Source organism: Haloferula rosea (genome assembly GCF_016595525.1).
In the GTDB taxonomy this organism is placed as follows: Bacteria; Verrucomicrobiota; Verrucomicrobiia; order Verrucomicrobiales; family Akkermansiaceae; genus Haloferula; species Haloferula rosea.
The window spans coordinates 1-112985 of the sequence record NZ_JAENII010000012.1 but is presented as its reverse complement, the minus strand read 5'-3'; the positions used below and the strand labels follow the sequence as shown (position 1 = coordinate 112985).

The following is a 112985-nucleotide window of genomic DNA, read 5'->3' as shown; positions in this document are numbered from 1 at the left end:
GCGACCCGGGACGGCGAACAGATCGGCGAATTGACGTAGAATTGCTCGAATACGATTCCTTCCGAAGCGAGTCGATCAATCTCCGGGGTCGAGGCATCCTTGTTGCCGAAGCAGGAAAAGTCGCTCCATCCCATGTCATCAATGAAGACCAGGATGATGTTGGGTTTCGAGGGTTCTCGAAGTTCAGCGGAGTGGGCCGTGGCAGCGCTGATGAGACCCAGGCAAAGGGTCCAGATGAAGAGTCGGTGCCATGCTTCGTGGGTCATCGTGATCCGGAGGTTGATAGCGGGGGAGGACGGCTTCGTCACCTTCGCTTTTTCGGACCGATGATCAGGATGAGTGGGTCGATCGATGGGTCAATGTCCGGATCGCAGGCAGCTTACCCGGAGTAGCTGCCCAGGACCTTCATGTAGTTCGCGCGCTCATAGGCGGAGGGATCACCGACGTGGTCGCTGCGCATCGCCCCGCACATTTCTTCCACGCTGGAGTAGTCGTTCTCGGCCATCCAGTGACGCAGGCGTTCGAGGACGGTGGGGATGCAGTCGAATCCATGGGCCAGCACGGCGCTGGTCATCATGCCGACCTTGGCGCCGCAGAGCATGCTCTTGATCAGGTCGTCCCCGGTGTGGACGCCGCCGGTCACGGCGATGTCGGCGGGGATGCGGCCGGAAAGCAGGGCGGTCCAGCGGAGTGGCAGGCGCAGTTCGTCCGAGTGGCTGAGCTTGAGGTTGGGGACGACCTCGAGGGTTTCGAGATCGATATCGGGCTGATAGAAGCGGTTGAAGAGCACCAGCCCCTTGGCGCCCGCACTGACGACCTGGCGGGCGAAATGGGCGGGAGCGGTGAGGAAGGGCGAGATCTTCACGGCGACGGGGAGCGAGGTGCTCGAGCAAACGGCACGGACGACGTCGATGTAGCCGGCTTCGATCTCGGAAGCGGGCACATCGGGATCCGACGGGACGTTGTAGAGGTTCAGCTCGAGAGCTGCGACACCGGTGGCTTCGATGCGCGCGGCGTAGTCGACCCAGCCACCCAGCGAGCTCCCGTTGAGCGATGCGATGATCGGAATGCCGATCTCCGAGGCCGCGCGGGAAAGATGTGCGAGGTGGTCGTCCGCCCCGACCGGGACGACGTTGTAGTCGGGGATGAAGCTGCTGGCCTCGCCGAATGAATCGGCTCCCTCCGAGAGGATGCGGTCGAGCATCATGCCTTCTTCCTCGATCTGCTCCTCGAAGAGCGAGTGCATGACGATGGCGGAGACGCCTGCCTTCTCGAGCCGATGAAGGTTCGAGAGCTTCTTGGTCAGCGGGGAGGCCGAGTGGACGAGGGGGTTCTTGAGTTCCAGTCCGAGGTAGTTGGTGCCGAGATTCATGGGTCGGTGGGATTAAAGTTCGGCGAGTTGCTTGAAGTGGGCGTAGCGTTGGTTGACCACTTCCTGCGCCTGCTTGAGATATGCCTGCGCGGTCTCCGGCGAGCTCTTCATGAGCATGCGGTAGCGGTTCTCCTTGTCGTGATAGTCCTTGAGCGGGACTTTCGGCGGACGGCAGTCGAGTTGCAGCGGATTGAGCCCCTCGGAAGTACGACGTGGGTCGTAGCGATAGAGCAGCCAGTGGCCGGATTTGACGGCCAGATCCTGCTGGGTCAGCCCCTTGGTGATGTCGATGCCGTGGGCGATGCAGTGGCTGTAGGCGAGGATGATGGACGGTCCGTTGTAGGACTCCGCTTCCTGGAAGGCCTTGACGGTCTGCATGTCGCTCGAGCCCATGGCGACCTGGGCGACGTAAACGTGGCCGTAGTCCATGGCGAGGAGCCCCATGTTCTTCTTCACCGTTTTCTTGCCGTCGGCGGTGAACTTGGCGACTGCTCCGAGCGGGGTGGCCTTGGAACTCTGTCCGCCGGTGTTGGAATACACCTCGGTGTCCATGACCAGGATGTTGACGTTGGCGCCCGAGGCCATGACGTGGTCGAGCCCGCCGTAGCCGATGTCGTAGGCCCAGCCGTCACCGCCGCAGATCCAGACCGACTTGCGGGCGAGGAAATCGACCACGGTGAGCATCTCGGAGCGGCGTGGGTGGCTGGAACCCGCGAGTTTGGTGCGGACCTGGGCGATCCGTGCTCGTTGTTCCTCGATGGCGGTGGAGGTTTCCTGGCTGGCTTCGAGCAGTTCGCTGACCAATGAGTCGCCGAGATCGGCGGCGAATTCCCGGATCAGGTTGCGTGCGTAGGTGGTCTTCTGCTCGATGGTCAGGCGCATGCCGAGACCGAACTCGGCATTGTCCTCGAACAATGAGTTCGACCACGCGGGGCCGCGGCCGTTCTTGTCGGTGCACCATGGGGTGGTCGGCAGGTTGCCGCCGTAGATGGAGGAGCAACCGGTGGCATTCGCGATGTAGGTGCGGTCGCCACACAGCTGGGACATCAGCTTGAGGTAGGGCGTTTCGCCGCAGCCGGTGCAGGCGCCGGAGAACTCGATGTACGGCGTCAGTAGTTGGATGTCCTTCGGGGCCTTGAGCTTGAGCTCGGCCGCCTCGGCATCGGCCGGCGAGAAATCGGGGAGTTTGGTGAAGAAGTCCCAGTTGTCGCGTTCTTTCTCCCGGATCGGCAGTTGCTCGGCCATGTTGATGGCCTTGCGTCCGACGTTGCTGCGGTCCTTGGCGGGGCAGGCTTCCACGCACAGGGTGCAGCCGGTGCAGTCCTCCACGGCGACCTGCAGCGAGAATCGTTTGCCGGGCATCTCGCGCCACTTGGCATCCGCGCTCTTGAAGGTTTCAGGTGCGCCCTCGAGCTGGTCGGGTTCGTAGACCTTGCCGCGGATGACTCCGTGGGGGCAGACGACCACGCATTTGCCGCACTGGATGCACAGGTCTTCCTCCCAGACGGGCACTTCCTGAGCGATGTTGCGTTTCTCGTAGCGGGTGGTGCCGCACGGGAACACCCCGTCGGGCGGGAAGGCCGAGACCGGAAGGAGCTCGCCTTCGTTGGCGAGCAGGCGTGCGGTGACGTCCTTGACGAAATCCGGGGCGTCCCCGGGGACGAGCGGAAGCAGGGTGTCCTTGCGGGTGACCACATCCGGGAAGCGGACTTCATGGAGGGCGGCGAGCGAGGCGTCTACGGCATCGTAGTTCATTTGCACGACGGCTTCACCGCGTTTGCCGTAGGTTTTCTTGATGGCTTCCTTGATCATCCTGATCGCTTCTTCCGCAGGCAGCACGCCGGCGAGTTGGAAGAAGCAGGTCTGCATGATGGTGTTGATCCGACCACCCATGCGGGTCTCGCGGGCGATCTTGTAGGCATCGATCACGAACAGGCGCAGGCCCTTGGTGACGAGTTGTTCCTGCACGCGACCGGGGAGTTGCTCCCAGATGCTGTCGGGGCTGTAGTTGCTGTTGAGAAGCACGGTGGCGCCATCGGCGGCGATGCCGAGGCAGTCGTACTTGTCGAGGAAGCTGAACTGGTGGACGGCGACGAACTCGGCCTGGTCGACCAGGTAGGGCGACTGGATGGGAGACTTGCCGAAACGCAGGTGGGACACCGTCTGCGACCCGGATTTGCGCGAATCGTAGACGAAGTAGCCCTGCGCATGGAGATCGGTCCCGAGGGCGATGATCTTGATGCTGTTCTTGTTCGCGCCGACCGTGCCGTCCGCACCGAGACCCCAGAAGACGGCGCGTGTGGTGTCCGGGCTTTCGATGCGGAACTCACGGTCGTAGGTGAGGCTGGTGTGGGTGATGTCGTCGTTGATGCCGACGGTGAAGTGGTTCTTCGGTTCGTCCTTCGAGAGCTCGTCGAAGACGGCCTTCACCATGGCGGGCGTGAACTCCTTCGAGGAAAGCCCGTAGCGTCCGCCGATGATGAGGGGCTGGGGGCCGCCGCGTTCGCTCAGGCTGGTCACGACGTCCTGATAGAGAGGTTCACCGACGGATCCCGGTTCCTTGGTCCGGTCCAGCACGGCGATGGATTTTACGGTGTCGGGCAGGGCATCGAGGAAGTGCCCGACGGAAAACGGGCGGAACAGGCGGACGGTCAGCACGCCGACCTTCTCTCCTTTTTCCTGTAGGAACTTCGCCGTTTCGGTGGACGTTTCGGCCCCTGATCCCATCACGATGATCACGCGCTCGGCATCGGGCGCACCCTCGTAGTCGAAGAGGTGATACTGGCGTCCGACCCGCTCGGCGAAGCGATCCATTTCCCCCTGCACGATGTCCGGCACGGCATCGTGGTAGCGGTTGCAGGCTTCGCGTGCCTGGAAGAAGGTATCCGGGTTCTGCGCGGTGCCACGGACGCTGGGAGCATCGGGCGTCATTGCCCGGGCGCGGTGCGCTTCCACCGCGTCGTCGTCGATCATCCAGGCGATGTCCTCGTCATCGAGCTGCTCGTATTTCTGGATCTCGTGGGAGGTGCGGAAGCCATCGAAGGCGTGGAGGAAGGGCACGCGGGCCTTGAGGGTGGCGGCGTGCGAGATCATGGCGAGGTCCTGGCATTCCTGCACCTTGCTTGAGAAGAGCTGGGCCCAGCCGGTCTGGCGGCAGGCCATGACATCACTGTGATCGCCGAAGATCGAGAGGGCGTGGGTGGCCACCGAGCGCGCCGCGATGTGCCAGACGCAGGGGGTGAGCTCGCCTGCGATCTTGTACATGTTCGGGATCATCAGGAGCAGGCCCTGGCTGGCGGTGAAGGTGGTCGACATCGCTCCGGTCTGGAGGGCGCCGTGCACGGCACCGGCGACTCCGCCTTCGCTCTGCATCTGGGTGACCTGCGGGACTTCTCCCCAGATGTTTTTCAGCCCGAAGGCCGAATACTGGTCACAGCTTTCCGCCATCGGCGTGGATGGGGTGATGGGATAGATGGCGATGACTTCGGAGGCGCGGTAGGCCACGTGGGCAGCGGCTTCGTTTCCGTCGGCGGCGACTAGTTTTCGACTCATGGTAGGAAAAGGTTTGGGAAATCGCAGGCGGGACCTGATCCCGAGCTTCTTTGACCGTATCCGGGATCATCATCGCGAACTCCGCACAAATCGCCGAAGCCTGCGCGGGAATCCTCCCGAAGCGGGGGGGTGAAGGCTGTAATACAAATGGCTGGCCGAGTTGGGTTGGTTCGCTAGGGTTTCGCCGATGAAGAAACCTTTCACATCTTCCAGTCGTCGCGACTTCCTCAAGGGCTCAGCCGCGTTCGGGGCGTTCACGATTCTTCCAGCCTCTCTGGTCATGGGGACGCGAAGCCGGGCAGCCACGGTATCGGCGAATGAGAAGGTGAATCTCGCCGCCATCGGCATTGGCAACCGGGGAGGTGCGGTGCTGAAGAACATGGTGAACTCGGGGCATTGTGAGGTGGTCGCGCTGTGTGATGTGGACCTTGAGGGCAAGCACACGCAGGCGAACCAGAAGGCGCATCCGAAGGCGAAGCGCTTCACGGATTTCCGCAAGATGTTCGACGAGATGGCGGACGATATCGATGCGGTGCTCATCGGCACACCGGACCATGCGCACTTCTGCATGACGATGCTGGCGATGTCGCTCGGCAAGCATGTCTATGTGGAGAAACCGCTGGCCCACACCTTCGGTCAGTGCGAGCGCCTCATTGCGCTGGCGGACAAGAGTGGTGTGGTGACCCAGATGGGTAACCAAGGGCATTCGGGAGGGAATTACTTCCAGTTCGACGCCTGGACGAAGGCGGGGATCGTCAAGGATGTCACGAAGATCGATGCTTACATGAACAGTCCCCGCCGCTGGCACGGCTGGGGAGCTTCGGTGAAGGAGTATCCAAGCGAGCCTTTGCCAAAGGGCATGAACTGGCCGGTGTGGACTGGTCCGGCCCCGGAGCACCCTTTCAGCAAGAAGCTGCACCCGTGTGAGTGGCGCAGCTGGTTCGACTACGGCTGTGGAGCCTTTGGCGACTGGGGTCCGCACATTCTGGACACGGCCCACCGTTTCCTGAAGCTGGGTCTGCCGACGGCGATCGAGGCGGTCAAGCGGGATGGGGCGAATCCGCTGGTGTATCCCCAAGCTTCGACGATCCGCTTCAAGTTCCCTGAGCGCGAGCGGATGCCCGCCTGTGATGTGACTTGGTATGACGGTGTCGGCAATTTCCCGGAAGTGGATCCTGAGCTCGGCGAGGTGTCGTTCAAGAGTCCGGGCAAGATCATCTACGGCAAGGACCTGACTTTCCAGGGCGGCAGTCACGCGGCGATGCTGCAGGTGCTGCCACGGGAGAAGTTCATGGAGATGCGAGGATCCCTGCCGCGAGTGACCGGGAAGCCTTCGAGTCACTACGAGAACTTCCTGCTCGCCTGCAAGGGTGAGGAAGAGGCGCGCTCACCCTTCCGTGTGTCGGGGCCTCTGACCCAGGTCTTCAATCTCGGCATCATTGCCCAGCGTCTGGGTGGTGACCTGAAGTTTGATCCCAAGACCAAGAGCCTTGTGGGCAATGCCGATGCCCAGGCTCTGCTCGATCCCGCTCCGCGGAAGGGCTGGGAGGAGTTCTACAAGCTCTGAGGAGTCCGCCATCGTCGAAGGTCCGCGCCCGTGGATGGGGCGGGCCGACGGTGGGGGTGTGTCGGCTTACTCGGCATGCCATCGGAAGTCCGGTGCCCCTGGCGGGGCATGGCCGGGGCCGAGGATGAAGAGGGCGGTGGCCCAGGCGTCGGCGGTGGCGCAGTCCGGGGCGAAGACGGTGACGGAACTGGGCGGGCGGACGACCGGCTTGTGGGTTCGTGGGTCGATGAGGTGGCTTTCGAGGCCGGCGGATGTCTTGAGGCTCTGGTGGTAGTTGCCACTCGTGGCCATGGCCTGATTGCGGAGGATGATGGGGGTCGGCGGGCCGCCTTCGGTGGGGCTCTCGATCTGGCACGGCCAATCGCCGTCGCCTGCGAGGACTTCGCCGCCGAGCTCGAAAACGAAGTCATTCATGCCGCGTGCACGGAGGAGTTCGCCGATGCGGTCGACGGTGAAGCCCTTGCCGATGGCGGAGAGGTCGAGGCCTTTTCCGGCCGGGCCGAAGCCTGCCTGATGGACGGACTCGAGCAGACGGATGTCGAAGGCCGGGCCGGTCTCGGCCTGGAGGGTCTCGGCGAGGGTGATGACCCGCTGGAGGTCGGGGCTCGGGGGCGCACCCTCGTTGTATCGGCTGAGGTCGGAGTCGGGTCGCCATTGGCTGAGAATCTGTTCCCAGCGTTCGAGTTCGGCGGCGACTTCGTGACGAAGGGAGTCCGGCGCGGTCCCCCTCCAGGCGAGGGTCCATGAGCAGCCCATGGCGCGACCGGTGAGGACGCTCTTGTCGGACGGTGAACCTTTCAAGGCGATCACTCCGAGGACGACCAGCATGAGTGCGAGGATGCCGAGGGCTTTCATGGGAGGATGAGGAGGAAACCCCAGGCGGCGGTGACAAGGAGGAGGGCGATGGTATCTCGCCGGCTCCAGCGGCTCGGGGAGTGGGTGAGGAATTTCAGCAACGCCCCGGTCGGGCAGCCGTAGTGGCAGTAGGCCTGGGGGAGGAAGGCGGCGCCGATCAGGCCGACGGCAAAGATGGCGACGGGGAGCAGGGCGTGGAAACCCACGCTCCAGATCTCGAAAGGTTCGGCGTGGCTGGCGGAGAAGCCGCTTCCTAACAGGGCGAGCAGCCACAGCAGGATAAGGGCGAGCCATGGCACGGTCTTCATGATGTGGTGCACGCGTTTCGGCAGGGAGAACCGGCGCTTGCCGAGCTTCCCCAACAGGGTTTGTGCGGCTCCGTGGGGGCAGAGATGGGAGCAGTAGATGTTCTTTCCGAACAGGGGCGGGACGAGCAGGGCAACGCCGGTCAGGGTGAGCATGGCCAGCGAGGCGCCGGACACGCTGCCGCGCTTCGCCCAGGTGAGCCACTGGTCCTGAGCGACCATCCAGCCAAGCCAGAGACCGCCGAGGCACATGCTGACGATGGCGAAGGACAGCCTGAGTTTGCGGTTCGAGCGGAGCTTGGTGAGGCCGATGATGAGGCCGACGAGCAACCAGAGGATGCCGACGGCGCCCCGCCAGTCGGTGGATGGGGTGTCGCTGCGCTGGTGGTAGCGGCGGAGCATTTCGGAGACCGTTTGGTCGATGGAGCGGGCGGTGTAGCTGGCACCGCTGACGACGAGCGGCGGGGCGTCGGCGGGCTGGGGATGGCTGCGTCCGGGATAGGGGCTGTTGAACTCGATCTCATCGGAGACATCGAGGGTGTAGGGTTCGTTGTCGCGGCTGCCGAGCAGGCGGACTCCGGTGATGGTGCCGTCCCTGAGCCCGACGATCAGATCGCTGGGACCTTGGAAACCGCGGGCTGCGACGCCCATCGCGCTCGAGCGGAGGAGGACGGGCTTCGGGATCTCGCCCTCGACCTCGAAGACTCCCGGCGCGATGGGGCGGAACCCGGAAGCGGCGGGAAAGATCAGGCGGACCTGCTCGAGGGTGAGGGGGGCGGGAAACCAATCGGCGGCATCGGTGGCGCCGAAGCGTGCGGCGATGCCGCGTGCCATGGCTTCGCTGGTGAGGGTGGCACCGCTGACGATGGTGGTCTCATCGAAGCGATCGAGGCTGGAGGCGTGGCGGCCATTCCACTGGGTGAAGAAGTCGGGAGAGCGGCGGATTTTCTCGAGGTGGCCGGCGGTGTCTTCACTGGAGATCAGGGCGGTGCCGAGGACTTTCCGATGTCGGTCGAGGATGAGCAGCAGATTGCTGGCACCGGCATAGCCACTGACGGCGCGGGCTTCGGGAAAGGTCTGGGTGGCCCAGCCAATGACGGATTCATCGGCAGCGAGGACGGGGGTCAGTGGGTCCCGGTCGGTCGCTTCGCCAAACCGGGAGGCATTCGGCAGCCAGGCTCGGGTGGTTTCGATCCAAGCGGCCTCGAGCTTGCCGGTGGAGCGGTTGGTGCGGGACTGGTGGGCGTGATGGAGACAGAGGCAGGCTGCGGCGAGGATGCCGAGCCGCCAGAGCGGGATCGCGAGGCGCGCGAGGCGTCGCTTATTCGGCCGCTGAGGGTTGGAGGGAGTCTCGGAGCTCATCAAGCGATTCGAAGCGATGCTTCCCGGGGAGAAGCCAAAGCTGCTTCACTTCGTCGAGGTGTTTCTGGTAGATGTCGCGCGGTGTGCAGTCGTGCACGGTGGCGAGCGCGGCGGCGCGTCCGACGACGACGCCCATCATGCCGATGGTATTCATGACGCGGGTGGTGCCGAGTGCGCGGCGGTCGACACTGATGTTTCGGCCGACCATGAACAGGTTCGGGATGTTCCGTGAGTAGAAGCAGCGGTAGGGGATCGGGTAGCCGACGTTGCGGTCCACGCCCTTGCCATGGATGGCGCGGGAGATGAACGGGCGGTCGGGGGTGGCCTTCAAGTACTGCTCCTGGGGGACATGGAGGTCGATGGACCAGGTGACCCGGACGCAGGCATCCGGAAATTCGTCTTTGGCGACGATTTCGTCTCCGGTGAGGATCACGTCACCGAGGAGCTGCTGGGTTTCCCGGGTGCCGCCGATGTAGGCGAGCCAGGTCATCTTGGCCTGCTGGTGGCCATGCGGGTCGCGCTTGGCATGGGCGCCGTGGTTCTTGATGGCATTCCACGCGCTGTAGGAAACGGCGAGGTTCCAGTCGCGGGTTTGCTCGAGTTCGAGGATGGGGTGGCGATCGTAGCCGCTTTCCCAGAACCACTCGGCGTGGTTCCGGCGCGGGTAGGGGAAGTCGGATTCCTTGAAGGGGACCATCCAGTCTTCTTCGGGGAAGGCAACGGTCTGGCCGGTGTTCTCCCACATCCACATGTTGCTCATCCCCATGCGTCCTCCTTCCGCCATGGTCTTGTCCGCACCTGCCCAGTCGCCGATGAAGCCATGGCCGGTGCAATCGACGAAGAGCTTGCCGGAAATGCGGCTGACGCGTCCTCCTTCGATGTCGAGCACCTTGATGGACTTGATCTGGTCGCCTTCCTTTTCCACGCCATAGGCATGGTGGCCGAGGAGCAGGGTGATGTTCTTTTCCGCGCGGACGATTTCCGTCTTCTTGTCGTCTTCGAATTGTTCGGCGGGCGCGGGTGAGGCTTTGGCGGAGTCGGTGAATTCCTTCACGATGTCGGCGAGCGGATACTGGTTCGGGGGGAAGTTCCCTTTGGCCCAGACCCGGACTTCCGATGATCCGTTGCCCCCGAGGACCTTGCGGTTCTGGATGAGGGCCACTCTGGCTCCCATGCGGGCTGCGGAGATGGCGGAGCCGAGGCCGCCGTAGCCGCCGCCGACCACGACCAGGTCGAAGTCTCCCAGCTCGTCGGCCATGGTGGGAACGCCGTCGATGGACCACTTCGTGCGCTCGGCGAGGCTGCCGACACCGGGTGGGGTGAAGTCGGGGTCGTTGCTCAGCAGGATGGCGTCGACCCGACCATTGAAGCCGCTTTGATCGTGGAGCTTCAAGGTGCGTGATCCGGCCTTCAGCGGGGTGGTTCCCACGGATTCCCATGTCCACTGCGGGGCGCCCTTGCCCAGGGTTTCCCCGAGGGGCTGACCGTCGACCGACAGCGTGAAGCGTCCGGCGCCTCCCGCGCGATCCAGTCTTTCGGACCAGTCGATCGTGCGCACCCAGATGCGGTAATCGCCGTCTTCGGGGACCTGCACGGTCGTGCTCGCATCCGCCACGGGTGAGCCCATGCCATGAGCGATCAGGTAGGGTGAGCCCATCGACTCGATGAATTGGGTGTCGACCTTCCAGCCTCCCTTGTTGGCGAACTGTTCGGCTTCGATCAGCAGGCTGGCGGCCTGGGTTGCGCCGATGAGCAGAGGAGTCACGAGGATGCGGGGAAAAGTCATGGGATCAGGGCGTCGAGGAACATGATTTACACCCGATCCCGGGCGACCTTGTCAAAAACTTCCATGCCTGAGATCGGGTGATACGCTGCGGCTCGGGACGGCGTATGCATGTCTCTGAAACGCTAGATACGAACCCCATCCCTTTACCCACTTCATGCTCATGAATCCCGGAAATCGTCGACAATTCCTGAAAACCTCCGCCGTCATGGCCGGGGCCACCTTCGCGCCGAACATCCTGCTCGGTCAGGACAAGGCGCTGAAGAAACTCAACGTGGCTGCGGTCGGCTGTGGCGGAAAGGGCGGCAGTGACATTTCCCAGATCGCCCCGAGCAATCAGATCGTGGCGCTGTGCGATGTGGATCACAAGCGGGCTGCCGGTGCGTTCGGGAAGTTCCCGGAAGCCAAAACGTTCTTCGACTACCGGGAGATGTTCTCGGAGATGGCGGATGAGATCGATGTGGTCACCGTCTCGACGCCGGATCACATGCACTTCCCGATCGCGGTGGCGGCGATCCAGGCCGGCAAGCCGGTCTTCGTGCAGAAACCGCTGGCCAATACCCTGTGGGAAACCCGCGCTCTGGCGGATCTCGCGAAGAAGCACGATGTGCTCACGGTGATGGGCAACCAGGGCGCCACGAATGCGGGCACCCGGGTGCTGCGCGAGTGGATCGAAGCCGGCGTGATCGGTGAGGTGACCGAGGTCCACTACTGGACGAACCGTCCGATCTGGCCGCAGGGTCCGGGTCTGGAATTTCCCAAGCAGCCCGTTCCTGAGACGCTCAACTGGGAGGTCTGGCAAGGCAGCGTGGCGACCGACCGTCCCTACAGCCCGAAGATCCACCCCTTCGCGTGGCGTGGTTTCTGGGACTATGGCTGCGGGGCGCTGGGCGACATCGGCTGTCACAGTTTCAACTCGGCCTTCTGGGCGCTCGACCTGCACGGCGACTTCGAGGTGGAAGCCACGCAGGTTTCCGAGTTCGACGAGGACATCGCGCCGAAGCGCACGACGATCGTATTCGATTTCCCGGAGAAAAAGGGTCGCGCCCCGGTGAAGATCATCTGGCAGGACGGTGTGGCCGATCCGAACAAGGACGAGAAGTTCATCCGTCCGCCGGGGATCCCGGACGATCTCGAACTCGGACGCGAGTTCGGTCAGGTCTTCGTCGGCACCAAGGGCGTGATCTACTGCCCGGATGCCTACTGTGGCGCCACGCCCAAGCTCTATCCGGAGTCGCTGCGTGAAGAGGCGCGCAAGGTGCCGAAGGTGTATGCCCGTGTGAGTGGTGGACCGACCCAGGAACTCTGCCGTGCGATCCGCGGCGACGGAGAGAAGCCGCTCTCCAACTTCACGGACCACGCCGGTCCGTTGACGGAAATGGTTCTGGTGGGGAATCTCGCCGTGCGTCTGGGCAAGAAGATCAACTGGGACTCGGCGAAGCTGGAAGCGCGCGGGTTGCCTGAAGCGCAGAAATTCATCAAGCGCACCTACCGTCAGGGTTGGGAGCCCGACCTTGGCTGAGCACTGAACCCATTCAACAACCGACTCATGAACCAACTACATCAACTGCTCCCCGCGCTTTGTTTGTCCACCGTCCTCACCGTCTCGGCGGAAGAGGGATTCACGGATCTGATGGACGGCAAGTCCTTCGAGGGATGGAAGAAGGCCACCGAGAATACCGACACCTGGAAGATCGAGGACGGAGCCTTCGTGGCGCGCGGCAAACGCTGTCACCTGTTCTATGTGGGGGATGACAAGCCCTTCAAAAATTTCCATCTCAAGGTGGAGGTGATGACCGAGCCGAATTCCAATGGTGGCATCTATTTTCACACCGCCTATCAGGACAAGGGATGGCCGCAGAAGGGCTTCGAGTCCCAGGTGAATGTGACCCAGAAGGATTGGATCAAGACCGGAAGCCTCTACGGACTCGTCAACGTCAGCCGCTCCTTCAGCGAAGACAACAAGTGGTGGACTCAGGAGATCATCGTGGAAGACAAGGTGGTGACCGTGAAGGTCGATGGCGAGATCGTGCTTCAATACACCGAACCTGCAGGTGCGGAACCCGGTGAGCCCTATACGCGGAAACTCGATCAGGGGACCTTCGGCCTTCAGGCGCACGATCCTGATAGTGTGGTGCGCTACCGGAACATCCGGGTGAAGCGTCTCTGACGGGATGGAGCCGGGACCGCCTCCAGTCGATTCCCCGGTGACTCCCGGGGAGGCTCGGCTGGCAGGGTGGTTCATCCTTCCACGAGGCGGATCATTCTTCGGCTTGCCAAAGGGGAGGGGCGTGCGAGGAATGCGCACATGTCCGCACTCGATTCGCTCCCCCATGGCCCGGAGTTCCGGTTCGTTGATGAATTGACCGACCTCGATCCGGGCAAGTCAGCCCGGGGAACCTACGCCATTCGCGGTGACGAGGGATTTCTTGCGGGTCATTTCCCGGGTCGCCCGCTGATGCCCGGGGTGATTCTGGTTGAAGCCATTGCCCAGCTTGGTGGCGTGGCGGCGCAGTCCGATCCGGAGGTGCCTGCGGTGGACGGTCTCCTCCTGACCGGCATTCGTGGTGCGAAGATCCTCGGTGCTGCGGTGCCGGGCGAGGTGCTGGAGATCTCAGCCACGGTGGAAGGCCGATTGGGTCCGATGATCCAGGTCGCGGGTGAAGTCACGGTGGGTGACCGGAAGCTGGCGACGGCGAAGGTGATGCTCAGTGGTCAGTAATGGCGTCCGGGGTGTCAGGTCCAGGTGGGTTGAAGTCGCGGGCATTCCCGTGGACGCTGGCCGGGGTCTGGGTGGTGTGGATCATCGCGATGACGCTGTGGGGCGCTTGGGCGCTCTATCAGACGCGGTGGCCGATGGCGCTGACGATGGCCTTCGGTTCCTTCGTTGCCGGTTCCACGCCTGCCGGGGGCGGAGCGGTGGCCTATCCGGTGTTCACCAAGGCGCTGGCCATCCCTTCCGAGGATGCGGCGCTCTTCGGGCTGATGATCCAAGCGGTGGGCATGAACATGGCGGCCTTGTTCATTCTGACCCGTGGCATTCGGATCGACATGCGGGTGTTCCGGGCTGCGATTCTCGGGTCGATGCCCGGCGTGGTCATCGGTCTGCAGTGGCTGAGTCTGCCGGCGAACGTGCCGAAGCTGGTCTTTTCCTCGATGCTGCTGGTGTTTGCGATCACGCTCTATCGCTCGCACTGGAAACGTCGGCATGAGCCGGAGCGTGGGATCTCCGGGTGGACGAAGTCGGATGGGCTGAGATTTGCGGGAGCCGGTTTGGTCGGTGGCTTGGCGGCCTCCCAGCTGGGTTCGGGAGCTGACATGCTGTGTTTCATGGTGATGACGCTGGGCTTCGGGCTCGATGAACGCGTCGCGGTGCCGACTTCGGTGGTGATCATGGGGGCGACCTCGGCGGTGGGATTCGGCTTCCGCATGATCCAGCCGGAGCCGGTCGGCGTGGTGTGGGAATACTGGGCGGTGGCGGCGCCGGTGGTGGCGGTGGGCGCGCCGGTCGGGGCGTGGGTGGCCTCGAAGGTGAAGAGCGATGCCATCCTGATCGGGGTCTTCCTGCTGATCGTGGCGGAGGTGGCAACCACGGCAATCCTCGTACCCATTGACCTGCCGCGCGGGGTGATGCTGGTGGTGGTCTTCGCGATGGCGACCTGGTGGTTCCGGCGTCTCAGGCGGCTGCGCGAGACGCGCTGGACATCGGCCCACCCGGAGGAGGCGATTCAGGAATCCGTGAACTGATCGCGCAGGTCGGCACGTGACTTCGACCACAGCGAGGAATCATCGGCGATGAACCAGTGACGAGGCAGTTGCCAGCCCGCCAGGGATTTTCCGAGCATGGCGCGAAGGGTGTCGATGTCGGTGCGGGCGGGGAGGAGCACGGCGATCTCATCGACGCGTTCCGGATCACTGCTGGGGACTCCGAAAATCCGCGCCCGATCGGCCAGCCCGGTTTTCTGGATGGCCAGCTCGATGCGGCCGGGTCCGAGCTTGCGACCGGCGACGTTGATTTGCTCGCCGCCCCGGGCGTCGAGGATGAGTTGGCCGGATTGCAGGTGGCCGCCATCGGCGGTGTGGAAGCGGCCGTCGATGATCGGGTCGGTCTCATGGGCCGGGAGGTATCCCTGGGCCACGGAACTGCTGCCGATCACGAAATGACCGGCCTGATCAAGCTGGGCATCGACGCCGGGCAGCGGCACGCCGAGTGAGTCGGCGAGTTCGCGGGGCTCATCGGTCGGGTCCCAGGAAATGCCGCCACATTCCGAAGCGCCGTAGAAGTTGTGCAGCTTGAGTCCGTCGTTTTCCCAGACGCTCAGCTCGAGCTGCGATGTGAGCGGGGCGCCGGCGGTGAGGGCGAGGTGGATGGGGGCGTCCTTGAGGATCCCGGCGCGATGCCAGGCCCGCCACATGGATGGCACGGCGGGAAGGTTGACGCGGGTGTGGGGCTTCATGGCCGCCACGATGGAGGCGGGGAAGGGGACGTCGACGCACTGGATCGGGATGCCGTGGAGCAGCAAGGGCAGGATGACGTTCGAGTAGCCGTAGGAGTGGGCCAGCGAGATGGCGGCGAGATTCGGGATGTCCGGGGTGAGTCCCATGGCGGGGACCAATCGGTCCGCATCGGCGGCGATCTGGGCGGCGGTGAAAAGGGCGAAGCGGGGGTGCTGGTTGTTGCTTGGGACGCGCTTGAGGTGGGCGATCTGGGGGCCGGGGTGCGCGGGGAGCTGCGGGATGTGGTCGCGCTGTTCGATCGGCAGCACGGGCTGGCCGTCCCTCCATCCGTGGAGCGAAGCCACGGCGATCTCGAAGGCGGATCCCTGGGCGATGACCGGGCCGGTGGCTTCAGGGCGGGCATCGAGTGCTGCGGCGATGTCGGCGAAAGTCCTCGCCTCGCCCATTTCGTGGATCGCCGGGCGGTCACGGTGGGTGGCGAGAGTTTCGATCCAACGGTTAAGCAGCATTTGACAGATCAGGGTGCGGGGGCTTGCCTAGCGGCGAAGGCGGTCACCCGACCAGCCCGAATTGCGAATTATGGCATACCGAGCCGATCACCCCCCCACACCGGAGCCGCGTCCAGTCGTCATCAGCGGGTCGGGCATCGTGACGTCGATGGGCTGTGGCATGGTGGAGAATGCCGCGGGTTTCCGGGCAGGGCGCACGGCTTTTCGCGAGGTGGATCTTTTCGATGTGTCGAAGCAGCGGGTGGGGTCCGCCGGTCAGGCCGAACTGCCGGATCGGCCGACGCTCGCTGGGCTCGGCAGGAAGGCATGGGAACGGATGGATCGTGGCACGCGCTTTGCGCTGGTGGCTGCGGAGGAGGCTTTGGAGGCGGCCGGGGTGCGCGGTTCGATGCCGGTGATCATCGGCACGTCGGCCGGGGCGATGCCGATCGGTGAGGACTACTACCGGGTGGCGAAAAGCGGGGATCGGGCAGGTCAGTTCAGGCGGATCGAGTGTTACCAGCCGCAGCGCCAGATGAGTCAGCTGATGAAGTCGGTCGGCGTTTATGGCCCGCTGCGGATCATTTCGAATGCCTGTGCGTCGGGAGCCAATGCCATCGGGCATGCCTTCCAGATGGTGCGGGAAGGCAAGGCGGACCGGGTGTTGGCCGGAGGATACGATGGTCTGGCCCAGCTGGTTTTCGCCGGGTTCGACTCCCTTCAGGCGCTCTCGCCGAGCGGAGTTCCACGGCCTTTCGATGCCGCCCGGGACGGTCTCGCCATCGGCGAGGGTGCCGGGTTCGTCGTGGTCGAAAGCCTGGAGTCCGCCCAGGCGCGGGGTGCCAAGGTGATGGCGGAAGTTCTGGGCTACGGAGCGGCGACCGACATCCACCACCTGACCCAGCCGAATCCGGAAGGAGACGCGGCCTTGATCACGATGACGGCGGCCACCCGGATGGCGGGGCTGGAGCCGGGACAGATCGATTACATCAATTCGCATGGCACCGGCACCCCTCTGAACGACGTGGCGGAAGCTGCCGCCATCCGCCGCTGGGCGCAGGGGGACAGCCGTTCGATCCGAGTCAGCTCCACCAAGTCCGCGATCGGCCATTTGCTTGGCGGAGCGGGGGCGGTCGAAGCGGTGATTTGCCTGATGGCTCTCGACGGCCAATGGCTGCCGGCGAGCCTGAACGTGCGCGAGATCGACCCCTCGGTGAGCTTCGATCTGGTGCAGGAACCACGGGAGGCGAAGGTGGAGGTCACCTTGACGAACTCCTTCGGCTTCGGCGGTGCGAATGCCACACTCATCATGGGGAAGGAGGGGCGCTCGTGAGCAGGATCGTCGTGCTGGGAACCGGAGCCGTGACGCCGGCCGGGTGGGGGATCTCCGCGATGATGGAAACCATCGACGCGCAGCGTGCGGTGGAGCAAACGGTGCTGGAGCGCCCGACCGATCAGGGGGCCTCCATCACGACTCCGGTCGCCAAGGTGCCGAAGCTGACCGACCGATCGCTGCTGCCGAAGTCACCGCGACTGCGCCGGGCCAGCGCGCTTGGTAAGTACGCGGCGGCGGCGGTGTTCGAAGCCATGGGTGCGGAACGCCATCAGGCGGCCAGGGATGGTGATCTGCGCGTTGCCGTGATCTGCACGCTGATGAATGGCTGCGTGAATTATTCCAACCGCTTCTTCGGCGAGGTGCTGACGGATCCATCGGTCGCCAGTCCCATCCTCTTCCCTGAAACCGTGTACAATGCTCCTTCGAGCCACCTGTCGGCGGTGATGGGTTCGAGCGCTCCGAATGATACCATCGTCGGGGATGGCGCCGAATGGTTCGCGGGGCTTGAGTTGGCCACGGAATGGCTGGATCGAGGCGATTGTGATCTCTGCGTGGTGGTCGCCACCGAAGAAATGGACTGGCTCAGCGCGGAGGCGATGGGCTACTACAGTTCTAGTCTTTTGCCTTCCGAAGGCGCTGCTGCCGTGGTGCTGGGTCGTGAAGGCGATGGACCGCGGTTGATGTCGATCCCTGATCCGGTCAGCTATGCGGAGGTCGAAAGTCCTGTCGATGCCATGGCCCGGCTGTGGCGGAATCTTGGAGCTGACGACAACGGCAGGACCCTTTGGGCCGATGGTCGCAATGGGGTGGCCCGGACCGATCAAGCCGAGGATCTGCCTTGGCACGGTCCGCGAATTTCAACCCGGGAATTCCTGGGTGAAGCGATGGGTGCCTCGGCGGCCATCCAGACCGTCGCGGCTCTCGAATGGCTCAGGACCGGGCGGGCGGAGCGCGCGGTGGTCACGGCTGTGGGCGGGAATGAAGCCGTCGGTGGCGCGGTCTTCGATGCTCCCTGATCGCGCTGCGATCTTGCCGAGGCGGCCGTGAAGTGGTGTGTAGGTGGCTTGGGTCCGTCCGTGAATCCGGCGAACCCGGCCGAACTCCCTTCGCTCCAAACCGTCATGAAGTTGCTCCCAAGACTGCTGGTTTCCATCCTGTTGATCCGAACCCTTGCCGCCAGCGAGGACGCGCTGGCGATGATTCCGCTGCCTCTCGACACAAGGCAGGCGGAGATCCTGGTGGTGGAGGTCCCCTTCGTGATCGGGATGGCGATGCCTGAGTCCGCCTTTCAGGCCATCGGGATCCCCTACATTCCTCCCGCGGTATCCTTCCACAAGCAGGAGGACATCAACATGGCGAGTGTGGCGGGAATCAAGGTGTTGTCGGATCTCAAGGAGGATGACAGCTATCGGATCGCATTGGACTACGGGGCCGTGGACGAGAAGCACCAGACCGAAGAACTGCTGCGGGCGGTGGTCGACTGTGTGTATCGAGTGGCAGAGCGGGGCGAGGGCTATCAACTGGAAGTGGTTCTCAAGAATCTGAAGGAGGATTCCCCGCTTCATGCGGTCCTGAAGCAAGCGGTGGCTGAGCGAAAACCGGCTCCGAAGCCCGCTGCTGGGGGCGATTCGACCGGGGAGTAGCCTGGTTCGGTAGGTCGATCGAGCACCCTCCTCGGCTGGGGAGAACGGTGGATCTCGGCATTTTTGAAAAATTCCTTTGACGGATGAGGGGTCACGGAGGCACAAACCGCGCCATCAAGTTGCGACTGCGTCTCAATAAGATTAACTGACTTTCGACACATGAACACACGGAATCGACGAATGGATCTGGCAGCCTGTGCTGCGATGTTGGCAATGGCGGGTGCGGCAGGCGCCCAGGATGTCTTGGAAGGGCTGGACAGTCTCGAGGGTCTGACGGTGGTGGGCAGCACGGAAGCGGCATGGGAGCTGGCGGGTGCGGCGGCCTACATTGACTCCGAGGAGTTCACGAAGCGCGGATACACCGATATCGCCAAGGTGCTGGCCCCGGTTCCCGGGGTGTATGTGCGTCAGGAGGATGGCTACGGGAACTTCCCGAACATTTCGATGCGTGGGGCGGATGGCACCCGGACGTCGAAGGTGACGGTGATGGAAGACGGGATTCTGACGGCCCCGGCGCCCTATTCGGCCCCTGCGGCCTACTATTTCCCGAAGTCCGGCCGCATGTCGGCGGTCGAGGTGCTCAAGGGGTCGAGTCAGGTGCGCTACGGTCCGCAGACCACCGGCGGAGCGCTGAATTTCCTTTCGACGCCGGTTCCCGGTGACGGTGGGCCGAACTTCTATTCGCGGACGACCGGGGGCAGCGACAACACCTTCTTCAACCATACGTGGTATGGGGACACCTTCGAAACCGAGAATGGTCGTTGGGGTTACCTGCTGGAGTTCCACGGTCAGCGAAGCGACGGCTTCCGGGACTTCCTGGGTCCGATCACCGACAGCAGTGGCTTCAGTCTCTACGAGCCGATGCTGAAGGCATTCTGGGAGATCGACGGCGATGTGAAGCAGCGCTTTGAGTTCAAGTATGGCATGACCGACTTCGAATCCGACGAGGGATACCTGGGTCTGACCGAGTTGGATGCGCGTGCGAATCCGGACACGCGCTATGCCGCGACCGTCTTCGACAACATGGACACGAAGCAGCATCGCTCCTACTTCCGCTACATCGTGGAGCCGAGCGACACCTTCAAGCTCCAGTCGACCCTGTATTGGAACAATTTCGAGCGGAACTGGTACAAGCTCGATCACGTCTCGGCGGTGCAGAACCCCGGGATCGATGGCCGCGGTCGGGTTGTTGGTCGCAGTAGCCTGAACTCGGCGCTGCTCAATCCGGGGCTGACCAATGTCCTGCAAGGCAACGCCACCGGATCGATCGGAGTGAAGGCCAACGCCCGTTACTACAACGCCTACGGCTGGCAGAACCAGGCGACCTGGAACTTCGAAACCGGTGGAGCATCGCACGAGTTGGTGGGTGGTTTCCGCCTCCACTACGACCGGGTGTTCCGCGAGCAGTGGGTCGACGTCTACAACGCGAACGGTGGATCGAACTTCAGCCTCTACCGTTCCGGCACACCCGGTGAGGAAGCCAACCGTCTTGAAGAAGCAACCGCCGCGTCCTTCTACCTCGAGGACACCATCGAGATCGGCCAGTTGACGCTGCGTCCCGGCATCCGTTACGAGCGCGTGGAATACGACACAACCGATTACAACGGCACGGGTCTGCGTTCATCGGACGACCTCGGTGTCTGGGGTGGAGGACTCGGCTTCAACTACCAGTGGAACGAGTGCCATAGTACTTACGGTGGTGCCTATCGCGGCTACTCGCTTCCGGGACCGAACTCCTACATCAACGGAGGAGTCCAGGAGGAAGAGAGCATGGGATACGAACTCGGATGGCGCTATCGCAACGAAGGTCTGGTCGTGGATACCGCGGGTTTCCTCACCGACTTCGACAACCTGATCGGTGTGGATGCCGGATTGGGCAATGGCATCAATGCCAATGCGGGCGAAGCCGAGGTCTGGGGTGTCGAAGGTCTGGTGTCCTACGACCCGTCGGTCAGCCGGGGTTGGGGTTTCCAGTTGCCGATGTATTTCAGCGCGACCTGGACGAGTGCCGAGCTCAAGCAGGCTCTCACCGCCGGTGGCGCCGACAACATCTACGCAGGTGGCCAACCCGGAGCCGACATCCCATATGTGCCCGAGTGGAAGCTCGCCAGCGGGATCGGCTATGCAGCCGAGTGTTGGGGCGTGAATCTCGATGCTTACTTCACCAGCCACACCTACGGCACCGCGGCGAATCTGGCGGCACCTTCGACGACGGCCCGCCAAGGCAAGATCGATGCCCTGCTGACCGTGGACCTGTCCGGTTACTATGACATCAACGACAACTGGCGTCTCGTCGGTGGTCTCAACAACATCTTCGACGAGCGTGGCATCGTGACCCGGATCCCTGAAGGTCCGCGGACGAACATCGGACGGACCTGGTTCGTCGGTGCGGAGGCCCGTTTCTGATCAAGCCGATTCACCAGCGCATTGTTCGGGGTCGGGGTGGCGAAAGCCGCCCCGGCTCTTGCGTTGTCCGGGTCGAGACTCCAGCTTAGTTCATTCTCCGCATGCGAATCCCTGCCATCCTTTGTTTCTCCTGCCTTTCCGCGCTGTGTGCGCAGGAAGAGGCACCTGATGCCGCCGTCGTCGAACTGCGAGCGACGATCGGCAAGATCGTGGATACCCAGGCACTCCGCTCGAAGGAAGTGGCCGACTGGGAAGCGCGCAAGGAGGAGATGTCCGCTTTGCTGGAGATCCAGAAACGTGAGCTCTCCCTGCTCACCGAGGAGTTGGAAAAGGCAGGCACATCGGCCGGTGACTTCGACGAGCGCAAGGGCGAGGCCGAGGCGGATCTGGAGGCGTTGAAGGAAACGCGCCGGGTGGTGAAGGAAGCGGTGGCCGCAGCCCGGCCGAGGATGCTGGCGCTCGCCGGACGTCTGCCGGATCCCTTGCTCGACGACACGGAGAACGAGCGCGCGGTGCTGGATGCGTGGGAGGCCGACAGCGAGGCGCGCGACGGGCTCCAGGCCATTCTCGGCATCATCGCGAAGGCTGAGACCTTCAACCGGCGCTTCACCCGCAGTGAGGAGGTCCGAGATGGTCGGGAGGTCGAGGTGATCTATCTGGGTCTCGCCGCTGCCTACTATGCGGATCGTAGTGGAAATGCCGGCGTGGGGATCCCCGGGCCGGATGGTTGGGAGTGGAAGGCGCAGCCCGAGCTGTCCGAGGAACTGCGCAACGTTTTCGACCAACTGGACCGGAAGCGGCCGCCTGAAGTGGTCGAGCTTCCCGTGCAGATCCTTCCGGAAGGAGGTGCCAAGTGATCCGCTCCATCCTGATTTCCCTGATGGGTCTGGGGTTCTCCCTCGGTGCCGGGGCGGCGGAGGTGTCGGTGTCCGATGCCCTTGAGCAGGCGAAGAAGGATCTCGAGTCATCGCTGACCGGGCTGAAGGAAGCCCGTGAAGCGATTGCTGCGGAGAAGCCGGAGCTTTCCTCAAAGTTTGAGGAGGTCGCTTTGGAGCTTCGTGAAAAACGCCGACTCGTCCGGATCGCCCGGATGGGGAAGGAAGACCGTGAGGCCGCCTTGCGGGCGATCGAACGGGAGAGGCTGGTGCGGAAGCAGGATGCGGGATATCTCGCGAGTCTGCTGAAGGATCACGCGCTCAAGGTTCAAACGCTGGCCGGGCCGGGCACGCCGGAGCTGCAGGTGGATCCGCAGGTGATCGCCACCGAGGCGGATGATGAGGCACAGGCCCTGAAGGCCCGTCTGGTGGTGCTCGATGCGTCGATGGACCGGCTGGAATCACTGCTTGGTGGCTCGATGGCGCCGGGAGAAGCGGTGGCCCCTGATGGGAGTGTGGTGAAAGGTGAATTTGCTGCGGCGGGTCCCGCAATGTGGTTCAAGGCCGACAGCGGAGGGTTGGCGGGCGGAGCCGTGGGGCAGGGAGCGGGGCGCTTGCCACGGGTGGTGGGAGCAGACTCCGAAGTCCATGATCTGAAGTCGGGTGCGACCGTATTCCTTCCTCTGGATGTGACCGGCGGCAAAGCGCGGGCGTTGGAGGAGATCGACGGTGGTGCGATCGACCTGGTCCGCAAGGGTGGGCTGTGGGTTTGGCCGATCTTGGGGCTGGCGCTGCTCAGTCTCGTGTTCGGCTTGTGGAAGTTGATCGGCTTTGCGCGTTACCGGGAACCCGGTGAGGCATGGGTCACGGCAATCACGGCGGCCCTGAGGTCCGGTGATCGTGACAAGGCGGCCCAACTGGCCGAAGGTTTCAGCCATCCGGCGGGTCAGGTGATGGCCAAGCTGGTGTCGATCTCATCGAGTACGGCGGACGTCGTGGAAGAGACGCTCTACGAGCAGTTGATGGGGGTGCAGCAGAAGGCCAGCTCGCTGTTGCCGGTGATCGCGGTCACGGCGGCGACTGCACCGTTGCTGGGTCTGCTCGGCACGGTGTCGGGCATGATTCGCACCTTCAACCTGATCACCCTGTTCGGTTCGGGCGATCCGAAACCATTGGCAGGCGGCATTTCGGAGGCTCTGGTGACCACGCTGTTCGGATTGGTGGTGGCGATTCCCGCGCTCGTGCTGCACGCCTTCCTTTCGCGCCGTAGCCAGGGCATCGTCCAGACGACGGAGCGCCTCGGTTTGTCATTCGTCAATACGCTGCGCCAGAAATGAAGAATGCGATTCTACTGACCTTGGAGGAAGGCGGGGTGACCTTGCTGGCGCTGCTGGTGCTTGCGGTCATGATCTACGCCCTCGTCTTCGGCGTCTGGTGGCGTGGGCTGAAAACGTGGCGCCGTGTCAGGTCCGGTGAGTGGTCGAAGGCACGCGAAGTCCGGAGCGAGTTGCCGTGGCATGCCGGGCATGCCGGGCGCCGCGAGTTGGAGCGCAAGTTCGCCTCGTTCGAACTCGATGAGATGGCGTGGGTGGAACGACGCCTGCCTTTCCTGACGGTTCTGATCGCTGCGGCTCCGCTGCTCGGGTTGCTCGGGACGGTGGCCGGGATGTTGGTGAGCTTCGATGGCCTGGCGGGCAGCGCGGGTGGCGAACCGATCGATACGATTTCCGCCGGCATTTCGAAGGCGCTGGTGACGACGCAGGCCGGGTTGGTGATCGCGGTGCCGGCGGCATTCCTGCTTGCGCTGCTGAAGCGGCAATCCGAGTCGAGTCATCTGGAACTTCAACGCCAGCTGCATGATCAACTGGCAACCCGTGGAGGAGAGGCATGAGACGCTTTCGACACAGCACGACCTCGGACAATGTCAGCACGGTGGACATTTCGCCGCTGATCGACGTGGTCTTCCTGCTGCTCATCTTTTTCATCGTGACGACGGTGTTCGTGAAGGAAACGGGGGTCCAGGTATCGAAGCCGCGTGCCGCGAGTTCGGAGGACCTGCAGAAGCAGGCGATCCTGATCGCCGTGACCGATGAAGGTCGCGTGTGGCATGGCGGCCGCGAGATCGGGATGGATGGAGTGCGTGCCGTGGTCTCGGCGATGCTGGAGGAAGATGCGGAGATCCCGGTGGTGATCCGTGCGGATGCCAGTGCGGATACCGAGGACACGGTGGCGGTGATCGATGCCTCAAAACTAGCCGGGGCGACCTCGGTGTCACTGGCGACGGAAAAATGAGGTTTTCCGGAACCATCGTCGGGATTCTGATGGCGGGCGCGCTGCTCGCCCTGCTGGGCCTGACGCGTCTGCTGGTCCCGGCACAAAAGACGGTGGATCTCGACATTCGTGAGATCGACATCACGACGCTGCCGGAGCCTCCACCGCCGCCGCCCGAGGAACCCCCACCGGAGGCTCCACCACCGCCACCGTCGCTGACCCAGATTTCGCAGGTTCCGGATCCCACCCGGGTGGCGGTGCCGAAGGCGGATGTGCCGCTCGACTTGAAGATGCCGGTGGATTCGTTCTTCACTGATGTCGAACCCGCCCCGCTGCCGCAACCGGTGGTCCGCAAGGCTCCTCCCGCACCGCGTCCGAAGCCGACGGCCCAATCGAGACCGAAGGCGCCTCCGGCTCCGGTCGCGAAGTCACACTACTCCATCGGTGAGCTCGACGGCAAGCCACGGCTGATCCGCCATGGCTCCGCACAGTTCCCCTCATCGCTCGCCCGTCGTGGGGTGGGCCAGGGGACCGTGGTGTTCGAGGTGGAACTCAGCGAAAGGGGACGCGTCTCGGTGCGGCGTGTGATTTCGGCAAGTCATTCGGAGTTGGTGGCCCCGGCGCGGAGGATCGCGTCTTCGTCCAGTTTCACCGCCCCCACCCGCCGTGGTCAGCGGGTGAAGGCGATCATGAAGTGGCCGATCACCTTGCGAAAGTAGAGTGCCCAACCATCATCAGACCGCCTGTTACCCCTTTTGAAAGAGACCGATGAATTGATCGCGATTCTCATTTCCAGAATCAAAACCGCGAAGCCGAACCTGAAACATGAGGACTAACCCTATCACCGTCATTCCATCTCGTGCCGCTGCGAGAACCTTGGGGATTGGCTGCTCCTTGTGGGCTGTCGGGTGCTTCTGCCTGTTCGGTTCGGAAGCCTTGCCGCTCTCCACCACCTTCTGGAAGGACCCTTCGTTCGTGAAGTCCTTCAACGGAAGCTACCGGATCGAGGCGAGGATCGAGCCGGTGGTGTCGAGTGAAGTCCGGGGGCTTCTTGTGGAGGTGCAGGAGTTGATGGAGGATGGCAAACGGGAGTCGGCCTTGAAGAAGGTCAAGGACAGCTCCCTGACGGCCAAGTCACCCGCGCTGAAGTTCAATCTCGGGAACCTCCAGTTCGAGGAGGGGCTTTTGGATGACGCCGAGAAGTCATTCGAGGAGGCGATCGAGGGCTACCCGTCGTTCCGGCGGGCGCATCGGAACCTCGGCCTGGTGCTGGTCCGCAAGGGCGAGCTCGAGGAGGCCTTGGAGCATCTGCTCGAGGCGATGCGGCTCGGTGATTCGGATGGGACGACGTACGGCTTGGTGGGGTATTGCCGATTGCAGCGGGGTGAGTGGGCCAGTGCCCTGCAGGCCTACCGGATGGCGCAGTTGAGCCAGCCGGAATCGGTGCAGTGGAAGGCCGGTGTGGCCCAGTGTCTTCAGAATCTGGATGCGCAGGTCGAAGCGGTGGCCTTGCTCGATGAGGTCATCCGTCAGCGCCCTGATGAAGCATCCTACGCGTTGCTGCAGGCTTCGATGTTGATGGAGTTGGAGCGCAACGAGGATGCGGTAAAAAGCCTCGAATTGCCGCGGCGTCTCGGACGTCTCGATTCCGACGGTCTGCTGCTTCTTGCGGACCTTCATCTCCGTGGCGGACGTGCCGAGGTGGCGTCTCAGTTGGTGAATGAGGCCTTCGAAGGAGAGGCGAAGCCGGGTGAGGGACGGGTGCTGTCGACGCTGGCATCGGCGATGAGGGGGGAAGTCTGGGACTTGGCGGATCTGCTCATCGGGCATGCCACTCCGGAGGAGGGGAAACCATCGGCCGGCCTGCGCCGGGCGCAGGCTCGCCTCGACATCGAGTCCGGCCGCGATCCGGACCGTGGAGCTGCGGCCCTGAAGGTGCTGATCGATGAAGATCCGGTCGACGGGCAGTCACTGCTGGCGCTGGGTCGCCATCAGATGACCTCGGGCGACCTGGCAGGAGCCAGCCTGTTGTTCGAACGGGCGACGGCGGTTTCGGAGACCGCGGCGGATGCGTGGATCGAGCTGGCGCGTGTGCGGGTTGATCAACGGCGCTACGAGCCGGCCTTGAAGGCGGTCGATGAAGCGCTGGTGCTCCGCCCGGGAGGAGAGTTGCAGGCCTACCGGGAGGGCCTTGCCCGATTGGTCGAGGCCTCCGAGTAGGTTGGCACGTCGCTCAGACTTCGAGCTCGTCGGGACGGGCGGTGAGGTCGAGGTAGTCGAGGATGGCCTCGCTCGGGTTGTCCGCGCGCATGAGTGACTCGCCGATCAGGACGGCATTGGCACCGGCATCAAGCACCTGCTGGGCATCGTCGAGCGTCTTCAGGCCCGACTCGGATACCAGTAGTACTTCATCCGGGACCTCCTCCGCCAGTCGTGCGGTCGTGGTGAGGTCGGTGGTGAAGGTTTTCAGGTTACGGTTGTTGATGCCGATCAGGTCGGCCTCGAGGTCGAGGGCGCGTTCCATTTCCGGCAGGTCGTGGACTTCGACGAGCACGTCGAGCTGGAAGTCCTTGGCTTCCTGATAGAGACGCCGGAGGGTGTCGTCGTCGAGGGCCGCGACGATCAGCAGGATGGCATCGGCTCCGGCCACCACGGCTTCGTGGATCTGGAGCGGGTGGACCATGAAATCCTTCCTCAGCAGCGGGGCTTCCGCGAACTCGGAGATCTTGGTCAGGTAGCTGAGGGATCCTTGGAAGTAGGGCTCGTCGGTGAGGATGGACAGGCAGGAGGCACCGCCCTCGAAGTAGCGCTTGGCCTGGCGGAGTGGGTCGAAATTCGGGTCGATGATGCCGGCGGACGGTGAGGCCTTCTTGATCTCGGCGATCACTCCGAGCTTGTCCGGTCCGCGGTCCAGGGCGGCGCGGAATCCGCGAAACTCGTTCCGTTGCAAGGCGGCGGAGCGGAGGTGCCCGGCGCGGGGGAGGAGGGCCTCCACTTCCTTGTGTTTGGTGGCGATGATTTCAGCGAGCTTGTCAGACATGGCGGGGGGAATGTCGATGGATGAAAATCGATTGTCGAATGCGGAATCCACCCAGAGGCGGGCCGGATGGGTGATGACTACAAAAATCCCAACAACTTCAAAAAATCTCTTGATCGCCCCCGTCGGACGTGTAGAAACCGCGCACGCGTTCGCGCAACGCGGGTGTAGCTCAGGGGTAGAGCGCAACCTTGCCAAGGTTGATGTCGTCAGTTCGAATCTGATCACCCGCTCCATCAAGGGCCGTTGGGAAACCAACGGCCCTTGTCTTTTTTCCGGGCATGGGATCCGGTGGGGGGGAAGGGGACCGGACCGCGCAACGCAAGAAGCCTCCATCCCGGGGTGGGACGGAGGCTTCGGAAAGGTGGAATCCGGGAGGCTGGCTCCGTGGTGGAGCTCAGCGGTAGTCGGCGGGCTTCTTGCCCTTGATGAATTTGTTGAAGCCGAACGGGGTTGGCTTGAACTCGCCGACGAAGTCGACGTTCAGCTCCTCGGGGATCTCAAGGCCGGTGGCCCAGTAGGCGGAGTTGATGACGAAGCGGCGCAGGCCGGGGGCGACGAAGTCGGTGGCGGAGCCCATCGTGGTGCAGATGACCTTCTTGTCCTCACGCACCCACGCGACGGGCATCATGGGATCGTTCTTGGCGCCTTCGACCGGTTTGGCGTCGGGCGTCATGCCGGCAAGCACTTGGCCATGGATGAGCACCTTGGCATCGTCCGGAAGCTTCTTGATGCCATACACGTCGGTGTCGCCCCAGACATCTTCCACCCCACGAAGGAGCGGGTGGGACTTGTGGGTTTCGTCGATGACGCCCCGGGTGCTTTCACCACCGTGCTTGCCGTGGTGGTTGATCCAGGTTTCACCGAGAATCTGGCGTCCGAAGCCACCGCTGTATTCCTTCGAGTTGAAGGACCACTTGGCGTAGGGGCTGTCCTTGAGGCGTCCGTACTTGAAGGCGTGGGTGGAGGTGCGCAGACCGAGGAGCGGCTTGCCGGCCTCGACGTAGTCGTAAAGGAACTTGGTATCGGCATCCGGAAGTTCGCGGAAACGCAGTCCGAGGATGACGAAGTCGGCGTCGGCGACCGACGACATGCCGGGGATGTTCGTTTGCTCGTTGGGGTCGATTTCGCCGGTCTTCTTGTTGATGGCGAAGAGCACGGTGCAGGTGAAGCCGTGGCGCTCGGAAAGGATCTTGCCGAGCATGGGCATGGTTTCTTCCGAGCGGTATTCTTCATCACCGCTGATGAGGACTACATTTTTGCCTTTTCCGGGGCCTTCCTTCCCTTCGAAGACGAGCCATGGGTCTTCGGCCTGAAGTGGGGTGAGAAAAGGGACGAGGGCGAGGAGGTATCTGAGTTTCATAGCAGGTCGGAGGTCTACGCAGCGTGTTTGCGCATTCTTTTCATCGGTCGCGGGAAACCCGCATGACAGGCGAGCCATGTCGTGGCATGGTCCGCGTGTTCCGCAAGATTCCTCTACCAATGATTCACCAATTGGGCCTGTGGGCCATGATTATTTTTGTTTCGTCGGCCTTTGCCGAGGCACCTCGTGCCTTGCCGGTCGATCCATCCGACATCACGCCGGAGAACGATGCCGTGCTGATCGATCCGTCGCCGCGGGCGGCGGAAGCGAAGCCGCTGCCACCGGGTGAGGTCACGCTTCCGGAGGTGAAGCCGAATCCTGCCTCGGACACTCCGGAAATCGGCGCGCTGCCGAAGGGCGAGGATGCCGTGAGGTTGCAGATTTTTCTCGATCAGGCGCATTTCGGCCCGGGGGTGATCGATGGCAAGCCGGGTCGCTTCACGATCCTGGCGGTGAATGCGTGGAATGAAGTGCACGGTCACCCGTCGAACGATCTGAGCGCGGTGATGGCGGCGGCCCGCAAGGCGGTGCCGAATCCCTTCGCGCTGGCGATCGTGCCCGAGGTGGCGACGAAGTGGGTGAATACCAAGCTTTCCTACAAGAAGGCCGCGCAGGCGAAGGAGAAGCGGATGAGCTACCGGAGCTATGGGGAGTTCATGTCGGAGCGCTACCACACGGATGTCGATTTCCTGATCGAGCTCAACAGCCAAAAGCAGGTCTATGGCTTGCAGCCGAGCGGCTCGCTGATCGTGCCCAATGTGAAGCCGTTTCTGATCGAGAACCTGAATGGCAGCCGCTACGACCCGGTCGAGCTGCTGGCGAGCCGTCACATGGTGATCGACACCAAGGTCAATCAGGCGCGCATCTACGAATCGACGCCGACGGCCCTGATCGTGGCGGACCCCGAGGGACCGGTGCAGGTGCAGGCGAACCGCGCGCTGGTCGCGAGCTTCCCGATCACGCCGGGCAAGCCACAGTTCATCAAATACGGGCTGTGGGAGATGAAGAATGCGGTGCAGCTGCCGGTGTGGCGCTACGATCAATCGCTGCTGGATACCGGCAAGCGCAGCAACAACGCGCTCAACATCCCACCGGGCCCGAACAGCCCGGTGGGTGTGATCTGGATGGGTCTGAGCGTGTCGGGCATCGGGGTTCACGGGACCTCGGACCCGGAGACGATCGGACGTTCCCGCAGCGCGGGGTGCATCCGGATGGCCAACTGGGATGCGACCCGTTTGCCTGACTTCATCCGGCCGGGAGCTTCGGTCGAAATTCGCTAGCGGGTGACGGCGTAGTTGTTTCACGGTCCGTTCCGTCGCTTGCATGACTCCTTCGAAAAAATTCACCGTTCGCCTGGCGATCTACTCGGTCGTGCTGCTGTACGTGGCGGGTGATCTTTTCCTGTTCAATGGTCCGCTGAACCGGCGGATCCAGACGGATCGCCCGGATAGTCCGGAGGCGATCGCCTACGCCAAGAGCCAGGGCGTGGTGGCGCGGGTGTTCGGCCACCCCATCCTGCGCTCGCAGGTCGAGCGGGCGGCGAAGGAGCGCCTGTGGCTGGAAGGGAGGACGATGGAGGAACTGGAGCCGGAGGAACGCCGCGAACTGCGGATGGCGGTGCTCAATGAGTTGATCGACCACCATCTCCTGCGGGTGAAGGTGCAGCACAATACCGAGCATGCCCCGGTGAGTGAGGAGGAGGTGAATGAGGCCATCCGCAATCTGGCTTCAAGGTTCTCCAGCAGGGAGGAAATGAAGCAGGAGCTGGCGGCGGAGGGCATCGACAGCGAGAGGGAGCTGCGCCTGCGTCTGGGCGCGCGCATCCAGCAGGTGAAGTTCATTGAGTCCCAGATCGGGGATGAGATCGAGGTGAAGGAAGAGGATGCCCGCGAGTGGTTCGAGGAGCGGGCCGACAAATTCGAGATCCCGGAGCGCGTCCGCGTCCGCCATGTGTTTCTCTCGACCCTGAACCGTGAGTCGGACAAGGCGAAGGCGACTCTAACGGCGGCGCTGGGTGAGCTGCGCGCGGGGACGAAGAAGTTCGCCGGGTTGGCGGCATCGATCAGCGAGGATCCGAAGACGAAGTCGAAGGGCGGCGAATTGGGTTGGATGACGCTGGACCGCCTGCCCGCGGATTTCGGTGAGCCGGTGTTTCAGATGAAGGTGGGGAAGGCCGAACTGTTGCGCACCAAGATCGGCTGGCATCTGGTCGAGGTGCTCGAGAAACGGCCTGCGGAGAAGCGCTCGTTCGAGGATGCGAAGGATGAGGTCATGCTGGCTTTGGAAACGGCGAAGCGCATCGACATGGTGGAGGCTTATCGCAAGTCGCTCAGGGCGCAGCAGAAGATCAGCATTCAGGTCTTTCCGGAAATGATCACGGACGAATGAGGGCTTGGATCCTGATCATGCTGCTGGTGGCCGGTGGCTGCCGGAAGGAAGAGCCACCGCGAGCGGTGCCGGTCAGTCTGGACGGTGCGCTGGAGCTTCAGCTGTGCAGTTTCAACATCCGCTACGAGGGCGATCAGGACCGCGGGTGGAAGTCGTGGCCGAACCGCCTCGACCGGGTGCTTGCGACCGTCCGTGAGATCGATCCGGACGTCCTCGGCGTGCAGGAGGCGCTGCATGGTCAGGTCGCGGACCTATGGGCCTCGCTGCCCGACTATCGCTTCTACGGAGTCGGTCGGGACGATGGGAAACGTGCCGGTGAGTATGCGGGGATCTTCTGGAAGCGGGACCGCTTCGAGGAAAGCGAGTCGGGGACCTTCTGGTTGTCGGACTACCCGGAGCAGCCGGGCTCGCGGACGTGGGGGAATTCGGTGGTGCGCTGCACGAGTTGGGTGCGCCTGGTCGACCGCTCCAGTGGCCGGGGTTTCTACGTCTACAACACGCACTTCGATCACCGTCATCAGGGTTCGCGGGAACGGGCGGCCGTGCTGATCGCCGAGAGGATCGATGCGCGGACCCACGGCGAGGATCCGGTGGTGCTGCTGGGTGACTTCAATGCGGTGGAGAACAACCCGGCGGTGGCGTATTTCCGCGGCACGCAGGTGAAGCTGTCCGGGCGGACGGTGGACGGCTGGAGTGGGAATTTCAGCGACCCCTTCGACGATCGGAATCCGGACCGCAGGGATCGGCGGACGCTGCATTTCTGGTCGGCGGATCGGACCGGTTGGGCGAAGGTCGACCACATTCTGGTCTCGCAGGGGGCGGTGGCTCTGGATGCCGGCATTTTCCGGGCGCCGACGCAGCGGACCCAGCCGTCCGACCACTTTCCGGTGTGGGCGAGGGTGTCCTGGCCTGCATCGACAGACGGGGAGAATACCGCTACACTCCTGACTGAATGACCGCTGCCGACCTTGGATGGAATGAAGATTTGGAAAGGGAGTTCGCTCCGCATGCCAAACAGGGACGGCTGGCGGCCCGGCTGGTCCGCGAAACAACCATCAATTATGGTGCCCTGGTCGTGGAGGAGGACGGCGGCATCGATGAAGTGGATGTGATCCTTTCCGGCAAGGTCTGGCACGATGCGGCATGCGATGCCGATCTGCCGGCGGTCGGCGACTGGGTGGCCATCGAGATGGGCGAAGAGGGCGACAGCCCGGTGATCCGTGCGCGGTTGGGCCGGATGTCGTGCTTCTCCCGCAAGCTGCCGGGCAACAGCAGTGAAGAGCAGGTGATCGGGGCGAATGTGGATGTGGTGACGGTCGTGACCGATCCGGGATCCGACCACAATCCCCGGCGCATGGAGCGCTATTTCACGCTGATCCGCCGCAGCGGGGCCGACCCGCTGGTTCTGATCAACAAGGCCGACGCATTTCCGGAGGACCATTGCGAGGCGGCGAAAGCCGAGTTGCAGGTGCTGTGGCCCGAAGCGGAGATCCACGTGGTCAGCGCGCTCGAAGGCAGCGGCCTGGAAATCCTGAAGAGCCACCTGAAGCCGGGAATTACGATGTGTGTCGTAGGTTCGAGCGGCGTCGGGAAATCCACCCTGGTCAATCAGTTGATGGGCGAGGAATGGCAGTGGACCAGCGAGGTGAACGAAGTGACCGGCAAGGGCAGGCACACGACGACGGCGCGTGAGCTGGTGATCCTGCCGGGCGGGGGGATGCTGATCGACAACCCGGGGATGCGGGAGATCCAGATGTGGACCGACGAGCAGACGCTGCGCGAGAGTTTTGCCGATGTGGAGGCATTGACGACCCAGTGCAAGTTCCACGACTGCAAGCACGGCTCCGACAAGGGCTGTGCGATCCGCGCCGCGGTGGAGTCGGGCGAGCTCGAGATCGAGCGGCTCGAGAGTTTCCTGCGGCTCGATGAGGAGGTGGAAAAACTCACCCAGCGGGCGAAGAAACGCCAGATGGCGACCGAGCGCTGGGCCAAGCGCAACCGCAAGGTGAAGGCCCGCAACCTCGAGGATCGGATCGAGCTCGAGCGCGAGCGGCGAGGCGAATGGCGGTAAACAAAAAGAGCGTGCGACCGGGCTCGCACGCTCCTTGAGATTCCTTCGTCGGGTCGGTGTCAACCGACCTCACCCTCACAGGGCCGAGTGACCCTTGATGCGGGTGGCAAACAGTCCGTAAAGGGCGATGGCCACGAAGCAGATGAATGGCAGGAAGAACGAGGCGCGGGCTCCGGAAAGTCCCATCACCGTCTCCTGGTCGATGATCATCGCTTGGAGTGGGGGCATCAGGCAGCCACCACCGATGGCAACGATCAGGCCAGCGGAGCCGAGCTTGGCGTCGTCACCGAGGCCATCCAAGGCGATGCCGTAAATGGTCGGGAACATCAGCGACATGCAGGCTGAGACGCCGACCAGCGACCAGAGTCCGGTCATGCCGGGCAGGAAGATCGCACCGAGGACGAGCGTGCCACCGCCGATTGCCAAACCGAGAAGCAGGTGACCGGGGCTGACGTACTTGAGCATGAAGGTGCAGATGAAACGGCTCGAGACGAAGATGATCATCGCGATGATGTTGTATCCCTGCGCGTCCGCCTTGCTCATGCCCATGGTGGCTCCGGCATACTGGATGATGAAGGTCCAGCACATGATCTGAGCACCGACATAGAAGGCCTGCGCGATCACTCCGGTGACCCAGAGGGGATTCTTGAACAGGCGTCCGAAGGTTCCGCTGATGTCGAGTGGCTGGCGTCCCTTGGTTCCGGTCTGAGGCAGCTTGGCGATGGCGAAGATGACGAGCACGACGGACACCACGACACCCAGGATGAGGTAGGGGGTGATGATGACGTCGAGGTCGCTTTGGGCGATCTCGTTGAAGGATTCGGGATTCGTCTCCAGCAGCTCACGACGCTCGTCTTCGGGCGTCTCGTTGAGTCTCTTGAGGATGAATTCCTTGGCAACGAACATCCCGGTGATCGACCCCATGGGGTTGAAGGCCTGGGCGAGGTTCAGCCGCCGGGTGGCGGTTTCCGGAGGGCCCATCGAGAGGATGTACGGGTTGGCGCTCGTTTCGAGGAACGAGAGGCCACTCGTCATGATCAGATAGGCGAACAGGAAGGGCACGAACTGCTGGGTGGCCCCGGCGGGAATGAACATGAAGCACCCGGTGACGTAGAGGGCGAGCCCGACAAGGATGGAGATCTTGTAGTCGAAGCGCTTGATGAAGATGGCTGCGGGAATGGCCATCAGGCAGTAGCCTCCGTAGAAGGCCGACTGGACGAGTGAGCTCTGGGTATTGGTGAGCAACAGCACGTTCTTGAAGGCCGCAACCATCGGGTTGGTGATGTCATTGGCGAAGCCCCAAAGGGCAAACAGCGTGGTGACAAGGATGAAGCCGAAGAGGAAGCTTCTCGGGACGGTTGGAACGGGTTTGGTATCGGCGGTCATGGGCTCTGGGTTGTGATTGGCTAGCAGGGTTTACCGTGGCTGACGAGCATTCAGGGCTTGCCGTAGATGGGGCCGTAGTTCGTGCAGGCGCGGAAGTCGGCGCCTTCGAGGTCGGCGGTGCCGAAGGCATTCCAGGCCGAAGGACGGAAGATGCGTTCTTCACTCACGTTGTGCATGTAGACCGGGATGCGAAGCATGGAGGCCAGGGTGAGGTAGAGGTGGCCGATGTGGCCGTGGCTCATCACGCAGTGGTTGGCACCCCACTTGTTCATGACTTCGTAGGCACTCTTGAAGACTCCTTCGCCGGTGAGGATGGGCGCGAACCAGGTGGTCGGCCAGGTCGGGTTGGTGCGCTGGTCGAGCGCATCGTGCACGTCCTCGGGCAGGTCGATGGTGTGTCCTTCGGCGATCTGCAGGGCGGGGCCGAGTCCGTCGACGAGGTTCAGGCGGATCATGGTGGCGGGCATGCCGCCGCGGGTCTTATAGCGGGTGCTCCAGCCACCGCCGGGGAAGTATTCGGTGATCGATGGGTGCCAGCTGGTGGCCTTGAGGCACTTTTCGACTTCCTCGTCGGTGATGTCCCAGAAGGGTTTCATGGCGGGCTTGCCGTCGATCTCCTGCTCGCCGGTGCCGTCGAGGGCGGCAGGGCCGGAATTGATCAGGTGAAGGATGCCGTCGCCGACGAGTGGGTGGTCGATCTTCTTGCCGCTGGCGCTTTCGATCGCCTCGGTCGACCAGTAGGTGCGGAGGTCGGCGAAGATCTGGGCGGTGTGCGAAAGCAGGTGGCCGAAGAGCATGCCGGCACCGTTGAGCGCGTCGTTCTCGGTGGCGACGATGTAGGGGGCGCGCTTGCCATTCCAGTCGAAGGAGGTGCTGAGGATGGCTTCCATGAAGTCACCATTCGGGAAGTGGTCGGTCCACTGGCGTTGGCCCTGGAAGCCGGCGGCGATGGCGTTGTGGCCCTGTGCCTGTTCGCCAAGTCCCATCTCGGCGAGCTTGGGATTGCCGACCATGAGGTCGCGGGCGATGAGCGCCATCTTGACGCTGGTTTCCCATTCGGCGTCGAGTGTCTCGCGGGAACGGGTGGTTTCAGGGGAGTTGTAGTCCTTTCCTTCCGGGCAGTTGGCCTTCACCCAGGCGAGGGCCTTTTCGTATTCCTCGCTGTCGAACCAGCCCTTCTGCAGGCGGCCGACGAATTCGGTCATGTCGATGGCTTCGACGCGCATGCCCAGCCACTTTTCCCAGAACCGCTGATCGACGACGGAGCCGGCGATGCCCATGGAAGTGCCACCCATGGAGAGGTAGGACTGGCCGCGCATGAGGGCGACGGCGAGGCCGCAGCGGGCGAAGTTGAGGAGCTTCTCGCGCACATCGGCGGGGATCTCGGTGTCGTCGGCAGCCTGCACGTCACGACCGTAGATGCCGAAGGCGGGGATGCCCTTCTGGGTGTGGCCGGCAAGGACGGCGGCGAGGTAAACCGCGCCGGGGCGTTCGGTGCCATTGAATCCCCACACGGCTTTCGGCGTGAGTGGGTCCATGTCCATGGTCTCGGAGCCGTAGCACCAGCAGGGGGTGACGGTGAGCGAGACGCCCACGCGATGCGTGGCGAACTTGTCCGCGCAGGCGGCGGCTTCCGCCACGCCGCCGATGCAGGTATCGGCGATCACGCACTGGACGGGGCTGCCGTCCGGGTAGCGGAGTTCGGATGAGAGGAGGTCGGCGACGAGTTCCGCCTGACGCATGGTCCGTTCTTCAAGGGACTCACGAACGCCGCCGAGACGGCCGTCGATGGTGGGGCGGATACCGATAGTGGGAAATGCGCTGGTCTTCATGGGTTCAAAATCGTTTGTTTGTCCGCGCTTTGGCCGTCTTTGTCAGTAATCAAATCATTGGGTATGGATTATTTTGACTTTTTGGTGCTTGTAGATGCCTAATTTTTGCGTATTCATTGAAAAAAGTATGGTGATTTCTGCCTCGTCGACCTGATGTCGATCCGGGCATCCCCGATTTCCGATGAAGAGTACCGATGCCCAGGTGGTGGACCCCGCTGCCCCCCAATTTGTGTCCCGTCAGGTCGCGTCTTCGCGATTGTTCTGGTTCGACCTGTCGCCGGATCGCTCTCTGCCCGAGGTGGTGGTGGGCGGCGGCTATGAAGTGTGTCGACCGGACTTCCGGATCGATCACCGTGAGTTCCCCTGGCTTACGGTGGAGTTCGTGGCGAGCGGGAGAGGGACGGTGGAGATGGTCGGCCAGCGGGTGGAACTGAGACCGGGGTCGGTCTTCGTCTATGGTCCGGGGGTCGAGCACACCATCACGACGAATGCCGCGGACCCACTGAAGAAGTATTTCGTGGTGCTTGGAGGGGATCGGATGAGTGAGCTGGCCAAGCGCCTGGAGCTCGGCCCGGGCAGCATCACCGAGAGCACGAATCCGGCGGCGATGGCCCGGGCATTCGATGATCTGATCCTGCGGGGATCGAAGCGCAGTGAACTCGGGCAGGAACTCTGCCTGGCGCTGGCGCGGCAGATCCTGCTGATGGCCCGGGAGGACTCATTGGATGTCGGGCTGGCTGACACGCGCGCCTTCCAGACCTATCGTCGGGTGCGCGAGGTGATCGAGTCGGGTCATCTGGAAATCACCACATTGGACGGGATTGCCACCCGTTGTGATCTGGACGCGGCCTACCTGTGCCGCCTGTTCTCGCGCTTCCAGGAAGAGACGCCCTATCAGCACCTGACGCGCCTGCGCATGGAGCATGCGGCCCGCCGGTTGATCGAAGGGGATCTTTCGGTGAAGGCGGTTTCCGAAGAGCTGGGTTTCCGCGATCCATTCCACTTTTCCAGGGTGTTCAAGTCCGTCCACCGGGTTCCGCCCTCCCAGTTCCGTGGCGGGCGGAAGGATGGCTCCCTGGGTTCGGTCTGAGGGTAAGCTCCGGACAGCGGAAAGGGCAGGACCTTGCGGTTCCTGCCCTTTGAGGGTCCGGGGGGACGAAATGGATCAGGCGAGAGGGGGAGGGGTGGTCGGGCCGGAACCCCTGGTTTCCTCCCCGGCGGTGCCTTTCAGGATCTTGGCGAGGGAGGCGACCGTGCCTCCGATGTCGGAAAGGTTCTGCGGCACGATCAGCGTGTTGCCGGCCTTGGCGAGGTTGCCGAATTCCTTCACGTACTGCTCGGCGACGCGCAGGTTCACGGCATTCTGGCCGCCCGGTGCTTCGATCGCCTCGGCGATGCGGTGGATTCCCTCCGCGGTGGCGTTGGCAAGGAGTTCGATCTCCCTGGCCTTACCTTCCGCCTCGTTGATCTGGGAGATCTTCTGGGCCTCGGACTGCTTGATGACCTCCTGCTTCTGACCTTCGGCGACGTTGATCTGCGCTTCACGCTGACCTTCCGAGAGGGCGATCTGGGCACGGCGTTCCCGCTCGGCGCGCATCTGCTTCTCGAGTGCGTCCTGCACCGACTTCGGCGGAGTGATGTTGGCGATCTCGTAGCGGGTGATCTTCAGGCCCCATGGCTCGGATGCCTTGTCGAGGGCTTCGATCACCGAGGCATTGATGGTGTCCCGTTCCTCGAAGGTGCGGTCGAGCTCGATCTTGCCGATCTCCGAACGGAGCGTCGTCTGGGCGAGCTGGGTGGCGGCAAAGTAGTAGTTCTCGATGCCGTAGGAGGCACGCTTTGCATCAAGCACCTGCATGTAGAGGACGCCGTCGACTTCGATGGCGATGTTGTCCTTGGTGATGCAGGCCTGCGATGGCACGTCGATGGCATTCTCCTTCAGCGTGTGCTTGTAGGCGACGCGGTCGACGATGGGAACGAGGACGTGGAATCCGGCTTCCAGGGTCTTCTGGTATTTCCCGAGACGCTCGACCACGAAGGCCTGGCGTTGGGGGACGATGCGGATCGTCTTGAAGAAGATGACGACCGCCACGGCGGCGAGACAGACTCCGATGATGGGACCGACGATTTCGCCGAGGATCAATGGAGGCATCTCGAGTGCGAGTAGGTGGATGGGGTTCATGTGCATGTGTTGGGGATGGAAAATCAACTACGAGGTTCGACGTAGAGGGTGAGGTCCTCACGTCGGTTAACGATCACGGTGTCTCCGCTTTTGATGTCGGCCTCCGAGCGGGCATTCCAGCGCGCACCCTTCAGCTCGACCAGTCCGGCACCCTTGGCGAAATCCGACATCGCCCTGGCTTCGCGACCGGTGAATTCATCCTCCACGTCATCGCTGGCGCTGTTCGAGTCACCGACGAACCAGGATTTCACCCAGCGTCGCAGACCGATCAGCAGGCCGACCGAGGACAGGGTGAACACGAGGGACTGGCTGGCGATCGTGTCCGTCAGACCGAGGCCGGTCGTGATCGAGGTGACGATGGCACCGGCTCCGAAGAAGCAGAGCACCACGCCCGGTGCACCGAATTCCAACAGGATCAGAATGATTCCTGCAACAAACCAGAGGATAGCGGGGTCGAGCATGGTGTAATTGGGGTTCGTCGCTATTCCAACGGAGAGCCCCGATTTGCGCGATTACAAAGTCGGCCCGGACTTGGATGGCTGGACGATTGTTAGTCCATGGAGTTCACGGTCTTGGCGATGTCTTCGTCCGCCTTCTTGCGCCATTCGGCCGCGAGCTTGGCGGCCGGGGCGTGGTAGGCCGAGAAGCTGTGCTCGGCGAATTCCTTGGTCTGGCGGGCCGAGAGGCGCTGGATTTCGCTGTAAACGCTTTTGACCCGTCGGTTCAGGTCCTGTGGGGCGGCTCGGTCGCCCTTGTCCTTCAGCCACTGGTCCAGATCCATCATGGAGCGCACGGCAGACTCGTCCTTGTGGGCGGCGAAGACCTCCTTCACCGACATGCCACCTCCGGCGGTGGTCTCGAAGTTGATGCCGCCGGAAGTCGGTCGAACGATGGCAAAGGTGGCGAGCAGCCGGGTCAGCTGGTTGGTTTCGTCAAGCACCTTGGCTTCCTCCAGGAAACCGCCGATCGCGAGGGAACTCCACGTGGTCTTCGGGTCAAGGCGGAGGCATTGGTGGGTTTGCCGGCGGGTGCTGCCATAGGTGGATGGCCAGAGCGTCGCCTGGGCGGCTGCTTCGGCACTCAGAATGCCGATCAGGTCGCCACTGTCGGCAAGGAATACCGGCGTGCCGACAGGGAGGGCACCGATGCGGGAATCGACCCGCATGGATGCGTCTTCCACATTGTAGGCACGGCCTTCGAGGAGGGTGCCGGCGTCGTCGAAGGCGAGCAGCCGGGTCGAGGACGAGAGTTCCGAGGGGGTGGCAAGCGGGACGGCGTGGTCAGGTTCTTCGGTGATCTCGAGTCGGGCGACGGCTCCGCCTTCCATGATCTCGAAGGCGCCGAACTTCTTCAGCGGAGTGCCGCTGGCCTGGGTGATCTCGAGCCTTGAGTTGCCGCTCAGGGTGGCGGGGGAGAGGTAGATCCAGTGCTTGTCATCCGTGGCCACGACGATGCCGGAGCCTGAGTTGGCGTCGCCTTCGATGGTGACCTTCGCCTTGGCGTGCTGCTGCGCTTCCTCCTTGGCGGCGGCGAGGAGTTCCCTGGCGTCCGGCTTGGCTTCTTCGGCGGCTCGTGCGGCTTCCTCACGTTCCTGATAGATCGCCAACTGGCGCTCGAAGTCTTTGGCGTCCCTTTGGGCCTGGCTGAGTTCCGACTTCATGTCGGCTAACTCGTCGTGGAGTTTATCGGCCTCTTTCTCTTCGTGGGATCGCCGGGCGCGCTCGTCCTCGAGTTCGGCCTGGAGGTCGGTCAGTTCGGCGTTCAGCCGATCGATCTCCGGCTGGAGGTCTTCCTGACAGGAAGTCAGGGAGAAGGCCGCGGCGACGGCAGGGACATAAAAAAAGTTCGCGGGTTTCATGAGGGGCAGTGTCCCCCAGTCACCCGCGAACTCAAGATGGATCTGGCGGATCCGGGTCGTTCGGACTAATCCCGACCGCTCAGCGAGATGAGGATGCGCAGCACATACCACAGGAGCAGGGCGATGCTGGCGAAGAGCGAGAGCGATGCGGCCACGTGCTGTCCCGGCTGGTAGTGGTACATGATCTTGCTGGTATCATAGAGTACGGCGCCACCGGCGAAGATGACCATGGCCACGGAGAACCAGAGTCCCAGGTTGAAGCCGCCGAAGATCGAAACCACGATCATCCCGAGGGCGACGAATCCGATGATCTTGAGGGCTCCGCCGAGGAAGGTGAAATCCTTCTTGGTGGTGAAGGCAATCGTGGTGATGCCAAGGACGAGGGCTCCGGTCAGAACGGCGGCCTGTCCGAGGATCATGGCATCTCCGGTCACGGCGATGCCGAGGGCCATGATGGGCAGGAAGATCACCGCTTCCGCCACCGTGTAGATGGCCAGTCCGAGATACTGCGTGGCCACGGAGGTGGCGCTGTAGGCGAGCTTGGTGGCCAGCCAGCCGACTATCATGAATCCGCCGAGGACCATCAGCCAGGTGTACTTGCCACCGCTGATCAACTGGAGGGCGGCATTGCCAAGTCCGGCCTGCAGCATGATGGTTTCGAGCAGAGCGAACACAACCAGCGCTCCGGCGAGGTGCGTGTAGGTCTTGCGGATGAATTCTGAGCGGGTGTCCTCCGGATATTCCGAAACGGAGCCGGTAGCGTAGGGATTGGTATAGTCCATGATCGGGAAGTGCTTGGTTCGAGGAAAATGCAGATGGGGAGCGGTTTGGCAAGATGAACCCAACAGGCCAGAGGATCTGAAGGCTGCTGATTCACGCGCCCATGCAGGCCGGGGACGCAGGCCCGAAGCACTCTGCTAGATGGCGTACATGTCGCGGTAGCGGAGGATGGGGTCGCCGGGGGCGTTCGGGTGGCAGAAGCGGTCGATCATTTCATCCCAGTCCTCCTGACCCTTCAGGATCTCGACTTCGATCCGCAGGAACCAGATGGGAACGATGGCTTCCTTCGGCTTCGGGAAACGCACGGCGTCCTTCTCGGTGGTGATGATCAACTCCATGTCGCGCTCGATGCAGCGGGTCATGAAGGTATCGATCTCACGCTGGGTGAAGCGGTAGTGGTCGGGGAAGTGGCGGCGGATCTCGACGTGGGCCCCGAGGTTCTCGAGGCTTTTCTCGAAGCCTTCCGGCACGGCGATTCCCGAGATGGCGGCCACCCACTTGTCCTGCAGGTAGTCGAGCGGTTGGCGCTTTCCGGTGAAAAGCTCCTCGAGGTAGCGCGGGCCGTGGGCGCACTCGATGATGGGGGCGAACCGGTTGTGCTGACGGATGCGCTCGATCAGGGGTTCGTTGGAGGACCCGTCACATTTCGTGATCAGGATGTAGCTGGCCCGTTTCAGGTTCGATGGTGGCTCGCGGAGGGTCCCTCGCGGCAGGAGGTGCCCGGTGCCGAATGGGGCGGTCCGGTCGACGAGGACGATGTCCGTGCCGTGAGCGAGTCGGAGGTATTGCAGGCCGTCGTCGAGGACGAGGGTGTCGGCTCCGAGATGCCGGACGGCGAAGCGTCCCCCCTTGATCCGGTCGCGGTCGACGACGACGGAGACCTGATCGAGATTGCGGGCGAGCATGTAGGGTTCGTCACCGGCATACTTGGAGTCCAGCAGCAGGGACGAGCCATCCGAGACGACCTTGGGCATCAGGTCGGACTCGATGGGTTTTCCCGCGGCGTCCTCCCATTTCTGGGCCTTCTTGAGTCGTCGGCTCTTGTAGCCCCGGGAAAGGATGGCGACACGGCGACCCCGGTCTCGGAGGGCCTTGGACAGCATCTCGGTGACGGGCGTCTTGCCGGTACCGCCCACGGTGATGTTGCCGATGCAGATCACCTGGGTTCCGAGGTGGGCCTGCTGTTTCCAGCGTTTGCGGAAGACGGCCATGCGGGCGTGGACGACGCCGCGGAAGAGGACCGAGAGGAAGCTCATCGCGATCCGCGTCATCCCGGCACGGAAACCCTTGGCGCGGCCGAAGATCACATCGGCGCCCCATTGCTCGAACTCGGCGAGGGTCTCTTTCATCAGGCGGTGGCGCCATGATTGGAGACCAGATGGGAAGCGCCAAGGCGCAATGTCGGGAGAAGTCGCCCGGAGGATTGCCGGGAGCGATCAGAGTCCTGGAGGAGGGCCGGCGCTTTTGCCGGTCTCACGGATGAGCGGGAAGCTGGGTTTCCAGGTGGGGTGCTCCTGGTTGAGCCAGTTGAGCATCTTGACCGATAGGGTTTTGGCTTTCTCCGCCTCTTCCTTGATCAGGTTCTTCGCTTCCTCCTGGTCGTCGCTGAGGCAGTAAAGCTCCCAACGATTCCCTTCGTAGTAGTAGTAGAGCTTGTAGCGCTTTCCGGCGATGTCATCGATGGCCACGACCGAGGGGGTGGCGCGGGTGTCGAGGTATCCGGGGAAGAGGAAGAAGATGGCATCGCGGTCATCCTCGAGGGTGGGCTTCTTGAGGAGGTCGGCGAATGAAGTGCCATCGAGCGGGTGGGTGTCGGCGGGTGGGGTCCATTTGTTGCCGGCGAGTTCGAGGTAGGTCGGGTAGTAGTCGACCGAGTGCACCTTGTTGTCCGTCACGGTGCCGGCCGGGATGGTGCCGGGCCAGCAGGCGATGAGGGGGACACGGATGCCGCCTTCGGTGAGCATGCCCTTGTTGCCCTTGAGCGGAAGGTTGTCGGCGTGGGTGCCGCCATTGTCCGAGGTGAAGAGGATGAGGGTGTTCTTGGTGATGCTGTCGGAGGTGTCGCCGTCACCATTCGGGTCTTCGAGCATTTTGCGCATGCGGGCGAGGTTGAGATCCAGGCTGTCGATGAATCCGAGGTAGTGGGCCATCCTGCCGGCTGCCTTGTGGCCGGTCGGAACCCTCGCCTCCGCCTTCTTGAACAGGTCGGGGCGGGCCTTCACGGGGCCGTGCACGGCGTAGGTGTGAAACTGGATGTAGAAGGGTTTGTCTCCCTTCGCCAGGGTGGCGACGGTTTCTTCGAGGGCGTCACCGACGGCATCCGACACGTGCTTCGGGGTGCCTTTCAGTTCGGCGGGGAAGCCGTGTTTCTTGAGATACTCATCGGTGTAGGGAGCGGCATACTTGTCGAAGGCACCGTAGCCGACGTTCTTGAAGCCCCACTTGTTGCCATTCTTCGGCTTGGACGCGAAACAGGACCCTTGATGGCCTTGCTTGCCGCCGCCGATGTTGATGTCGAAGCCGGCCTTCTCGGGCAGGGTGGCCTCGCCGCCTTCATGACCGCCGACGTGGTATTTCCCGATGTGGGCGGTAGCGTAGCCATTCTCCTTCAGCGCTTCCGCGACGGTGATGGCTTCGGCATCGACGTCCTCACCCTGCTCCGGGCCCTTGAACTTTCCGTTCTTTCCACCGCGATTGAGGCTGCCGACGACGTAGACCTTGTTGTGGATGCGTGCCGGATACTGTCCGGACAGCATGGCGGCCCGGGTCGGCGCGCAGTTCGGCTGCGAGTAGGCGTGGGTGAAGCTCAACCCATCGGCCGCCAGTCGCGCGATTTCGGGGGTCTGATAGCGCTTGGGCGTGGTTCCCATGGTTCCCTTGCCGGCCTGCACGTGGTTCCAGCCGAGGTCGTCGACCATGTAGATGATGATGTTTGGTGCATCGGTCGCCGCGTGGCTGACAGGAATCAGAAGGGCGGCGAGAGCGGGGAAAAGTGGGGTCAGGCGCATGAGGTTCTTGGGCTGAGGGGATTCAAACGACGGGAATCCGGTGGACATTGCACTAAAGCCGCACGAATTGGCGGGATTGGCGGCTTTTCGGGCTCACTCGGGGGGTTCGGTCAGGAAACCTTCCAGTTTTCCCGAAATCGCGGCGGGAACCACGGCGTGAACGAGGATGTCGTTCCCTTCGTAGTCGGTGGAGAGGATCTTGGCGTCGCGATGCAGCAGGCCGACGAGATCGGCTCGTGACTGGGGGATCCGGTAGCGGAGTCGCTGGACGCGGGAAGCGAGGGCGGTCGAGCAGGCATCGAGCAATTCGGCGATGCCGATGTCCTTCAGGGCCGAGGCGTGGATGGCGTCCGGGAAGGTGCGGCGAAGGAAGGCCATCTGATCGGGGTCGGACACGTTGTCGATCTTGTTGAGCACCGTGATGATCTGCTTCTCACCCGCGCCGAGCTCGGCAAGTACGGAGAGTGTCGTATCATGGAAGGCCTCGACTTCGGGAGAAGAGGCATCGAGGACGTGGATCAGGAAGTCGGCGAGGACGGACTCCTCGAGGGTTGCCTTGAAGGCCTCGACGAGTCGGTGGGGGAGGTTTCGCACGAAGCCGACGGTGTCGGTGAGCAGCAGCGGCTGTCCGTCGGGAAGGTCGATGCGCCGGGTGGTCGTGTCGAGGGTGGCGAAGAGCATGTCCTTGGACAGGACCTCGGAGCCTGACAGGCGGTTGAGCAGTGTGGACTTGCCGGCGTTGGTGTAGCCGACGATGGAAGCGTGCGGGGTTTCGAGCCGTTCGCGGGCGTGGCGCTGGGTCGCGCGTTGTTTGCGGACGTCCTCGAGTTCGCGTTTGGCGCGGTCGATGCGCACGCGGGCCATGCGGCGGTCGACCTCGATCTGCTTCTCACCCATGCCGCGTGCTGCGGCTGACCCACCGGATCCACCGCCGCCTTCGCGGTCGAGGTGACCCCACATGCGGGCCATGCGGGGCAGGGCGTACTGCATGCGGGCGAGCTCGACCTGGAGCCGGGCCTCGCGCGTCTGTGCGCGCTTGGCAAAGATGTCGAGGATGACTTCCTCGCGGTCGATCACGCAGAGGTCGGCGGCGGCCTCCCACTCGCGCTGCTGGGATGGGGCGAGCTGGTTGTCGAAGACGATGCAGTCGCACTCATGTGCCTTTGCGAGGTCCACGATCTCGGCGGCCTTGCCGGTGCCACAGAGGAATTTTTTGTGCATCGAGCGGGACTTCGCGAGGACCTTCTCGACCACGCCGATGCCCAGCGTTCGGACGAGTTCCTCGAGCTCTTCGAGGAGGGCTTCGGACTCGTCGGCTTCCCGTGGGTCGAAATACAGCCGCACGAGCAGGGCTCGTTCGACCATTTCGGGTTTCTCGCGGACTTCGAACATCGGGAAGGGGGGATAGCAGGGTGTGGCCCCTGCTCAACTCCCAAAGTACGGGCGCCGCGACTTGTGGGGTGGGCGCTGCCTCATTGCGGGGCTGTCTCCAGCTTCACCGCAGCCACGTGGATCGGGCCATTCGGGAACAGCTTGATGAGGCCTCGGCTCAGGCGCTTGGCTTCCTCCGCGTGACCTTCACGGGAGAGATGTTCGGCCGCGACGATGGCGGCGTGGCCGGCAGCGGTTTGGGAAGGCTCCGGTCCCTGGGTCAGGATGACTTCGAGGGCGGCGGCAGCGTCAGGGGTGCCGATCATGCCCAGCGAGGCGATGGCTTCCGGCTGTCCGTCCTTTGCTTCACCCGAGGCGAGCTTTTGAAGGGCGGGGATGGCTTCCTTTTCCCGTCGGACTCCGAGGGAGTCGACCACCCCGGCGAGCGGGCGGCCTTGCAGTTCCGGCAGGGCGTCGAGCAGTGCTTTCGAAGCGGCAGGATCGTCGATGGCCTCGAGCACGCTGCGGGCGTATGCAGCGAGTTTCTCGCTTTCGAGGAGCGGGACGAGTGCTGGAATGGACTTCGGTCCGGCGACGTAGACCAGCATCTGGCAGGCGACCGCCTTGTCGTGATCCGAGGCGCTTGAGTTCAGGATGGCGAGTTGGGATGCCTCGTCTTTGATCGGTGTGGAGCTCATGTTGGCAGAAGGTCAGGGGTTTCAGGCGGTCCATCCGGCACGGCGGGAGCGGCTGATCATGTGGTTGGCTTCGGCGTCATCGATGAAGGTCTCGGTCGCGGGATCGAAGCGGACTTTCCGGCCCAGTCGCCATGCGATCGAAGCGGCATGGGACACAATGTGTCCGTAGCGGGTGACATCGGCATTCGCGGCCGGTTTCTTGCGGGATTTGACGCAGTCAAGGAACTCGCGGACGTGCTTGCTCGGGTCGGTGCCTGAGAGGCCACCTTCCGGGAAATCCTTCACCAGAGAAGCCGGGTTGGATTTGATTTCGCCGCTGTCGGCGGCCTCCACCCAGCCTTCGTCGCCCTCGAAGCGCACCGGGCAGGTGCCGGGAACCACCCAGTCGCCCTCGCCCTTGAAGCCGGCGAGTCGCATGACAAGTTTCACGCCATTCTGATAGGTGGCATGGATGGTGTCGCCATCGGCCTCATACTCGACCGGCACGGTGCCATCGGCCCCCGCGGCCCATTGGCAGAGGTCGATGGTGTGGGCTCCCCACTCAGGCAGCGTGGCGCCGCCATTGAAGTCGTAGTATCCGCGCCACCGCCCCTGGGTGTATTTCTTGTTGTAGGGGCGCCAAGGTGACGGGCCGAGCCAGGCATCCCAGTCGATCTCATCGGTGCTTGGCAGTGGTTCCTCCGGCAGCCACGAGAAATCCTCGCGCAGGGAAAGAATGCCGGCGTGGACTTTCTCGACCGTGCCGAGCTTGCCACCAGCGGCGAGTTGGCAGGCGAAGCGGAAGTTGTCGACGTTGCGTCGCTGGGTGCCGGCCTGGAACACCCGGTCGTAGCGATTGATGGTGTCCGCGAGTTCCTGTGACTCACGGATCGTCATGCTGCAGGGTTTTTCGCAATAGATGTCCTTCCCAGCCTTCGCGGCCCTCATGGAGGCGAGGGCGTGCCAGCGGTCCCCGGTGCAGATGAGGGTGGCGTCGATGTCGTCCCGCTCGAGCATCTCGTTCATGTCGCTGTACTTCTTGCAGTCCTCCGTATCGTAGGCGCGCATGGCCATCCGGCGGACGGTCTCGCGGCGGTTCTCCTGCGCATCCGCGATGGCGACGAATTGCACGTCCTTCTCCTTGAGGAAGCACGAGAGGACCTTGCGGCCGCGCGGGCCGATCCCGATGGCGCCCAGCACGATGCGGTTGCTTGGAGCCACATGTCCGTCCCGCCCGAGTGCGGATGCTGGAATGAAGGTGGGTGCGCCGAAGGTGAGCGCGGTGGTCTTGAGGAATTGGCGTCGGGTGGGCGTGATGGACATCGGTCTGATGAGGTTGAGAAGTGGTTCGCTGGGAACCGCTCGAATTGACTACGGTCGTTTCAGAAGAAACCCATCATCGAAGGGCGTCAATTCTCACGATTTCTGTTTCACGTGCCGGGGCTGGTCACCGTGGGTCGCCGCCAGAGTGCATCGCTTTGATCCGTTTGATGGAAAAGGAGGGCGAAGACGCAACTTCGTCGCTCAATGCCTGCACTTCGATGTCATCCGGATAGACTGTCCGGAACATGCCGGCGAGTGCTGCCTCCGCTTCCCGGGTCATCCCGAATCCGCCCACCGTTTGCCCCTCGCGGTCGAAGAACAGGATGTCACTGCATGAGTAACATACCAAGGCGTAGAACTCCGACTCTCCCCGGACGAACTCGATGCCGAATCCAGGCGAGAAGAGGCAGGCGCTCACATCCGTGACGGATGTCGGCGAGCACATCACCCTCGAATACGCCGCCGCCTCCTTGGTCGTGGCTTCGTATGGTTTTCCCAACGCGTATTGTCCGATCTCGATGTCTCCTGCACCCTCGACGACTCGGAACACGGTGACCTTTTCCGCTTCGGACAAGGTCTTGGCCAGACCGGGAGCCTTGTGGATCAACTCCGCAAAGCCATCGACGCGGGCGAACCATTCCACACCCTTCAGTTGGGGGCCTGCGACCTGTGGGTGGTCCGCGTCATCCGCTAGGCTCTGCTTGGCGGACCAGAGCCATGAGCCAACCAGCGCCACGGCGATGCCTGACAAGAATGCCGTAAGGAGTCGGATCATCGTCTGGCGTCTGTGCTGTGTGGATGGGGTGATGCGCAGGCGATCCGGACAGGCGATCCGGACAGGCTGGAATTAACCAACCAGTTTCCGAAACTGGCGACAAGGATGCAATAAGGCCGATGATGGGGAGCTCATCGACTGCCTCGTTCAGAAGTGGTCGCCCCCCTGAGAGGCATTTCCGCTGAGTCTCTTGCGCCTGCATGACCACCACCGCCAGAAATTCACCAAGGAACATAATGTCCAGAGACCCGCAGCAGCAAGGTTCCAGCCGGTGTCCCCGAAAGCGCCGAAGTCTGCCGTTTCGCTTGCGGTCTCAGTTTCCCCCATTCCGCGGAACACAATAAAGACCCGTAGTTGGACTAGTGCCAGCGGCACCGCTATCAGAGCTATCAGCAGTGAACTAACCTCATGACTTCGCAACGACTCCTTCGATGGGTAGTCCCTTAGATGATGAACCCACTTGGAGATGCTGTAGTTCGTTGCGAGATCGTCACTCATGTTGTTGGCCAACGCTTGAAGTGAGACATTCCCGACAACCAAATCGAAATGCTCCCAAACAGCGAAGCAATTCCCGAAGGTGGCGGCAAGAATTCAATAGCAACGCTGGCAGCAGTGGTCCTTCGACCGACCTGGCTGTGAGCAAGATCGTCAAGGCCTGCCATTTCTCCAGCGGTCTTATTCTTCCGAGCCACGAACGGAAGGCTCTGAACCGGCTCGGGGAGCAGAAGGATGGTTGGGGGCGTTTGGTTGGTGAGTCTTGACGATCACTGCATTGCTCACCAAGTGGAACCGGTCTTGTCCCTTCTCATCCCGTGAGAAAAACATGGTGAGGTCGATTTCTGCCGCATGATCTACCAGTGTATCCGCTACCGGAATACTCATCTCTTTATGATCGCCAGGGCCGATCTTGATCCAGCGCTCGTTCGTGGTTCTTCGGAAACCAAGGGGGTGGATGCGCTTCCAGCTGCCACCTTTTCGAACGTGATAATGATCGCCGTGATCCGTCGTGAAAGAATGGTGCATCAAGTAGATCAATGCGTCCGGATTCGTCCTGGAAAACCTCTCAACCGGGTCCTTTTCGCCAGTCATGATCCAATAGTTGGACTTCGATTCGTTCGTGATCCGCACTGTCAGCAGGTCGAATCCTGTATCGTCCTTCTTGTTTCGATCCGCCTTGATGACCTTGAAATCAAGCCCCGTATCCGTTGGTGGGTCAGCAAGGGTTGTGCCACCAAGCATCGATGGAAGTACGAGAAAGATCAGAATGGAAGCGAGTTGATTCATGGTTTCCCTGCAAAAGCCCAAGTGTTCCCGATTATTGGACCACGAACGCCACATGTATCCAATCAGCTTCCGAAGGAGACGGCAAGAGCTCGGGAGAGGTGTTGAGTGGGGGGGGGGCTTGCTCGTCTTAATCTGCATGGAAGCCGTTAGATCGGAGGGATATCAAGAGCCCTCGATCGATACTCGGCCGTCCTCGTCGATGGTCCAGATATCACCGTCATCGCTCGCCACGACCGCGCCAAAGTGTCTGGCGATCTGGCCCAGCTTCTTCAGCATGGGTAGGCGAGGTGGAAGGTCTGAAGGTCTGAAGGTCTGGAGGTCTGGAGGTCTGGAGGTCTGGAGGTCTGGAGGTCTGGAGGTCTGAAGGTCTGAAGGTCCGAAGGTGGGGTTGCTTTGTTGGGGGTGTTAGGCTTCTTCGAGTTCGTGCCAGCTTTCGGCGGCGAAGGCGGTGCCGGCTTCGTGGTAGAGATCGAAGACGGAGTGGACGCCGAGTTTTTTGAGTTCTTCGGCCTCGTCGGGGTGCTTGACGAGGGCGGTGATGGGGACGCCTGCCTGGTAGGAGCAGAGACGGGAGGCGATGCGGACGGTGGCGCGGAAGTTGCGGGTGGCGATGATCACCATCTTGGGTTTCACGGAGAGGTCGAGGCGTTCCCAGAAGCCGGGATCGGTGCCGTCGGCGAAGATGATGTTGCGTCCGGCTTTGACGTGCTCCTGGTGGGCGGTGGGATCGGAGTCGACGCCGACGACGTGAAGCTTGCGGTGCTCGATCAACCAGTCGTAGGCACCGGTGCCGATGCGGCCCATGCCGAAGATGACGACGTCGGGGTGGGTGCTGACGATGGGGCGGTCCTCGGGGAGCGGGGTGGCTCGTTCGAGGGCTTTGAGTTTTTTCGCGAAGCGGTCGAAGAGGACGGAGGGGGCGGAGTTGAGGGGGGCGGCGACGACGAAGCTGAGGGCGACGAGGATGGCGATGGCGACGAGCCAATCGCTGGACAGCCATCCGGAGAGCACGGCGACGTTTCCGACGATGAGGCCGAACTCGCTGAAGTTGGCGAGGCCGACGCTTGCGAAGAAGGCGGGGCGGGCGCGGTGGCGGAAGCCGCAGAGGATGGCGTAGAAGCCGAGTGCCTTGGGGACGAGGAAGGGGAGGAAGATGAGGGCGGCGAGGAAGGCGGCGGGGGAGAGGTCTTCGGAGAGGCCGATGCTGAGGAAGAAGGCGACGAGGAAGAGGTCTTTGAAGCCAAAGAGGTTCCTGGCGAGTTCTTCGGCGCGGGGTGAGGAGGCGAGGAGCATGCCGATGGCGATGGCACCGAGGTCGCCCTTGAGCCCGACCTGCTCGAAGAGGACGTAGCCGGCGAAGGTCATGCAGAATCCGAAGAGGAGGAGGAGTTCGCCGCGGCCGACGCGGTCGAGCAGGCCGATGGCGAGAGGGCGGAGCAGGGGGATGAGGAGGAGGGCGAGTGCCCAGGGGGAGGGGGTCTGGCCTTTGGACAGGGTGAGGAAGACGACGGCGATGACGTCCTGCATGATGAGGATGCCGATGGCGGTGGCGGCGTGGCGGGTGGCGAGCTCGGCCCGGTCTTCGAAGGCCTTGGCGGCGAAGACGGTGCTGGAGAAGCTGAGGGCAAAGCCGATGATGAGGGCGGTTCGGAACTCGAGTTCGTCGAAGAGGGGGAGCCCGCAGGCGCCGAGGGCGAGGGCGAGGGCGGCGAAGCACACGGAGGTAACGGCCATGTGCAGGGTGGTGCCGGCCCAGACTTCGGGGCGGAGCAGCGAGCGGACCTTGAGTTTCAGGCCGATGGTGAAGAGGAGGAGAGTGACTCCGAAGTCGGCGACGGTGGGGAGGGCTTCGGGAGCCTCGAAATCGGCGGCCCGGAGGGCGAAGCCGGCGACGAGGAAGCCGACCATGGGGGGCAGGCCGATCTTCTTGGCGATCAGTCCGGCGATGAAGGCGACGGTGATGAAGATGGCGACCATGTGTTGGCAGGATTGGAGGGTTCCGGTCGGGGCTCAAGGGAATTGGTCGGGGTGGTGAAGAAGCGGGTTTCAGGTGTTGTCGCGGCGCGGGGAACTGCTAGGTTGAGGACATGGACGCGACGAATGACGATCACGACAAGGCTTGGGAGGAGACCACGGCCCTGGCTTCACCGGCTTTGCTTGGTGCGGCTGCGGGGCTGATCCTGGGTGAGGTGATGCATGCCAATGCACGGCGTGGCATTGCCATCGGCCTGGCGGCTCTCGGGGTAGCGGCGCTGATGCCGCTGGCGGTCTCGGGCATCGTGAACAAGGTGAATGGACCGAAGACGCGGCGCGGTGTGCAGCGGCGTCTGCGTGGGATCCGTGATGCCGGTGACGGTGTGGTGGAGGATGCGCTGGAGGAAACTGGGGTGATCTGAATCGGGGAGTTCCGGGGGATGCGCATTGCGGTGACTGGCACGGGTGGCCGCGTCGGTCGGGCGTTGGCGGATCGGTTTGGTCCGCGCCACGAGGTGATCGAGTTGCCCCGTGAGGTGCTGGATTTGTCGGACCCGGATGCGGTCGGGCAGGTATCGGCGGGGGGCTTCGATGTGCTGCTGCATCCGGCGGCGATGACGTCGCTGGAGGGGTGTCTGGATGCGCCATTGCTGGCGCGGCAGGTGAATTTCGAGGCGACGGCGCGTTTGGCCCGGTGCTGCCGGAAGGCGGGGCGGAGGATGATCTTCTTCAGCACGGACTATGTGCTGGGCGGGGACGAGGCGGGTCTGCATGCGGAGGATGAGGCGGTGGATCCCCGCTCGGTGTATGCGATGACGAAGGCGGATGCGGAGGAGGCGGTGCGGGAAGAGGGTGGATGTGTGATGCGGGTGTCGTGGGTCTTCGGCCCGGAGCGGGCGGCATTTCCGGATCAGGTGGTGCAGCGTGCGCTGGCGGGCGAGTCGCTTGCGGCGGTGGGGGACAAGACGTCGTTGCCGTGTGCGACGCGGGATTTGGCGGACTGGGTGGAGCGGGTGGTGGCTGAGGGGTGTCCGGCGGGTATCCTGCATGCTTGTCAGGGTGGCGGTCCGACGAGTTGGCACGGAATGGCGGAGTTCATCGTGGCGCGGCTGGTCGAGCGGGGGGAGCTGAAGGAGCCGGTGCGGGTGGAGGAGCAGCGGCTGGATGAGATGGAGGTTTTCCGTGCGGTGAGGCCGCGGCATACGGCGATGTCGACGGCGCGGCTGACGGATCTTCTGGGGGAGGCGCCGCGGGATTGGCGGGAGGCGCTTGGGGATTACGTGGATGGTGTTTCCATAAGCCGTTGACCGGTATGGGGGCGCGTGCCAGTGTTAGGCACTTCTCATGAATCGCTGTATTTCTTTCCTCCCCGTAGCCTGTCTGGCGCTTGCCAGCTGTGAGCTTGGCGGTCCGTATGACTCCGGTGGCTTCGATCCTCTGGACCCTGCGGGTGGCGGTGGTGCCGGTGTGGCCGTGGCCAATACCGGGTATCGTCCCGGTGAGTTCGTGCGCTCGGTCTCACCGAACACGGCCTTTTTCAAGAACAAGCCATCCGGGGACGCGACGGCGGATCGCCTGCTGCCTGCGGACACGATGATGAAGGTGATTTCCGACGACGGGAGCTTCGTCAAGGCCGAGCTGGATAGCGGTGAAGTCGGCTTCGTGCCTTCGGTCATGGTGATGGGCAAGGAGGATCAGGCCGCGCAGTATTCCGGCAGCGAGTATCAGGTGTATCCTCCGGTTGATGGGGTGATCCCGCTTCAGGGCGACCCGACGACGACTGACCCGGACGTGCCGGTGGTGCCTCCGACCATCGATCCGGATGCGCCGGCGGACTTGCCACCGCTGCCTGATGACGCCCCGACGCCTGGTCTGGGCGCCGAGCCACCGCTGCCAGATCCAACGACTGAGGAGGCCAGCCCGGACGATGTGGCGAGTGAACCGGAAGGCGCCGCTGACCCCGAGTAAGGCTCGGGAGTTCGAACCCAATCATGAAAAAGCCGCGGGTCGTGAGACCCGCGGCTTTTTTGATGGATGGGTGTGAGGGGTGGACCGTGCGCCTCCCGTTCAGCTCAAGCCCTGCAGGGCGGCCTTGACGGCGGCGAAGTCAGGGAGGTCCTTCGGGTGGTCCTGGACTTCGGCGTATTGGATCACGCCGGCCTTGTCGACGACGAAGGCAGAGCGCTTGGCCACGCCACCCATGATCAGATTGGCCTCGGGTAGGAACTGGTCGTAGGCGACGCCGTAGTCGGCGGCGACGGTGTGTTCGTAGTCGCTGAGGAGCTGGATGCCGATACCTTCCTTCTGGGCCCAGGCTTCCTGAGCGAAGGGGTTGTCACCGGAGATGCCGATGACGGTCGCATCGAGGTCTTCGTAGTCCTTGATGCCGGAAGTGATGTCGCAGAACTCTTGGGTACAAACACCAGTGAAGGCCATGGGTACGAACAAGAGGACGAGATTGGTCTTGCCGACCAAGTCGCTGAGTTTCACGAGTTCCGGGCCATCAGGGCCTTTGCTAACGAGAGTGAAGTCGGGGGCTTTGTCGCCAATTTTGAGTGCCATGATCTTTTCGGGGTTGTTGCTATGAAGAATTCGTCGGCAGCATAGGCTGAAGTGGCGTCAGGTCAACGGATCCAAAGGACATGAAATTCGATTTTTCCAAATTGGGACAAGAACTTGCCGGAGGCAGCGGCATCGAAGAGCTGATGGCGGACCTCGGTGAGGCCCTGAATTCCGGGGGTGACGACATCCGGATGCTCGGGGGCGGGCAGCCGGCACACATCCCGGAAGTGAACGCGATCTGGCGTCGGCGGATGGAGGAAATCCTCGCCGAGCCCGGAGCGCTGGAGCGGATGCTGGCGAACTACGACCCGCCGAAGGGGAACCCGAGATTCATCGAGGCGCTGACGACTCTTTTCCAACGCGAGTTCGGCTGGCCGGTCACGGATGCGAATTTCTCGGTCACGGCGGGTGGTCAGACGGCCTTCTTTTTCCTCTTCAACCTGCTGGCGGGGGAGATGCCGGATGGGAGCCGGAAGCGGATCCTGCTGCCGCTGGTGCCGGAGTACATCGGCTATGCGAACCAGGGGACCTGTGGTAACTTGTTCCGCGCCGTGCCGCCGAAGATCGAGAAGACCGGCGAGCATGAATTCAAGTATCGGGTCGACTTCGATGCGTTGGAGATCACCGACGACATCGCGGCAATCTGTGTGTCGCGCCCGACGAACCCGACCGGCAATGTGCTGACGGACGGCGAGATCGAGCGCCTGTCGAAACTCGCCAAAGCGCACGGGATCCCGCTGATCATCGACAATGCGTATGGTGCTCCGTTTCCCAACATCATCTTCGGGGATGCGACGCCGGTGTGGGATGAGCACATCATCCTGACGCTCAGTCTTTCGAAGATTGGCCTCCCGGGCACCCGCACGGGGATCGTGGTGGCGCATCCACGCATTGCGGCGGCGATGGCGTCGATGAGCTCGGTCGTGGGTCTGGCGAATCCGAACATCGGTCAGACCATCGCGCGCCCGCTCATCGAGAGTGGGGAGATCCTGCGTCTGGCGAATGAAACGGTGAAGCCGTTCTACATCGAAAAGTCACGTCAGGCCCGCGAGTGGGTGGCGGAGAGCTTCGGTGAAGGATTCGACTACTATGTGCACCGTAGTGAAGGTGCGCTTTTCCTGTGGCTGTGGTTCCCCGGTCTGCCGATCAGCTCGGCGGAGCTCTACGAGCGCCTGAAGGCGCGGGGTGTGCTGATCGTGTCCGGGCACTATTTCTTCTTCGGCCTCGAGGATGAGGACTGGCGTCACCGCCGTGAGTGCCTGCGCATGACCTTCACGATGGAGGAACGGATCGTACAGGACGGCATCCGCACCATCGGCGAGGAAGTCGCGCGCGCCTGGGCGGAGGCCCAGGCGTAGAGGCATAAGGGCCCTTACTCGAAGAAGCGCTTCAGGGTGCGCTGTTCGTCGGGGTCGAGCGACTCCCGCCAGACGCGGTCGCCACCGGATCCCGTCGACTGCACGCCGCCGCCGGTCTGTGTGCCGGTGGCTGATTTGTCGACCTCGTGCTCACCGTCCTGGAGCTGGAGCAGATCACCGGGAAGGGAGCGGGAGAGGTCTTCGGCTTCGAGGGATTCGAGGTCGCCGGTCTTCAGGGAGTCACCTTCCTTGCCGAGCACGCCGGGAGCGTGGCCGGGTCCGCGTTGGACGCCGCCGTTGCCGTTGCCGGGTCCGGGTTGGTTGCCCTGTTGTCCGTCGCCCTCACACTGACCGTCGAGCAGTTCGTCGAGCCATTCATCGCCCTCGCCTCCACCGCCGCCTCCTTGGCAGTCCTTGCAGGCCTGTCCGGCCTTCTGCATGTTTTCGCGGAGTTGCTCGAGCTGTTCCTGATTGAGGTTGCCCAGTTGGTTCGGATCGAGCTGCTGGAGTTGGTCGAGGAGGTCGGGATTCGGTTTGAGTGCGCCGTTCTGCAGCCCCTGCAGGGCCTGATCGAATTGGTTCAGGAGTTGGTCCTTCTGGGCCTGCGGGATGTTGCCGGCATTCTGTTGGAGGTTGCCGAGGGCGCGTTCGGCGCGGTCGAGGTCGCGTTGCAGTCGTTCGAGTTCGGACTTGTGCTGCTGCTTGAGTGAGTCGGTGGCTTCGAGCGACGAGTGGCTGAACCATTCCTCTTCTTCCTTCGATCGCAGTTCGTCGAGTTTCTTCTGCATCTCTTCGAGGTAGGTCTCGTCGATGATGTCATCCTGTCCGAGGCGTTCGAGGTCGGCTTCGATCTGTTCCCAAGCGAGCGGGGCTTCGGGTGGATCTTCATCTTCTCCGGGCAGGGCGGAGACGGGGATGAGAAGGCCGGCGAGGAGGAAGGCGAGGACGGCGATGGGTGGGATGACGAGGCGCTGCCAGTTCCAGGACACCCCGGCATTGACCTTCTCGGGAAGCTCGGGCCATGGGGCGACGCCTGCCTGAGCGGCCGAGAGGGCATTGCGCATGCGCATGGAGTCCTCGATGCGGACCATGGAGCGCTCGGGAGTTTCAAAGTGACGTCGGGCGATGAACAGGGCGACGGCACCGACGGCGGCGAGCATGCCTGCCACGCCGAGGGCCAGCTGCCATGCGGCGGTTTCCGGGGCTTCGCGGCGCACGAACATCAGCACGCAGGTGCCGATCAGTCCGATGACGACGACGGGTGCCATCAGCGACTCAAGCCACCAGCCGAGATTGATGCGGCGGGCGATTTTCGAGGCTTCGCGCGACCACGCGGACTGAAGTTTGGAGGCAGGGGCGTCCTTCGACATGCCTCCATCCTAGCGCAGATGGGGCGGGGAGCGATGCGAAAGTTCGGTGAAGAATGGAAGGAGCGGAGGCTACAGCTCGGCTGAGGCTTCCTGGTCGAGGTAGAAATTCGCGTCCGGGTGTTCCTGCAGGAATGAGGCGCTGACCTGGTCCGTGATGGGGCCCTGGAGGGCATCCTTGACGATGGCCGCCTTGTGGGAGCCGAAGGCGAGGAGGGCGATGCGTCTGGCCGCGAGGATGGTGCCGCAGCCCATGGTGATGGCGCTGGTCGGGACCTGATCGAGTCCGCCGAATGCCGGCGCGGCATCCTGGCGGGTGATGGGATCGAGGTGGATCTCGCGGGTGCGGGAATCGCGTGGCGATCCGGGTTCGTTGAAGCCGATGTGGCCGGTGCGGCCGATGCCAAGGAGCTGGAAGTCGATGCCGCCGGCGTCGGCGATGGCCTGCTCGTATTCGCGGCAGTGGGCTGGGACGTCGTCGACGATGCCGCGTGGCAGGTGGATGTGGTCGGCGGGGATGTCGATGTGATCGAAAAGCTGGCGGTGCATGAAGCTCCAGTAGCTTTCCGGGTGTTCCCGTGGGAGACCGAGGTATTCGTCGAGATTGAAGGTGATGACCTGCTGAAAGGAGACCTTGCCGGCTTGGTGCAATTCGATGAGCGCCTTGTAGAAGGGAATTGGGGTGCTGCCGGTGGCGAGGCCGAGAACGGCGGGGCGTCCCGAGGCGTTGATGCTTTCGATCAGTCCGGCGACATCGAGGGCGAGTTGGCGGCATGCGTCTTCTTTTCTGCGAAAAACCGAGACATTTGGCGCTGTTGTCATCGCCGTGGACATGCGGGGCAGCCCGAAAATTGTCAAAACTAATTCCTCGGGAGGAGCGTGTCGGGGGGACAGGGAGTGGGCGCTGCAGGTGCCCGGGCGTCCTCGGGTTCCGCGGGATTTGTGGGAACTCCCCATCCCGCGGGGGGATCGGTGGCGGGCGTGGTGGCGGGGGCGCCTAGTCCAGCTTGCCGAGGCTTTTCTCGAGGTCGAGGTTCGGTGCGGCGCCGAGCTCGAGGGCTTTGGCGTAGTGTTCCAGCGCGTTTTTGCGTTTCCCCTGACGGTTGTAGAGGACGGCGAGGTTGTAGTGGGCCTCGGCGCTGGTGGGGTCGCAGGAAAGGGAGGTGCGGAAGGATTCTTCGGCGGCTTCGAGGTTGCCGTAGCGGAAGAGGGCATTGGCGAGGAGCAGGTGCCCTTCGGCATTGGTCGGGGCGTATTCGACCGCGCGCTCGAGCGATTTGATGGCGGGCTCGAATTCTCCGATCTTGGTCAGGGTGTGGCCGAGCATCCGGTGGGCGTAGGGATTGCGCGGGTCGAGCTCGGTGACTTGCTGGAACATGTCGGCGGCGGCCACCGGGTTCTCCAGCTTGTATTCGACGAGCCCCAGCATGCACATGGTCATGGTGTCGCCGGGGTTCCGCTCGATGACCATTTCAAAAATCTCGCGCGATGCCTGCGGGCGGCCTTCACGGAACGAGCGAACGCCGGCCTTGATGTAGGGTTTCAACTCGCTGCGCAGGCCGGCTTCGCTGCGTTCGACTTCCGACCGCGGCCGCGCGAAGGGCGAGACGATGACGCCGTCGACCTCCTGGCCGTCGATGACGCTGAGTTCCTCGGGCGAGAGGTTGAGCTCGGCGCCTTGGAAGATGTTCATCGCGGTGCGGATGTCCTCGTCTTGGCTGGCCTTCTCGCCGAGGGCTTCCATCAGTAGCTCGCGCGCCTGACTGCGCTTCTTCTGGATCTGCAGTTGTTTGTTGATGATGCCGCGCAGCACGGCGGCTTCCGCGGGGTCGACGTCGGAGGAGTCGAGCATCATGGCCTCCCGTTCGAGGCGGGCTTGCAGCTGGTCGAGCCGTTCCTGTTGCTCGGTGTTCTCGCGTCGGTATTCCTGAATGCGCAGTTTGCTGATGGCGAGGTCACGGAGGGCTTCGAGCAGGTCGTCCTTGGAGGCATCGCTGTCCTCCTGGAGGGCTTCGTAGCGGTCCTTGGTTTCGCGGAGTTCGCGGTCGAGCGCCATGTTCTGGTCGATGACCTCCTGGAGCTGGCCGGCTTCATTGAGCTTGAGCAGGGCTGCCATCTGGTCGCGCTCGCGCAGGAGTTCGTCGCGCTCTTCCTCCACTTCGTCGAGCGAGTCGCGGACTTCCTGGAGGGCGCTTTCGAGCGAGCGGATGTGCTTGTTGGCACGCGCTAGTTCCTTGTCCTTCTTGGTCAGCGAACTCTGCAGTTCCTTGATTTGATTGAGCTGGCCGGCGACCACTTCATTGGCGGCCTTGCGTTCGATCTCGAGGTTGCCCTTGGCGTCGGCGACCTGTTGTTCGAGTTGTTTCACCTGCTGAAGCAGGCGGCCACGCTCGACCTGAAGGGCATCGATCTGGGCTTTGGCCTGCTTGGTTTCGCCGCGGCTGGCATCGAGCGCGCGGGCCATGGCGGCCTTTTCGCCTTCGATGGAATTGATGCGTCGCGACAGGGCGTCGAGTTCGCGCTGCATCGGCACCTGGGCGGAGGAGCGGCGCAGGCGGTCGAGCTCGGCGCGGGTTTTCTGCAGTTCGGAAATGGCGAGGTCGCGTTGGCGTTCGGTCGTCGTCGGGTCGGCGTTGCCTCCGGTTCCGCGTTTGATCTGGTCCTGCAGTGCGGTGACCTGCTTTTCCAAGTCGGCGATGCGTCGTGACTCCAGCGTCTCGATCGGGCGCGTGGAGGGGATGGGGGCGGCGGGGATTCCGGTGTCGAGGCGGTTGGGCTGGTTGCCATCCGGACCGGCACCGGTGCGGGCGCCGCCTTCGAGCTCGGCGACGACCCGGGCGTCGGCTTCCTTCTCTTTCAGTGCCTCGGGGGCGACGGAGGCGATGGCGTTGACGGTCTTCGTGCGCCGGCCCTCGACCATCTCCTTTTTCCACTCGGGGAAGGATCGAGCGATGGTATCGAAGAGCTGCTGGGCGCGACGGTATTTTTCAAGCGCCTCGGTGGCCTTGCCTTTCTCGGCGAGCTTGTCGGCATCCTTCGAAAGCAACCAGCCCTGGAAGTAGACGTCGGATGGATCGAAATTCGGGGCTGGCTGGGCGGCCGGGCGCGGGGCGAGCTGGGCGGGCGCGGAAACGACGCCACCCACGGCCCACAGGCAGGCAGCGAAGAGGGGGAGACGCATGGTTAATCCGTTGAGGCCCTGAGGCATAGCGGGCGGAGGCTAGGCGAGCGTTGGCGCGAGGTCAAACATGGAACCGGGGGGCGCTGAAGCCCTTGGTGGCCCTTATCTGGCCGGGTAAATCACGCTCGTGTTCGCCGTTTCAAAGAGAACGATGCGGGAGACGGCGAGTGTCTTGGACAGTTCATCGAAGATCCACTTGGCGAGGTTCTCGGCGGAGGTGTGGAAGTCGAACAGGTCGTTCAGGTTCTTGTGGTCGAGGTAATCGACGATGGGGTTCACCTCGGCGGAGATCTCGGCGTAGTCGATGACGAAGCCGCGTTCGTCCAGTTCGCCATCCACTTCGACGCGGAACTTGTAGGAATGCCCGTGGAGGCGCCGGCACTTGTGCCCTTCCGGAAGGTGGGGAAGGGCGTGGGCGGCCTCGAAGCGGAACTCCTTGGTGACGGTGAACATGCGGGGAGTCTTGCGCTGCGGCCGCGGAGATTCAAGGCAGCGGGAGGGAAATCCGTATCAACCCGTATCGGGTGGTCAGAGCAAGCCGTGTTCGCGAAACGAGTGGTAGGGCTCCCTTCCGGGGGCGGGGCGACCGATCACGATGTGGTCGACGAAGCGCAGGCCGAGGAGTTCGGCACCTTCCTGCAGTCGCCGGGTGAAGGTGCGATCGGCCTGACTCGGGGTGGGATCGCCGGAGGGGTGATTGTGGATGAGGACGAAGCCGTAGGCCTTCCGCAGGATCACGGGTTGGAGGATTTCCCGCGGGTGGGCGGTGGTCTCGGTGAGCACGCCGGAGCTCACGGTGGTGGTGTGGACGTGTTCGAGGCGGGTATTGACCATGGCGACGATCAATTTCTCGTGGGCGAGGTGGGCCAACTGCGGGCCGAAGGCCTGGTGGATGCGTTCCGGGCTGTCGAGTGGGGTGGCCGAAATTTGTTCGCGTGCGAGACGTGCACCCATCTCGAAGGCGGCGGCGAGCTGGCAGGATTTCGCCGGTCCCAGACCGGGGCAGCTCATCAGTTCCTCGAGGTCGGCAGAGCCCAGTGCATGAAGCGACCCGAAGTGTCGGAGGATGTCGCGGCCCAGTTGGATCGCGCTCTTGCCTTTCATGCCGGTGCCCAGGAATAGGGCGAGGAGTTCGGCATGGTCGAGATGGCCGGGGCCGTGACGAGCCAGTTTCTCGCGCGGCTTTTCGTCATCCGGTAGATCTCGCATGAGTTCACTCACAGCGTGGATCTTCGGCAGTGGCCGGGGGGGTGTCGATGATGGATGTGGCCGGGTGAATGGAATCCGTAGCTCGTCCGGCCGAGGGACTCGGATGGAACGCCCGTCTCAGGGCTGCCAGTCCTTGATGAACTTCTGGTCGTCTTCGCTCAGGGAAGAGATGGCGATCTCGAAGCGTTTTCCCTGCACGCGGATGATCAGGGTGTCGTCCAGCTTGCTGACGAGTTCGGCCTTGATCTCGCGTCCTTCGGCGTTGGTCAGGGTGCGGAAGGTTTTCGGTTTCAATCGGGAGGTGGTGATCCCGCCTGATTCACGCGCGCTTTCGTCCGGGTTGTCGCGCTGGACCTCGCGCAGGTTCTTGTCCTCGTGGACGAACAGGATGCGGTCGATGTTGAAGTTCTTCGACCTGCCGGAAATGGTCAGCTCGTAGGTCTCGCCCGACTTGAGCTGATAGAGTGCGGGGTATTTCTTGTGGTTGACGTCGAGCTGGGTGGTCCAGCCCCATCCGTCGGCCGATCCTCCGAACATCTTGGTGTCGGTGCGCAGGATCTTGAGCGGAGCACCACCTGCTTCGTCGAAGTCTCCGTCGAGGGCGACGAAACAGTCATTGGAGATGTCCTGACGTTTGGTTTCGAGGCGTTTGTGACCGCGGATCGTCAGCTGATAGACGCCGCCCTTGTTGATCTTGAATGCATACTTGAGCGGGGAATCGGGCGGTCCGCTTTCGGCCTTGTTTCCGGTGAACTCGATGTGGCATTCCCCGCTGAAGTCCTTGACGTCGGTCTTCTTGATCCAGCGTCGAAGATTGGACGTGGTGGATTCGGCCTCCATCGCGACGATGCCTTTCTTCTCGACAAAGACCGGGTCGTCGGCGTGGAGCGGGGCTGCTCCGATGATGAGCGTGAGCAAGACATTCCAAGGTTTCATGTGCATGGGGAGGTAGCGTAGACCCAGCCGGAAACCGAGCGGATTCCGTGTCTGCGGCCGTGGGCATTGTTGGATGGTGTTACGCGAGGATCGGTGATTTGCTGTCAGTGTGTTTGATTTCAAGTGCGAGTGCGAAGCGCTGCCGACCCGTCGATTTGCGGCCGGTGAGGTGGTCATTGAAGAAGGGGCGAAATCGGGAGCGCTGTATTTCCTGATCGATGGCAGTGTGGAGATTTCGCGGGATGGGACGCTGGTTGCCAAGCTGGATACTCCCGGCCTGGTGTTGGGTGAAATCTCGATCCTGTTGGACCGGACCCACATCGCGGAGGTGCGGGCGGTGGAGGATTGTTCCTTTCATGTGGCGGAGGACCCGGAGAAGTTCCTTCATGACCACCCGAAGGTCAGCCTCTACATCGCTCGTTCGCTGGCGAAAAAGGTCGATGTGACCACCTGCTATCTCGTGGATCTCAAGCAACAGTATGGAGCTGAGGAAGGACAATTGGGGATGGTGCACGAAGTGATCGATTCATTGCTTCAAGTGAAGCACTGATCAGGAGGGCGCTCAGGGAACGAGGGGGTGGCGCTGCAGCGGTTCCTCAAGGCAAGCCTTCTCGGCATTCTCCATGGAGACCCAGCTGGCTTCCTGCTTTTCGGTGTCGATCAGGGTGAAGGTCGGCACGCCGCCGATTTGCCGGCCGCCATTGAAAATCCAGGTGGAGCCGAGGAGATCGATCCAAGAACCTCGGGAAACGAAGGGGGCGTTGTGAATGTGGCCTCCAAGGACGAGCCAGGGATGGTAGGTCTGAATCCATTCGCGGAGTATCTCATCGCCACGGTCCCGGTGGCCATCCCACGCGACAGCGGTATCCATCGGAGGTGGGTGGTGTACCCAGATCCATCGCTTGCCTCGAGCGAGCTCAGCCTGTTCGGCGAGTTGGTTTTCGATTTGTTGGCGCACTTCGGGGCCGTCCCACCAAGGGAGCACGCTGAAAAAGAGATCGTCGCGAGCCACGCCGTCGCCGTCGCTGAAGGCGCTGGCCGGAAGGTCATCGAGGAGCCATGCGGCGGTTTTTTCGGAGAGTCGGGGATCTTCGAGGACATCGTGGTTGCCGGATGCCACGAGGAGCGGGGCCTTCGCTGCGATGCGTTCGAGGTACTTTCGGATCACCACGATCTGGGCTTCCAGCGGCACGATGGAGGCGATGTCCAACAGGTCTCCTGCGATGATCACCATGTCGAAGCGTTCACCCATCGACAGCACCCAATCCCACTGGCGCAGGGTGTAGTGGAGATCGGCGACGAGGAGGAGCTTCATCAAATGAGGATTTCAGGCCAGTTGCTCACGTGCCGACAGGGTTGGGAAGCGTTCGGCTGCATTGAAGGGCAGTCCGGTTTGGCTTCCTCAAGCCGTCAACCACGGTGTGCATCGTGGCAATGAAGGTGATGGTCGCTCCCGCCACGAGCATAAAGAGGCCGGCTTGCAAGGGAACCGGCGACGCTGAAGGGGGTGAAACCCTTGTGCTTGTTATTAGTCTTTCTTCTTCAACAGCGGGAAGAGGACGACGTCGCGGATGGTGGGGGCGCCGGTGAGCATCATGATGAGGCGGTCGATGCCGATGCCGATGCCGCCGGCGGGTGGCATGCCGTGCTCAAGGGTCTCGATGAAGTCGTAGTCGACGAGCTGTTCCTCTTCGCCGCCGGCCTGGTGCTCGAGGCGTTCGCGCTGGACGTCGGGGTCGTTGAGTTCCGAGTAGCCGGGGCTGATCTCCTGGCCGTTGATGATGAGTTCGTAAACCTCCACCGTTTTGCCGCCAGGGGTGACCTTGGCGAGCGGGATGAGCTCGCTGGGGACGCGCGTGACGAAGCAGGGGTCGAAGGTGTGCTCCTCGACCTTCTTCTCGAAGACCTGTTGGATGACTTCGTAGTCTTCCATTTCAGGCGAGATCTGGACGCCGAGTTCGTCGCACTTGGCGCGGCGCTGCTCGGGGGTGATGTCGAAGAAGTCATCGCCGGCGACGCCCTTGACGAGGTCATGGTAAGCGGCACGCTTCCACGGGCGCTCGAGGTTGATGGTGCGGATTACCTCGCCGTTCTCGTCCTTGTGTTCAATTTGCAGACCGCCGCAGAATTTCTCGGCGAGGAAGCAGGTGAGTTCCTCGACGAGTTCGGCCATGATCTCGAAGTCGGCGAAGGCCTGATAGGCCTCGAGCATGGTGAACTCCGGGTTGTGACGGCGTGAGATGCCTTCGTTGCGGAAGTTGCGGTTGAGTTCGAAGAGTTTGGTGAAGCCACCGACAAGCAGGCGCTTGAGAAAGAGCTCGGGCGCGATGCGCATGGTGAGCGGCATGCCGAGCGCGTTGTGGTGGGTCTCGAAGGGACGCGCGGCGGCACCGCCGGCAACGCTCTGGAGCATCGGAGTCTCGACTTCGAGGTAGCCGCGCTCGTGGAAGAAATCGCGGATGGCTCCGACCATCTGCGAGCGGGCGACGAAGGTGGCGGCGCTTTCCTCGTTCGACATCAGGTCGAGGTGGCGCTTGCGGTACTTCAGCTCGCGGTCGGCGACGCCGTGCCACTTGTCGGGCATGGGGCGCAGTGACTTGGAAAGGATGGTGAAATTTTCGACCTTGATGGTCGGTTCTCCGGTGCGGGTGATGAAGGTTTCGCCCTCGATGCCGAGCCAGTCGCCGCGGTCGAGGCATTCGAAGACGGCGAGTTGTTCTTCCGAGAGTTTCTTCACGGCGATGAAGCCCTGGATGTTGCCGAGGACGTCGGCGATGTGGAAGAAGCACGAGCGGCCCATGTTGCGGAGGCCGGTGATGCGGCCGGCGACCTTGACCTGCTGGCCTTCTTCGAATTGGGCGCGCAGATCGGCGGGGGTGTGGGTGGTCTCGAAGGCCTGGCCGAACGGGTCCACGCCGAGTTCACGAAGCTTGGCGAGTTTCTCGCGGCGAACGGCGATGAGTTCGGCTTCGGTCGATTGCGGGGCTTGCGGCGTCGTGTCGGCGTCGGACATGCGCGGAAGAGACCAGAGACTCCGGCCCTGAGGCCAGAGAAAAGAAGCGCCGGTTTCAGTCGTTTTCGAACTTGAAGGTGGCGACCCAGGCGCGGAGGTCGCCGGCTGCGGCGGCCTTCTCTCTGAAAATGCGTGCGGCCTCGCGCTGGCCGATGCCTTGGGCTTTGGTGGCCTCTTCAATCAAGCGGCCGACGTAGGAATCGCGGACGGTCATGGCCTTAGTCAGGAATTCGCGGTCGAGCTCTACCTGTTTCTTCGCGTGGAATTTGGCGATCTCGTGCAGCGGAGGGTGGTAGGTCGAGTCGGGTTTGGACGGGATGTTGTCGGGCAGACGGCCTCCTTTGACCTTGGATTTCACGTTGCGGACACGGGGGCGCCATTCGTCAATTTCGGCGCTGTTGCGTCGGCGGCGCAGCCAGATATCGAGCTGCCAGAGGTAGTCCTTGGCATTCTTGAGCACGGCCTTGTCCCGCAGCAGATCGAACTCGTTGAGCAGTTCGCTGGCTCGTTGTTCGAAGGCCTCGAGGTCGTCTGACGGCCGGCGTGGCGATTCGGAGCGGGTTTCTTCGCTCCATTCGATGACCATGCCGGAGGCCTGGTGGTCGGAGTCGACGCCATACCAGCCCTTGTTCGGCTGGATGAGCAGGGTGTCGCCTGCGCCGGGGCGGGAGTCATCGGCCCAGCGGGCGAAGGTCCAGGCTTGCTGGTCATCCCACTGCCAGAGGTCATTGCGGTGGGTGGCCCCGAGCCACAGCCCCTGGGGTGCGGAGAGTCGGCTGAGCTGCTTTTCCAGCCAGTCGGCCTCCTCCATGGTCGCTGCGCTCATCAGCTTCCCGCCGCCGACTTCGGCGAGGTCGATGGCGTCGGCGTGGGTATGGGTTTCCTGAACGATCAGGATGCGGCGGTTGCCGAAGGTCTGGATGCCGGGCGGATAGAACGGGTTCTCGGTTTCCTGCGACGCAGCGCATTCGGCGAGGATCTGGCGCAGGTTGGTGGGATTGGAACCATCGCGGTGCCACTGGATGAAGAAGGGGTGGGCTGCGGTGGCGCTGGCGGTCTCGATGCCTCCGTCTCGACGGATGGCGGCATGGGACCCGTTGCCGGCGGGTGGTGTGTCGAGGTCCCAAGGCAGGCTGCTCACCCACTGCCAGAAATCGGGTGAGGTGCGTGAGGCTCCGATCCAGGTGAGCTCCTTGGTGGGGTCGTCTTCGGGCGGCGGTGGGATGGAGGCGGCCAGCCATTCGAGCTCGGCCTGGTCGCGGATGATCGGCAGGTGGCCTCCGTAGGCGCGGGCGAGCCGGCTGGCGGATTCCCACGGGGTGGAGCGGGGGACGTAGAAATAGTGGGAATCGCCGTGGGTCAGGGTGCCGATCGGCAATTCGCTGAAGTTTCCCTCGGCGAGGGCGGAGCGCAGTCGCAGGAGCGATTGTGCCGGTGTTTCATTGCTTGGAGGGGGCGGATTTGCCGGGGGAGTCGGTGCGGGTGGCTGGGTGGCCACCGGGGGAGCTTCGGGGACGACCGGCACCACGGGGCGATCCGGCCAAAGTGGCTCAGGTGTAGGGGGCTCGGGCGTCGGGGTGGTGGGTTCGGTTGGGTTGGCCGGTGGAGTTGGGAGGTTCTCCACGGTCTGGTTTTCTCCCCGGGCTTCGCGTATTTTCCAGGTGGTGACGAAGGCCGTGGCGAGGACTGCGATGATCGCGAGCGTCCGGATCAGGGCTTGGTGGGGGGAGCGTTTTCGGCGCGATCTTCGGCGTGATCGCTTCGGGGCAGGCGCTGCCGAATGCGTCTGCATCCATTGCTCGAGGCTATGGATCATCGCATTGGTGCTCTTGAAGCGCTTGCTGGGATCCGCGTGGCTGGCCATGCGGCAGATCTTCTTCAGGTCCGGGTCGGCGATGAGTTCGTCGGAGAACTTGTCGTCATCGGCCGAGATGCCGGTGAGCAGTTCCTGCAGGATCACCCCGACTGAGAAGATGTCTGATCGAGGGTCGGCGAGCTCCGGGTGATGGCTGATCTCAGGGGCGGTGTATCCCGGGGTGCCCATGGCAAGTCCGCCAGCCTGGTGACCGGCCGGGCGGGCCAATCCGAAGTCGGCGATCTTGGGTTTGCCGGAAGAAGTCAGCAGGATGTTGGCGGGCTTGATGTCACGGTGGACGATGCCCGCCTTGTGCGCTTCGCCAAGGCCGCGGCAGATGTCGAGGATCCAGCCGACGGCCTTCTGGGGGTCGATGGCGAACTGGTGGGCATGGTCGAAGAGCGATTTGCCTTCAACGTATTCCATCACGATGAAGAGCAATCCGTCGACGTCGCCTGATTCGTAGATCGTGACGAGGTTGGGGTGAGTCACCTTGGCCATCACCTGGGCTTCGGCTTCGAAGCAGGCGCGGTAGCCGTCGTCGTCGCCCAGCTCCGGCGGGAGGACCTTGATGGCGACGTCGCGTTCCAGCAGTCGATGTCTTGCCTTGTAAACGGCGCCCATGCCCCCCTTGGCGATCAGCCGCTCGAACTCGAATGCCGGCAGGGACGCGGCAAGCGATTCGAGGGATGGTGCGACGAAGGGGTTGTGGGACATTTCCGTATCAGGTGAGCGCGTGGACCGTGCCCGGACGGGTGGCGGGTTTCGATGAAAAATCGACCGGCAGGGGAGCCGGATACGTCACGCGTGCGTGGCTTTTTGCAGTCAGGTATCGCCAGGAAGGGCAGGGGGAGTAACTCCGTGGTGCAGGACCCATGCCATGGCAAGCAAAGCGCTGCCAAGAGACAGTGTGCCGAGAAGCCAAATGATCTCAAAAAGAATGGGGAATTCGTAGATGAACTGGAGGCTCATCCACAAATCGCCAGGAATCGCCGAGACGATCCAAAGCAATCCGTAGAACAACCAGATGAGCAGGTGGAGCAGGCTGGCGACCGCGCCGATCCGGGCTGCGGGAGTGGATGAGAACAGGTGCAGTCGCCAGAAGGCGAGCAAGAGCATGACGCTTGTGATCAGGGCGCCCAGCGAACTGATGGAGCTGATGATGGCACTGAAGATCATGACGGCTGGACGAGTTGGGCCTGATGGTCGGCGATCTGTTGGCGGACGATTTTCAGGAACCCAAGTGCGAGGAGGAGGACTCCGACCTGTCCGAGCGCCCCGAAGAGCTCGCTGACCTGGAAGTAGTCGGCGGAGACGGGGGTTTCGCTGATGAAGTAGCTGGTTGATTCGTCGTCTGGGAAGAACTTGCCCTCCAGCAGTCGGCTGATTCGTTCGAACCCGACGATGGCCGAGGCGAGGGGAAAGATCTGGGAGATGCACAGGATGATGGCTCCGGCCTTCATTCGTCGGGGCACGGTGAACCGGCGGCATCGAAGTACGACGAGCAGCAGAATCAGGCTGCAGGCTGCCAGGGTGATGGCGTTCAGTTGATAGCTCATGCGGAAGGAGTGTTCTCCGAGGTTTTAGTGGATGCGGATTTCCTGAATGGCCGGGCGAGGGCGAGGGTGATCGCGGTGAAACCCGCGAATTCGAACAGGCGCGAGGCGTAGGAGATGATGGTGTTTGCGGTCGAAGTGGCCTCGAACCATTGGACGCCGCTGAATCTGAGCTGATAGATCAGGAGTGCGCTGGCGGCCACGGACAGGCAAACGAGGATGGCTTGGATGAGGATGCAATAGAATCCGACCCGCCACGCTTCTTGTCCTTCGAGGCGGTGGAGCTTGCCGCAGGAGAGCAGCAGGCAGGCGAACATCAGCCCGTAGAGGAGACCGAAGCAACCGAAGATGATGAAGAACGATGCCGGGAGGAAACTCATGGTGTTTCGGGCAGGACTTGTTGGGCGGCGACGGCGGCGCGCGTGCGGCGACGGGCGAGTGTGAAGATGCCGATGGCGAAGAGGAGCATCCCGGCCAGGTTGATCAGCCCGGTGATGGTGCTGTAGTTGAGCCACACGCTGAGGGATGACCGGGCATAAGAAGGTTCTGCAGCCCACTTGTCTGGGATCAAAGTCTGGAGGATGACTTCGAATCGTTGCTCACCAATGATCATTTCCGCCACTCCGAGGGTGGAGATGAACACCATCAACCATGGGCCGATGACTGCGGTCAGTGGGAATGATCCGCGGCTTCTTCTCTTCAGGCAAACGGTGAGGAGAGCGACGTAAAGGGCGAAAAAGACGAGGGTGATGAAGGGTTCGACCGTGGCCATGATGGGAGTCCTGTCGGGACCAGGAGGAGATCCCTAATCGAAGATCCCCGGTGTGTCGAACCCGGGAGGCGATGGATTGAAGCTGGAAGCTGTCACGAAAGTCAGGGTATGGAATCGGTCATCATGAGTTCCAACAAACTGACGGTCGTCGCCAACATCCATGCCAAAGCCGACCAGGTCGAGCTGGTGAAAGCGGAACTGGAGAAGCTCATCGACATCACGAGGGCGGAGAAGGGCTGCATCAACTACGATCTTCATCAGGACAACGAAGACCCGGCCCACTTCCTGTTCTTCGAGAACTGGGAGACCCGGGAGCTGTGGGAAGAGCACATGAAGGCGAAGCACCTCGCCGACTATCTGACCGCCACCGAGGGAGCGGTTGCTGACTTCACGATCCACGAGATGAGCCAGATCGGTTAGATTGCGCCCGCCTTGTCGGTTGACCGGCTCGCCCATCGGGTTCGGCGGGTTGCCGGCTCTGGAATGCAGCTTGATCCCTCGTCGTCGGACTGACAGGATCACGAGATGGACGCCAAACCCGAGGGGAAAGTGACGGCCGTTGGTTCCGATCAGGAACTGGATGGCATCGAGGATCGGATCCGGAAGCTCCGGGCTGATCTGGATGAGCTGGGCCAAGAGGGAGTGACGCTGGCGACCCGCTATCAGAATGCGGGTGCGTGGGCGATCCACTACAGCAATGTGCGCTTGGCGGTGGCCACCTTCTCGGTCACGGCCTGCATCGGGATCATCGCGTTGTCAGAGGGTTCTCTCGACACGTGGAAGGCGGCGGGCATCACCATGATCGCTGTGTTCGGATGGATCGTCTTCGCCTGGGCGAGCCACCAGAACTGCAGGATGCTGATCCGACAGCGGCAGATCGCGGGGGCGGGCAAAACCTTGGAAAAATACTTCTCGCAGGTGGAGGGGGAAACGCTCGACTCGAAATCGCTCCCGAAGACGATGCTGGTCGGCAGGCGCGGGACGGTGATGACCGGTGATATCCCCTTCAAGGTCGTTTCAGTGATCACCACGCTGGCGGTGATCGGCGTATGGGCGACGCAGTGCCCGGTCATGTTTGACCGATGATGTCGGCGGTCACTGCGGGACCGCAGCGGGGTGGAGACTAGAAGCTCCAGCCGAGGCCGATGGTGAAGCCGAGGGCGTCGATGCCGGGGTTCGGGTTGGTCTGACCGCCGTTGGAGTGGTGGACGAAGTACGCCCCACCTAGTAGTGAGAGGTTCTCGGCGATCTCACGACGGATGCCGAGGTGGGCGAACCAGTTCAAGGTGAAGTCCTGACCCTGCCCGCCGGGGACGCGGGTGGAGTCGGTGAGGCCGACACCGCCACCGATGGAGAAGAAGAACGAGGTGCGGGCGTCGGGAAGCCAGTACTCGATCGAGGGGGCGCCGCCGAGACCGATGTAGTAGGATTCGGGCCCTTGGACGATGCTCTCCATCATGAGCGAGAAGCGGCCACGGACGATGAGCCGGGCGCCGTTCTCATCCTCCCACCATGTCATGTGGGTGGGGGTGCGCAGGGTGAGTTGGGTGGGGATGATCTCGTAGTCGATCGGGGTGTTTGAGCCGATGTTCCAGGTGTAGCCGGATTCGAGGGTCAGTTCCCAGGCGTCGGCAGGATGGGCGGGATCGGGAGCGCTGGTCGGAGTGATGAGTTCGCCGGCCGAGGCCACAGCTGAAAGTGAAAGAAGGAGGATGAGGGATTTCATGAATTCGTAGACAAGTAGTTAACCTAGGTTAAGTTTATGGTTGAGACGAAGTGTTGGGTGTGTTACTGCCACTTGGTTTCATTCATTATTCGTAGGGATCGGTTGGCCCCGTCAGGTTTTCGAATCTGGCGGGGCTCCCTATTTTCCGGGTCAGGGCATGTCATCCTCGTCCCCGGGGACGGGCGGGATGAGGTCTTCGCGCATGAGGAGTAGCTGCAGGTCGAGATCGTGAAGCAGGTCGGCGGGGGTGCCGGCCACGGTGGTGGCGTAGGGAGCGAGTCGGTCGAGCTCCGCGACGGCGCAGTGGACCATGGAGGTGACGATGTCGGGATCGTATTTCTCTTTCTCGAAGATGTTGGTGATGCGGAAGACGAGGCGCTCGCGGTCGATGTCGTATTCGAATCCTCCGAGGTTGAGCGACTTGTTGGCTCGTGCGAGGAGTTCGAGTCCGGCTTGCAGGTGGTCGTCGTCGAGCGGCAGCGGCATCTCACCGATCACGGCGAGGGCATTCATGGGCGTGTAGGCCTGGGCGATGAGCTCGATGCGTGTGTGGTGACCGGAGAAGACGGCACGGAGGACGTCTTTGCCTTCGACGGGTTCGCAGTGCCAGCTGTTTCGGCCGAAGGCATCCTGAACGGACTCGATCTGCAGGGAGGGTGGGCGCATGTCAGGATTGCGGATTGGAGATTGCGGATTGTCGATTGTTTTCGATCCGATGGGTGAGGGCTTTGGCGAGGAGAGGGCGTTTGGCCTTGGGAATGGGGGAGAGGGTGAGGTGGATGCCGGACGACTGGGAGTCGTCGAAGTGGAGGGTGATGAGGTAGTCGCCGACTTCGACCGAGTCGATCTGGCCCCATGGGACCATCTGCATGCCCTTGACGGGGCGGAGGAGGGGGAAGATCTCGACGCCGAGGGGGCTGAGGATGAGGTAGGCCTTGCGTGTGCAGTGCAGCGCGGCGCGGACGGATGCCCAGCAGATGAGGGAGGGAAGCAGTGCCCATGCGGGATGCGGAAGCGCGGGGTTGTCGGCGCGGTGGAGGGAAATGGAGACCAACAGGATGGCGACGGCGGCGCAGATGGCGGCGCTGATCCAGAAGGGCACGGCCTGGGCCGCGCGGGTAAAGCGAAGTTCCTTGTGAGGCTCGGTGACGCCCATGGGCGGAGTTTGGGGGATGGGGTTCCAATGTCGAATCGCGATTGGGTCGATCCAGAAATCGGCTTGAGTTTCTGCTTGCTGGGTGTTCAGTCGCGTCAATGCATCGCTTGATCGCCTGCCTCATCTTTCTCAGCGCCATCGCTGGAATGGGCAGTCGTGTGCTGATTCAGCCGCTGGGTGCAGAGGTCGGCTGCGTGCCGGTCGAGAGTTCCTGCGAGGGTCATGACCACTCGCATGATCATGATCACGACTCGCCTTCGGATGATTCGCATGGTCCTGATTGTCCGGCGACCCCCCACCATCACCATGGTGCCCAGTGTTCGTCGGGAATTCTCGTAATGGATGATGTAAGGCACTGCCGTCTGGTGGCCCTTTGGGGACAGCGGACGCAGTGGAACCATGGCGATGATGCCGCGCCCGACGGGCCGGTCTTCCCCATGGACAAGCCCCCGTTGATCTGAGCGACACGGCTCCTTCGAGCCTGAGGTGCGGACCTTGATCCCGTGCCCTGCTTTCACCCTGCCGATCCCTCTTTGGGAATGGTGGTCACGTCTCTTCTCAAACCCGGACCGGGCTTGGTCCACACATCTCTATTTCCATGAATTTTCGTATCCTCATTGTTGCAGCCAATTTGCTGCTACTCCCGGCCGCGCCGTTGTTGGCGGAAGCCGGAGTGGTGGTGTCACTGGCGAGCGTCGGCGACCGCGTCCGTGCACAGAATCCTGAACTGGTGGCGGCCCGCTGGAAAATCCGGGAAGCGGAGGGTCGGCTGAAGCAGTCTGGGCGGCTTCCCAATCCGGAGCTGGAGAGCGAGCTCGAGCACAACCTTCGATTCAACGAGGGAAGCTTCGCGATCGGGCTGAATCAGCGCTTCCCGGTGACCGATCGACTTTCCCTGGAAAAGGAGCTGGGGGCGATCGGGCTGGACGCGGCGAAGGCGGAGGTCCGGGAAGTGGAAAATCAGCTGCGCGGCGAGGCGCGTCAGGCCGTGGTGGAGGTCTTGGCGATCCGGCGGAGGAAGGCGCTGCTGGCGGAGCAGATGGACCTCGCCAAGGAGCTTGCGGCATTCATCAGCGAAGCGGCGAAGCGGGGAGAGGGCTCGGTATTGGAAGCGGGTCAGGCCCGTCTTGAAGCGGTTCGGTTGGAGACCGAGCGGCGGCAGCTTGAAGCGCAGTCGGCGCGCGTCATGGGGGTGCTGAAGCCGCTGCTCGGGATGGAGGCGGGTGAGACGCTGCACGTATCGGGCAGTCTTCCCGAGGTCGGCGAGGGGCGTCGGAGTGTCGGCGGCCGACCGTTGCTGGAGCTGGGTGAGGCGGCCGTGACGGCGGCGGAGAAGGAGGCGGCGATCGAGCGGGCCAAGCAGTATGGCGACATCGAGGCGGGTCTGTTTGCAGGCGTGGAGCGGGAGGTCGACGAGCCGGAAGGTGGAGAGACGGATGGCATCGTCGGGCTTCGTTTCAAGATCCCACTGCCGTGGTGGGACAAGAACGAGGGCAACATCGACGCGGCGGTGGCAAAAACCGAGCGTCGCAAGCAGGAGGTCGAGGCGATTCGCAGCGGCATCCAACTGGAAGCGGATGCGGCGAAATCCGAGATGTCGGAGTGGGCGGGACTGGTGCGGATGATCGAGGATGACCTGCTTCCCCTGGCGGAGGAGCAAGCCGCTCTCTCCGAGCAGGCTTGGCGCAACGGTCAGGGAGAGCTGCGGGATGTGCTGAGTGCCCGTGAGAAGCGTCTGGAGTTGCTCGCGGCCCAGCTGGATGCGCGGCGCGACTACCATCTCGCGCGCATCCGCTACGAAACCACTCTCGGGAACCTTTGAAGACGAAGCTATGAAACGATGGATCATGATGTTGGGGCTCCTGAGCGGGCTGTTCGCGGTCGCGGAAGAAGACAACTCGCGTCTCAAGGGGATGGTGCTGCTCGATGACATGGGGGTGGCCAACCTCGGGGTGGAAACCGAGATGGTGGCGGAGGGGGTGTTCGAGGAATCGGTTTTTGCCGTGGGTAGGATCGAGGAGGTGTCGTCACGCCACGGGGTGTTGAGCAGCCGCATCGCCGGCCGGATTGTCGAGATCCTCGCCTACGAGGGCGATGTGGTGGAGAAGGGGCAGACGCTAGTGCGGGTGGAAAGCCGTCAGCCGGGTGACCCGCCGCCGGTGATCGACCTGAAGGCACCGATCGGGGGGCTGGTCACGGCATCCCATGTGCGGATTGGCGAACCGGTGCAGCCGGATCGTGAGCTCATGGACATTTCCGACCTGAAGGAGGTATGGGCGATCGCGCGGGTGCCCGAGTATCGCGCTGCCGCGATGAAACCGGGCAGCCGTGCGTGGATCCGGGTGACGGCGACGGGTGACGAGAAGATCGAGGGGGAGTTGCTTCGTTTCGGCACGGCGGCGGACCGTGAAAGCGGCACGATTGATGCGATCTTCCGGGTTCCGAATGAGGCGATGCGGATGCGTCCGGGGATGCGCGCGGAGTTCCAGATCGTGCTGTCCGAGCGGGATGGTGTTCTCAGCGTGCCGCGGGAAGCGGTGCAGGGGGATTCGGCGAGCCGCTATGTGTTCGTGAAGGACTTCGAGATCCCGAATGCCTTCATCAAGGCGCCGGTGTCGACGGGGCAGACGAATGGCGGGCGCATCGAGATCCTCGGTGGGTTGTTCGAGGGCGACGAGGTGGTCGTGCAAGGGGCCTACCCGATGAGTTTCGTCGGAGCCGGGAGCAGCATGTCGCTCAAGGAGGCGCTCGATGCCGCCCATGGCCACGAGCACAACGAGGACGGATCCGAGATGACCGGCGAGCAGAAGGAGTCAGCGGGCGGAGACGGTGAGGATGATCACGACCACGGAGAGGAAGCGCATTCGCTGAATCGCTTCCTCGCAATCGCGTGCGGTCTGCTCCTGGTGCTGCTCGTCCTCAGTTGGGTGATCCGGAAACCAAGTTAGACCGATGCTGAATCATCTCATTCGCTTTTCGTTGTCCCATCGGTCGCTCGTGCTGATGGTGGCGATGGCCTTGCTGTGGTTGGGCTTCCGGACCGTTCGGGAGCTGCCTGTGGAAGTGCTTCCCGATCTAACAAAGCCGACGGTGACGATTCTGACCGAGTCGCCGGGGTTGGCGCCGGAGGAGGTCGAGACCCTGGTGACCCTGCCGCTTGAGAATGCGCTGATGGGGGTGGCAGGCGTGACGCGGCTGCGGACGACGTCGGATGTCGGGCTTTCGCTGACCTTCGTCGAGTTCGACTGGGATACCGATATCTATCAGGCCCGCCAGTTCGTGTGGGAAAGGCTGCAGGCCGTGGAGATGCCCGACGGGGTGGCTCCCTACATGACGCCGGTGGCTTCACTGATGGGGGAAATCATGCTCATCGGCATGCACTCGGAGGATGGTTCGGTGAGCCCGCGTGATCTGCGCTACGAGGCGGATTGGGCGGTGCGTCAGCGGCTGCAGGCGATTCCCGGGGTGGCCGAGGTGCTGGCGATGGGTGGTGGGGTGAAGCAGGTCCAGATTCAGCCCGACCCGGAACGCATGCTGGCCCACGGCATCAGTTTCGCGGAGCTGCGTGAGGCTGCCGCGGAGGCGGTGCGCAATTCGACCGGGGGATTCCTGACCGGGGGATCGAAGGAGATCATGGTGCGCAACCTGGCGATGACCCGCGAGCTCGATGAGATCGCGTCCACCGTGGTCCGACAGATCAATGACCGTTCGGTGACGATTGAAAATGTGGCGGACGTGGTATGGGGAATCGAACCCATGCGTGGGGATGCGGCGATCAATGGTCATGCGGGAGTGATCCTCAGCGTCACCAAGTCTCCCGGGTTCGACACGCTGAAGGTCACCGACAGGGTCAATGAGGCGGTGGAGGAATTGCAGGGTGCCGTGGCCGAGGGTGTGGTCATCACGCCGCTCTTCAAGCAGGCGGACTTCATCAACCACGCGATCGGCAATCTGGAGGAGGCACTGAGGGATGGTGCGATCATGGTGACGCTGATCCTGTTCCTGTTCCTGCTGAATTTCCGCACCACCTTGATCACGCTCACGGCGATCCCCTTGTCGTTCGCGATCACGCTCTTTGTCTTCAAGTTGGCGGGGATCAGCGTGAATTCGATGACCCTTGGTGGGCTCGCGGTGGCCATCGGCATGGTGGTCGATGATGCCATCGTCGACGTTGAGAACGTCTTCCGGAGGTTGCGCGAGAATGCCTCCCGCGAGACGCCGGAGCCGGCGGTGAAGGTGATCGCCCGCGCTTCCGCTGAAGTCCGGAATTCCATCCTCTACGCGACGGTGCTCATCATCCTCGTTTTCGTTCCATTGATCGGGCTCAGCGGTGTGGAAGGTCGGCTTTTCACGCCGATCGCGGTCGCGACCATGGTGAGCATGGCGGCGTCCTTCGTGGTCTCACTGACGGTGATTCCCGTACTTTGTTCCTTCCTGCTCAAGCCACGGGCCGGGCGGAAACCGAAGGGGGAGTCGGCATTGGTCCGCGGACTCAAGTGGCTCCACAAGCACACGTGGCTGAAGGTCGCGCTCGATGCTCCCATCCTTGCGGTGGCGATCGGTCTGCTGGCACTTGTCGGGGCCATCGCCGTGGTGCCAACCATGGGTCGGGACTTTCTGCCTGCCTTCAAGGAGGAGACCGCGGTGGTCGCCATGGCGGCGGCTCCGGGGACATCGATCACGCAGACGAATGAGCTGGCGCGCGTGATGTCGAAGCGGCTGATGGCGGTGGAGGGGGTGAAGCACGTGGGTCAGCGACTGGGTCGTGCCGAGCGAGGGGACCATGTGGTGCCGGTATCGACGGTGGAATTCGACATCGACTTCGAGGAGAGCGAGCGAACCCGGCGTGAGGTGCTGGAAGAGATCGGCAGGGTGGCCCGCGAGGTGCCGGGGACCTTCAGCGTGGTTTCCGGGCCGTTGGCTGACCGGATCGGCCACATGCTCAGTGGGGTTTCCGCCAAGGTGGCGATCAAGGTCTTCGGGCCGGACCTGGAAGAACTGCGGAGCATCGGGGAGGAAATCCAGGAGGTTGCCCGCGGGATTCCCGGGCTCGAGGCGGCAAAGCTGGAACAGCAGGCGCCGATCCCGCAGTTGAGGATCGAGATCGACCGGGATCGGGCGATGGCCTACGGGGTGACTCCGGGGTCGCTCAACGAGCAGCTCGCGGCCCTGATGGGTGGCGAGAAGGTCGGGTCGATCTACGAGGGTCAACGTACCATTGATCTGGTGCTGCGTCTTCCCGATGAATGGAGGGAGGACTCCTCGAAGCTCGAGGATCTCTACATCGATACCGAATCAGGGCGGAGGGTGCCTCTTTCTCTGGTCGCGGACCTGCGTGAGGCGCGGGGGCCGAATGTGATCCAGCGTGAGAACACGCAGCGTCGATTCGTGGTCAGCATCAATCCGACCGAACGCGACCTCACCGGTCTGGTCAATCGTCTGCGTGATGAAGTCACCGAGCGGGTGGATCTTCCGTCGGGCTACTTCATCAGCTATGAGGGTGAGTTCGAGGCGCAGGCGGATGCGGCGCGCAACATCGCGATCTCGTCGGTGCTGGTGCTGCTGGTGGTGGCATTCCTGCTGTTCAGCTATTTCCGGACGACCGTGTTCGCGGCGCAGATCCTCTGTGAGATCCCACTGGCGTTGATTGGTGGGGTGCTTCTGACGAAGCAGCTTGTCGACAACATCAGCATTGCCACGCTGGTCGGTTTCATCGCGGTGGCGGGCATTGCCGCACGGAACAGTATCATGCTGGTATCGCATTACCTGAACCTGATGCGCAGCGAGGGTTTCAGCCGCGAGATGATCGAGCGGGGGACCCTGGAGCGGCTGGTGCCGGTGTTGATGACCGCGTTGTCGGCCGGATTGGCGCTGATCCCGCTGGTTCTGGCCTCGGAAGCCCCGGGCAAGGAGATCCTGCATCCAGTGGCGGTGGTGATCGTCGGGGGGCTGTGCACCTCGACGCTCCTGGGTCTCGGTGTGACCCCTGCCTTGTTCCGGCTTTTCGGACGCCGGGCTGCCGAGCGGGCCCTGGCGAAGGGAGCTGCCGCGATCGAATGACTTTTCAATCTCAACCGTCTCAAACCCACAACATACCATGAAAATACGACAACGACTGATGACCGGCGCGCTGGCGCTGATGACTTCCCTCGCAGCCCTGGCCGCGGATGACCACGATCCTGCGAAGAAGGAAGCGGGCCCAAACGGGGGACGGCTGGTGACGGCTGTGGAACCCCACCTCGAGCTGCTGGTAACGGAGGATCGCAAGGTGAAGATCACCTTCCTCGATGAGAAGAAGCAGGCTGTGGATCCGGGAGAGACCACGGTCAAGCTGACCTGCGGTGAGAGGGCAAACCCGGTTCGCATGACTTTCGAGAAGGACGGCAAGAGTCTGGTATCGAAGGAGGTGCTCCCGGAGGGCAAGAATTTCCCGGCGGTGCTCCAGGTCAAGAGCAACGGCAAGCCGGTATTCGAGCGCTTCCAGCTGAATCTGGCGGACTGTCCGGGGTGCGAATACCTCGAGTATGCCTGCACCTGCGACCACGAACACTGAAGGGTCGAGCGGGGAGCAGACCGCTTCCTGAAGAGGTGATGGTAAGCATCTTTCCCCGGCGCGGGTCGCCGGGGGGAGGTGCTTTTGTTTTGGTGATTCGGTGGGCAGGATTGCCCGCGCTCCTTACGGCTTGGCAGTGAGCGCGGGAGTGGCCACGCTCCCCGTCGTGGCAGGGATGTACGCAATCATCGGCACCGATGAAGGTCGGGTGAAGGAGGAAGCCGTGCGGCTTCATCAGGAACTGACTGGTGGCAATGATGACGGATTCACCCACGAGACGATCGATGGCACGGCGGACAATTCGGACGGGGCATTCCAGATCTGCTCGCAGGTCGTCGAATCGCTGAACACGCTGCCCTTTTTCGGAGGGGAGAAGGTGGTCTGGCTGAAGTCGGCGAGTTTTCTGGTCGATGACGTGACCGGTCGTTCCGAGCGGACCCAGAGTGGGGTCGAGATGCTGCGCGAGTGTCTCGCCGGTGGGTTGGGACCGGGTGTCGTGTTTCTGCTGAGTGCGACCGGCATCGACAAGCGTCGGGCGTTCTGGAAGTTCCTGCAGAAGCATGCGGAGGTCCGCAGTTACGAGAAGATCGATACTTCCAAGGAAGGCTGGGAGGAGGAGGTCGCCGGGCTGGTCGTAGGCCGGGCCAAGGATCTGGGGCTTCAGTTTGAAGACGATGCCTTGGAGCTGTTCGTGATGCTCGCCGGTGAAGCGACCCGTCAGATCGGCAGCGAGCTGGAGAAGCTCGACCTGTATCTCGGGGCGGACCGTCGTTTGGTGTCGCTGGATGACGTCCGCAAGATGGTGCCGATGAGTCGCGCCGGGGTGGTTTTCGAAATCGGACGGGCCCTGCAGGTGGGCGATGCGGCGCGGGCGATCGAGCTGATCGATCAGCAGCTGGAGCGCGGTGAGAGTGCCATCGGGGTGATGCGTGCCTCGATCATTCCCACGGTGAGGAATCTTTTCATGGCTCGCGTGGTGGCGGACATGGGGGTGCGTGGCGGCAACTACCGGGCCTTCGCGGGCGCACTGGATGCACTGCCGGAGATCCAGCGCGCCTGGCTTCCACAGAAGAAGGCGGGCGGGGTGAATGCCTACCCCTTGTTCCTTTCGATGCAGGCGGCCTCGCGGTTTCGTCTCGATGGATTGCGTGCGGTGATGGAGTCCGCCTTGAAGGCGGATCAGGCGCTGGTGACCACCGGGCTGGATCATCGACTGGTGCTGCACCGGTTGGTCGCCCAGGTCAGCGCGGCGGTGAAAAAGCGTTAGGGCATCCCGCCCGTCCGTAGCCGACCGGGCCGTCTCCTGAGCAAGGGTTCGAAGCGGCTCTGTTGCGAGTGGAGGTTGGCGTGTCAGAGAGGCGGATCCCTGCACAAGAAAAACGCCCGGCCGCGAGGTGCGGACGGGCGTTGGAAAATCGCTTGGTATTCCAGCGATCAGCTGTCGGCGCCGAGCTTCGGCTTGCCGGCACGGCGCACAGCACCGAAACGCTTCTGGAATTTGTCGATGCGTCCTTCGGTATCGACGAACTGCTTCTGACCGGTGAAGAACGGGTGGGAGTCGGAGGTGACACCCATCGAGATCAGGTTGTATTCAACGCCGTCGATCGTTTCCTTCTTCTCGGAAGACTTGGTCGAACGGGTCACGAAACGGGCACCTGTCGTCATGTCGACAAAGATGGCCGGATGGTATTCGGGATGAAGATCCTTTTTCATGGCGGATGGTGGTAGATGCTACGTTCCAACGCAGCGGGGCGGGGAGAATGCATGGTCACCGAGACGTGTCAAGCCGGGGAGCATGGAGATGATCAATATTCAGCGATCGGGGTGGGTCATCGATGCCAAAGAAAAAGCCACCGTCCCTTGCGGGGCGGCGGCTTTTGAAGAATCGGGATCGGGTCGAACTCAGTTCGCAGCCACTTCGAGAGGCTGGACGTTCACGCGACGACCGTTGCGGTCGAAGTAAACGTTGCCTTCGACGCCGGCGTGGATGGTGTAGTCCTTGCCCATGAACACGTTCTTGCCTGGGTGCCACTTGGTGCCGCGCTGGCGAAGAATGATGTTGCCGGGGATGACGGATTCGCCACCGAACTTCTTCACGCCGAGGCGCTTGGAGCGGGAGTCGCGACCGTTTTTGACGGAGCCTTGTCCTTTTTTATGAGCCATGTCCTTGGAAGGTTGTGAATTTCAGGGATTGCCGGATCAGCCCGCGATCTCGTTGATCTCGAGCTTGGTGAATGCGCGGCGGAAGCCTTTGGTTTTGTGGAAACCCTTACGGCGCTTGAATTTGAAAGCGATGCCCTTGGGGCCGCGGAAGTTGCTGACCACGGTGGCCTTCACGCTGGCGCCATCGACGACGGGAGCGCCAACTTTGACGTCGGCACCTTCGCCGACCATCAGCGGGCTGAATTCAAGGATGGTTCCTTCATCGAGGTTGAGGTTTTCAACGTCGATTTTGTCGCCTTGTTGGACGCGGTATTGTTTACCGCCGGTTTTGATCACTGCGTAGGCCATGGCCGTAGAAGAAAGGTTGAGTCCACCGCGGTTCTGCGGCGGGCGGGGAGGACACCACAGCCTCACGCAGGCGGCAAGGGAATTTTTTGAATTCGATCTTGGGCGGAAAATCGCTTTGTTCAGCGCCGTGGAATGGTCGATCGAAAGCGTGGAGATGATGGAGGCGCTGGGCGCGGAAGTGGCAGCGGGGCTCCGTGGCGGCGAAGTGGTCGCGCTGGTGGGCGGACTGGGGGCGGGCAAGACCCACTTTACCAAGGGATTGGCGGCGGCATTGGGTCACGGTGGTGAAGTGACCAGCCCGACCTTTGCCTTGGTCCAGGAGTATCGGGGAGGGCGACTGCCGGTTTTCCATCTGGATTTCTACCGTCTGGAGTCTGCCGGGGAATTGCTGGGGATCGGTTGGGACGAAATGCTCGATGAGGAGGGCGTGATCGTCGCGGAATGGGGAGATCGATTCCCCGACATGTTGCCGGAGGATGCAAAATGGCTGAAATTCGAGATTCAGCCGGACGGGTCGCGTCGGGTCACAGAAGCGACCGGCCCCTGATCTGACGGCAGATCAGCGGAAGGAGCGGCCGATCGAGTCGAGCAGCCGGCTGACGGTTCCTGCGGTGCGGGCCGCGGTGCGCGGTGCATTGGCGCGGGCACGCTCGTAGTTGTTGTAACTGCGGGCGGCGGTATCACCCGTGCGGAGCAGGGTGCCCTGCGAACGGATGGCGGCATCGTCCAAATTGCTGATCGACCGGGATGCAACTTCGCCTGAGCGGGTCAGGGATTGCAGGCTGCGGGCTCCGGTGCTGCAGGAGCTCAGGCATGCAGTGACCCCGGCGAGGGCAACAAGGACGAGGGCTTTCATGGGGCGGAATCCTAGTGGGAGAGGGAGCGGGGTCAATCCGACAATTTCTCAACGGCTGTCGAGCTGGAAGCATTGACCCGAGGTGTGGGGCATCGAGCGGTGCAGATGCAGGATGAATTCGGCGGTGGCTTCGAGGGTATTGAAGCGTTCGAGTCGGTGGTCCTGGAGGACCTGTTCGCGGCGGGCTTGCGGGAGATCCCGTGTCATTTTGGTTTCGAGGAAGCCTGGCAGGATGACGTTGCTGCGGATATTGGCAGGTCCGACCTCCTGAGCGAGCGATTGACTGAGCCCGAGGAGTCCGGCCTTGGCGGAGGCGTAGGCCACCTGCCCAGCGGGAGGGTGAAGAGCGGAGTAGCTGGACAGAAAGATCAAGTGCCCGTGGCGCCGCTTGACCATCGGGCGAAGGGCGGCGCGGGCGCAGCGAAAGGCGCCGTGCAGATTGATTTCAAACTGGCGGTCCCAAGCGGACTCGGTCGTCCTTGCGAGCAGTCCGTTCTCGGCGCATCCGGCATTGGCGATGAGGAGATCGATGGGCGCGGCGCTGGAGAAATAGTCCGAGACCGACTCGGGAGACGAAACGTCGAGTTCCCGGCGTCCGGGATTCCTCACATCGAAGCCGGCCCGGCGAAACGTGTCCGCGATGGCTGCTGCCAGATCGCCTTCGCCGCCGGTGATCAGGACTCGCTCGTTCATCGCGGGCGAGGGTGGGGCGGAGTGGTCCGGAGGGGAAGCGACTATTCTTCGGTGGTCGGGGTGGCTTGCTTGACCGGCTGATTCGGGCGGATGATGATGGCGTGTTCATCATAGCGCACGTTGCCGCCGGCCTGCTGGAGCATGAAGTCCATCACCTTGTTGGCGGGCACTCCCTTGAGTTGAAGGGTGATGGGTGACTTGGCGAGTTCCCCACTCCGGTCCTGAATCATGAAGTTAGGTGTGAATGCTTTGTCTTCACCATGTTCATCCGATGTCTTCTTTTCAACCATCATGCCGAGGGCTTCCAGTGCATCTCCGAGTTCGGCTTCCTGGAAGTTCACACTGACGGTGACGGCGGCGAGTTTGGCAGCGCGTTGTTTGGCAGCCATGGTGCTGTCCGCTCCCTTGAGTCGACCGAGTTGGAAACGTGCGTAGGGATGGTCCGGACGCAGGCGTAGAGCCTCATTCAGCAGGGCCCGAGCCTTGACGGCATCTCCTTGTTTGGCGGCCGCCATGCCTTGTTTGTAGAGGTCATCGGCCTTGTCGGCGAAGGCTGGGGTCAGAGAAAGCACAAGTGTGGTTAGAATCAGGCTGAGTTTCATTGGATTGTGGGTTGGAGATAGGGTTTTCGACGATGAGCGGGTCCCATTTCTACTATCTCTTACTGTGAACCAATTCACGGCTTCTTCAATAGAGTAGTTGCCCAAGTTGCGATGAACCTGCATTTCGTGGGTGTGGAAGAGGATGAACAGTGGATGCGACGGGCGCTTGAGGAAGCGGCCCGGGGTATCGGGAGAACGGCTCCGAATCCGGCGGTCGGCTGCGTCATCGTTCGCGATGGGGTCGAGCTCGGTGCGGGTTGGCACCGACGTGCGGGCATGCCCCACGCCGAGCGTGAGGCGATGGCCGATGTGATCGGGCGACATGGCGGTGAAGTGCTGCGTGGTGCGACGGCTTATGTCACGTTGGAGCCGTGTTCGACCCGGGGAAGAACACCGGCCTGCACGGAAGGGTTGATCGAACACGGCATCGCAAGGGTGGTGTATGCCGTCGCGGATCCGAATCCCGCGCATGCGGGGGCGGCGGATGGGATTCTCAGGGATGCGGGCATCGAGGTTCGAGCCGGAGTGTTGGCGGATGAGGGGCTTCGCTTGCTCCGGGGTTTTGACAAGGTTCAGAGAACGGGATTGCCATGGATGATCTGGAAAACGGCGATGAGCCTGGATGGTCGGTTGACCCGTCCTCCGGGTGAGGGCATGTGGTTGACCGGGACGTCCTCCCGTGCCGAAGTCCAGCGCCTGCGTGCCGAGGTGGACGGCATCGTTACCTCGGGTGAAACCGTGCGGCGTGACAACCCGCGGCTCGATCTACGAGATCCCCAGTGGTTGGAGGGGCGGGAGCAACCGTGGAGGGTGGTGATCAGTCGACAAGGGAGGGCGCTGCCTGAGGATGCCCCTTTGTTCACCGATGCCCATGCCGACCGCACCCGGGTGTGGAAGGGGGATGATGTCCGTGGGATGCTGCGTCGCATGGTTGATGAGCTCGGGGTGCACACCGTGCTTCTGGAATGCGGAGGAAACCTGGCGGGTGTCTGCATGGATGACGGACTGATTGATGAGGTCGTGGTGTTTGCGGCACCGATGTTGTGTGGAGGTCCGGTTTCCGCGCTGGGGGGTGAGGGGGTTGCCGACGGCGTCAAACTGAGCGAGATTCAATTCGCACGCTTCGATGACGATGTGATGATGCGTGGCGTGGTGGAGCATGCTTCCCTCACGGCGTCCGCGCATTGATTTCACCGCCCCCTCATTCTCCGTTCATGGGTGGGGAGCAGCTTGTCTTCGTCCAACAACGACAAGCTATGAACGAAGAAAATAAAGTGGATGTGTGGAAGGACCGGGTGCTGCCCGGATTGAGTTATCTGGTGGCCATCGGCCTCACGCTTGCGAGCCCGGCGCTGATGGCGGGGTCGCTGGTGCTCGCGGTCCTTTCGGGGGATGCGGGTGTGGTCGGCCTCGGCCTACTGGCCGGTGCGGTACTGGGGGCGACCGGTGCGGTGACACTCCTGTGGTGTCTGGCATCGACCGGGCGAGCTCAACACGCCGGGTGATCGACTTGGTGGGGCGGGTGACCGGAGGGAATCCGGTCATCCATCTCCGGCTTCCGGTCAGCGACCGAACATCTGGGTCCAGTGACCGCCGGCACGGCCGAGGCCGATGCGGGAATGGCCGCGGTTGAACATGTTCTTGTGGTGGCCGGGTGAGTAGAACCAGCCGGTATTGGCGCCATGGGGGTCGGTGCTGCCCATGTAGATGTTCTCTCCGGATGAGGTGGTGCCGAAATTCTTGGCACGATCCCAAGGGGTTTTCTTTCCGGGCACCGGCGACTCGTGGGCGAAGAACCCCTTCTCCTTCATGTCGGTGGAGTGGTCACGCGATGCTTCGCAGAGCTCGGGGTCGAGGACGAGGGCGTTGAGTCCGACGTAGAGGCGCCAGCGATTGCATTCCTCGACGCCCTTTGCTTCGTCCGCGGGCACACCATCGTTCTCCGCGATCTTCCGGTTCTTCTCGAGAATCTTCAGGCCATCCCTCGGGAGATCACCTGCGCTGGCGGCGATTTCCTTTTCGCTCGCCTTCAGGGAGGACATGGAATCCGTGGGAGTGGTGGAGAGGGCGGCGTCCAGAGCGGCATCGCGGAAGCGGGCAAGTTTGGTTGCGGCGGATCGAAGTGCCTTCACTTCGTCGGAGGCGCCGGCGATGACCTCGTCGGGTGTGGGTTCGAGCAGTTTTCGCAACTCCTTGAGGGCCGGCATGCTCTTGCTCTTGAGCAGGGGTTTCATCTGCGCTTCGCCGAGGCCGTAGACGGCCATGAATTCGCCGCGCAATTCACGCACGCGGCGTGATGCGGCGGCCCGGTCACCGGTCACGCCCTGCTTGGCAGCGGCGGTCAGTGCGCTGAGGTAGCGGTCGCGCACGCCGGGCCACGCTTTGTTGAGCGCGGTGGAGAGTGCGTTGAGCGTCTTGGGTTCGGCATTCTCCAGGCTGTTGCAGAGTTGGGTGATGTCCCCGCCGGATTCCAGTTGGGTCTGGAAGGCGGCAAGCAATTCATCGACGGCCTGATCGGCTCTCGCTGAAAGCGGAGCGAGCAGAAGGAGGGAAAGGAAAAGGAATCGCATGGGCACGAAAGGGAGGTGCCTTTTCAGCGGTGCAGTTGCAAGCAGTCGTGCCGCGAAATCATGGAAAATGAAAGCCGCCACCCCGGATTACGGGATGGCGGCGGGAGATCAGAACCGGTCCTCAGCGGAACAGGTTGAAGATGGACGGGCGCCGATAGGTCGTCCGGCTGTGGCCGTGAGGGCTTCCGCAGCGCGGAGGTGCAACGGCGCGGTGCTTCGAGTGCGGATGGTAGGGGTTCCGGTAGCCGGTGTTCGAATGCCGGTGGGCCGGTCTGCAGCGGTGGACGACGGGTTCGGTGCGGTAGCGGTAGACCGGATTGCCGCAGCGATCGTAGTAGGAGATGTATCGCTGGGTGTAGATCGGGCATCCACATGAAGTACGGCTGGTGACGTAGCGGTGGGTCTGCTGGCACGGTCTGGCCTCTGCTTCCGGGGCTGCGATGAACTGGGCTCCGAGAACGGCGAGTAAGGTGAGTAAGGTCTTCATGTGTTGTTTTTCAGATTCAGTTCCTTTGACCCGGTGATGATGAAATGTATTCAGTGGAATCTTCATTTCCGGCAAAAAACAAAACCCGCACCGGTTGATCCGGGGCGGGTGGTCGGGGCGCAGGGAGTCTGAATCAGCGTGGTGCCACTGCGGCGGATCCGTGCTGCATCCAGCGGTAGGCGAGGGACATCGAGACGACGCTGAAGGGGATGGTGAACACGAGCCCGATGAAGAGTGGGATCGCACCGAGCATGTTGATGAGGAAGAGGATGATGTAGAGGCCGAAGAGGGGCATCTTGGTGCCGGTGGTGATCCGTGAACTGTAGGCGAACGAACCGAGGACGTCGGCGTGCTTGTCGACGATGGCGAATTGGTACTGTCCAAGCCGTAGAAGAATGTAGATGCCGGGAACCACGAACAGGAGGATGCCCACGCCGAACAACAGACCGAAGAGAACCTGGGCGAGAAACGCGCGGAAGGTGAGTGCACCCTGGGAGAAGAGTGAGCCGATCGTGTAGGGGCGGCCGTCGATGATGTTGAGTCCCACCCGGAAGATTCCGAGGCCGAGGAAGACGCCGACGAGCGAGCTGACGATCTGGTTCAGGAGGCTTCCCGAGTCGAGGGCATCGGCGAATGCCTCGTCGAGATCCGGGTTGTCCGTGGAGATGCCGAAATCGGTGGCTTCCTTCGGGGTGTATCCGATCAAGGTATCGATGTATCCCATCAGGATGCTGACGCCGAGCGTGATGGAAATCATGATGGCACCGATGATGAACAGCATGCCGATGTGGCGCTTCGTGATTTCGAAGGAGGCTTTGAGGATGGCGGCGATGTCGACGGGTTCGCTGCCGGGCTCGATTTCCGGAAGGGTGGATCCGTCGGTCGGGTAGTGGTCCGCACTCTGGACCTCCGGGGTGGCGTAGGGGTTGCTCTCCTCCGGGGGAGGTGGGGTGGGTTCGCTCTGCCGGGGTCCGCGCTGATCCTGCTTCTTGAAGTTGGATGCGAGTTCGGGGACGGAGGCGACGGGCAGCCAGTCGGCCATGCCGTCCTTCCAGACGAGACCTTTTTCCGGGTCGAACTCTCCGTTGGAGGCAAGCCGTTCCAGTTCGGACACGGGGACGGGGCCAAGCTGCTTCCCTTGGTGGGAGTAATACCAATCGCTCATTGTGGTTGAAGATCTATCAAGCGTGCCTTCCACCGGCAAGGAAGGGCTGGCAAAGCGGGGTCATCCGGGGCGGGGTGTGCGCCGGAAGTGGCTGGGTGATTGGTGGGTGATGCGTTTGAAGACGACGGCCATGCGCTCGGGATCATTGAAGCCGCACAGCTCGGCGATGCGGGAGATCGGGTGATTGGTCTGAACGAGGAGATGGCGGGCGTGGCGGACGCGCATCCGGCAGAGCATTTCCCACGGGGTGCAGCGGTAGAACTCGCGGAACTTCCGCTCCAGACTGCGCCGGGCGATCCTGAGGTCGTGGCAGAGTTCGCCGATGCTGATGGGGTCCTGAAGGTGCTCGGAGAGGTATGACATGGCACGACGGAGCATCTCGTCTTCGACGGCAAGGTGATTGGCGGAGTGGCGCAGGACGACGCCACCGGGTGGGATCTGGATGGGTGAGGGCGGGGCGGTTTCGCCTGCGAGTTGGCGTTCCATCGCCTCGCCGACCACGGCACCGATCTTTTCCCAGGGAATGGCGACGCTGGAGAGCATCGGGTAGCTCAAGCCGCAGACGAGTTCGTCGTTGTTGGCGCCGATGACAGCGACTTGTTCGGGAACCTTCAGACCCAGCGTCTGGCACGCGCCGCAGAGGAAGCGACCGAGGGGATCATGGACGGCGAAGATGCCGACCGGCTTCGGCAGGTCGTGAAGCCACTGCTGCATGGCATCGCTCGGGCTGGTGAAGCTCTCACTGTAGCGGGCTTCGAGCAAGGAGGGTTCGGTGTGCACGGAGCATGAGGTGTCGGCTTCGAGGGCTTGGCGGAATCCATGGATGCGCTGGTCCGAGTAGGGAGCCCCATTCCCCAGGCAGGCGAAACTGCGGTAGCCGGCCTCGAGAAATGCGCGGGCGGCCTCGGCCCCGACGGCGTGGTCATCCACGTCGATGCTGGTCACGCCCGGGTAGGTGAAATCGGTGTCGGCAATGACGGTGGGAAGTTCCAGCTGGAGGAGTCTGTCGGTGATGGCGGGCAGCCACTCGGTGATGAGTCCGGCGGGTTGGAGGTCCTGCAGTCGTTGCCGCAGTTCCTCGATGGGGCGGTGGATGCTGAGGATGTGGAAGTCCTGCTGGCGCCGGACGAAGGGAGTCAGGGAAGGGGTGAGACGGCGGAGGAAGACCTCGGACATCACGATCGCGATCGTTGAAGGCATCGGCGGCCATGAGAGCAGCTTGTTTGGCGCAAATCAACAGAACTGAGTCGCAATTTGCGGTTTCGGTCTCGGGTGGGGCTGGTGGAGGATGGAGGCCAACCTAATCCAGAACACATGAGTTATTTCGACTGCGACAAGATCCAATACGAAGGCCCGACGTCCAAGAACCCGCTGGCTTTCAAGCACTACAACCCCGAGGAGCTTGTCGATGGCAAGAGCATGAAGGAGCATTTGCGCTTCGCGGCTCCGTACTGGCACGTGATGCGCAACGAGCTGGGGGATCCCTTCGGCGGTGGCACGGCGGTGATGCCATGGGATGATGGATCGAACTCGACGGAGAACGCCGTGAAGCGTGTCGATGTGTTCTTCGAGTTCCTCGAGAAGATCGGGATCGACTATTACTGCTGGCACGACCGCGACATCGCCCCGGAGCTGGGCGACCTCGCGGCTTCGAACAAGGCGCTGGACACCGTGGTGGCCAAGCTGAAGGAGAAGCAGGCTGAGACGGGCGTGAAGCTGCTGTGGGGAACGGCCTGTCTTTTCTCCCACCCTCGCTACGCGCAAGGTGCGGCGACTTCACCGGATGCCAGCGTGTATGCCTATGCGGCGGCGCAGGTGAAGAAGGCGCTGGAGTGCACGAAGGAACTCGATGGACTGGGCTACACCTTCTGGGGCGGCCGGGAAGGATACGCGACACTTCTCAATACCGACATGAAGCGTGAGTTGGATCACCTCGGTGCGTTCCTGCACATGGCGGTCGACCACGCAAAGAAGATCGGCTTCGACGGTCCCTTCTACATCGAGCCGAAGCCGCGTGAACCTTCGACGCACCAGTACGACAGCGACGCGGCTGCCTGCCTGAATTTCCTCCGCGAGTATGGCCTGATGGATCACTTCAAGCTGAACATCGAGACCAACCACGCGACCCTTGCGGGCCACACCATGGAGCACGAGCTCACCGTTTCGGCGAATGCCGGAATGCTGGGGAGCATCGATGCCAACCGGGGTGACACGTTGATTGGTTGGGATACTGATCAGTTCCCGACCGACATCTACGGCACCACGCAGGTGATGCTTGTCGTGCTCGGCATGGGTGGCTTCACCACGGGTGGGCTGAACTTCGATGCGAAGCGCCGCCGCGAGTCGCACGATCCGATCGACCTGATGCACGCACACGTCGGTGGCATGGACACCTTTGCCCGTGGCCTGAAGATCGCCAGCGCGATCCGCGCCGACGGCCGCCTCGCGGAATTCGTCAAGGAGCGCTACAGCAGTTTCGACAGCGAGCTGGGCAAGAAGGTCGAAGCGGGACAATGCAGCTTCGAGGATCTTGAAAAGATCGCCCTGGCCAACGGTGAGCCGACGCTTGCGTCCGGTCGCCAGGAGATGCTGGAGAACCTGATCAACGAGTTCATCTGATTCCTGCATGTGGGTGCCGATGACCGCGTGGCGGGTTCCGCGCGGTCGGCCACGTTGCCCGTTTCCTGCCTTCCATTCCTTTCCTGACTCTTCCCATGTCCTACACGCTTGGTATTGATTCCTCGACCCAGTCTTGCTCGGCCATCGTCATCGATCCTGCCGCCGGCAAGGTGGTGGCGGAGGCCTCGGTGAACTTCGGTGAGCGCCTGCCGAAGTATGGTGCGCCCTCGGGATTCATCCCGGACGGAGCGGACGGTGAAGTCCATTCGGATCCGCGGATGTGGCTGGATGCCCTCGAGCTGATGCTCGAGGAGCTGGGTGGGAAATGTGACTTGTCACAGGTGGTGGCGGTATCGGGTGCCGGGCAGCAGCATGGCTCGGTGTATCTGAATGAACGCTGGCCCGGGGTGGTGGCGTCGCTGAATGCGTCGAGCCCGCTCGCCGAGCAGCTCGGGCCTTGTCTGGCGCGTGAGACTTCACCAATCTGGATGGATGGATCGACGACGGTGGAGTGTCGCGAGATTGCCGACGCGGTGGGCGGGGACCGTGAGGTCTGTGTGCGCTCCGGGTCGATTGCGATCGAACGCTTCACGGGTCCGCAGATTCGTCGCTTCTCGAAGATCGATCCGGAGGGCTACGCGGCGACCACGAGGATTCACTTGGTGAGTTCGTTCCTGTGCAGCGTGCTGTGCGGCACGGATGCTCCGATCGACACGGGCGACGGCGCCGGGATGAACCTGCTCAATTTGGGCAACTGGGATTGGGACGAGGTGCTTCTTGAAGCCACTGCCGACGGCTTGCGCGATCGGCTTCCGGCGGTGGTGCAGGGCGACCACGTCGCGGGATCCGTCTGTGGCTACTTCCAGAAGCGCTTCGGTTTCGGTGCCGATGTGCCGGTTACGGTATTCACCGGAGATAATCCGAGCAGCCTTGTCGGGATGGGTGCTTCGACGCCGGGCAAGGTGGTGGTCTCGCTCGGGACCTCCGACACGTTCTTCGCTGCGATGCCCGAGGTGCTGTCCGACCCGGATGGCTGTGGGCATGTGTTCGGCAATCCATCCGGTGGTTCGATGTCGCTGCAGTGCTTCATCAATGGATCCTTGGCGCGTGAGGCGGTGAAGGACCGGTTCGGCATGGGTTGGGATGAATTTTCTGCCGCGCTCGCCTCGACGCCCGAGGGGAATGGCGGCAAGGTCATGGTGCCGTTTTTCCGTCCGGAGATCAGCCCGCGCACGGAGTCGTCCGAGCCGGTGCTGGTGGGTGGAGGCGATTTCGAGTCGTGGAAGGAACCCGAAGCGGCGGTTCGCGCCTGCGTGGAGGGTCAGTTCATCAACATGCGCAGCCGGACCCGCTGGATGAAGTTGGAGACCGAAGTGATTTATCTAACGGGTGGCGCTTCGCAGAACGATGAGGTGGCGCAGGTCGCGGCCGATGTGTTCGGCGCCAAGGTGCAGCGCCTTGTGGTTTCGAGCTCGGTCGCGCTGGGCGGAGCGATGCGTGCCGCATGCTCGAGTCTGGGTGCTTCCTTGACTGAGCTTGAAGCGGTTTTCTGCAAGGCGGATGAAGCCGGGACGATTTCGCCTCGCGGCGGCAGTGATTACGCGGCCAATGAAGAGGCGTTCGAGGCGGCGATCGGGTGATCAGCGGCCCCAGCCCTGGGCGACGAGGTCCTCGATCAGGAGGAAGTTCTGATCTTGGCCGCGCGACTGGTAGCTGAGCTTCAGCACGAGCGGCACTCCGTCCTTGTCGAGGAGTTCCTGGATGTCGGGGTTGCTGCGGAATTCCTCGCTGTCCAGCAAGGCGGTGATTTTCGCCTGAGCCATGCTGCCCCGTTTGCCGAAGGCAGGGTAGCTGCGCCCTTCGATCGGGGCGGTCAGTTGATAGCGGGTGAAGCCATTGGCGTCCTGCTTGGCGTGAGGTCGCAGGTAGAGGTGGAACTCACCGGTGGCTCCGAGTTTCCCGGATGCGAACCGGCGGAAAAGGTCGCCGTGGAACTCGTGGAAGACCTGCCAGTCGACGCGCCAGTCCGTGCCGATCTTTTGAAGCGTGACGGGAAAGCCGGTGGGAATGGTTTCCGTGCGGACGATGAAGTGCTCTTGGTCGGGGAAGGCATAGGCGGGCTCGATCCCGGTCGTATCAATCGGGCCGTCGCCGAATTCTTCGGCGTGGGCCTTCATGTCGGCGCGGACTTCATCTGCGGCGAGGACGTAGGCACTGCGGCTGGCCCAGTCGGGTGCGCTGAGGAAGGCGTCGAGTGTGGCACGTGCCGCTGGAGCCGGTGAGGTGGATTCAGGGGTGCCGGACAGGTCGATTTCCGGAGGGTCGGCATCAAGGTCGGCCTCGGACGGAGTGTCGTCGGGCAGCTCGGGGAGGTCGGGCGGTGGAGTCTCGGTGCGTTCCTCGGGGACTCCGGGGCTATCGAGGATGGCGGCCGGATCCGCGAAGATCGGCGGGGCGAAGCTGCGTGATTTCTGTGCCATCACGTAGCCAAAGACGTAGCTGATGACCGAACAAAGCAGGCAGGAAAGAATCAGGACGGCGGCACGCAGTCGACGCACGGACTTCGGTGCGAGGCATTCGGTGGGGACCTGTGGGGAAGCAGGCTCGCCACTGTCCGATTGAGGAAGTGCGGGCTCTGACGTGATCGGTTCGCTCGAATTTTCAGGAGGAGCGAGGTCATCCGGCGTGTCGGAGAATGGTCTGAAGGGTTCGGGCTCTTCAGCAGTGGGGAAGGGAGGCGTATCGTCCTTCCGCGGGAGTTCCGGCCCGGGCTCCGACTGGGGTTGCGGTTGAGGCGGCTGGTGAAGTTCCGGCTCTGGCTCGGGCGTTGGTTCGCTGGCCGGGGGAGTCGGCTCTGGTTCCGAGGGAGGCGCCGGGATGGGGCTGCCCGGAAATGGGGTGAAGGCGTCTTCAGGGGCAAGGCGTGCTTCCAGACCCTTTGCCGGAACGGGGCCGACGATCTCGCGTTGGCAGGCCGGGCAGGGACCTTGGAACCCAGCGGCGGCGGGTGGCACTCGAAGAAGGGTGCGGCAAGCGGGGCAATGGAACTGGATGATGTCCATGAGGGTGCGCATCAAGTTGCCACAGGGCCACCGGCATGTCGACCTTCACTCGTGGTGGTGAAGCACCTCCACTTCGCCGAGTTCGACGGGGGCCGCGATGGCGAGTGCGTGGTGACGGAGAGCCGGATGGCGGGGACGGATCAAATGGAGGGCTGCCAAGCCGGGGACAGGGCCTCGGGCAGTGCGCCCATCCACACTCACCTGCTCGGGTGGTTGGGAAAGTCCGGTGCCAAGGGCTTTGAGGAAAGCCTCCTTGGCCGTCCACAATTCGATCAAGGCCCTGGCTCTGCCGAGATCCGGAAGCCGGGCGATTTCCTCGGGGTGGCAGAACGCATGCAGGTCGGCCACCAGATCCTCGCCGCGCGCTTCGGGTTCGAGATCCACCCCGAGCGGGCCCTTCGTGGCGATGGCGAGAGCGGACAGGGATTTGCTGTGGCTCAGGTTGAAGGCCAGGGGGTGGCCGGTGATGGATGGCTTTTCGTAGGCTCCATATTCCCAGGTGATCTCGTCGATGGGGATGTCGAGATGTGCGGCCAAGTGACGTCGGCACTCGGCCCGGACGCAGGTCCAGCGACGGGCATCGTCTGGAAACACGAATCGATCGGCGCGTGCCTTCTCGTCGATGCTCAGGACTGATCTCGCCCAAGCGGCGTCGATCTTGGTGGGATCGATGAGATGCAGTTGAATGTCGGCCATGCCTTGAAACTCTGAGCGGCAAGCGCAAGCGGTGTCACGAAGAAGGTGCAGCAAGGGGAGGGGGCCGGGTTTGCCCGCTCCGAACGGGTGTTGCGGAAATTTTGAAAATGGAGTCCGGAGGCCAGCGTTATGGGGGAGCAAAAGGGCTCCGATTGCCCCAATTGAGCGCCCTACGGGATCGCGTGGGTCGGTAATCTACGTATTCATAAATCACTGAATTCCAGATAGTTGTTTGTTGATATGGTGTTGGATTCAGGGTTGTCGATAGTCTTGTTTTTTAAAATATTTTGGTTAGGATGGCACCGTCCATCACACCCATGGTGGATCCCCAAGCTGTTCCCCCAGTCCCAATGACATCCTCTTTGTCCCCAATGACGGTGCGCCTTTCGGCGACCTTCACCGCTGAACCGTTGCAGGCGGTGCTCGAGTCGTGGCTTCGTGAATTCGGATTCGCGCCCGATGTTCAGTTCGCCCCTTACCATCAGGTGCTTCAGCAACTGCTCGATCCGGGCAGTCTGCTCGCCAGTCACCGTGGTGGCGTGAACGTCGTTCTTGCCCGGGCGTGCGATCTTTCGGCGGACTCGCCGGCGCGCGCCCGCTCGGCAGCCCGCGAAGTGGGGGCCGCCCTTGCGGAGGCATCGAACCGCGATGGTTCGCAGACTCTGGTGGTGGTTTGTCCGGCAGCCGACGGAGCGGAAGTCGAAGCCACCTTCCTCGCCGATTTGCGTGAGCAGGTCGAGGGCGTGGCAGGCGTCGAACTTCTTGCCGTGACCGAATGGATGGAGGCGTATCCGGTCGCCCGGGTCTTCGATGCGGAGGCTGAGGCCGCGGCATGCGTTCCTTTCAGCGAGGAGATGTTCGCGGCGATCGGAACGATGATCGCCCGGCGGATGCTCGCTCTACGACGGAAGCCGTACAAGGTAATTGCGGTGGATTGCGATCACACGCTCTGGACCGGGGTTTGCGGGGAAGCAGGCCCCACGGGAGTCGTGGTCGATGGACCACGACGTGCCTTTCAGGAGTTCCTGCTGGCACGCCGGGCCGAGGGTTACCTGCTTTGCCTCGTTTCGAAGAATCATCCTGAGGATGTGGAAGCCGTGTTCCGTGAGAATGCAGGCATGGTGATCACGCGCGATGCCTTCGTGGCGGGAATGATCAACTGGGACCCGAAGTCGTCCAATTTGCGACGCTTGTCCGAGCGGTTGAATCTGGGCTTGGACAGCTTCGTCTTCCTCGATGATAACCCGGCGGAGGTGGCCGAGGTCGAAGCGAATGCTCCGGCGGTCCTTTCACTGCGTATTCCCGAGGATGTCTCCGAGTTGCCTCGCTTCGTCCGTCATCTGTGGGCGCTCGACCGCGCGCATGGTTCGGAGGAGGATACACGCCGTGCGGATTTCTACCATGATGAGGCGCGTCGGCTCGATCTGCGTGAGCGGGCATCCAGCTATGAGTCGTTCATCGAAGGGCTTGAGCTTAGGATGGAGATCGTCCCGGTGGCGGATGATGATCTGGCCCGGGCAAGCCAGCTGACCCAGCGCACGAACCAGTTCAATGCCTGCCCGCAACCGCGCGATGAGGCGGCCCTGATGCAGGCCTGCCGCGGGATGCGTGCCCAGCTGGTCAAGGTGAGCGACCGATTCGGCGACTATGGCTCCGTGGGTCTGATGTGCACGCGCGAGGACAGCGGGCGGCTTTGGGCCGAAACCTTCCTTCTCAGTTGTCGGGCTCTGGGCAAAGGGGTCGAGCAGCGCATGCTGCGCTACCTCGGTGAGCTGGCTGCCCAACTCCAGCTTACGGAGGTGGCGATCTGGTTCAACGACACCGGTCGCAACCAGCCGGTGCTTGAGTTCCTTGAGAGTATCCCCGGCAGCTGGGACAACGGTGTCCGGGTCATCCCTGCGGAAGTCGCCGCCAACTGTGCGCTTTTGCCGATCGCGGCACGATCCGATCGTTCCGTGGATGAAGTCACCACGCCCTTGGCGGATCCGGACCTGATCGGACGGATTGCCCATGAATTGCACTCGGTTCCGGCAGTGATGAAGTGGGCAAGCCCACCGCTGCAGCCGCGCCCGGACCTCAGCGAGCGCATGGTCGCTCCCCAGGGTGATGTGGAAACCAGAATCGCTGGAATCTGGGCTGAGGTTCTCGGTCTGGAGGAAGTGGGTCGCTCGGATCGGTTCGTCGACCTTGGTGGTTCATCGATCCAGCTCGTCCGCGTGCACGCCCGCATGCAGCGCGAGTTCGGCGTGCGATTCGAACTCGTCCGGATGTTCGAGAATCCGACCGTCTCGGCTCAGGCTGGATTGGTTTCGGCCGATCAGCCGTCCTCGCAGCCGGTGGTCGAGGCCGCGGCCTCGTCCGAAGGATCGGGCGAGGCGCTGGCCATCGTCGGCATGTCGCTGCGTCTCCCCGACGCGTCATCTCCCGAGGAGTTGTGGGAAAATCTGCGCGAAGGGAAGAACTCGATCACGCACTTCGATCCCGCCGATGCGGATGTGCCGGTGCCGGACAACGATCCGGACTTCGTGTGCGCCCGTGGCTTGCTGGATCCCGAGGTTTATGAAGGTCTGGATGGCGGCTTGTTCGGCATCCTGCCACGCGAGGCCGAGATGATCGATCCGCAGCAGCGCGTCTTCCTCGAGCTTTGCTGGGAAGCACTTGAGCGGGGTGGCTACGTGCCCGACGACGCGGAGAAGGACGGTGGCCGCATCGGCATCTATGCCGGTTGTTACTACGACACTTATCTCCCGCACCACATTCTCTCGGACCCTGAATACCACCGCCGTCACCTGGCGGAGGCGCAGGTGGGCGCCCTGTCGGTGGAGTTCGGCAATGACAAGGATCACCTGGCGACACGGGTGGCCTTCAAACTGAATCTGAAAGGGCCGAGCCTGACCGTGCAGACGGCATGTTCGAGCTCGCTGGTGGCGGTGGCCCACGCGGCGATGGCGCTGCGGACGGGTCAGTGCGACATGGCGCTCGCCGGCGGAGTGACAGTCACGGTGCCGCAGAAGCGGGGTTACCATCACGAGGAAGGCGGGATGCTTTCCAAGGACGGTCGTTGCCGACCCTTTGATGCCGAGAGCTCCGGCACGGTGTTCAGCAACGGGGCTGGCTGCGTTCTCCTGAAGCGCCTGGATGATGCGGTGCGCGATGGCGATCACATCCATGCCGTCGTGCGAGGCTTCGGCATGAACAATGACGGTGGCGTGAAGCACAGCTACGCGGCTCCAAGCGTCGAGGGACAGGCGGATGCCATCCGTCGGGCGCATCGTGATGCCGGCGTGGATGCGCGCACGATCAGCTATGTCGAGGCCCATGGCACGGCCACGCCGTTGGGCGACCCGATCGAGGTCACTGGTCTGACCCAGGCCTTCCGCGCAAGTACGACGGATACCGGGTTCTGTGCGATCGGATCACTGAAATCAAACCTGGGTCACCTCGACACCGCTGCCGGTGTGTGTGGCCTGATCAAGACCGCGATGTCCCTGGAGAAGGGGGAGCTTCCGGCGGTGCTTCACTTTGAGAAACCAAATCCGCGGATCGATTTCTCCAACTCCCCGTTCTTCGTCAATGACCGGCTGCGCGAATGGAAGAGCACGGGTGAGGCGCCAAGGCGTGCGGGCGTGAGCTCGTTCGGCGTGGGAGGCACCAACGTCCACGTGGTGGTCGAGGAAGCCCCGCGGGATGTGACTCCTCGCTCCCAGGTCGAAGGTGACCGCCTCTGGGTGCTTTCCGGGCGCACCGATGAAGCGGTCGATCAACTGGCTGCGAAACTCGCGACCTTTGCCGGGCAAGCGGATGGCATCGATTTTGCCGCAGCCGCGCGCACCATGTCGATGGGACGCAAGGCGATGGGTCAACGTGCCTCGGTGGTGGCGCATGACTGGAAGTCACTTGCCGAAAAGCTTGGCGCCGGCCGACTGCAGAAGTTGGAAGCGGCGGGTGTGGCACCCGAGCAGGTGTGGATGTTCCCCGGTCAGGGAGCCCAGCACCCGGGGATGACGGCGGATCTCTATCAGTCTCAAGCCGGCTATCGTCACGACATCGATTTCTGTTCCGAGTTTCTCCGGCCCCTGCTTGGTGAGGACCTGCGCGAAGTGCTGTTTGCCGAAGATGGCGGAGATGCGGCGGAACGCCTCAAGCACACCGTGCTCGCACAGCCTGCGATCTTCGTGGTCGAGTGGGCGCTCGCCAGACAATGGGCCCGCTGGGGTGTCCGGCCGGATGTCATGGTCGGCCACAGCGTGGGTGAGTTCACCGCGGCCTGCCTTGCCGGAGTGTTCTCGATCGAGGACGGACTACGGATTCTCGCCGAGCGAGGAAAGCTGATGGGCGAGGTGCCCGGCGGCTCGATGTTGTCGGTGCGGCTCGCCGCGGATGCTCTCCGCGAGCGGCTTCCCGCCGAGCTGGATCTTGCCGCGATCAATGGGCCGGAGCTTTGTGTTGTCGCAGGCGAGACTGCCGCTGTCGCCGCATTCGCCCAACAGCTCGAAGCGGACGGGGTCAATGTGCGCGAGCTGCACACGTCGCATGCATTCCACAGCCGCATGATGGATTCGGTGGTGGCGAAGTTCCGCGAGGTCATCGAACGTGTGGACCTTCATGCTCCGAAGATGAGCATCCTCTCGACCGTCACCGGCGGATTGCTCGACGAGGCGCAAGCCACCGACCCGGGCTACTGGGCCGGGCATCTGCGGGAAACCGTGAATTTCCATGGTGCCATCGAGGCTGCCGCGAGTCTTGCGGAAGGTCGGATCTATCTTGAGGTCGGTCCGGGTCAGACCCTGACGACCTTGGCTCGTCAGACGGCCGGACGTCGTGCCAAAGCCTGTGTGCCGACCTGTGAGCACCCTGCCAGCGGTGCTCCGGATGGCGCCCGCATGCTGCAATCCCTCGGCGACCTGTGGGCTCGCGGAGTCGAGGTCGATTGGTCGGTGGTGCATGGTGATGCATCCGCTCAGCGTGTGCCGCTTCCAACGTACCCGTTCCAGCGTCGGCGTGCGTGGCTTGAATGCCAGTTGTTGGATCGTCCGCTTCCGGTCCGTGGGGCCGTCGCTGCGGTATCCCAGCAGGTGGAGACCCCGGAGGTCGTCGAAGAAGCGGCTCCCGTCGGCTTGCTCGCACGCATCCGTGAAGTGCTGGAGAACCTGTCGGGGATTCCGGCCGACGAGATGGGGCTTCAATCGACTTTCCTCGAGATGGGCTTCGACTCGCTACTGCTGACGCAGGCGGCCCGCGAATTGCAGAAGAGCTTCGGAGTGCCGATCGCATTCCGCGACCTGATGCAGAACTATCCGAACCTCGAGGAGCTGGTGAAGCACCTTGAGGCAAACTCGACCGTTGAGGTATCGGGTGCGGCCGCCAAGCCGGTAGCTCCAACTCCGGCGGCTGAGGAAGTCGCGCCATCGAACGAGCCGGAAGAAGAATCGGGTGTGGCGGGTCCCCGGACCCGGATCGACCGGGTGTCCACCGGCGATGAGCTCACCGTGCAGCAGCGTGAGCACCTCGATGCGCTGGTGAAGAGTTACTGTGAGAAGACCCGCAAGTCGAAGGAACTGACCCAGGAACACCGCAAGTGGCTCGCCGATGCACGGACCGTCAATGGCTTCAACCGACTGTGGAAGGAGATGGTCTATCAGGTGGTGGCGACCCGGATGAAGGGATGCCGCATGTGGGATGTGGATGGAAACGAGTACATCGACATGGTCAATGGCTTCGGTCCGAACTTCCTCGGGCACTCGCCGGACTTCGTCACGGAAGCCATTCAGGAACAACTTGCGACCGGTCTGGAGATTGGGCCGCAGTGTCAGGTCGCGATGGAGACCGCCAGGTTGTTCTGCGAAGTGACGAACAACGAGCGGGTTTGTTTCCTGAATACCGGTTCCGAGGCCGTCCAGGCGGCGATGCGGATTTCCCGCACGGTGACCGGACGCGACAAGATTCTCGTCTTCGACAAGGACTACCATGGCAACATGGACCCGGTGCTCGTGCGCAGCGTGGGGAAGGGGGCGCGCCGTCGCACGCTGCCTCTGGCTCCCGGGATTCCGGAGTCGGCCGTGCAGGATGTGATCGTGGTGCCATGGGGTCGCCCCGAGGCCCTCGACATGATCCGCGAGGTGGCGGGTGAACTGGCCGCGGTGCTCGTGGAGCCGGTCCAGAGTCGCCAGCCTGAGCTGATCCCGATCGATTTCGTTCGCGAAGTGAAGAAGATCAGTGAGGAGAACGGCTTCCTCCTGGTCTTCGATGAAGTGATCACGGGTGTCCGTCAGGGGCCGCGTGGTGCGCAGGAGCTCTATGGGATCGAAGCGGATCTCGCGACCTACGGCAAGGTCTTCGGGGGTGGTGCTCTGCCCATCGGGATCGTCGGTGGCAAGGCCGAATACATGGATACCTTTGACGGTGGTCAGTGGCAGTATGGCGATGATTCGTTCCCGGAGAAGGATGTGACCTTCTTCGCCGGAACCTTCGTCCGTCTCCCACTGGCGATGGCTGCCTGTCGTGCGGTGCTCCACCACATCAAGTCGCAGCCGGCCGACTACTGGCAGGGGATCGGTGAACGTGCCGACCGTCTTGTCCGGACAGTGGACCGCCTGTTCAAGGATCAGGGCATCGACATCACCATGGTCAACTTCAACTCGCAGATGTATCTGCGGATTGGCGATGACGCCAAGCATGGCAACCTGATCTTCTACCACCTGCGCAAGCGGGGTGTCTTCGCGATGGAAGGTCTTCCCTTCTATCTGACGGCAGCGCATACGGATGAGGATGTGGATTTCGTGATCCGCGCATTTCGGGAGTCGATCGAGGAGCTTCAGAATGGTGGATTCCTGCCGCAGCCGCAGCTTCCGGAAACGACGCTCGTCGTAGGTGAAGGCGTGCGCGGGCCGTTCCCGATGACCGAGCCCATGGCCGAGATCTGGCTGGCGTCGCTGCTGGGTGACGAGGCAAACCTGGCATTCAACGAGATGCTGCAACTGCGTCTGACCGGTCCGGTGAATGGCGAACTCGCCAAGCTGGCAATCCAGGATCTGGTGGATCGGCACGATGCCCTGCGCCTGCGGGCTCCCGACGACCGCGCGGCGGTTTTCGTGATCGATGTGGATCAGCCAGTGACGGTCATTGAGAAGGATCTCAGTGCGGAAGCCGACCCCGAGGCGGCTTTGATCGAGTGCGGTTTGCAGCAGCGCGAAACGGCATTTGATGTCGCCCGTGGCCCCCTGTTCCGGGTGGTGATGGCAAAGCTTTCCGATGAGGAAGTGGTGCTGCAGTTCGTGGCCCATCACCTCGCGGCCGACGGCTGGTCGTTTGAAGTGCTGATCGAGGACTTCACGCACTGCTATGAAGCCCGGCTTCAAGGTCGCAAGAAGAGTTTGATGGTGGCGCCATCGATCGTGGATCGAGCGCTGCGCGAGAGTCAGGATTCCGAGATGGCGGACAGCTCGCTCGAGTGGTGGACGGAGGTCTTCAAGGAAGGGGTTCCCGAGGTGGAACTCCCGCTCAAGAAGGGCTACGGCGCCTCACCGAGTTACGCCTCGTCGACCTGTGAGGTCATGCTGGATGCGGAGAAGTTCGATCGACTGCGCAAGCTCGCGAGGGACTGTGGAGGAACGCTGAACAGCACGCTTCTCGCCGGCTTCCAGGCATTGCTGCACAAGCTGAGTGACCAGGACGAGTTCGTCATGACTTTCCCGTCTGCCGGGCAGATGGAAGCCGGTGACGAGCAACTGGTGGGTCACTGCGTGAACTTCCTGCCACTGCTTGCCAAGGTGGATGCCGGAAAGTCGTTCAAGGATCTGGTTTCGCATGCATCGGCCGCGCAGATGGATGCGCTGGAGCATGGCAAGCTGACCTATGGTCGCTTGCTTCGCGCCCTCAAGCTTGGTCGTGAGGGAGGTCGCCGCCCGATGATGGAAGTGATCTTCAACCTCGAGCCTTCGGGAGATCCGGGTGAGTTCGGTGGCTTGACTTCCCGGGTTGAGACCGTGCCCGCCCGCTACAGCAACTCGACGATTTTCCTCAACCTGATGCAGCAGCCGGACGGGCTCCTGCTGTCGTCGACCTACAACTGCGAATTGCTCGATGAGGGCACGATGAAACGCTGGCTCGAATCGCTGAGCCAGTTGCTCCTCGATGCGGCCGAAGACCCGCACCAGTCGGTGGCCGACCTCGAGATCCTCGACCGCGCCGGACTCGAGCAGATCGAGCAATGGTCCCACGGGCCGGAGTCGAATCCGACCGGCTCGATCGGCGAGGACTTCCGCCAAACGGTTGCTGCGCATGCAGATCGTGAGGCCTTGGTCTGGAACGGTGGAACCTTCACCTACAGGCAGTTGGCCGAGCGGGTGAGTGCCATCGCGGAAGGACTTCGTCAGCATGGCACCAAAGCCGGAGACCGAGTCGGGATCCTGCTTCCACGCAGCCCTGATCTGGTGGCTTCCATCCTGGCCATTCTTGAAGTGGGGGCGTGTTACGTGCCGATTGATCCCGAATTCCCTGCGACCCGTCGCACGACCATTCTTTCCGAAGCGGATGTCTCGCTGGTGGTCTCCGGTCAGCCGGTGGATGGCTTCCGCACGCTGAACCCGGCATCGACGCCGACGGCAGCACCGCAAGCCGTGGTGGGTCGTTCGGAGGATCCTGCCTACGTGATGTTCACCTCAGGTTCCACGGGCGTGCCGAAAGGAGTGGTGGGCACCCATCAGGGGGTTCTTCGCTTGGTCAAGCAACCTGACTTCTGCGAGCTCGGAGCTGATGAGACGCTTCTTCTCGCTTCCACGGTGGCGTTCGATGCGTCCTTGTTTGAGATCTTCGGCGCCTTGCTCAATGGTGGACGTCTGGTGCTACTCGACTCGGAAGACACCTCGCTTTCTGGAATTGCGAATACGGTCAAGAGTCGTGGAGTGACCACGCTTTGGCTTACCGCTGGATTATTCGAGCTGATGGTGGAGGAGCACCTCGAAGACCTGGTGGGTCTGCGTCAGCTGCTTGCAGGGGGCGATGTGATTTCGCCGCCTCACGCGAAACGTGCCTTCGAGGGTCTGCCTGATACGCGCCTCATCAATGGCTATGGCCCCACGGAGAATGCGACCTTCACGACCTGTCACACTCTGCGTGAAAGCGATCTCGATGGCTCACCGATCCCGATTGGCAGCGTCGTCCCGGGAACTTTTGTCGAGATCGTGGACCGAGACGGCAAGCCGGTGCCTGTCGGAGTGCCGGGTGAGCTTCGCTGTGGCGGAACCGGGCTGGCCCTCGGCTATCTCAATCGTCCGGATCTGACTGCCGAGCGTTTTGTCGAGACATCGAAAGGCACCATGTATCTCACCGGTGACCTCTGCGTGTGGAATGCGGACGGCACCATCTCCTTCGTCGGTCGCAGCGATCATCAGGTGAAGCTGCGTGGGTTCCGCATCGAGCTTGGAGAACTCGAGGCTGCGCTGGTGGAGCATCCATCGGTGAGTCAGGCCAAGGCCGTGGTTCGTGGCAGTGGTGCCGGCGACAAGAGATTGCTGGCATGGTATGTGACTGCCGAGGGAAGCCAACTCGACGAGAGCGAGCTGGGTGCCTGGCTGTCACAGCGGGTTCCACGGTTCATGTTGCCCGAGCAGATCGTGGCCATCGATGAGATGCCGCTGAATGCGAACGGCAAGGTGGTGGTGGAGAAACTGCCTGAACCCGAAGTCCGCCAATCCGAAGAGCGCGAGGCGCCCGATGGTGAAACCGAGATCAGGTTGGCCGCCATCTGGAGTGAGCTTCTGGGGGTTGCCTCGCCCGGTCGTGATCAGGACTTCTTCGAACTCGGGGGCAACTCGCTTGCCGGCCTGAGGATGTTCGCCCGGATCCAGAAGGAATTCGGCGTGTCCCTGCCGCTGGCCACCTTGCTCAAGGCACGTTCCGTCCGTGCTCTGGCAACGGCCATCGAGGGAGGTTCCGGAGGTTCGGCTTTGGCGACGATCCATGGACATCTTGCTGAAGTGCAACCGAAGGGGAGTCCTCCGGTGCTGTGCGGAATTCACGGTGGTGACGGAGGCATTCTCTTCTATCGCCAGCTCGCCGAGCGCTTGCCGCAGGATCGCCCGTTCGTGGCGATCGAGTCACCCGAACTCGGACACAGCGACGAGATCCAGGTGAAGCCGATCGAAGAAACGGCGGCGGACTACATCGCCATCCTGAGGGCTCGTCAGCCCGAAGGCCCGTATCTGCTGGCGGGTTACTCCTACGGCGGTGTGGTGGCCTACGAGATGGCCAGGCAGTTGACCGAGGCGGGCGAGTCGGTGCCGTTCCTCGGCTTGTTCGACACGCTGAATCCGGCAACGGAAATCCGTCCCTATGCCTTGAGTGAACGGGTTTCGGTTTACTGGAATGCTAGTAGCAATTTGTCGCTCTCCGAGCGGATCACTCGCCTGGCCGGTCGCTTCAAGGATGGGGTGGAAACCCACATCAAGGTGAAGGCCGAAGTGGCTGAGGCGCAGAGGAGCGCGGCGGCTGAAGCCCACACCGAGCTTCGTGCCGTCCAACTCCGGGAGGCTCACGAAGCTGCCATGGACGCCTACCAACCCGGCCCGTTCCACGGCACGCTCAACCTGTTCCGCGCGGATGCGGTGAACGACAAGTTCGAGATCCCGGATGACTACGGTTGGTCCGACCGGGTGGACGAGTTGAAGGTCGTGGAAGTGCCCGGTGAGCACCTGACACTCTTCGACAGCGGCCATGTCGGCCCTCTCGCTGGCCATGTTTCCCAAGCACTCAAGGAGAGTCTTGAGGCCGGTCCGTCGTCGCCATCCCATGGTTCTCCCCTTGTAAACCCCGATTCATTTCGCCAGTAGCCTCCTGACCTCCAATCTGTTACACTTTCGATCCTGTCGATAGAGATCGTCGCTGAGTTGTCCCGCTCATCATGACTCCCATCAAACCAGCCCCCCTTGGCCTTCTGGCCACGATACTCGCTTGCCGCCTTGCTGTGGCCAGCGAGCCGTCGCCGGTTGAGTACATCCCGCTGGAAGGGGCGGACGCCGTGGAGTTCGCAGAGCCCGGTGCGGAGTCGGAGCGGATCGATGATGCCCTGGATGCCGGGACGGGGCTGGCTCCACGCGATGAACAAGCCCCGCTGACCGAGGAAGGCTGGGATCTCGGGCTGGCGCTCCGCGTCGCCTATGACGACAACATTTTCCTCAGCGCGAACCGTCCGCAATCCGACCTCGTGCTGCAGATCACGCCACGCATTGCCTACGCCTTCGGTCGTCCGGATGATCCCGGTTGCTACGTGCGCCTGGTGTATCGCCCGAGCGGTGTGCTGTTCGCGGAGAATTCCGACGAGAGCCGGATCGACCAGGACTTCGAGTTGCAGGCGGGAGTGGTCGGGCGACGCCATGAGCTGGGCGTGTCGACGGTCGTGCGCAGACTCGGCGACGCCACCCCCGACACGGGAACGACGACCGAGCGCACCGAGTATCTCGGCGAAGTCCGCTACGTCTGGCGCCCGCGTGAGAAGGTGAAGCTTGAAGTGGCCGCGGGACTTTCCGGTGAGGATTACGATGAAAGCAGGTTTTCCGATTCGGATCGGACCTACGGTGAATTGGCCGTGCGCTATGCGTATTCGCCCAAGACCGAGATCGGAGCAGCATGGAGGTTCGGGCGCGACAAGGTGGACCCCGGAGGTACCCAGGATGTCAATCGGGCGACCGCCCGGCTGATCTGGCGTCCCAGACAGAAATGGTCCGTCGACATCGAGGCCGGCGTGGAGCATCGCAATTATGAAACCGGATCCGACCTGTATCCGGTCCTCGACGCGCGTGTCGATTGGCAGCTGCGTGAGGCCACCGGAGTTTATCTGACGGCCTATCGCCGCGAAGAGAGTTCCGCTTCGTTCCCCGGGCAGAACATCGAAGTCTCAGGAGTCGGCATCGGTGTGGCGCAGCGCTTCGGGTCCCGCTGGACCGGGCAGCTGGAGCTTGGATTCGAGAGCAACCGCTACAAGCGTGTGACTGGATTCACTCCAGCGCGGCGCAAGGACAACATTTTCTATCTCCGACCAAGCCTGGAGTATCAGCTGACTGATCAGTTCCGGGCCAGTGTCTTCTACCGCTACGAGAAGAACGATTCGAGTGGCCCCACCTTCGGATACAAGCAGAACCAGATCGGAGTCGACATGACCTACGACTTCTGACCCCCCCGACCTCATCATGAAAACCATCCTTTCCATCATCTTCAGTCTGATTGCGCTTCTTCCCGCGGCTGCCCAAGGCGAGCGTGGATCCGGCACCATCGGTAGCCGCGACAGCATCGAGATCCGCGTCTTCCGCGAGGACGACCTGACCACCCGCGGTCAGTTATCGGCTTCCGGCACCATCGACATGCCATTGATCGGCACGGTGAAGGTGGCGGGAATGTCGACGGATGCTGCTGCCAACCTGATCGAGCGCAAGCTCCGTGACGGCTACCTCGTGCGCCCTGAAGTCACCGTCTCGATCACGGCGCGGGTGCGCAAGACGGTCACTGTCCTGGGCGAGGCGCAGAAGCCGGGGCTCTTCCGTCTCGATCCGAACCGCAAGCTCACACTGGTGGAGGCCATCGGCCTGGCAGGCGGTGTGACGCGGATCGGGAATGCGAAGAAGATCACCCTCAAGCGTCGCAATCTGGAGAATCCGATCCGCATCGACCTGCGGGCCATCACGGCCGGCAAGGCGAAGGACATCCCCCTGCAGGACGGAGACATCATCACGATCCCCGAGAGCTTGTTCTAACAAGAATCACGAAACTCACCCTTTCCCCCACCCATCATGAGTTCCCCCATCATCAAATCGGAGCAGGAGGGCCGCCAAGAGCTTGGCGCGCCGACTTCGGATCCGACCTTCTACCTTCCCAAGGCCGAGCTTCCCCGTTTCCTCGGTGCGCTGGTTCGCCACGGCTGGATTGCCATCCTGCTGATGGTGCTTGCCGCCGTCGCCACATGGTTCGCGATGGGCCGGATGCCGAAGATCTATCAGTCCTCGGGATCGGTCTATGTCAGTGCGGATACCGTGAATTTCTTCGAGGTCCAGGAGATGACCGACGAGGATTCCGAAGACCTCGAGAGCATGCACTCGGTGGAGCAGGGGATGCTCTCGAACACGCTGTTGCTGCGGGTGATCGACAAGCATCAGCTCGTCGGTGATCCCACTTTCGCGCCGGAGGCCAAGACCCGTCAGGGCGTACTTGGAGAGCTGGCGGACCGTGTCGGCGTCGAACTCCGCCGGGGTTCCCGCTACATCGACATCTGGGTCGAGGATACCGATCCGGTCCGGGCCCGCGACCTGGTGGCTTCGATCAAGTCGGAGTATGAGACGTGGAGCGCCGAGCGTCAGACCGCCCTCATCGAGGAAGTCAGCATCGGCCTGGCCAACGAGGAAGGCCGATTGCGCAAGCGCATGGAGTTGTCCGAGGAGAAGCTTCAGGCATTCCGCGAAGAGCATCCGGTTCCCGGTTTGGAGGGAATCCGTGCCACGGGATCCGCGCGCGATCGGCTGGGCATTCTGAGCGAGCGACTCACCGAAGCGAAGACCAGCCGGATGGAGTTGGAAGCCGAGCGCGATGCCTTCGCGAAGTTCGACGCCGACAACCCGGACGCGCTGGCGGGACTGCGCCGGAGTGATCACGGGGCGGAGGTGCTTTCACTGGTGCGCGATCTGCGGGAGAAGGAACTCGAGTTTGATCGCGTCAAGGAGCGCTATCTTTTCAAGCACCCGGACTACAAGCGGGCGGCACGTGACGTGGAGTCCGTGAAGGAAGATCTGGCGGTTGCCATGATCACCGCCGGTGAGGCCGTGGAGAAGGGCTACCAGGTGGCGCTTGCCCAGGAGAAGGCGCTGGAGAATGAAGTCGCGATCGCGAGCGGAGATGCGGTGGACGTTGATGGTCTGCGTGCGCAGTTTGCCGCCTTGAGCCGCGAGGCGGAAGCCGACCGCGAGTTGCATGGCTCGGTGTCGCGTCGCCTGCGTGAGACGATGCTTGCCGGTTCGGTTCCTGCTTCCGTCCTGAGCTGGCGTGACCAGCCGCTGGTGCCCGAGGAGGCATCGAAGCCGAAGCGTGCCTTGTTCACCCCGATTGCCGGGATGGCCGGGCTTTGCCTGGGTCTGATGCTCGTGGCCGGTCTGGAATTGAAAGGTGGCACCGTCCGCGACACCGCGGCTGCCAGCCGCGCGACCGGGGTTCCCCTGTTGGCGCGGATCCCCGCCGTCGGGGCTTCCGAAGGGATGCTCCTGTTGTCTTCGCCCAGCTCGGCTGCGGCTGAAGCGTTCCGCCGACTGCGTTCCGTCCTGATTCCTGCGAGTGCCGAATCCAAGGCACAAACGATCATGTTCACCGGAGCCCGGGCGGGCGAGGGGGCTTCCTTCTGCGCGGTGAACCACGCGGTTTCTCTCGCGGTGCAAGGTCATCGCACGCTGCTCATCGATGCGGACCTCCGCAGTCCCGGCCTGAGCCGCGAACAGCTCAAGGAAACGCCAACCGGTCTGAGCGACCTGCTTGCGGGCAATGCGACGGCCGCGGATACCTGCGTGCGCACACCCGTTCCCGGCCTTTATCTGATTTCTTCCGGTGAGCTGAAGGCGGATGCCTCCGAGCTTCTGGGAAGTTCCCGCTTCCCGGTCCTGCTGGAGGAAGCGTATCGCTGGTTCGACCGGGTTGTCATTGATGCTCCGCCGGTGCTTGGCACGAGTGATGCTCAAGCCGTGGCACGCTACGCGGACCGGACCTGCATGGTGATCGGCGAGGGTGGCAGCAAGTCGACAGAGCTTCGCCAGACCGCCGAGATGTTGCGGGGTGGCGGTGCCAAGCTGGTGGGTTTCGTGTGGAATGAGCACCCGACCTCCCCCGGTGACGCTCCGAGCCTTGTCGCGCCACGAACCGCTCTTCCCGCCCGCGGGGAACACACTCTTTCCATCTCTGAAGCAACCTCCGACTGACGTGATTACGTAGAAGCACTCGTTTGACATCCAACGCCCGATTCATGCAGGATCGGGCCTGTCAGAAGACTCCCCATTTTCTGGCAGCTGTTTATCCCCCCAACACCCCCCGAACATGAAGACTTCCATTCCGGAGTCTCAGGCGACCTGCCCCCCACAGGACGCTTGTGACATCAATCCGCCCTCGAGGCGATTTTCCCTGCGTCAGCGCCACCGTACCTGGATGGCTCACCAGAAGCTGGTGACCCTCAGTTTCCTGGGTGATACGGCGGTCGTTCTGTTCGCCATCGTGGGCGCCTACCTGCTTCGCTTTGAAACTCCGATGCGTGGAGTTGGCCTGCTGGATGAAGCGGTCAGCTTTCAGAGCTATCTGGGCCATGTCGGCTTCGGAGCGCTGCTGCTGATGTTCATGCTGGCAAACTTCCGCGTGCACGACCCGCGGAACTTCCTCGATATCCGCCGGATCTTCCGCTTGATCGGAAAGTCATGCGCACTCTGGCTCGTCTGCTTCCTGGGCATCACGCTGCTGCTCAAACTTGAGCCGGGCATCAGCCGGGTCTTCTGTGTGATTGGAGCGGTTCTGTCCTTGGTGGGTCTCTGCCTGTGGAGATGGGTCCTCTACTGTGTGATGCGGCGTGAGCCGATCGCATCGACCCTCCGGCAGCGCGTCCTTTTTGTCGGTTGGAATGCGGAATGTGAGCGTGTGGTTTCCCGTTTCTCTCTCGGCCGGGCCAAGTCGTTCGAAGCCGTTGGCGTGATGGCTGGTGAGAAAAAGGATTTCGAAGAGGCTCCTCCGGCCGACGTGCCGATGCTGGGTACGATGGATGAAGTACGAGATGCGATCCGCGAAACCGGCGCTGACATGGTCATGGCGGTGGACTCGTCGTTGAGCCACGACCGCATGATCGAGCTCGCCGAGACCTGCGGCAAGGAGTTCGTGGATTTCAAGTTGGTGCCGAGTTGCTTCCAGGTGCTCGTTTCCGGGCTGCAGTTGGAGAGTGTTCACGGCATGCCGGTGCTGGGCGTCGGACGCCTGCCGCTCCACCATGCCTTCAATCATGTCAGCAAGCGCGTCGTTGACATCTTCGGCGCACTCATTGGCCTGATGCTCTCCCTTCCGGTCATGGCGGTCTTCGCGCTCATGGTCTTCATCGAGTCGCCCGGACGGGTGATTTACCGTCAGCGCCGCATCGGCCTGAACGGCAAGCCGTTTGATATCTTCAAGATCCGCAGCATGAAGCCCGATGCCGAAACCGATGGCCAAGTGGGCTGGACGGTCGCGGATGATCCCCGCCGCCTGAAGGTTGGCGCCTTCATGCGCGCATGGAACATCGATGAGCTGCCACAGTTCTGGAACGTCCTGCGCGGTGACATGAGCCTCGTCGGTCCCCGCCCTGAGCGTCCCGAGTTGATCGAGGATTTCAAGGAGGACATCCGCCACTACAACGTGCGGCACAACGTCAAGCCGGGCGTGACCGGTTGGGCCCAGGTTCACGGACTGCGCGGCGATACCTGCCTGCGGGAGCGGGTGAAGTTTGATCTGGACTACATCGAGAACTGGAACTTCCTCCTCGATTTCCAGATCATGGTCATGACCTTCTTCAAGCGGAAGGGAGCCTGCTGAACCGGGCTTGCCATTCCGATGAACACGCAGGGGGTCTCCGGATTCCCAAGGTGGAATCGGAGTCGCTTGGGTTGGGCATGGTGATCGGTCCGGAGTTCAGCTACCGTCCCCGTCATGGAAGCTGATGGCAATGCGACGCGGAGGGATCGATCGATCCGCCTGGCCGTCGTCACGTCCATCCTTTCGAAGGGAGGTACGGCGCTGCTGCAGCTCCTTGCGATCCCGCTGGCGGTGCGGGTCATGGGGCGCGAGGAATTCGGGCTCTACACCAGCGTCAGCCTTGCGCTATCCACCGTGGCCCTGTTGGAGATCGGCATTGGTCCGGCACTCGCCCACGGGCTGGCTGACGCCCGCGCGAAGGATGACGTGGGAAGGAGTCGCCAGTTGGCTTCCACGGCCTTCGCCTTGATGCTTGGACTCAGTCTGATGGCCGGGGGTGCCTTGGCCGCCGTTCTGGCCCTCGTTCCCATTCCCACCCTGTTTGGCGCGGAGTATGCCGGTTCTGAATCACTGATGCGCCCGGCCTTGTGGATCGGTCTGGTTCTGTTCCTCCTGCTCTTCGTGCTCAATCTCACGGATCGGCTGCGCGAGGGATTGCTCGAAGTGGCGCAGACGAATCTGTGGGGGGCGGCCGGCAATCTCCTTGCGGCCGTTGCGGTGGGTGTCGGTGTCTGGTTGGTTCCGGAGGTGTGGTTCCTGGTGATTGCCGTTCACGGTTCGGTGGTGGTGGCGAAGCTAGCGAATACCGCGGCACTGTGGAGAAAGCATCCGGACCTGATCCCGTCGCTGCGATTGGTGGATGGTGGCATCGCCCGTCACTTGTTTTCCGATGGCGCGGCCTTCGCCACCTGCTGCCTGCTGGTCGGAGTGGTGGAGTACAATTTCTGCACGTGGATGATCGGGCAGATCGACGGTCCGTCGCAAGTGGCCCTTTACGGGGTGTTGATCTCGCTCTCGGTCATGCAGTTGGGCTTCGTCATCATGCTCAGCACGCCGACCTGGCCGGCGGTGGCCGAGGCGCTGGCCCGGGGCGACCTCGACTGGGCGAGGAAGGCGTCGAGGAAGCTCTATCTGTTTGGAGTCGGCTTCGCGATCTGCTCGTTGATCGGCATGGTGTCCGTCGGTCCCTGGGTGCTTGAACTCTGGCTGGGTGAGAAGTTTGCCGGAATCAGCCGGGGCCTGCTGGCCGCCTACTCGTGCTACTTTGTCGCCCACGTCTGGCGCCACCTGAACCACGCGCTCATGATCGGGACCGGTCAGGTGATGTCTCTGGCGCGCGTTCAATTCGTGGAAACCGGGATCCTCGCGGTGGCTGCCTGGCTGGCGCTGCGATACGGCGGGATGGGCCCCATGCTGGTGACCATGGCCATCGTCATCGCCGGCATCACCGGCTGGGCGCTGCCGCTGAAAGTGCGGGCGCGGTTGAGAGAGGGAGTTTCATGACCAAGGCGATCCAAATAGTCGTGCTGGGGATGGTCGGCGTGCTTGTAGGGCTGTTCGCGTTGGCAGCATGGGCCCCTTGGCGTCAACAAGGTGCCTCGAGAGCATTCGGATCAGTTGTATGCAAGGGCTGTGGCTGACCGGGTTCGGACCATTCGTTCAGACCACTTCCGCAAGGTCATGCTGGGGTGCGGCCTCATCGCCGCTTCTGTTGCGGTTTTTTCTGCGTGCTGGTTCGGTCTGAGCTTCATGCCCACCCTGCTACTTCATGGCTGCGTTGCTCTTTTCGGGGTGGGTTTATGGAAGTTCGCCGACGGCGTTGCAGGTTGGCTGATGGCTCCATCGAAGCAGGGGTCGATCACCGAGTAGGTTTTGGAGGCGTTGCTTCTCCCCAGTTGACGGATGGTGGATTCCGTCCCCATCCTCGCTTCATGAAACCTGTCTGGTGTTCCCTTATCGGCGTGTCGTTCTCGGTGCTGCTGCTTTCATCCTGCGCCTCCTCCCAACGGGTGGTGACCTTCGACAATGGCAGCCGTGCTCCGCTGATGCTGAATATCAGCGGCGCGGGAGTGGACAAGGTGGTGCTCAATCCGGAGGAAGGAGCCGAGCTGCGTTTCGACACGGCCTTCCCTCAGCAGTTCAACCTCGATCGCTGGGGCAAGGTGTATCACTACCGTCTGTCGATGGACCCGAAGCTTCTCAACGAGTCGGCCCTGATCGTGGGTGACGACATGAAGGTGTATCTGGTGCAGGACGGGAAGGTGCGCAATCCGCAACCCCAGGGATTCCCGCTGGTGCCGGTGAATTGATGGATCCGGCGTGTGGGATTGATGCCCACAGCTCGCTGTTGGAGGCGGCTTGGGACCCCACGTTCCCAAGAAAAAACGAC

General features: G+C 62.7%; 97 protein-coding genes and 1 tRNA gene (1 of these 98 running past the window's edge). 45 read left to right on the top strand and 53 right to left on the bottom strand.

Annotated features, from left to right (window positions below):
* The 3 genes from JIN81_RS14840 to nifJ all read right to left on the bottom strand — a co-directional run.
* Window positions 1-266: the 5' portion of a sulfatase-like hydrolase/transferase gene (locus JIN81_RS14840; protein WP_200281443.1), read on the bottom strand. 1138 nt of this gene lie to the left of the window's left edge; the window shows 266 of its 1404 coding nt (coding positions 1-266); it begins with the start codon at window positions 264-266; its stop codon lies off the left edge, out of view.
* A 113-nt stretch (window positions 267-379) separates the two neighbouring features.
* A complete protein-coding gene (locus tag JIN81_RS14835; protein ID WP_200281440.1) occupies window positions 380-1372 on the bottom strand; it encodes a dihydroorotate dehydrogenase-like protein in 993 nt (330 codons plus the stop codon).
* 12 nt (window positions 1373-1384) lie between these two features.
* Window positions 1385-4924, bottom strand: coding sequence for a pyruvate:ferredoxin (flavodoxin) oxidoreductase (gene nifJ / locus JIN81_RS14830; RefSeq protein WP_200281437.1), 3540 nt, complete (start codon window positions 4922-4924; stop codon window positions 1385-1387).
* Window positions 4925-5111: 187 nt separating this feature from the next.
* Between nifJ and JIN81_RS14825 the strand changes: the two genes are divergently transcribed.
* Window positions 5112-6491: a Gfo/Idh/MocA family oxidoreductase gene (locus tag JIN81_RS14825; protein ID WP_200281434.1), complete on the top strand. Its 1380-nt coding sequence runs from the start codon at window positions 5112-5114 to the stop codon at window positions 6489-6491.
* A 66-nt stretch (window positions 6492-6557) separates the two neighbouring features.
* Here the strand turns inward: JIN81_RS14825 and JIN81_RS14820 are convergent, their stop codons facing one another.
* Genes JIN81_RS14820 through JIN81_RS14810 form a run of 3 tightly spaced genes read right to left on the bottom strand, consistent with a single transcriptional unit; the run spans window position 6558 to window position 10799 of the window.
* The gene (locus JIN81_RS14820) at window positions 6558-7346 is read right to left on the bottom strand and encodes an FAD:protein FMN transferase (RefSeq protein ID WP_200281431.1); all 789 of its coding nucleotides are present in this window, start codon (window positions 7344-7346) and stop codon (window positions 6558-6560) included.
* On the bottom strand, window positions 7343-9013 hold the full coding sequence (locus JIN81_RS14815) for a 4Fe-4S binding protein (RefSeq protein ID WP_200281428.1): 1671 nt from the start codon (window positions 9011-9013) through the stop codon (window positions 7343-7345). The genes JIN81_RS14820 and JIN81_RS14815 overlap by 4 nt, the downstream gene beginning before the upstream one ends.
* Window positions 8973-10799, bottom strand: coding sequence for an FAD-dependent oxidoreductase (locus JIN81_RS14810; RefSeq protein ID WP_200281426.1), 1827 nt, complete (start codon window positions 10797-10799; stop codon window positions 8973-8975). Before JIN81_RS14810 ends, JIN81_RS14815 begins: the two co-directional genes overlap by 41 nt.
* Before the next feature lie 160 nt (window positions 10800-10959).
* Between JIN81_RS14810 and JIN81_RS14805 the strand changes: the two genes are divergently transcribed.
* The 4 genes from JIN81_RS14805 to JIN81_RS14790 all read left to right on the top strand — a co-directional run bounded on the left by JIN81_RS14805 (window position 10960) and on the right by JIN81_RS14790 (window position 14543).
* Window positions 10960-12318, top strand: a complete 1359-nt coding sequence (locus tag JIN81_RS14805) for a Gfo/Idh/MocA family protein (protein WP_200281424.1) — start codon at window positions 10960-10962, stop codon at window positions 12316-12318.
* Between the two features lie 27 nt (window positions 12319-12345).
* Entirely contained in the window at window positions 12346-12966 is a 621-nt protein-coding gene (locus JIN81_RS14800; RefSeq protein WP_200281422.1) for a 3-keto-disaccharide hydrolase, read from the top strand.
* Window positions 12967-13104: 138 nt separating this feature from the next.
* The gene (locus JIN81_RS14795; RefSeq protein ID WP_200281419.1) at window positions 13105-13518 is read left to right on the top strand and encodes a 3-hydroxyacyl-ACP dehydratase FabZ family protein; all 414 of its coding nucleotides are present in this window, start codon (window positions 13105-13107) and stop codon (window positions 13516-13518) included.
* The gene (locus JIN81_RS14790) at window positions 13518-14543 is read left to right on the top strand and encodes a sulfite exporter TauE/SafE family protein (protein WP_200281417.1); all 1026 of its coding nucleotides are present in this window, start codon (window positions 13518-13520) and stop codon (window positions 14541-14543) included. Before JIN81_RS14795 ends, JIN81_RS14790 begins: the two co-directional genes overlap by 1 nt.
* Here the strand turns inward: JIN81_RS14790 and JIN81_RS14785 are convergent.
* The gene (locus tag JIN81_RS14785) at window positions 14525-15763 is read right to left on the bottom strand and encodes an AMP-binding protein (protein WP_200281414.1); all 1239 of its coding nucleotides are present in this window, start codon (window positions 15761-15763) and stop codon (window positions 14525-14527) included. The two genes, JIN81_RS14790 and JIN81_RS14785, sit on opposite strands and share 19 nt — an antisense overlap.
* Window positions 15764-15833: 70 nt before the next feature.
* Between JIN81_RS14785 and JIN81_RS14780 the strand changes: the two genes are divergently transcribed.
* The 10 genes from JIN81_RS14780 to JIN81_RS14735 all read left to right on the top strand — a co-directional run bounded on the left by JIN81_RS14780 (window position 15834) and on the right by JIN81_RS14735 (window position 26493).
* Window positions 15834-17075 carry a beta-ketoacyl-[acyl-carrier-protein] synthase family protein gene (locus JIN81_RS14780; protein WP_200281411.1) on the top strand — a complete coding sequence of 414 codons (1242 nt, stop codon included), beginning with the start codon at window positions 15834-15836 and terminating at the stop codon, window positions 17073-17075.
* Complete coding sequence (locus JIN81_RS14775) at window positions 17072-18094, top strand: beta-ketoacyl synthase N-terminal-like domain-containing protein (protein WP_200281408.1); 1023 nt, start codon at window positions 17072-17074, stop codon at window positions 18092-18094. The genes JIN81_RS14780 and JIN81_RS14775 overlap by 4 nt, the downstream gene beginning before the upstream one ends.
* Before the next feature lie 105 nt (window positions 18095-18199).
* Entirely contained in the window at window positions 18200-18721 is a 522-nt protein-coding gene (locus tag JIN81_RS14770; protein ID WP_200281405.1) for a hypothetical protein, read from the top strand.
* A 159-nt stretch (window positions 18722-18880) separates the two neighbouring features.
* Complete coding sequence (locus JIN81_RS14765; protein ID WP_200281402.1) at window positions 18881-21127, top strand: TonB-dependent receptor family protein; 2247 nt, start codon at window positions 18881-18883, stop codon at window positions 21125-21127.
* A 101-nt stretch (window positions 21128-21228) separates the two neighbouring features.
* Entirely contained in the window at window positions 21229-21984 is a 756-nt protein-coding gene (locus tag JIN81_RS14760) for a DUF3450 family protein (protein WP_200281399.1), read from the top strand.
* Window positions 21981-23339, top strand: a complete 1359-nt coding sequence (locus tag JIN81_RS19515; protein WP_200281396.1) for a MotA/TolQ/ExbB proton channel family protein — start codon at window positions 21981-21983, stop codon at window positions 23337-23339. The genes JIN81_RS14760 and JIN81_RS19515 overlap by 4 nt, the downstream gene beginning before the upstream one ends.
* Entirely contained in the window at window positions 23336-23893 is a 558-nt protein-coding gene (locus tag JIN81_RS14750; RefSeq protein ID WP_200281394.1) for a MotA/TolQ/ExbB proton channel family protein, read from the top strand. Before JIN81_RS19515 ends, JIN81_RS14750 begins: the two co-directional genes overlap by 4 nt.
* Complete coding sequence (locus JIN81_RS14745; protein ID WP_200281392.1) at window positions 23890-24294, top strand: ExbD/TolR family protein; 405 nt, start codon at window positions 23890-23892, stop codon at window positions 24292-24294. Before JIN81_RS14750 ends, JIN81_RS14745 begins: the two co-directional genes overlap by 4 nt.
* A complete protein-coding gene (locus tag JIN81_RS14740; protein WP_200281390.1) occupies window positions 24291-24992 on the top strand; it encodes an energy transducer TonB in 702 nt (233 codons plus the stop codon). The genes JIN81_RS14745 and JIN81_RS14740 overlap by 4 nt, the downstream gene beginning before the upstream one ends.
* A gap of 106 nt (window positions 24993-25098) precedes the next feature.
* A complete protein-coding gene (locus tag JIN81_RS14735) occupies window positions 25099-26493 on the top strand; it encodes a tetratricopeptide repeat protein (RefSeq protein WP_200281388.1) in 1395 nt (464 codons plus the stop codon).
* A 13-nt stretch (window positions 26494-26506) separates the two neighbouring features.
* On the opposite strand, the gene trpC is transcribed toward JIN81_RS14735, so the two are convergent.
* A complete protein-coding gene (gene trpC, locus JIN81_RS14730; RefSeq protein ID WP_200281386.1) occupies window positions 26507-27313 on the bottom strand; it encodes an indole-3-glycerol phosphate synthase TrpC in 807 nt (268 codons plus the stop codon).
* 158 nt (window positions 27314-27471) lie between these two features.
* Here trpC and JIN81_RS14725 point away from each other — a divergent pair.
* Window positions 27472-27546, top strand: a tRNA-Gly gene (locus JIN81_RS14725).
* A gap of 161 nt (window positions 27547-27707) precedes the next feature.
* On the opposite strand, the gene JIN81_RS14720 is transcribed toward JIN81_RS14725, so the two are convergent.
* The gene (locus JIN81_RS14720; RefSeq protein ID WP_200281385.1) at window positions 27708-28673 is read right to left on the bottom strand and encodes a ThuA domain-containing protein; all 966 of its coding nucleotides are present in this window, start codon (window positions 28671-28673) and stop codon (window positions 27708-27710) included.
* Between the two features lie 119 nt (window positions 28674-28792).
* On the opposite strand from JIN81_RS14720, the gene JIN81_RS14715 reads away from it, so the two are divergent.
* The 4 genes from JIN81_RS14715 to rsgA are packed head-to-tail and all read left to right on the top strand — an operon-like array spanning window position 28793 to window position 33132.
* Entirely contained in the window at window positions 28793-29953 is a 1161-nt protein-coding gene (locus tag JIN81_RS14715) for a L,D-transpeptidase (protein WP_234044984.1), read from the top strand.
* 43 nt (window positions 29954-29996) lie between these two features.
* Entirely contained in the window at window positions 29997-31061 is a 1065-nt protein-coding gene (locus tag JIN81_RS14710; RefSeq protein ID WP_200281383.1) for a peptidylprolyl isomerase, read from the top strand.
* A complete protein-coding gene (locus JIN81_RS14705; RefSeq protein ID WP_200281382.1) occupies window positions 31058-32017 on the top strand; it encodes an endonuclease/exonuclease/phosphatase family protein in 960 nt (319 codons plus the stop codon). Before JIN81_RS14710 ends, JIN81_RS14705 begins: the two co-directional genes overlap by 4 nt.
* A complete protein-coding gene (gene rsgA / locus JIN81_RS14700; RefSeq protein ID WP_200281381.1) occupies window positions 32014-33132 on the top strand; it encodes a ribosome small subunit-dependent GTPase A in 1119 nt (372 codons plus the stop codon). Before JIN81_RS14705 ends, rsgA begins: the two co-directional genes overlap by 4 nt.
* 75 nt (window positions 33133-33207) lie before the next feature.
* Here rsgA and fucP read toward each other — a convergent pair whose 3' ends face one another.
* Both fucP and JIN81_RS14690 read right to left on the bottom strand, forming a co-directional pair.
* The gene (gene fucP / locus JIN81_RS14695; protein ID WP_200281380.1) at window positions 33208-34518 is read right to left on the bottom strand and encodes an L-fucose:H+ symporter permease; all 1311 of its coding nucleotides are present in this window, start codon (window positions 34516-34518) and stop codon (window positions 33208-33210) included.
* A 50-nt stretch (window positions 34519-34568) separates the two neighbouring features.
* Window positions 34569-36350 carry an L-fucose isomerase gene (locus JIN81_RS14690; protein WP_200281378.1) on the bottom strand — a complete coding sequence of 594 codons (1782 nt, stop codon included), beginning with the start codon at window positions 36348-36350 and terminating at the stop codon, window positions 34569-34571.
* Between the two features lie 181 nt (window positions 36351-36531).
* On the opposite strand from JIN81_RS14690, the gene JIN81_RS14685 reads away from it, so the two are divergent.
* A complete protein-coding gene (locus tag JIN81_RS14685) occupies window positions 36532-37440 on the top strand; it encodes an AraC family transcriptional regulator (protein WP_200281375.1) in 909 nt (302 codons plus the stop codon).
* Between the two features lie 75 nt (window positions 37441-37515).
* Here JIN81_RS14685 and JIN81_RS14680 read toward each other — a convergent pair whose 3' ends face one another.
* The 12 genes from JIN81_RS14680 to JIN81_RS14625 form a co-directional block, all read right to left on the bottom strand.
* Window positions 37516-38532 (bottom strand): SPFH domain-containing protein, encoded by a 1017-nt coding sequence (locus JIN81_RS14680; RefSeq protein WP_200281372.1) that lies wholly within the window; start codon window positions 38530-38532, stop codon window positions 37516-37518.
* 23 nt (window positions 38533-38555) lie between these two features.
* Window positions 38556-38993 carry an NfeD family protein gene (locus JIN81_RS14675; protein ID WP_200281369.1) on the bottom strand — a complete coding sequence of 146 codons (438 nt, stop codon included), beginning with the start codon at window positions 38991-38993 and terminating at the stop codon, window positions 38556-38558.
* An 89-nt stretch (window positions 38994-39082) separates the two neighbouring features.
* The gene (locus tag JIN81_RS14670; RefSeq protein ID WP_200281366.1) at window positions 39083-40390 is read right to left on the bottom strand and encodes a hypothetical protein; all 1308 of its coding nucleotides are present in this window, start codon (window positions 40388-40390) and stop codon (window positions 39083-39085) included.
* Window positions 40391-40455: 65 nt separating this feature from the next.
* Entirely contained in the window at window positions 40456-41172 is a 717-nt protein-coding gene (locus JIN81_RS14665; protein ID WP_234044983.1) for a Bax inhibitor-1/YccA family protein, read from the bottom strand.
* A 135-nt stretch (window positions 41173-41307) separates the two neighbouring features.
* Window positions 41308-42519, bottom strand: coding sequence for a tetraacyldisaccharide 4'-kinase (gene lpxK, locus JIN81_RS14660; protein ID WP_200281363.1), 1212 nt, complete (start codon window positions 42517-42519; stop codon window positions 41308-41310).
* Window positions 42520-42606: 87 nt separating this feature from the next.
* A complete protein-coding gene (locus tag JIN81_RS14655; protein ID WP_200281360.1) occupies window positions 42607-44178 on the bottom strand; it encodes a sulfatase in 1572 nt (523 codons plus the stop codon).
* Window positions 44179-44271: 93 nt separating this feature from the next.
* The gene (hflX, locus tag JIN81_RS14650) at window positions 44272-45570 is read right to left on the bottom strand and encodes a GTPase HflX (RefSeq protein WP_200281358.1); all 1299 of its coding nucleotides are present in this window, start codon (window positions 45568-45570) and stop codon (window positions 44272-44274) included.
* A gap of 80 nt (window positions 45571-45650) precedes the next feature.
* Entirely contained in the window at window positions 45651-46247 is a 597-nt protein-coding gene (locus JIN81_RS14645; RefSeq protein ID WP_200281355.1) for a HEAT repeat domain-containing protein, read from the bottom strand.
* Window positions 46248-46268: 21 nt separating this feature from the next.
* Window positions 46269-47549: a Gfo/Idh/MocA family protein gene (locus JIN81_RS14640; protein WP_200281352.1), complete on the bottom strand. Its 1281-nt coding sequence runs from the start codon at window positions 47547-47549 to the stop codon at window positions 46269-46271.
* Window positions 47550-47673: 124 nt separating this feature from the next.
* Entirely contained in the window at window positions 47674-48324 is a 651-nt protein-coding gene (locus tag JIN81_RS14635) for a hypothetical protein (RefSeq protein WP_200281349.1), read from the bottom strand.
* A gap of 675 nt (window positions 48325-48999) precedes the next feature.
* On the bottom strand, window positions 49000-49608 hold the full coding sequence (locus JIN81_RS14630; RefSeq protein WP_200281345.1) for a hypothetical protein: 609 nt from the start codon (window positions 49606-49608) through the stop codon (window positions 49000-49002).
* 405 nt (window positions 49609-50013) lie between these two features.
* Window positions 50014-51585: a cation:proton antiporter family protein gene (locus JIN81_RS14625; protein ID WP_200281342.1), complete on the bottom strand. Its 1572-nt coding sequence runs from the start codon at window positions 51583-51585 to the stop codon at window positions 50014-50016.
* A 110-nt stretch (window positions 51586-51695) separates the two neighbouring features.
* Here JIN81_RS14625 and JIN81_RS14620 point away from each other — a divergent pair, with 110 nt between their 5' ends.
* Genes JIN81_RS14620 through JIN81_RS14610 form a run of 3 tightly spaced genes read left to right on the top strand, consistent with a single transcriptional unit; the run spans window position 51696 to window position 53550 of the window.
* On the top strand, window positions 51696-52004 hold the full coding sequence (locus tag JIN81_RS14620; protein ID WP_200281339.1) for a hypothetical protein: 309 nt from the start codon (window positions 51696-51698) through the stop codon (window positions 52002-52004).
* Window positions 52005-52022: 18 nt separating this feature from the next.
* The gene (locus JIN81_RS14615) at window positions 52023-52889 is read left to right on the top strand and encodes an SDR family oxidoreductase (protein ID WP_200281336.1); all 867 of its coding nucleotides are present in this window, start codon (window positions 52023-52025) and stop codon (window positions 52887-52889) included.
* A gap of 37 nt (window positions 52890-52926) precedes the next feature.
* Window positions 52927-53550 (top strand): hypothetical protein, encoded by a 624-nt coding sequence (locus tag JIN81_RS14610; protein WP_200281333.1) that lies wholly within the window; start codon window positions 52927-52929, stop codon window positions 53548-53550.
* A 99-nt stretch (window positions 53551-53649) separates the two neighbouring features.
* Here JIN81_RS14610 and JIN81_RS14605 read toward each other — a convergent pair whose 3' ends face one another.
* Entirely contained in the window at window positions 53650-54144 is a 495-nt protein-coding gene (locus tag JIN81_RS14605; RefSeq protein WP_200281330.1) for a redoxin domain-containing protein, read from the bottom strand.
* 80 nt (window positions 54145-54224) lie between these two features.
* Between JIN81_RS14605 and JIN81_RS14600 the strand changes: the two genes are divergently transcribed.
* Entirely contained in the window at window positions 54225-55502 is a 1278-nt protein-coding gene (locus tag JIN81_RS14600) for a valine--pyruvate transaminase (RefSeq protein ID WP_200281327.1), read from the top strand.
* A 14-nt stretch (window positions 55503-55516) separates the two neighbouring features.
* On the opposite strand, the gene JIN81_RS14595 is transcribed toward JIN81_RS14600, so the two are convergent.
* The 6 genes from JIN81_RS14595 to JIN81_RS14570 form a co-directional block, all read right to left on the bottom strand.
* Complete coding sequence (locus tag JIN81_RS14595; protein ID WP_200281324.1) at window positions 55517-56872, bottom strand: hypothetical protein; 1356 nt, start codon at window positions 56870-56872, stop codon at window positions 55517-55519.
* 69 nt (window positions 56873-56941) lie between these two features.
* Window positions 56942-57691, bottom strand: coding sequence for a glucosamine-6-phosphate deaminase (gene nagB, locus JIN81_RS14590; protein ID WP_200281320.1), 750 nt, complete (start codon window positions 57689-57691; stop codon window positions 56942-56944).
* Window positions 57692-57866: 175 nt separating this feature from the next.
* Window positions 57867-60050, bottom strand: coding sequence for a tetratricopeptide repeat protein (locus tag JIN81_RS14585; RefSeq protein ID WP_200281317.1), 2184 nt, complete (start codon window positions 60048-60050; stop codon window positions 57867-57869).
* Window positions 60051-60152: 102 nt separating this feature from the next.
* Window positions 60153-60503 (bottom strand): 6-carboxytetrahydropterin synthase QueD, encoded by a 351-nt coding sequence (queD, locus tag JIN81_RS14580; protein ID WP_200281315.1) that lies wholly within the window; start codon window positions 60501-60503, stop codon window positions 60153-60155.
* Window positions 60504-60578: 75 nt separating this feature from the next.
* A complete protein-coding gene (gene radC, locus JIN81_RS14575) occupies window positions 60579-61271 on the bottom strand; it encodes a RadC family protein (protein WP_325100890.1) in 693 nt (230 codons plus the stop codon).
* A 105-nt stretch (window positions 61272-61376) separates the two neighbouring features.
* A complete protein-coding gene (locus JIN81_RS14570; protein WP_200281310.1) occupies window positions 61377-62195 on the bottom strand; it encodes a hypothetical protein in 819 nt (272 codons plus the stop codon).
* A gap of 109 nt (window positions 62196-62304) precedes the next feature.
* Between JIN81_RS14570 and JIN81_RS14565 the strand changes: the two genes are divergently transcribed.
* Window positions 62305-62745, top strand: coding sequence for a cyclic nucleotide-binding domain-containing protein (locus JIN81_RS14565; RefSeq protein WP_200281308.1), 441 nt, complete (start codon window positions 62305-62307; stop codon window positions 62743-62745).
* A gap of 12 nt (window positions 62746-62757) precedes the next feature.
* Here JIN81_RS14565 and JIN81_RS14560 read toward each other — a convergent pair whose 3' ends face one another.
* The 7 genes from JIN81_RS14560 to JIN81_RS14530 form a co-directional block, all read right to left on the bottom strand.
* On the bottom strand, window positions 62758-63510 hold the full coding sequence (locus tag JIN81_RS14560) for a metallophosphoesterase family protein (RefSeq protein WP_200281306.1): 753 nt from the start codon (window positions 63508-63510) through the stop codon (window positions 62758-62760).
* 213 nt (window positions 63511-63723) lie between these two features.
* Window positions 63724-65208 carry a lysine--tRNA ligase gene (gene lysS / locus JIN81_RS14555; RefSeq protein ID WP_200281304.1) on the bottom strand — a complete coding sequence of 495 codons (1485 nt, stop codon included), beginning with the start codon at window positions 65206-65208 and terminating at the stop codon, window positions 63724-63726.
* 55 nt (window positions 65209-65263) lie between these two features.
* Complete coding sequence (locus JIN81_RS19335) at window positions 65264-67780, bottom strand: protein kinase domain-containing protein (protein WP_200281302.1); 2517 nt, start codon at window positions 67778-67780, stop codon at window positions 65264-65266.
* 108 nt (window positions 67781-67888) lie between these two features.
* Window positions 67889-68242 carry a hypothetical protein gene (locus JIN81_RS14545; protein WP_200281299.1) on the bottom strand — a complete coding sequence of 118 codons (354 nt, stop codon included), beginning with the start codon at window positions 68240-68242 and terminating at the stop codon, window positions 67889-67891.
* Window positions 68239-68622, bottom strand: coding sequence for a hypothetical protein (locus JIN81_RS14540; protein ID WP_200281295.1), 384 nt, complete (start codon window positions 68620-68622; stop codon window positions 68239-68241). The genes JIN81_RS14545 and JIN81_RS14540 overlap by 4 nt, the downstream gene beginning before the upstream one ends.
* Complete coding sequence (locus tag JIN81_RS14535) at window positions 68619-68999, bottom strand: hypothetical protein (RefSeq protein ID WP_200281292.1); 381 nt, start codon at window positions 68997-68999, stop codon at window positions 68619-68621. The genes JIN81_RS14540 and JIN81_RS14535 overlap by 4 nt, the downstream gene beginning before the upstream one ends.
* Window positions 68996-69391, bottom strand: coding sequence for a hypothetical protein (locus JIN81_RS14530; protein WP_200281289.1), 396 nt, complete (start codon window positions 69389-69391; stop codon window positions 68996-68998). Before JIN81_RS14530 ends, JIN81_RS14535 begins: the two co-directional genes overlap by 4 nt.
* 123 nt (window positions 69392-69514) lie before the next feature.
* Between JIN81_RS14530 and JIN81_RS14525 the strand changes: the two genes are divergently transcribed.
* Entirely contained in the window at window positions 69515-69811 is a 297-nt protein-coding gene (locus JIN81_RS14525; RefSeq protein WP_200281286.1) for a putative quinol monooxygenase, read from the top strand.
* 105 nt (window positions 69812-69916) lie between these two features.
* Window positions 69917-70477 (top strand): hypothetical protein, encoded by a 561-nt coding sequence (locus JIN81_RS14520; RefSeq protein ID WP_200281283.1) that lies wholly within the window; start codon window positions 69917-69919, stop codon window positions 70475-70477.
* Window positions 70478-70514: 37 nt separating this feature from the next.
* On the opposite strand, the gene JIN81_RS14515 is transcribed toward JIN81_RS14520, so the two are convergent.
* From JIN81_RS14515 to JIN81_RS14500, 4 genes are all read right to left on the bottom strand, one after another.
* A complete protein-coding gene (locus JIN81_RS14515) occupies window positions 70515-71117 on the bottom strand; it encodes an acyloxyacyl hydrolase (protein WP_200281281.1) in 603 nt (200 codons plus the stop codon).
* Between the two features lie 150 nt (window positions 71118-71267).
* On the bottom strand, window positions 71268-71783 hold the full coding sequence (locus JIN81_RS14510) for a type III secretion system chaperone family protein (RefSeq protein ID WP_200281278.1): 516 nt from the start codon (window positions 71781-71783) through the stop codon (window positions 71268-71270).
* A gap of 1 nt (window position 71784) precedes the next feature.
* Window positions 71785-72273 carry a hypothetical protein gene (locus JIN81_RS14505; RefSeq protein ID WP_200281275.1) on the bottom strand — a complete coding sequence of 163 codons (489 nt, stop codon included), beginning with the start codon at window positions 72271-72273 and terminating at the stop codon, window positions 71785-71787.
* Window positions 72274-72368: 95 nt separating this feature from the next.
* Window positions 72369-72545 carry a hypothetical protein gene (locus JIN81_RS14500; protein ID WP_234044982.1) on the bottom strand — a complete coding sequence of 59 codons (177 nt, stop codon included), beginning with the start codon at window positions 72543-72545 and terminating at the stop codon, window positions 72369-72371.
* A 326-nt stretch (window positions 72546-72871) separates the two neighbouring features.
* On the opposite strand from JIN81_RS14500, the gene JIN81_RS14495 reads away from it, so the two are divergent.
* The 5 genes from JIN81_RS14495 to holA all read left to right on the top strand — a co-directional run bounded on the left by JIN81_RS14495 (window position 72872) and on the right by holA (window position 80093).
* The gene (locus tag JIN81_RS14495) at window positions 72872-74095 is read left to right on the top strand and encodes a TolC family protein (protein ID WP_200281270.1); all 1224 of its coding nucleotides are present in this window, start codon (window positions 72872-72874) and stop codon (window positions 74093-74095) included.
* A gap of 25 nt (window positions 74096-74120) precedes the next feature.
* Entirely contained in the window at window positions 74121-75221 is a 1101-nt protein-coding gene (locus JIN81_RS14490) for an efflux RND transporter periplasmic adaptor subunit (protein ID WP_234044981.1), read from the top strand.
* A 4-nt stretch (window positions 75222-75225) separates the two neighbouring features.
* Window positions 75226-78333: an efflux RND transporter permease subunit gene (locus tag JIN81_RS14485; RefSeq protein WP_200281264.1), complete on the top strand. Its 3108-nt coding sequence runs from the start codon at window positions 75226-75228 to the stop codon at window positions 78331-78333.
* A 37-nt stretch (window positions 78334-78370) separates the two neighbouring features.
* On the top strand, window positions 78371-78826 hold the full coding sequence (locus JIN81_RS14480; RefSeq protein WP_200281261.1) for a hypothetical protein: 456 nt from the start codon (window positions 78371-78373) through the stop codon (window positions 78824-78826).
* A 175-nt stretch (window positions 78827-79001) separates the two neighbouring features.
* Window positions 79002-80093 (top strand): DNA polymerase III subunit delta, encoded by a 1092-nt coding sequence (gene holA, locus JIN81_RS14475; RefSeq protein WP_234044980.1) that lies wholly within the window; start codon window positions 79002-79004, stop codon window positions 80091-80093.
* A 167-nt stretch (window positions 80094-80260) separates the two neighbouring features.
* On the opposite strand, the gene JIN81_RS14470 is transcribed toward holA, so the two are convergent.
* From JIN81_RS14470 to rplU, 3 genes are all read right to left on the bottom strand, one after another.
* Window positions 80261-80539, bottom strand: coding sequence for a type B 50S ribosomal protein L31 (locus JIN81_RS14470; RefSeq protein WP_200281255.1), 279 nt, complete (start codon window positions 80537-80539; stop codon window positions 80261-80263).
* Between the two features lie 189 nt (window positions 80540-80728).
* On the bottom strand, window positions 80729-80989 hold the full coding sequence (gene rpmA / locus JIN81_RS14465; protein WP_200281240.1) for a 50S ribosomal protein L27: 261 nt from the start codon (window positions 80987-80989) through the stop codon (window positions 80729-80731).
* Window positions 80990-81025: 36 nt separating this feature from the next.
* On the bottom strand, window positions 81026-81337 hold the full coding sequence (gene rplU, locus JIN81_RS14460; RefSeq protein WP_200281237.1) for a 50S ribosomal protein L21: 312 nt from the start codon (window positions 81335-81337) through the stop codon (window positions 81026-81028).
* Window positions 81338-81464: 127 nt separating this feature from the next.
* On the opposite strand from rplU, the gene tsaE reads away from it, so the two are divergent.
* On the top strand, window positions 81465-81884 hold the full coding sequence (gene tsaE / locus JIN81_RS14455; RefSeq protein ID WP_325100889.1) for a tRNA (adenosine(37)-N6)-threonylcarbamoyltransferase complex ATPase subunit type 1 TsaE: 420 nt from the start codon (window positions 81465-81467) through the stop codon (window positions 81882-81884).
* Between the two features lie 12 nt (window positions 81885-81896).
* Here the strand turns inward: tsaE and JIN81_RS14450 are convergent, their stop codons facing one another.
* The 3 genes from JIN81_RS14450 to JIN81_RS14440 are packed head-to-tail and all read right to left on the bottom strand — an operon-like array spanning window position 81897 to window position 83488.
* The gene (locus tag JIN81_RS14450; protein WP_200281234.1) at window positions 81897-82193 is read right to left on the bottom strand and encodes a hypothetical protein; all 297 of its coding nucleotides are present in this window, start codon (window positions 82191-82193) and stop codon (window positions 81897-81899) included.
* A 48-nt stretch (window positions 82194-82241) separates the two neighbouring features.
* A complete protein-coding gene (locus tag JIN81_RS14445) occupies window positions 82242-82886 on the bottom strand; it encodes an SDR family NAD(P)-dependent oxidoreductase (protein ID WP_200281231.1) in 645 nt (214 codons plus the stop codon).
* A 41-nt stretch (window positions 82887-82927) separates the two neighbouring features.
* Window positions 82928-83488, bottom strand: coding sequence for a tetratricopeptide repeat protein (locus JIN81_RS14440; protein ID WP_200281227.1), 561 nt, complete (start codon window positions 83486-83488; stop codon window positions 82928-82930).
* A gap of 111 nt (window positions 83489-83599) precedes the next feature.
* Here JIN81_RS14440 and ribD point away from each other — a divergent pair, with 111 nt between their 5' ends.
* Together ribD and JIN81_RS14430 are read left to right on the top strand one after the other, a co-directional pair.
* Window positions 83600-84676 (top strand): bifunctional diaminohydroxyphosphoribosylaminopyrimidine deaminase/5-amino-6-(5-phosphoribosylamino)uracil reductase RibD, encoded by a 1077-nt coding sequence (gene ribD, locus JIN81_RS14435; RefSeq protein WP_234044974.1) that lies wholly within the window; start codon window positions 83600-83602, stop codon window positions 84674-84676.
* A gap of 68 nt (window positions 84677-84744) precedes the next feature.
* Complete coding sequence (locus JIN81_RS14430; protein WP_200281224.1) at window positions 84745-84993, top strand: hypothetical protein; 249 nt, start codon at window positions 84745-84747, stop codon at window positions 84991-84993.
* Between the two features lie 57 nt (window positions 84994-85050).
* Here the strand turns inward: JIN81_RS14430 and JIN81_RS14425 are convergent, their stop codons facing one another.
* The 4 genes from JIN81_RS14425 to JIN81_RS14410 form a co-directional block, all read right to left on the bottom strand.
* Entirely contained in the window at window positions 85051-86058 is a 1008-nt protein-coding gene (locus JIN81_RS14425; protein WP_200281221.1) for a CAP domain-containing protein, read from the bottom strand.
* Between the two features lie 121 nt (window positions 86059-86179).
* On the bottom strand, window positions 86180-86545 hold the full coding sequence (locus JIN81_RS14420) for a hypothetical protein (protein WP_200281218.1): 366 nt from the start codon (window positions 86543-86545) through the stop codon (window positions 86180-86182).
* Between the two features lie 133 nt (window positions 86546-86678).
* Window positions 86679-87710 carry a DUF4339 domain-containing protein gene (locus JIN81_RS14415; RefSeq protein ID WP_200281216.1) on the bottom strand — a complete coding sequence of 344 codons (1032 nt, stop codon included), beginning with the start codon at window positions 87708-87710 and terminating at the stop codon, window positions 86679-86681.
* 60 nt (window positions 87711-87770) lie between these two features.
* Complete coding sequence (locus JIN81_RS14410) at window positions 87771-88886, bottom strand: substrate-binding domain-containing protein (protein ID WP_234044971.1); 1116 nt, start codon at window positions 88884-88886, stop codon at window positions 87771-87773.
* 138 nt (window positions 88887-89024) lie between these two features.
* On the opposite strand from JIN81_RS14410, the gene xylA reads away from it, so the two are divergent.
* Window positions 89025-90329, top strand: coding sequence for a xylose isomerase (xylA, locus tag JIN81_RS14405; protein ID WP_200281210.1), 1305 nt, complete (start codon window positions 89025-89027; stop codon window positions 90327-90329).
* A gap of 95 nt (window positions 90330-90424) precedes the next feature.
* On the top strand, window positions 90425-91969 hold the full coding sequence (locus JIN81_RS14400; RefSeq protein WP_200281207.1) for a xylulokinase: 1545 nt from the start codon (window positions 90425-90427) through the stop codon (window positions 91967-91969).
* On the opposite strand, the gene JIN81_RS14395 is transcribed toward JIN81_RS14400, so the two are convergent.
* Together JIN81_RS14395 and JIN81_RS14390 are read right to left on the bottom strand one after the other, a co-directional pair.
* Complete coding sequence (locus JIN81_RS14395) at window positions 91970-93403, bottom strand: hypothetical protein (protein ID WP_234044968.1); 1434 nt, start codon at window positions 93401-93403, stop codon at window positions 91970-91972.
* Between the two features lie 33 nt (window positions 93404-93436).
* Window positions 93437-94087: a 4'-phosphopantetheinyl transferase family protein gene (locus JIN81_RS14390; protein WP_200281201.1), complete on the bottom strand. Its 651-nt coding sequence runs from the start codon at window positions 94085-94087 to the stop codon at window positions 93437-93439.
* A 371-nt stretch (window positions 94088-94458) separates the two neighbouring features.
* Between JIN81_RS14390 and JIN81_RS14385 the strand changes: the two genes are divergently transcribed.
* From JIN81_RS14385 to JIN81_RS14355, 7 genes are all read left to right on the top strand, one after another.
* Window positions 94459-104916, top strand: a complete 10458-nt coding sequence (locus JIN81_RS14385) for a non-ribosomal peptide synthetase/type I polyketide synthase (RefSeq protein ID WP_200281197.1) — start codon at window positions 94459-94461, stop codon at window positions 104914-104916.
* A 71-nt stretch (window positions 104917-104987) separates the two neighbouring features.
* Window positions 104988-106256: an outer membrane beta-barrel protein gene (locus JIN81_RS14380; RefSeq protein WP_200281193.1), complete on the top strand. Its 1269-nt coding sequence runs from the start codon at window positions 104988-104990 to the stop codon at window positions 106254-106256.
* A gap of 16 nt (window positions 106257-106272) precedes the next feature.
* The gene (locus JIN81_RS14375) at window positions 106273-106833 is read left to right on the top strand and encodes a polysaccharide biosynthesis/export family protein (RefSeq protein ID WP_200281191.1); all 561 of its coding nucleotides are present in this window, start codon (window positions 106273-106275) and stop codon (window positions 106831-106833) included.
* A gap of 36 nt (window positions 106834-106869) precedes the next feature.
* Window positions 106870-109032, top strand: coding sequence for a GumC family protein (locus JIN81_RS14370; protein ID WP_200281188.1), 2163 nt, complete (start codon window positions 106870-106872; stop codon window positions 109030-109032).
* 115 nt (window positions 109033-109147) lie between these two features.
* Complete coding sequence (locus JIN81_RS14365; RefSeq protein WP_200281185.1) at window positions 109148-110656, top strand: sugar transferase; 1509 nt, start codon at window positions 109148-109150, stop codon at window positions 110654-110656.
* Window positions 110657-110770: 114 nt separating this feature from the next.
* A complete protein-coding gene (locus JIN81_RS14360) occupies window positions 110771-112099 on the top strand; it encodes a lipopolysaccharide biosynthesis protein (protein WP_200281183.1) in 1329 nt (442 codons plus the stop codon).
* A gap of 428 nt (window positions 112100-112527) precedes the next feature.
* Complete coding sequence (locus tag JIN81_RS14355; RefSeq protein ID WP_200281181.1) at window positions 112528-112905, top strand: hypothetical protein; 378 nt, start codon at window positions 112528-112530, stop codon at window positions 112903-112905.
* Window positions 112906-112985 lie beyond the last annotated feature (80 nt).

What these genes read in the sequence shown, in the direction of transcription:
- JIN81_RS14480 (WP_200281261.1), top strand. Translation starts at nt 78,371, where the DNA reads ATGAAAATACGACAACGACTGATGACCGGCGCGCTGGCGCTGATGACT.
- JIN81_RS14705 (WP_200281382.1), top strand. Translation starts at nt 31,058, where the DNA reads ATGAGGGCTTGGATCCTGATCATGCTGCTGGTGGCCGGTGGCTGCCGG.
- JIN81_RS14420 (WP_200281218.1), bottom strand. Translation starts at nt 86,545, where the DNA reads ATGAAGACCTTACTCACCTTACTCGCCGTTCTCGGAGCCCAGTTCATC.
- JIN81_RS14380 (WP_200281193.1), top strand. Translation starts at nt 104,988, where the DNA reads ATGACTCCCATCAAACCAGCCCCCCTTGGCCTTCTGGCCACGATACTC.
- JIN81_RS14790 (WP_200281417.1), top strand. Translation starts at nt 13,518, where the DNA reads ATGGCGTCCGGGGTGTCAGGTCCAGGTGGGTTGAAGTCGCGGGCATTC.
- ribD (WP_234044974.1), top strand. Translation starts at nt 83,600, where the DNA reads ATGAACCTGCATTTCGTGGGTGTGGAAGAGGATGAACAGTGGATGCGA.
- trpC (WP_200281386.1), bottom strand. Translation starts at nt 27,313, where the DNA reads ATGTCTGACAAGCTCGCTGAAATCATCGCCACCAAACACAAGGAAGTG.
- JIN81_RS14820 (WP_200281431.1), bottom strand. Translation starts at nt 7,346, where the DNA reads ATGAAAGCCCTCGGCATCCTCGCACTCATGCTGGTCGTCCTCGGAGTG.
- JIN81_RS14680 (WP_200281372.1), bottom strand. Translation starts at nt 38,532, where the DNA reads ATGAACCCCATCCACCTACTCGCACTCGAGATGCCTCCATTGATCCTC.
- JIN81_RS14720 (WP_200281385.1), bottom strand. Translation starts at nt 28,673, where the DNA reads ATGAAACTCAGATACCTCCTCGCCCTCGTCCCTTTTCTCACCCCACTT.
- JIN81_RS14825 (WP_200281434.1), top strand. Translation starts at nt 5,112, where the DNA reads ATGAAGAAACCTTTCACATCTTCCAGTCGTCGCGACTTCCTCAAGGGC.
- JIN81_RS14735 (WP_200281388.1), top strand. Translation starts at nt 25,099, where the DNA reads ATGAGGACTAACCCTATCACCGTCATTCCATCTCGTGCCGCTGCGAGA.
- JIN81_RS19335 (WP_200281302.1), bottom strand. Translation starts at nt 67,780, where the DNA reads ATGTCCCACAACCCCTTCGTCGCACCATCCCTCGAATCGCTTGCCGCG.
- nifJ (WP_200281437.1), bottom strand. Translation starts at nt 4,924, where the DNA reads ATGAGTCGAAAACTAGTCGCCGCCGACGGAAACGAAGCCGCTGCCCAC.
- holA (WP_234044980.1), top strand. Translation starts at nt 79,002, where the DNA reads ATGTACGCAATCATCGGCACCGATGAAGGTCGGGTGAAGGAGGAAGCC.
- JIN81_RS14385 (WP_200281197.1), top strand. Translation starts at nt 94,459, where the DNA reads ATGACGGTGCGCCTTTCGGCGACCTTCACCGCTGAACCGTTGCAGGCG.
- JIN81_RS14440 (WP_200281227.1), bottom strand. Translation starts at nt 83,488, where the DNA reads ATGAAACTCAGCCTGATTCTAACCACACTTGTGCTTTCTCTGACCCCA.
- JIN81_RS14470 (WP_200281255.1), bottom strand. Translation starts at nt 80,539, where the DNA reads ATGAAAAAGGATCTTCATCCCGAATACCATCCGGCCATCTTTGTCGAC.
- JIN81_RS14750 (WP_200281394.1), top strand. Translation starts at nt 23,336, where the DNA reads ATGAAGAATGCGATTCTACTGACCTTGGAGGAAGGCGGGGTGACCTTG.
- JIN81_RS14740 (WP_200281390.1), top strand. Translation starts at nt 24,291, where the DNA reads ATGAGGTTTTCCGGAACCATCGTCGGGATTCTGATGGCGGGCGCGCTG.
- lysS (WP_200281304.1), bottom strand. Translation starts at nt 65,208, where the DNA reads ATGTCCGACGCCGACACGACGCCGCAAGCCCCGCAATCGACCGAAGCC.
- JIN81_RS14500 (WP_234044982.1), bottom strand. Translation starts at nt 72,545, where the DNA reads ATGCGAATCATCCGAAGGCGAGTCGTGATCATGATCATGCGAGTGGTC.
- JIN81_RS14685 (WP_200281375.1), top strand. Translation starts at nt 36,532, where the DNA reads ATGAAGAGTACCGATGCCCAGGTGGTGGACCCCGCTGCCCCCCAATTT.
- JIN81_RS14520 (WP_200281283.1), top strand. Translation starts at nt 69,917, where the DNA reads ATGGACGCCAAACCCGAGGGGAAAGTGACGGCCGTTGGTTCCGATCAG.
- rplU (WP_200281237.1), bottom strand. Translation starts at nt 81,337, where the DNA reads ATGGCCTACGCAGTGATCAAAACCGGCGGTAAACAATACCGCGTCCAA.
- JIN81_RS14410 (WP_234044971.1), bottom strand. Translation starts at nt 88,886, where the DNA reads ATGTCCGAGGTCTTCCTCCGCCGTCTCACCCCTTCCCTGACTCCCTTC.
- JIN81_RS14635 (WP_200281349.1), bottom strand. Translation starts at nt 48,324, where the DNA reads ATGATCCGACTCCTTACGGCATTCTTGTCAGGCATCGCCGTGGCGCTG.
- JIN81_RS14675 (WP_200281369.1), bottom strand. Translation starts at nt 38,993, where the DNA reads ATGCTCGACCCCGCTATCCTCTGGTTTGTTGCAGGAATCATTCTGATC.
- JIN81_RS14490 (WP_234044981.1), top strand. Translation starts at nt 74,121, where the DNA reads ATGATGTTGGGGCTCCTGAGCGGGCTGTTCGCGGTCGCGGAAGAAGAC.
- JIN81_RS14800 (WP_200281422.1), top strand. Translation starts at nt 12,346, where the DNA reads ATGAACCAACTACATCAACTGCTCCCCGCGCTTTGTTTGTCCACCGTC.
- JIN81_RS14510 (WP_200281278.1), bottom strand. Translation starts at nt 71,783, where the DNA reads ATGCGCCCACCCTCCCTGCAGATCGAGTCCGTTCAGGATGCCTTCGGC.
- queD (WP_200281315.1), bottom strand. Translation starts at nt 60,503, where the DNA reads ATGTTCACCGTCACCAAGGAGTTCCGCTTCGAGGCCGCCCACGCCCTT.
- JIN81_RS14375 (WP_200281191.1), top strand. Translation starts at nt 106,273, where the DNA reads ATGAAAACCATCCTTTCCATCATCTTCAGTCTGATTGCGCTTCTTCCC.
- lpxK (WP_200281363.1), bottom strand. Translation starts at nt 42,519, where the DNA reads ATGAAAGAGACCCTCGCCGAGTTCGAGCAATGGGGCGCCGATGTGATC.
- JIN81_RS14450 (WP_200281234.1), bottom strand. Translation starts at nt 82,193, where the DNA reads ATGAAAGCCCTCGTCCTTGTTGCCCTCGCCGGGGTCACTGCATGCCTG.
- JIN81_RS14795 (WP_200281419.1), top strand. Translation starts at nt 13,105, where the DNA reads ATGTCCGCACTCGATTCGCTCCCCCATGGCCCGGAGTTCCGGTTCGTT.
- JIN81_RS14365 (WP_200281185.1), top strand. Translation starts at nt 109,148, where the DNA reads ATGAAGACTTCCATTCCGGAGTCTCAGGCGACCTGCCCCCCACAGGAC.
- JIN81_RS14485 (WP_200281264.1), top strand. Translation starts at nt 75,226, where the DNA reads ATGCTGAATCATCTCATTCGCTTTTCGTTGTCCCATCGGTCGCTCGTG.
- hflX (WP_200281358.1), bottom strand. Translation starts at nt 45,570, where the DNA reads ATGTTCGAAGTCCGCGAGAAACCCGAAATGGTCGAACGAGCCCTGCTC.
- JIN81_RS14390 (WP_200281201.1), bottom strand. Translation starts at nt 94,087, where the DNA reads ATGGCCGACATTCAACTGCATCTCATCGATCCCACCAAGATCGACGCC.
- rsgA (WP_200281381.1), top strand. Translation starts at nt 32,014, where the DNA reads ATGACCGCTGCCGACCTTGGATGGAATGAAGATTTGGAAAGGGAGTTC.
- JIN81_RS14805 (WP_200281424.1), top strand. Translation starts at nt 10,960, where the DNA reads ATGAATCCCGGAAATCGTCGACAATTCCTGAAAACCTCCGCCGTCATG.
- JIN81_RS14710 (WP_200281383.1), top strand. Translation starts at nt 29,997, where the DNA reads ATGACTCCTTCGAAAAAATTCACCGTTCGCCTGGCGATCTACTCGGTC.
- JIN81_RS14640 (WP_200281352.1), bottom strand. Translation starts at nt 47,549, where the DNA reads ATGTCCATCACGCCCACCCGACGCCAATTCCTCAAGACCACCGCGCTC.
- JIN81_RS14785 (WP_200281414.1), bottom strand. Translation starts at nt 15,763, where the DNA reads ATGCTGCTTAACCGTTGGATCGAAACTCTCGCCACCCACCGTGACCGC.
- JIN81_RS14610 (WP_200281333.1), top strand. Translation starts at nt 52,927, where the DNA reads ATGAATCGCTGTATTTCTTTCCTCCCCGTAGCCTGTCTGGCGCTTGCC.
- JIN81_RS14620 (WP_200281339.1), top strand. Translation starts at nt 51,696, where the DNA reads ATGGACGCGACGAATGACGATCACGACAAGGCTTGGGAGGAGACCACG.
- JIN81_RS14400 (WP_200281207.1), top strand. Translation starts at nt 90,425, where the DNA reads ATGTCCTACACGCTTGGTATTGATTCCTCGACCCAGTCTTGCTCGGCC.
- nagB (WP_200281320.1), bottom strand. Translation starts at nt 57,691, where the DNA reads ATGACAACAGCGCCAAATGTCTCGGTTTTTCGCAGAAAAGAAGACGCA.
- JIN81_RS14760 (WP_200281399.1), top strand. Translation starts at nt 21,229, where the DNA reads ATGCGAATCCCTGCCATCCTTTGTTTCTCCTGCCTTTCCGCGCTGTGT.
- JIN81_RS14495 (WP_200281270.1), top strand. Translation starts at nt 72,872, where the DNA reads ATGAATTTTCGTATCCTCATTGTTGCAGCCAATTTGCTGCTACTCCCG.
- JIN81_RS14415 (WP_200281216.1), bottom strand. Translation starts at nt 87,710, where the DNA reads ATGAGCGATTGGTATTACTCCCACCAAGGGAAGCAGCTTGGCCCCGTC.
- rpmA (WP_200281240.1), bottom strand. Translation starts at nt 80,989, where the DNA reads ATGGCTCATAAAAAAGGACAAGGCTCCGTCAAAAACGGTCGCGACTCC.
- JIN81_RS14540 (WP_200281295.1), bottom strand. Translation starts at nt 68,622, where the DNA reads ATGAGCTATCAACTGAACGCCATCACCCTGGCAGCCTGCAGCCTGATT.
- JIN81_RS14370 (WP_200281188.1), top strand. Translation starts at nt 106,870, where the DNA reads ATGAGTTCCCCCATCATCAAATCGGAGCAGGAGGGCCGCCAAGAGCTT.
- JIN81_RS14770 (WP_200281405.1), top strand. Translation starts at nt 18,200, where the DNA reads ATGAAGTTGCTCCCAAGACTGCTGGTTTCCATCCTGTTGATCCGAACC.
- JIN81_RS14595 (WP_200281324.1), bottom strand. Translation starts at nt 56,872, where the DNA reads ATGTCGAAGGACGCCCCTGCCTCCAAACTTCAGTCCGCGTGGTCGCGC.
- JIN81_RS14355 (WP_200281181.1), top strand. Translation starts at nt 112,528, where the DNA reads ATGAAACCTGTCTGGTGTTCCCTTATCGGCGTGTCGTTCTCGGTGCTG.
- JIN81_RS14445 (WP_200281231.1), bottom strand. Translation starts at nt 82,886, where the DNA reads ATGAACGAGCGAGTCCTGATCACCGGCGGCGAAGGCGATCTGGCAGCA.
- JIN81_RS14360 (WP_200281183.1), top strand. Translation starts at nt 110,771, where the DNA reads ATGGAAGCTGATGGCAATGCGACGCGGAGGGATCGATCGATCCGCCTG.
- JIN81_RS14815 (WP_200281428.1), bottom strand. Translation starts at nt 9,013, where the DNA reads ATGAGCTCCGAGACTCCCTCCAACCCTCAGCGGCCGAATAAGCGACGC.
- JIN81_RS14425 (WP_200281221.1), bottom strand. Translation starts at nt 86,058, where the DNA reads ATGCGATTCCTTTTCCTTTCCCTCCTTCTGCTCGCTCCGCTTTCAGCG.
- JIN81_RS14625 (WP_200281342.1), bottom strand. Translation starts at nt 51,585, where the DNA reads ATGGTCGCCATCTTCATCACCGTCGCCTTCATCGCCGGACTGATCGCC.
- JIN81_RS14745 (WP_200281392.1), top strand. Translation starts at nt 23,890, where the DNA reads ATGAGACGCTTTCGACACAGCACGACCTCGGACAATGTCAGCACGGTG.
- JIN81_RS14600 (WP_200281327.1), top strand. Translation starts at nt 54,225, where the DNA reads ATGAAATTCGATTTTTCCAAATTGGGACAAGAACTTGCCGGAGGCAGC.
- JIN81_RS14810 (WP_200281426.1), bottom strand. Translation starts at nt 10,799, where the DNA reads ATGACTTTTCCCCGCATCCTCGTGACTCCTCTGCTCATCGGCGCAACC.
- JIN81_RS14655 (WP_200281360.1), bottom strand. Translation starts at nt 44,178, where the DNA reads ATGCGCCTGACCCCACTTTTCCCCGCTCTCGCCGCCCTTCTGATTCCT.
- JIN81_RS14835 (WP_200281440.1), bottom strand. Translation starts at nt 1,372, where the DNA reads ATGAATCTCGGCACCAACTACCTCGGACTGGAACTCAAGAACCCCCTC.
- JIN81_RS14780 (WP_200281411.1), top strand. Translation starts at nt 15,834, where the DNA reads ATGGCATACCGAGCCGATCACCCCCCCACACCGGAGCCGCGTCCAGTC.
- JIN81_RS14615 (WP_200281336.1), top strand. Translation starts at nt 52,023, where the DNA reads ATGCGCATTGCGGTGACTGGCACGGGTGGCCGCGTCGGTCGGGCGTTG.
- JIN81_RS14665 (WP_234044983.1), bottom strand. Translation starts at nt 41,172, where the DNA reads ATGGACTATACCAATCCCTACGCTACCGGCTCCGTTTCGGAATATCCG.
- JIN81_RS14505 (WP_200281275.1), bottom strand. Translation starts at nt 72,273, where the DNA reads ATGGGCGTCACCGAGCCTCACAAGGAACTTCGCTTTACCCGCGCGGCC.
- fucP (WP_200281380.1), bottom strand. Translation starts at nt 34,518, where the DNA reads ATGACCGCCGATACCAAACCCGTTCCAACCGTCCCGAGAAGCTTCCTC.
- JIN81_RS14560 (WP_200281306.1), bottom strand. Translation starts at nt 63,510, where the DNA reads ATGAAGCTCCTCCTCGTCGCCGATCTCCACTACACCCTGCGCCAGTGG.
- JIN81_RS14585 (WP_200281317.1), bottom strand. Translation starts at nt 60,050, where the DNA reads ATGCGTCTCCCCCTCTTCGCTGCCTGCCTGTGGGCCGTGGGTGGCGTC.
- JIN81_RS14715 (WP_234044984.1), top strand. Translation starts at nt 28,793, where the DNA reads ATGATTCACCAATTGGGCCTGTGGGCCATGATTATTTTTGTTTCGTCG.
- xylA (WP_200281210.1), top strand. Translation starts at nt 89,025, where the DNA reads ATGAGTTATTTCGACTGCGACAAGATCCAATACGAAGGCCCGACGTCC.
- JIN81_RS14395 (WP_234044968.1), bottom strand. Translation starts at nt 93,403, where the DNA reads ATGCGCACCCTCATGGACATCATCCAGTTCCATTGCCCCGCTTGCCGC.
- JIN81_RS14630 (WP_200281345.1), bottom strand. Translation starts at nt 49,608, where the DNA reads ATGAATCAACTCGCTTCCATTCTGATCTTTCTCGTACTTCCATCGATG.
- JIN81_RS14765 (WP_200281402.1), top strand. Translation starts at nt 18,881, where the DNA reads ATGAACACACGGAATCGACGAATGGATCTGGCAGCCTGTGCTGCGATG.
- JIN81_RS14690 (WP_200281378.1), bottom strand. Translation starts at nt 36,350, where the DNA reads ATGAAGACCAGCGCATTTCCCACTATCGGTATCCGCCCCACCATCGAC.
- JIN81_RS14525 (WP_200281286.1), top strand. Translation starts at nt 69,515, where the DNA reads ATGAGTTCCAACAAACTGACGGTCGTCGCCAACATCCATGCCAAAGCC.
- JIN81_RS14670 (WP_200281366.1), bottom strand. Translation starts at nt 40,390, where the DNA reads ATGAAACCCGCGAACTTTTTTTATGTCCCTGCCGTCGCCGCGGCCTTC.
- JIN81_RS14605 (WP_200281330.1), bottom strand. Translation starts at nt 54,144, where the DNA reads ATGGCACTCAAAATTGGCGACAAAGCCCCCGACTTCACTCTCGTTAGC.
- JIN81_RS14535 (WP_200281292.1), bottom strand. Translation starts at nt 68,999, where the DNA reads ATGAGTTTCCTCCCGGCATCGTTCTTCATCATCTTCGGTTGCTTCGGT.
- JIN81_RS14570 (WP_200281310.1), bottom strand. Translation starts at nt 62,195, where the DNA reads ATGAAACCTTGGAATGTCTTGCTCACGCTCATCATCGGAGCAGCCCCG.
- JIN81_RS14645 (WP_200281355.1), bottom strand. Translation starts at nt 46,247, where the DNA reads ATGAGCTCCACACCGATCAAAGACGAGGCATCCCAACTCGCCATCCTG.
- JIN81_RS14530 (WP_200281289.1), bottom strand. Translation starts at nt 69,391, where the DNA reads ATGGCCACGGTCGAACCCTTCATCACCCTCGTCTTTTTCGCCCTTTAC.
- JIN81_RS14515 (WP_200281281.1), bottom strand. Translation starts at nt 71,117, where the DNA reads ATGAAATCCCTCATCCTCCTTCTTTCACTTTCAGCTGTGGCCTCGGCC.
- JIN81_RS14545 (WP_200281299.1), bottom strand. Translation starts at nt 68,242, where the DNA reads ATGATCTTCAGTGCCATCATCAGCTCCATCAGTTCGCTGGGCGCCCTG.
- JIN81_RS14430 (WP_200281224.1), top strand. Translation starts at nt 84,745, where the DNA reads ATGAACGAAGAAAATAAAGTGGATGTGTGGAAGGACCGGGTGCTGCCC.